General features: G+C 58.1%; 108 protein-coding genes, 2 tRNA genes, 1 pseudogene and 1 riboswitch (1 of these 112 only partly in view). Of the genes and pseudogenes, 58 read left to right on the top strand and 53 right to left on the bottom strand.

Annotated features, from left to right (window positions below):
- Positions 1–3 precede the first annotated feature (3 nt).
- Positions 4–315, bottom strand: coding sequence for a c-type cytochrome (locus FDM28_RS13665; protein ID WP_138515976.1), 312 nt, complete (start codon positions 313–315; stop codon positions 4–6).
- 95 nt (positions 316–410) lie between these two features.
- Between FDM28_RS13665 and FDM28_RS13660 the strand changes: the two genes are divergently transcribed.
- The 10 genes from FDM28_RS13660 (at position 411) to FDM28_RS13615 (ending at position 14,044) form a co-directional block, all read left to right on the top strand.
- Positions 411–656, top strand: coding sequence for a TIGR04438 family Trp-rich protein (locus FDM28_RS13660; protein ID WP_138515974.1), 246 nt, complete (start codon positions 411–413; stop codon positions 654–656).
- Positions 657–713: 57 nt separating this feature from the next.
- Positions 714–2,570, top strand: coding sequence for a dihydroxy-acid dehydratase (ilvD, locus tag FDM28_RS13655; RefSeq protein WP_138515972.1), 1,857 nt, complete (start codon positions 714–716; stop codon positions 2,568–2,570).
- A 48-nt stretch (positions 2,571–2,618) separates the two neighbouring features.
- A complete protein-coding gene (gene lgt / locus FDM28_RS13650) occupies positions 2,619–3,431 on the top strand; it encodes a prolipoprotein diacylglyceryl transferase (RefSeq protein WP_138515970.1) in 813 nt (270 codons plus the stop codon).
- 140 nt (positions 3,432–3,571) lie between these two features.
- Positions 3,572–4,240, top strand: a complete 669-nt coding sequence (locus FDM28_RS13645; protein WP_138515967.1) for a GntR family transcriptional regulator — start codon at positions 3,572–3,574, stop codon at positions 4,238–4,240.
- Entirely contained in the window at positions 4,237–5,730 is a 1,494-nt protein-coding gene (locus FDM28_RS13640) for a malonyl-CoA decarboxylase domain-containing protein (RefSeq protein WP_138515965.1), read from the top strand. Before FDM28_RS13645 ends, FDM28_RS13640 begins: the two co-directional genes overlap by 4 nt.
- Positions 5,731–5,774: 44 nt before the next feature.
- A complete protein-coding gene (locus tag FDM28_RS13635) occupies positions 5,775–6,800 on the top strand; it encodes a Bug family tripartite tricarboxylate transporter substrate binding protein (RefSeq protein WP_138515963.1) in 1,026 nt (341 codons plus the stop codon).
- 8 nt (positions 6,801–6,808) lie between these two features.
- Entirely contained in the window at positions 6,809–7,633 is an 825-nt protein-coding gene (locus FDM28_RS13630) for an enoyl-CoA hydratase/isomerase family protein (RefSeq protein ID WP_138515961.1), read from the top strand.
- 85 nt (positions 7,634–7,718) lie between these two features.
- Positions 7,719–9,257, top strand: coding sequence for a malonate--CoA ligase (locus FDM28_RS13625; RefSeq protein WP_138515960.1), 1,539 nt, complete (start codon positions 7,719–7,721; stop codon positions 9,255–9,257).
- Between the two features lie 140 nt (positions 9,258–9,397).
- Entirely contained in the window at positions 9,398–12,991 is a 3,594-nt protein-coding gene (locus FDM28_RS13620) for a response regulator (protein WP_138515958.1), read from the top strand.
- Positions 12,992–13,006: 15 nt separating this feature from the next.
- The gene (locus tag FDM28_RS13615; protein ID WP_138515956.1) at positions 13,007–14,044 is read left to right on the top strand and encodes an HD domain-containing phosphohydrolase; all 1,038 of its coding nucleotides are present in this window, start codon (positions 13,007–13,009) and stop codon (positions 14,042–14,044) included.
- A gap of 76 nt (positions 14,045–14,120) precedes the next feature.
- Here the strand turns inward: FDM28_RS13615 and FDM28_RS13610 are convergent, their stop codons facing one another.
- Positions 14,121–14,564: a universal stress protein gene (locus tag FDM28_RS13610; protein ID WP_138515954.1), complete on the bottom strand. Its 444-nt coding sequence runs from the start codon at positions 14,562–14,564 to the stop codon at positions 14,121–14,123.
- 118 nt (positions 14,565–14,682) lie between these two features.
- Between FDM28_RS13610 and FDM28_RS13605 the strand changes: the two genes are divergently transcribed.
- The 9 genes from FDM28_RS13605 to FDM28_RS13565 all read left to right on the top strand — a co-directional run bounded on the left by FDM28_RS13605 (position 14,683) and on the right by FDM28_RS13565 (position 22,450).
- Positions 14,683–17,043 carry a heavy metal translocating P-type ATPase gene (locus FDM28_RS13605; protein WP_138515952.1) on the top strand — a complete coding sequence of 787 codons (2,361 nt, stop codon included), beginning with the start codon at positions 14,683–14,685 and terminating at the stop codon, positions 17,041–17,043.
- Positions 17,043–17,180, top strand: coding sequence for a cbb3-type cytochrome oxidase assembly protein CcoS (gene ccoS / locus FDM28_RS13600; RefSeq protein WP_138515950.1), 138 nt, complete (start codon positions 17,043–17,045; stop codon positions 17,178–17,180). The genes FDM28_RS13605 and ccoS overlap by 1 nt, the downstream gene beginning before the upstream one ends.
- Positions 17,181–17,278: 98 nt before the next feature.
- Positions 17,279–18,715, top strand: a complete 1,437-nt coding sequence (ccoN, locus tag FDM28_RS13595; RefSeq protein WP_138515948.1) for a cytochrome-c oxidase, cbb3-type subunit I — start codon at positions 17,279–17,281, stop codon at positions 18,713–18,715.
- 12 nt (positions 18,716–18,727) lie between these two features.
- Positions 18,728–19,354: a cytochrome-c oxidase, cbb3-type subunit II gene (gene ccoO / locus FDM28_RS13590; protein ID WP_138515946.1), complete on the top strand. Its 627-nt coding sequence runs from the start codon at positions 18,728–18,730 to the stop codon at positions 19,352–19,354.
- 15 nt (positions 19,355–19,369) lie between these two features.
- A complete protein-coding gene (locus FDM28_RS13585) occupies positions 19,370–19,513 on the top strand; it encodes a CcoQ/FixQ family Cbb3-type cytochrome c oxidase assembly chaperone (RefSeq protein ID WP_206021972.1) in 144 nt (47 codons plus the stop codon).
- A 19-nt stretch (positions 19,514–19,532) separates the two neighbouring features.
- Positions 19,533–20,444 (top strand): cytochrome-c oxidase, cbb3-type subunit III, encoded by a 912-nt coding sequence (gene ccoP / locus FDM28_RS13580; RefSeq protein WP_138515944.1) that lies wholly within the window; start codon positions 19,533–19,535, stop codon positions 20,442–20,444.
- Between the two features lie 12 nt (positions 20,445–20,456).
- Positions 20,457–21,902, top strand: a complete 1,446-nt coding sequence (gene ccoG, locus FDM28_RS13575) for a cytochrome c oxidase accessory protein CcoG (RefSeq protein WP_138515942.1) — start codon at positions 20,457–20,459, stop codon at positions 21,900–21,902.
- 13 nt (positions 21,903–21,915) lie between these two features.
- The gene (locus FDM28_RS13570; protein ID WP_138515940.1) at positions 21,916–22,191 is read left to right on the top strand and encodes a FixH family protein; all 276 of its coding nucleotides are present in this window, start codon (positions 21,916–21,918) and stop codon (positions 22,189–22,191) included.
- A 22-nt stretch (positions 22,192–22,213) separates the two neighbouring features.
- Complete coding sequence (locus FDM28_RS13565; RefSeq protein WP_138515938.1) at positions 22,214–22,450, top strand: hypothetical protein; 237 nt, start codon at positions 22,214–22,216, stop codon at positions 22,448–22,450.
- Position 22,451: 1 nt separating this feature from the next.
- Here the strand turns inward: FDM28_RS13565 and fnr are convergent, their stop codons facing one another.
- Positions 22,452–23,171: a fumarate/nitrate reduction transcriptional regulator Fnr gene (fnr, locus tag FDM28_RS13560; RefSeq protein ID WP_138516332.1), complete on the bottom strand. Its 720-nt coding sequence runs from the start codon at positions 23,169–23,171 to the stop codon at positions 22,452–22,454.
- Between the two features lie 193 nt (positions 23,172–23,364).
- On the opposite strand from fnr, the gene hemN reads away from it, so the two are divergent.
- Genes hemN through dusA form a run of 4 tightly spaced genes read left to right on the top strand, consistent with a single transcriptional unit; the run spans position 23,365 to position 27,625 of the window.
- Positions 23,365–24,765 carry an oxygen-independent coproporphyrinogen III oxidase gene (hemN, locus tag FDM28_RS13555; protein ID WP_138515936.1) on the top strand — a complete coding sequence of 467 codons (1,401 nt, stop codon included), beginning with the start codon at positions 23,365–23,367 and terminating at the stop codon, positions 24,763–24,765.
- 9 nt (positions 24,766–24,774) lie between these two features.
- Positions 24,775–25,461 (top strand): sulfite exporter TauE/SafE family protein, encoded by a 687-nt coding sequence (locus tag FDM28_RS13550; protein WP_138515934.1) that lies wholly within the window; start codon positions 24,775–24,777, stop codon positions 25,459–25,461.
- A gap of 54 nt (positions 25,462–25,515) precedes the next feature.
- Positions 25,516–26,598 (top strand): GGDEF domain-containing protein, encoded by a 1,083-nt coding sequence (locus tag FDM28_RS13545; protein ID WP_138515932.1) that lies wholly within the window; start codon positions 25,516–25,518, stop codon positions 26,596–26,598.
- 46 nt (positions 26,599–26,644) lie between these two features.
- Complete coding sequence (gene dusA / locus FDM28_RS13540; RefSeq protein ID WP_138516330.1) at positions 26,645–27,625, top strand: tRNA dihydrouridine(20/20a) synthase DusA; 981 nt, start codon at positions 26,645–26,647, stop codon at positions 27,623–27,625.
- Positions 27,626–27,641: 16 nt separating this feature from the next.
- Here the strand turns inward: dusA and FDM28_RS13535 are convergent, their stop codons facing one another.
- From FDM28_RS13535 to FDM28_RS13525, 3 genes are read right to left on the bottom strand one after another with little or no spacing between them, the layout of a single operon-like run.
- The gene (locus tag FDM28_RS13535) at positions 27,642–28,163 is read right to left on the bottom strand and encodes a DUF1269 domain-containing protein (RefSeq protein WP_138515931.1); all 522 of its coding nucleotides are present in this window, start codon (positions 28,161–28,163) and stop codon (positions 27,642–27,644) included.
- Between the two features lie 9 nt (positions 28,164–28,172).
- Positions 28,173–28,826, bottom strand: coding sequence for a BON domain-containing protein (locus FDM28_RS13530; protein WP_138515929.1), 654 nt, complete (start codon positions 28,824–28,826; stop codon positions 28,173–28,175).
- Between the two features lie 43 nt (positions 28,827–28,869).
- Entirely contained in the window at positions 28,870–29,505 is a 636-nt protein-coding gene (locus tag FDM28_RS13525) for an outer membrane beta-barrel protein (RefSeq protein ID WP_138515927.1), read from the bottom strand.
- Positions 29,506–29,756: 251 nt separating this feature from the next.
- Here FDM28_RS13525 and FDM28_RS13520 point away from each other — a divergent pair, with 251 nt between their 5' ends.
- Positions 29,757–30,581 carry a thioesterase family protein gene (locus tag FDM28_RS13520; protein ID WP_240792010.1) on the top strand — a complete coding sequence of 275 codons (825 nt, stop codon included), beginning with the start codon at positions 29,757–29,759 and terminating at the stop codon, positions 30,579–30,581.
- Here the strand turns inward: FDM28_RS13520 and FDM28_RS13515 are convergent.
- Together FDM28_RS13515 and FDM28_RS13510 are read right to left on the bottom strand one after the other, a co-directional pair.
- Positions 30,578–33,103, bottom strand: a complete 2,526-nt coding sequence (locus FDM28_RS13515; RefSeq protein WP_138515925.1) for a sensor domain-containing protein — start codon at positions 33,101–33,103, stop codon at positions 30,578–30,580. The genes FDM28_RS13520 and FDM28_RS13515 overlap by 4 nt on opposite strands.
- A 17-nt stretch (positions 33,104–33,120) precedes the next feature.
- A complete protein-coding gene (locus FDM28_RS13510) occupies positions 33,121–33,801 on the bottom strand; it encodes a GntR family transcriptional regulator (RefSeq protein ID WP_240792009.1) in 681 nt (226 codons plus the stop codon).
- A gap of 153 nt (positions 33,802–33,954) precedes the next feature.
- On the opposite strand from FDM28_RS13510, the gene scpA reads away from it, so the two are divergent.
- From scpA to FDM28_RS13475, 7 genes are all read left to right on the top strand, one after another.
- Entirely contained in the window at positions 33,955–36,126 is a 2,172-nt protein-coding gene (gene scpA / locus FDM28_RS13505) for a methylmalonyl-CoA mutase (protein ID WP_138515923.1), read from the top strand.
- Complete coding sequence (gene meaB, locus FDM28_RS13500) at positions 36,123–37,130, top strand: methylmalonyl Co-A mutase-associated GTPase MeaB (protein WP_138515921.1); 1,008 nt, start codon at positions 36,123–36,125, stop codon at positions 37,128–37,130. The genes scpA and meaB overlap by 4 nt, the downstream gene beginning before the upstream one ends.
- Complete coding sequence (locus FDM28_RS13495; protein ID WP_138515919.1) at positions 37,127–38,017, top strand: alpha/beta hydrolase family protein; 891 nt, start codon at positions 37,127–37,129, stop codon at positions 38,015–38,017. Before meaB ends, FDM28_RS13495 begins: the two co-directional genes overlap by 4 nt.
- An 11-nt stretch (positions 38,018–38,028) precedes the next feature.
- Positions 38,029–39,561, top strand: coding sequence for an acyl-CoA carboxylase subunit beta (locus FDM28_RS13490; RefSeq protein ID WP_087493582.1), 1,533 nt, complete (start codon positions 38,029–38,031; stop codon positions 39,559–39,561).
- Positions 39,562–39,591: 30 nt separating this feature from the next.
- Complete coding sequence (locus FDM28_RS13485) at positions 39,592–41,670, top strand: acetyl-CoA carboxylase biotin carboxylase subunit (protein WP_138515917.1); 2,079 nt, start codon at positions 39,592–39,594, stop codon at positions 41,668–41,670.
- An 86-nt stretch (positions 41,671–41,756) separates the two neighbouring features.
- The gene (locus tag FDM28_RS13480) at positions 41,757–42,218 is read left to right on the top strand and encodes a VOC family protein (RefSeq protein ID WP_138516324.1); all 462 of its coding nucleotides are present in this window, start codon (positions 41,757–41,759) and stop codon (positions 42,216–42,218) included.
- A 119-nt stretch (positions 42,219–42,337) separates the two neighbouring features.
- The gene (locus tag FDM28_RS13475; RefSeq protein WP_240792008.1) at positions 42,338–44,665 is read left to right on the top strand and encodes a methyl-accepting chemotaxis protein; all 2,328 of its coding nucleotides are present in this window, start codon (positions 42,338–42,340) and stop codon (positions 44,663–44,665) included.
- Here the strand turns inward: FDM28_RS13475 and rsxB are convergent.
- From rsxB to FDM28_RS13450, 5 genes are all read right to left on the bottom strand, one after another.
- Positions 44,662–45,339, bottom strand: coding sequence for an electron transport complex subunit RsxB (gene rsxB / locus FDM28_RS13470; protein WP_138515915.1), 678 nt, complete (start codon positions 45,337–45,339; stop codon positions 44,662–44,664). The two genes, FDM28_RS13475 and rsxB, sit on opposite strands and share 4 nt — an antisense overlap.
- A gap of 5 nt (positions 45,340–45,344) precedes the next feature.
- Positions 45,345–46,844 (bottom strand): polyhydroxyalkanoate depolymerase, encoded by a 1,500-nt coding sequence (locus FDM28_RS13465; RefSeq protein ID WP_138515913.1) that lies wholly within the window; start codon positions 46,842–46,844, stop codon positions 45,345–45,347.
- A gap of 53 nt (positions 46,845–46,897) precedes the next feature.
- On the bottom strand, positions 46,898–48,241 hold the full coding sequence (locus FDM28_RS13460; RefSeq protein ID WP_138515911.1) for a phospholipase C/P1 nuclease family protein: 1,344 nt from the start codon (positions 48,239–48,241) through the stop codon (positions 46,898–46,900).
- 91 nt (positions 48,242–48,332) lie between these two features.
- Positions 48,333–49,541: an amino acid aminotransferase gene (locus FDM28_RS13455; RefSeq protein ID WP_138515909.1), complete on the bottom strand. Its 1,209-nt coding sequence runs from the start codon at positions 49,539–49,541 to the stop codon at positions 48,333–48,335.
- 104 nt (positions 49,542–49,645) lie between these two features.
- Positions 49,646–50,689: an NAD(P)H-dependent flavin oxidoreductase gene (locus tag FDM28_RS13450; protein ID WP_276611945.1), complete on the bottom strand. Its 1,044-nt coding sequence runs from the start codon at positions 50,687–50,689 to the stop codon at positions 49,646–49,648.
- 87 nt (positions 50,690–50,776) lie between these two features.
- Here FDM28_RS13450 and uvrB point away from each other — a divergent pair, with 87 nt between their 5' ends.
- The 11 genes from uvrB to FDM28_RS13395 all read left to right on the top strand — a co-directional run bounded on the left by uvrB (position 50,777) and on the right by FDM28_RS13395 (position 59,831).
- Positions 50,777–52,900: an excinuclease ABC subunit UvrB gene (gene uvrB / locus FDM28_RS13445; RefSeq protein ID WP_240792007.1), complete on the top strand. Its 2,124-nt coding sequence runs from the start codon at positions 50,777–50,779 to the stop codon at positions 52,898–52,900.
- Positions 52,901–53,015: 115 nt separating this feature from the next.
- Positions 53,016–53,552, top strand: coding sequence for a Fe-S cluster assembly transcriptional regulator IscR (gene iscR / locus FDM28_RS13440; protein ID WP_138515907.1), 537 nt, complete (start codon positions 53,016–53,018; stop codon positions 53,550–53,552).
- 30 nt (positions 53,553–53,582) lie between these two features.
- Positions 53,583–54,803 (top strand): IscS subfamily cysteine desulfurase, encoded by a 1,221-nt coding sequence (locus tag FDM28_RS13435; protein ID WP_138515905.1) that lies wholly within the window; start codon positions 53,583–53,585, stop codon positions 54,801–54,803.
- A 22-nt stretch (positions 54,804–54,825) separates the two neighbouring features.
- Positions 54,826–55,212 carry a Fe-S cluster assembly scaffold IscU gene (gene iscU / locus FDM28_RS13430; RefSeq protein WP_087493592.1) on the top strand — a complete coding sequence of 129 codons (387 nt, stop codon included), beginning with the start codon at positions 54,826–54,828 and terminating at the stop codon, positions 55,210–55,212.
- Between the two features lies 1 nt (position 55,213).
- Positions 55,214–55,537, top strand: coding sequence for an iron-sulfur cluster assembly protein IscA (iscA, locus tag FDM28_RS13425; RefSeq protein WP_138515903.1), 324 nt, complete (start codon positions 55,214–55,216; stop codon positions 55,535–55,537).
- A complete protein-coding gene (hscB, locus tag FDM28_RS13420; RefSeq protein WP_138515900.1) occupies positions 55,534–56,049 on the top strand; it encodes a Fe-S protein assembly co-chaperone HscB in 516 nt (171 codons plus the stop codon). The genes iscA and hscB overlap by 4 nt, the downstream gene beginning before the upstream one ends.
- A gap of 11 nt (positions 56,050–56,060) precedes the next feature.
- Positions 56,061–57,917 carry a Fe-S protein assembly chaperone HscA gene (gene hscA, locus FDM28_RS13415; RefSeq protein ID WP_138515898.1) on the top strand — a complete coding sequence of 619 codons (1,857 nt, stop codon included), beginning with the start codon at positions 56,061–56,063 and terminating at the stop codon, positions 57,915–57,917.
- Between the two features lie 9 nt (positions 57,918–57,926).
- Positions 57,927–58,265, top strand: a complete 339-nt coding sequence (gene fdx / locus FDM28_RS13410; RefSeq protein WP_138515896.1) for an ISC system 2Fe-2S type ferredoxin — start codon at positions 57,927–57,929, stop codon at positions 58,263–58,265.
- 8 nt (positions 58,266–58,273) lie between these two features.
- Positions 58,274–58,984: a DNA polymerase III subunit epsilon gene (gene dnaQ, locus FDM28_RS13405; RefSeq protein ID WP_138515894.1), complete on the top strand. Its 711-nt coding sequence runs from the start codon at positions 58,274–58,276 to the stop codon at positions 58,982–58,984.
- Between the two features lie 50 nt (positions 58,985–59,034).
- A tRNA-Val gene (locus FDM28_RS13400) sits at positions 59,035–59,109 on the top strand.
- A 422-nt stretch (positions 59,110–59,531) separates the two neighbouring features.
- On the top strand, positions 59,532–59,831 hold the full coding sequence (locus FDM28_RS13395; RefSeq protein WP_138515892.1) for an H-NS histone family protein: 300 nt from the start codon (positions 59,532–59,534) through the stop codon (positions 59,829–59,831).
- A 163-nt stretch (positions 59,832–59,994) separates the two neighbouring features.
- Here the strand turns inward: FDM28_RS13395 and FDM28_RS13390 are convergent, their stop codons facing one another.
- Positions 59,995–60,672, bottom strand: a complete 678-nt coding sequence (locus FDM28_RS13390; RefSeq protein ID WP_138515890.1) for a PilZ domain-containing protein — start codon at positions 60,670–60,672, stop codon at positions 59,995–59,997.
- Positions 60,673–60,902: 230 nt separating this feature from the next.
- Between FDM28_RS13390 and FDM28_RS13385 the strand changes: the two genes are divergently transcribed.
- Genes FDM28_RS13385 through FDM28_RS13375 form a run of 3 tightly spaced genes read left to right on the top strand, consistent with a single transcriptional unit; the run spans position 60,903 to position 63,479 of the window.
- Positions 60,903–61,445: a hypothetical protein gene (locus tag FDM28_RS13385; RefSeq protein WP_138515888.1), complete on the top strand. Its 543-nt coding sequence runs from the start codon at positions 60,903–60,905 to the stop codon at positions 61,443–61,445.
- 6 nt (positions 61,446–61,451) lie between these two features.
- Positions 61,452–62,555, top strand: a complete 1,104-nt coding sequence (locus tag FDM28_RS13380) for an NAD(P)/FAD-dependent oxidoreductase (RefSeq protein WP_138516315.1) — start codon at positions 61,452–61,454, stop codon at positions 62,553–62,555.
- 48 nt (positions 62,556–62,603) lie between these two features.
- Positions 62,604–63,479 (top strand): DUF4394 domain-containing protein, encoded by an 876-nt coding sequence (locus FDM28_RS13375; protein WP_240792006.1) that lies wholly within the window; start codon positions 62,604–62,606, stop codon positions 63,477–63,479.
- A 62-nt stretch (positions 63,480–63,541) separates the two neighbouring features.
- On the opposite strand, the gene FDM28_RS13370 is transcribed toward FDM28_RS13375, so the two are convergent.
- Positions 63,542–64,621 (bottom strand): quinone-dependent dihydroorotate dehydrogenase, encoded by a 1,080-nt coding sequence (locus tag FDM28_RS13370; protein ID WP_138515886.1) that lies wholly within the window; start codon positions 64,619–64,621, stop codon positions 63,542–63,544.
- Between the two features lie 66 nt (positions 64,622–64,687).
- Here FDM28_RS13370 and rpiA point away from each other — a divergent pair, with 66 nt between their 5' ends.
- Positions 64,688–65,377, top strand: a complete 690-nt coding sequence (gene rpiA, locus FDM28_RS13365; RefSeq protein ID WP_138515884.1) for a ribose-5-phosphate isomerase RpiA — start codon at positions 64,688–64,690, stop codon at positions 65,375–65,377.
- A 50-nt stretch (positions 65,378–65,427) separates the two neighbouring features.
- Entirely contained in the window at positions 65,428–66,081 is a 654-nt protein-coding gene (locus tag FDM28_RS13360; RefSeq protein WP_138516310.1) for a trimeric intracellular cation channel family protein, read from the top strand.
- Positions 66,082–66,146: 65 nt separating this feature from the next.
- Here FDM28_RS13360 and FDM28_RS13355 read toward each other — a convergent pair whose 3' ends face one another.
- The 12 genes from FDM28_RS13355 to FDM28_RS17685 all read right to left on the bottom strand — a co-directional run bounded on the left by FDM28_RS13355 (position 66,147) and on the right by FDM28_RS17685 (position 78,586).
- Complete coding sequence (locus FDM28_RS13355; RefSeq protein WP_138515882.1) at positions 66,147–66,776, bottom strand: riboflavin synthase; 630 nt, start codon at positions 66,774–66,776, stop codon at positions 66,147–66,149.
- 53 nt (positions 66,777–66,829) lie between these two features.
- Positions 66,830–67,945 (bottom strand): bifunctional diaminohydroxyphosphoribosylaminopyrimidine deaminase/5-amino-6-(5-phosphoribosylamino)uracil reductase RibD, encoded by a 1,116-nt coding sequence (gene ribD, locus FDM28_RS13350; protein WP_420853028.1) that lies wholly within the window; start codon positions 67,943–67,945, stop codon positions 66,830–66,832.
- Between the two features lie 37 nt (positions 67,946–67,982).
- Positions 67,983–68,399: a type IV pilin protein gene (locus tag FDM28_RS18135; protein ID WP_138515877.1), complete on the bottom strand. Its 417-nt coding sequence runs from the start codon at positions 68,397–68,399 to the stop codon at positions 67,983–67,985.
- Between the two features lies 1 nt (position 68,400).
- A complete protein-coding gene (locus FDM28_RS13340; protein WP_138515875.1) occupies positions 68,401–72,636 on the bottom strand; it encodes a pilus assembly protein in 4,236 nt (1,411 codons plus the stop codon).
- Between the two features lie 18 nt (positions 72,637–72,654).
- Positions 72,655–73,167: a pilus assembly PilX family protein gene (locus tag FDM28_RS13335; RefSeq protein ID WP_138515873.1), complete on the bottom strand. Its 513-nt coding sequence runs from the start codon at positions 73,165–73,167 to the stop codon at positions 72,655–72,657.
- A gap of 5 nt (positions 73,168–73,172) precedes the next feature.
- Positions 73,173–74,255, bottom strand: coding sequence for a prepilin-type N-terminal cleavage/methylation domain-containing protein (locus tag FDM28_RS13330; RefSeq protein WP_170211763.1), 1,083 nt, complete (start codon positions 74,253–74,255; stop codon positions 73,173–73,175).
- Positions 74,252–74,746 carry a type IV pilus modification protein PilV gene (gene pilV / locus FDM28_RS13325; RefSeq protein WP_138515869.1) on the bottom strand — a complete coding sequence of 165 codons (495 nt, stop codon included), beginning with the start codon at positions 74,744–74,746 and terminating at the stop codon, positions 74,252–74,254. Before pilV ends, FDM28_RS13330 begins: the two co-directional genes overlap by 4 nt.
- Positions 74,747–74,753: 7 nt before the next feature.
- Positions 74,754–75,329, bottom strand: a complete 576-nt coding sequence (locus FDM28_RS13320; protein ID WP_138516308.1) for a GspH/FimT family pseudopilin — start codon at positions 75,327–75,329, stop codon at positions 74,754–74,756.
- A gap of 115 nt (positions 75,330–75,444) precedes the next feature.
- The gene (nrdR, locus tag FDM28_RS13315) at positions 75,445–75,894 is read right to left on the bottom strand and encodes a transcriptional regulator NrdR (protein ID WP_138515867.1); all 450 of its coding nucleotides are present in this window, start codon (positions 75,892–75,894) and stop codon (positions 75,445–75,447) included.
- A 17-nt stretch (positions 75,895–75,911) separates the two neighbouring features.
- Positions 75,912–77,156, bottom strand: a complete 1,245-nt coding sequence (gene glyA, locus FDM28_RS13310) for a serine hydroxymethyltransferase (RefSeq protein WP_138515865.1) — start codon at positions 77,154–77,156, stop codon at positions 75,912–75,914.
- A gap of 44 nt (positions 77,157–77,200) precedes the next feature.
- Positions 77,201–77,330: riboswitch (ZMP/ZTP riboswitch) on the bottom strand.
- A 35-nt stretch (positions 77,331–77,365) separates the two neighbouring features.
- Complete coding sequence (locus tag FDM28_RS13305; RefSeq protein WP_138515863.1) at positions 77,366–78,184, bottom strand: lytic transglycosylase domain-containing protein; 819 nt, start codon at positions 78,182–78,184, stop codon at positions 77,366–77,368.
- 225 nt (positions 78,185–78,409) lie between these two features.
- On the bottom strand, positions 78,410–78,586 hold the full coding sequence (locus tag FDM28_RS17685) for a hypothetical protein (RefSeq protein ID WP_170211761.1): 177 nt from the start codon (positions 78,584–78,586) through the stop codon (positions 78,410–78,412).
- A 492-nt stretch (positions 78,587–79,078) separates the two neighbouring features.
- Here FDM28_RS17685 and FDM28_RS17975 point away from each other — a divergent pair, with 492 nt between their 5' ends.
- Together FDM28_RS17975 and FDM28_RS13295 are read left to right on the top strand one after the other, a co-directional pair.
- Positions 79,079–81,805, top strand: coding sequence for a DUF349 domain-containing protein (locus FDM28_RS17975; RefSeq protein WP_138515861.1), 2,727 nt, complete (start codon positions 79,079–79,081; stop codon positions 81,803–81,805).
- An 82-nt stretch (positions 81,806–81,887) separates the two neighbouring features.
- Positions 81,888–83,519: an HD family phosphohydrolase gene (locus FDM28_RS13295; RefSeq protein WP_138515859.1), complete on the top strand. Its 1,632-nt coding sequence runs from the start codon at positions 81,888–81,890 to the stop codon at positions 83,517–83,519.
- Here the strand turns inward: FDM28_RS13295 and FDM28_RS13290 are convergent.
- The 5 genes from FDM28_RS13290 to FDM28_RS13270 are packed head-to-tail and all read right to left on the bottom strand — an operon-like array spanning position 83,506 to position 87,887.
- A complete protein-coding gene (locus tag FDM28_RS13290) occupies positions 83,506–84,294 on the bottom strand; it encodes a UDP-2,3-diacylglucosamine diphosphatase (RefSeq protein WP_240792004.1) in 789 nt (262 codons plus the stop codon). The genes FDM28_RS13295 and FDM28_RS13290 overlap by 14 nt on opposite strands.
- 14 nt (positions 84,295–84,308) lie before the next feature.
- Positions 84,309–84,815 carry a peptidylprolyl isomerase gene (locus FDM28_RS13285; RefSeq protein WP_138515855.1) on the bottom strand — a complete coding sequence of 169 codons (507 nt, stop codon included), beginning with the start codon at positions 84,813–84,815 and terminating at the stop codon, positions 84,309–84,311.
- Between the two features lie 3 nt (positions 84,816–84,818).
- Entirely contained in the window at positions 84,819–85,400 is a 582-nt protein-coding gene (locus FDM28_RS13280) for a peptidylprolyl isomerase (RefSeq protein WP_138515852.1), read from the bottom strand.
- Positions 85,400–86,677, bottom strand: coding sequence for a L,D-transpeptidase family protein (locus FDM28_RS13275; protein ID WP_138515850.1), 1,278 nt, complete (start codon positions 86,675–86,677; stop codon positions 85,400–85,402). Before FDM28_RS13275 ends, FDM28_RS13280 begins: the two co-directional genes overlap by 1 nt.
- 28 nt (positions 86,678–86,705) lie before the next feature.
- On the bottom strand, positions 86,706–87,887 hold the full coding sequence (locus FDM28_RS13270) for a nuclear transport factor 2 family protein (RefSeq protein ID WP_138515848.1): 1,182 nt from the start codon (positions 87,885–87,887) through the stop codon (positions 86,706–86,708).
- A gap of 185 nt (positions 87,888–88,072) precedes the next feature.
- Between FDM28_RS13270 and cysS the strand changes: the two genes are divergently transcribed.
- The 5 genes from cysS (at position 88,073) to FDM28_RS13240 (ending at position 93,372) form a co-directional block, all read left to right on the top strand.
- A complete protein-coding gene (cysS, locus tag FDM28_RS13265) occupies positions 88,073–89,449 on the top strand; it encodes a cysteine--tRNA ligase (RefSeq protein ID WP_138515846.1) in 1,377 nt (458 codons plus the stop codon).
- Positions 89,449–90,102, top strand: a complete 654-nt coding sequence (locus FDM28_RS13260) for a DNA-3-methyladenine glycosylase family protein (protein ID WP_138515844.1) — start codon at positions 89,449–89,451, stop codon at positions 90,100–90,102. The genes cysS and FDM28_RS13260 overlap by 1 nt, the downstream gene beginning before the upstream one ends.
- Positions 90,103–90,115: 13 nt before the next feature.
- Positions 90,116–91,093, top strand: a complete 978-nt coding sequence (locus tag FDM28_RS13255) for an acetyl-CoA carboxylase carboxyltransferase subunit alpha (RefSeq protein ID WP_138515842.1) — start codon at positions 90,116–90,118, stop codon at positions 91,091–91,093.
- A 17-nt stretch (positions 91,094–91,110) separates the two neighbouring features.
- Positions 91,111–92,085: a tRNA lysidine(34) synthetase TilS gene (tilS, locus tag FDM28_RS13250; protein WP_138515840.1), complete on the top strand. Its 975-nt coding sequence runs from the start codon at positions 91,111–91,113 to the stop codon at positions 92,083–92,085.
- Positions 92,086–92,346: 261 nt separating this feature from the next.
- Positions 92,347–93,372 carry a site-specific integrase gene (locus FDM28_RS13240; protein WP_138515838.1) on the top strand — a complete coding sequence of 342 codons (1,026 nt, stop codon included), beginning with the start codon at positions 92,347–92,349 and terminating at the stop codon, positions 93,370–93,372.
- Positions 93,373–93,519: 147 nt separating this feature from the next.
- On the opposite strand, the gene FDM28_RS13235 is transcribed toward FDM28_RS13240, so the two are convergent.
- The gene (locus tag FDM28_RS13235) at positions 93,520–94,380 is read right to left on the bottom strand and encodes an ArdC family protein (RefSeq protein ID WP_138515836.1); all 861 of its coding nucleotides are present in this window, start codon (positions 94,378–94,380) and stop codon (positions 93,520–93,522) included.
- Between the two features lie 369 nt (positions 94,381–94,749).
- Here FDM28_RS13235 and FDM28_RS13230 point away from each other — a divergent pair, with 369 nt between their 5' ends.
- On the top strand, positions 94,750–95,124 hold the full coding sequence (locus FDM28_RS13230; RefSeq protein ID WP_138515833.1) for a hypothetical protein: 375 nt from the start codon (positions 94,750–94,752) through the stop codon (positions 95,122–95,124).
- 186 nt (positions 95,125–95,310) lie between these two features.
- The gene (locus FDM28_RS13225) at positions 95,311–95,985 is read left to right on the top strand and encodes a hypothetical protein (protein WP_138515831.1); all 675 of its coding nucleotides are present in this window, start codon (positions 95,311–95,313) and stop codon (positions 95,983–95,985) included.
- Here FDM28_RS13225 and FDM28_RS13220 read toward each other — a convergent pair whose 3' ends face one another.
- The 13 genes and pseudogenes from FDM28_RS13220 to FDM28_RS18200 all read right to left on the bottom strand — a co-directional run.
- Complete coding sequence (locus tag FDM28_RS13220; RefSeq protein WP_138515829.1) at positions 95,986–96,963, bottom strand: DUF2971 domain-containing protein; 978 nt, start codon at positions 96,961–96,963, stop codon at positions 95,986–95,988.
- A 572-nt stretch (positions 96,964–97,535) separates the two neighbouring features.
- Complete coding sequence (locus tag FDM28_RS13215; protein WP_138515827.1) at positions 97,536–98,372, bottom strand: hypothetical protein; 837 nt, start codon at positions 98,370–98,372, stop codon at positions 97,536–97,538.
- Between the two features lie 35 nt (positions 98,373–98,407).
- Entirely contained in the window at positions 98,408–98,671 is a 264-nt protein-coding gene (locus FDM28_RS13210; protein WP_138515825.1) for a hypothetical protein, read from the bottom strand.
- Positions 98,672–98,674: 3 nt separating this feature from the next.
- Entirely contained in the window at positions 98,675–99,745 is a 1,071-nt protein-coding gene (locus tag FDM28_RS13205) for a hypothetical protein (protein WP_138515823.1), read from the bottom strand.
- Positions 99,746–99,769: 24 nt separating this feature from the next.
- A complete protein-coding gene (locus FDM28_RS13200; protein WP_138515821.1) occupies positions 99,770–100,612 on the bottom strand; it encodes a hypothetical protein in 843 nt (280 codons plus the stop codon).
- Between the two features lie 136 nt (positions 100,613–100,748).
- On the bottom strand, positions 100,749–101,264 hold the full coding sequence (locus tag FDM28_RS13195; RefSeq protein WP_138515820.1) for a hypothetical protein: 516 nt from the start codon (positions 101,262–101,264) through the stop codon (positions 100,749–100,751).
- Entirely contained in the window at positions 101,261–101,635 is a 375-nt protein-coding gene (locus FDM28_RS13190; protein WP_138515818.1) for a hypothetical protein, read from the bottom strand. The genes FDM28_RS13195 and FDM28_RS13190 overlap by 4 nt, the downstream gene beginning before the upstream one ends.
- Before the next feature lie 12 nt (positions 101,636–101,647).
- Complete coding sequence (locus FDM28_RS13185) at positions 101,648–102,103, bottom strand: DUF7673 family protein (protein WP_138515816.1); 456 nt, start codon at positions 102,101–102,103, stop codon at positions 101,648–101,650.
- 550 nt (positions 102,104–102,653) lie between these two features.
- Complete coding sequence (locus FDM28_RS13180; protein WP_206021971.1) at positions 102,654–103,379, bottom strand: hypothetical protein; 726 nt, start codon at positions 103,377–103,379, stop codon at positions 102,654–102,656.
- A complete protein-coding gene (locus FDM28_RS13175) occupies positions 103,376–103,831 on the bottom strand; it encodes a hypothetical protein (RefSeq protein WP_138515812.1) in 456 nt (151 codons plus the stop codon). Before FDM28_RS13175 ends, FDM28_RS13180 begins: the two co-directional genes overlap by 4 nt.
- Before the next feature lie 483 nt (positions 103,832–104,314).
- Complete coding sequence (locus FDM28_RS13170; protein WP_138515810.1) at positions 104,315–105,361, bottom strand: relaxase/mobilization nuclease domain-containing protein; 1,047 nt, start codon at positions 105,359–105,361, stop codon at positions 104,315–104,317.
- Positions 105,358–105,576: a hypothetical protein gene (locus FDM28_RS17750; protein WP_138515808.1), complete on the bottom strand. Its 219-nt coding sequence runs from the start codon at positions 105,574–105,576 to the stop codon at positions 105,358–105,360. The genes FDM28_RS13170 and FDM28_RS17750 overlap by 4 nt, the downstream gene beginning before the upstream one ends.
- Before the next feature lie 141 nt (positions 105,577–105,717).
- Positions 105,718–105,855 (bottom strand): annotated as a pseudogene (locus FDM28_RS18200) (plasmid mobilization protein); the annotation flags it as partial.
- Between the two features lie 288 nt (positions 105,856–106,143).
- Here FDM28_RS18200 and FDM28_RS13160 point away from each other — a divergent pair.
- The gene (locus FDM28_RS13160; RefSeq protein ID WP_138515807.1) at positions 106,144–106,458 is read left to right on the top strand and encodes a hypothetical protein; all 315 of its coding nucleotides are present in this window, start codon (positions 106,144–106,146) and stop codon (positions 106,456–106,458) included.
- On the opposite strand, the gene FDM28_RS13155 is transcribed toward FDM28_RS13160, so the two are convergent.
- Positions 106,430–107,683: a DNA-primase RepB domain-containing protein gene (locus FDM28_RS13155; protein WP_138515805.1), complete on the bottom strand. Its 1,254-nt coding sequence runs from the start codon at positions 107,681–107,683 to the stop codon at positions 106,430–106,432. The two genes, FDM28_RS13160 and FDM28_RS13155, sit on opposite strands and share 29 nt — an antisense overlap.
- 898 nt (positions 107,684–108,581) lie before the next feature.
- Between FDM28_RS13155 and FDM28_RS13150 the strand changes: the two genes are divergently transcribed.
- Entirely contained in the window at positions 108,582–108,911 is a 330-nt protein-coding gene (locus FDM28_RS13150) for a hypothetical protein (RefSeq protein WP_138515803.1), read from the top strand.
- A 243-nt stretch (positions 108,912–109,154) separates the two neighbouring features.
- Here FDM28_RS13150 and FDM28_RS13145 read toward each other — a convergent pair.
- The 6 genes from FDM28_RS13145 to FDM28_RS13120 all read right to left on the bottom strand — a co-directional run.
- Positions 109,155–109,247 (bottom strand) — tRNA-Ser (locus FDM28_RS13145).
- Between the two features lie 116 nt (positions 109,248–109,363).
- Positions 109,364–110,008 (bottom strand): glutaredoxin family protein, encoded by a 645-nt coding sequence (locus tag FDM28_RS13140; RefSeq protein WP_138515801.1) that lies wholly within the window; start codon positions 110,006–110,008, stop codon positions 109,364–109,366.
- A 49-nt stretch (positions 110,009–110,057) separates the two neighbouring features.
- Positions 110,058–112,115, bottom strand: a complete 2,058-nt coding sequence (locus FDM28_RS13135) for a M3 family metallopeptidase (protein ID WP_138515799.1) — start codon at positions 112,113–112,115, stop codon at positions 110,058–110,060.
- Positions 112,116–112,175: 60 nt separating this feature from the next.
- The gene (gene folD, locus FDM28_RS13130; protein WP_138515797.1) at positions 112,176–113,054 is read right to left on the bottom strand and encodes a bifunctional methylenetetrahydrofolate dehydrogenase/methenyltetrahydrofolate cyclohydrolase FolD; all 879 of its coding nucleotides are present in this window, start codon (positions 113,052–113,054) and stop codon (positions 112,176–112,178) included.
- Positions 113,055–113,124: 70 nt separating this feature from the next.
- A complete protein-coding gene (locus FDM28_RS13125) occupies positions 113,125–113,751 on the bottom strand; it encodes a response regulator transcription factor (RefSeq protein ID WP_138515795.1) in 627 nt (208 codons plus the stop codon).
- A 4-nt stretch (positions 113,752–113,755) separates the two neighbouring features.
- Positions 113,756–114,106, bottom strand: partial view of a PAS domain-containing sensor histidine kinase gene (locus tag FDM28_RS13120; protein WP_138515793.1) — the 3' portion only. 2,196 nt of this gene lie beyond the right edge of the window; the window shows 351 of its 2,547 coding nt (coding positions 2,197–2,547); its start codon lies off the right edge, out of view; it ends in the stop codon at positions 113,756–113,758.

Below are 114,106 nucleotides of genomic sequence, written 5' to 3'. Positions count from 1 at the left end.
GCTCTAGTTGAGTGACAGCACCCAGCTCGCCAGCTTCTTGGCTTCGGCCTCATTGACTTGTGAGTTGGCGGGCATGTAAGCCGTGCCCCACACGCCGCTGCCACCTTTCATGATTTTGGTGGCGAGTCGGTCAGCCGCCGCTTTGTCACCCTTGTATTTGGCCGCCACATCCTTGAACGCTGGGCCCAAGACTTTTTTGTCGACCATGTGGCATGTCATGCAGTTTTTGGACGTTGCCAGTGCCTGGTCTGCCCAGGCCGCGGGTGCAGTGGCCAAAGCCAAGGTTGCCAGAGCGCGCAAAACAAAGGTGGTCATCGTGGGCTTTCGCAGTTTGGATACTATTGATACAACGAAATTGTAGTAACGCAGGTTGACCCCGGTATCTTCGGGGTTGCCGACTGGAGTGTGTTATGTATTTGCTAGGGCTCGGGATCGTATTGTTGGTGCTGAAGTACATGGAGATTGCGCCCGTGGTCGCATGGTCCTGGTGGACTGTGTTGGCGCCGTTCGGATTGGCAATGGCGTGGTGGGCGTGGGCAGATAGCTCGGGTTACACCAAGCGCAAGGCCATGGAGCGCGAGGATGCGCGCAAGAAAGCACGCATTGAACGCCAGAAAGAAGCCATGGGCATGCTCAGCAGCAAAAAGCGCCGTTGAGTGGCTGCGACATAATCCGAGCTGATTTTTTGTAACCCTCTTTCACAAGAACACACCATGCCAGCCTACCGTTCCAAGACCTCCACTGCCGGCCGCAATATGGCCGGCGCGCGCTCTTTGTGGCGTGCCACCGGCATGAAAGATGCCGACTTCAGCAAACCCATCATCGCGGTGGTCAACTCCTTTACCCAGTTCGTCCCCGGCCACGTGCACTTGAAGGACTTGGGTCAGTTGGTAGCGCGTGAGATTGAGGCTGCGGGCGGTGTGGCCAAAGAGTTCAACACCATTGCAGTGGACGATGGCATTGCGATGGGCCACGACGGCATGCTGTACTCGCTGCCCAGCCGCGACATCATTGCGGACAGCGTGGAATACATGGTCAATGCGCACTGTGCCGACGCCATGGTCTGCATCTCTAATTGCGACAAGATCACCCCCGGCATGTTGATGGCTGCCATGCGCCTGAACATCCCCGTGGTGTTTGTGTCCGGCGGCCCCATGGAGGCCGGCAAGGTCAAGTTGCTCAACCCCACCACGCAGAAGATCGAGTTCAAGAAGCTCGACCTGATCGACGCCATGGTGATGGCGGCTGACGACAAGGTGAGCGATGCCGACGTGGCCGAGGTGGAGCGTTCTGCCTGCCCCACCTGCGGCAGCTGCTCCGGCATGTTCACCGCCAACTCCATGAACTGCCTGACCGAAGCGCTGGGCTTGTCCTTGCCCGGCAACGGCACCGTGGTAGCTACGCATGCCGACCGCGAACAACTCTTCAAACGCGCAGGTAGCCTTGCCGTGGAGCTGTGCAAGCGCTACTACGAAGAAGAAGATAGCAGCATCCTGCCGCGTTCCATGGGCTTCAAAGCCTTTGAGAACGCGATTGCGCTGGACATCGCCATGGGCGGTTCCACCAACACCATTCTGCACATTTTGGCCATTGCTCAAGAGGCTGAAATCGACTTCACCATGGCCGACATCGACCGCATGTCCAAGATCGTGCCCCAGCTGTGCAAGGTCGCCCCCAACACCAACAAGTACCACATCGAAGACGTGCATCGCGCAGGCGGCATCATGGGCATTCTGGGTGAGCTGGACCGCGCAGGCCGCTTGCACACCGATGTGCCCACCGTGCACAGCAAGACCATGAAGGACGCGCTCGACCAGTGGGACATTGCCCGCAATCCATCGGACGCGGTCAAGACTTTCTACATGGCCGGCCCCGGGGGCATCCCTACCCAGGTGGCGTTCAGCCAGGCCGCACGCTGGCCCAGCCTGGACACCGACCGCGCAGAGGGTTGCATCCGTTCGGTAGATCACGCGTTCTCCCAGCAAGGTGGTTTGGCCGTGTTGGTCGGCAATATCGCCTTGAACGGTTGCGTTGTCAAAACAGCGGGTGTCGATGACAGTCTGCTGGTGTTTGAAGGCCCCGCCCACGTGGTGGAGTCGCAAGACGAAGCGGTGGAAAATATTCTGGCTGACAAGGTCAAGGCAGGCGACGTGGTCATCGTGCGTTACGAAGGCCCCAAGGGCGGCCCCGGCATGCAAGAGATGCTGTACCCCACCAGCTACATCAAGTCCAAGGGCTTGGGCAAGGCTTGCGCCCTGTTGACCGATGGCCGCTTCTCGGGTGGTACCTCAGGGCTGTCCATCGGCCACGCGTCTCCGGAGGCGGCAGCGGGTGGTGCCATTGGTTTGGTTCGCAATGGCGACCGCATCCGCATCGACATCCCCAACCGCTCCATCAATGTGCTGGTGTCCGACGAAGAGTTGGCCAAGCGTCGCGTGGAGCAGGACAAGCTGGGTTGGAAGCCCGCCCAACCCCGCCCCCGCAAGGTGTCTGCCGCGCTCAAGGCCTACGCCAAGCTGGTCATGTCGGCCGACAAGGGTGCGGTGCGCGACCTGTCTTTGCTCGACTAAACCCAACCACCCGGGGCCGCTAAAGGCTCCGGGTGCACTGCTCACTCCATGCTGATCCATCCCCAAATTGACCCGGTTGCTTTGGAGCTCGGGCCGGTCGCCGTGCACTGGTACGGGCTGACCTACCTCGTGGCCTTCGGGCTTTTTTTGTTTCTGGGATCCCGCAGACTGCGGCACGCGCCGTTCGCGGCAGTGCAGGGCACTGGAGCTTGGTCGTTCAAGGATGTGGAAGACATTCTCTTCCTGGGCGTATTGGGCGTAGTGCTCGGCGGGCGCATCGGGTACTGCCTGTTTTACAAGCCGGCGTATTACGCCACCCATCCGCTGGAAGTGTTTTTCGTCTGGCAGGGCGGCATGAGTTTTCATGGTGGCATGCTGGGCGTGATTGCGTCCATGGTGTGGTTTGCGGTGTCCCGCAACAAGCCCTTTTGGCAGGTGGCCGACTTTGTGGCGCCTTGCGTGCCTACCGGCCTGGCCTCCGGCCGGGTGGGTAACTTCATCAATGGCGAACTGTGGGGACGGGTCGCCGATGCGTCCTTGCCCTGGGCCATGTTGTTTCGTGATGGTGGCCCGTTGCCGCGGCACCCCTCGCAGATCTACCAATTCTTGCTCGAAGGGTTATTGCTGTTTGTGCTGCTGTGGTGGTATGCCCGCACGCCGCGCAAGCAGGGGCAGGTGGCGTCGGCCTTTTTGTTCGGTTACGGCGTATTCCGTTTCATTGCCGAGTTCTTCCGCGAGCCGGATGCGCACCTCTTGTGGCTGCAGCAGCAAACCGGCATGAGCATGGGCCAATGGCTGTGCGTGCCCATGATTGTGGGCGGCGCAGCCTTGTGGGCCTGGGCAGCCCGCCGCGCCCACTGACATTCAACAGAAATAGGGTTTCGCCCCAAGGGTAAATACGGGGCGAAAAAACACATCGGGTCCTTACCATTGTTTGTAATTACACGTAATTATGAAAAATTACGTGACACCGACAAACCCTGTGGAGCGCTACCGACCCCATGCGAGCCGTCCCCAATTCCTTGCACGACGACGTTGCCGACCGGCTGCGGTCCCGTATTTTTGAAGGGGCTCTGCATGCGGGTGCGTTTATCGACGAAGCCGCGCTGTGCACCGAATGGGCCATTTCCCGCACCCCCTTGCGGGAGGCACTCAAGGTGCTGGCGGCCGAGGGCCTGGTGCGCCATGAGCCCCGTCGCGGCAGTTTTGTCAGCGAGGTCACCGAGCAGGACTTGGACGAAATCTTCCCCGTGATTGCGATGCTCGAGGGGCGTTGCGCCTTTGAGGCCACCCGCAAGGCTACGGCAGCCGATATTGCGGCGCTGGATACTTTGCATGACAGCCTGCAGGCCCATGCGGCTGCGCGCCGCATCCCCGACTACTACGCCGCGAACTACAGCATCCATGAGGCCATCATCACGTTGGCGGACAACCGCTGGCTGGCCCAGGTGATTGCGGATTTGCGCAAGATCCTCAAGCTGGCCCGGCTGCAGCAGTTGCATGCTCCGGGCCGCCTGGAGCAGAGCCTGAGTGAGCACTTGGCCGTGTTTGCTGCCATCCGCGCGGGCGATGCCGATGCTGCTGATGCCGCCATGCGCAACCATTTGATGCGCCAGCGCGATGCCTTGCGGGAGCTGGCCCGCCACGGAAAGAGCAGGTTACTCGCATGACACAGGATTCCTGGATCAACCGGAATGTAGCCCGCCTGCTGCCGCGCAGTTTTAAGGAAAATACGGCTCTAGCGCCCGCAATGTCTGCGCAAGCAGCTCCTAAAAAAGGAGCAAACGATGCGACCGTTCCGGCGCCCAAGCGCACGGGGCCACGCAGCACCCGCGAGCGCCTGCAGGCCACCTTGCGCCAAGGGGATGAGGCGCTCTCGCCCCGCGTGTTGCGCCGCATCCTGCAGGAGTTGCAGGCCGTCATCGATGAGCGCGTCAGTGAGGTTGAAGGCGGGCGCCGCGCCGCGGCCCTGATGGCTTGGTACGCCGGTGCCACACCCGCCCGGCGGCTGGACCTGTGGTTGCTGATGAGCGAAATGTTTGTCGCCGACCCGGTCAAGGCCCAGGCCGCCCAAGCCAAGTTTGCGGCCGCCTTGGGCACGCCGGACGAGGCAGCCGCCGAGGTGCACTACCGCCGCGCCACTGTCTCTCCACGCCGGCGCCTCTTGCAGCGCTTTAGTGCAGACGCCACCGGCATTCGCTTTCTGGTCAACCTGCGGGCAGAGATGCAGTCTGCCGTCAAAACCGACAAGCGTTTGCAGGCGCTGGACGTGGAGATGGAATACATGTTCTCCACCTGGTTTGACGTGGGCTTTCTGGAGCTGCGTCGCATCAGCTGGGATTCGCCGGCCTCGCTGGTGGAAAAGCTCATCAAGTACGAAGCGGTGCACGACATCAAAAGCTGGGCTGATGTGAAAAACCGCTTGGACTCGGACCGCCGCTGCTACGGCTTCTTCCACCCCCGCTTGCCGGATGAGCCCCTGATTTTTGTGGAAGTGGCGTTGGTGGATGCGCTCACCGATTGCATCACGCCGCTCTTGGACGAATCCGCCGACGCAGCTGATCTGAACGCTGCCACGACGGCCATCTTTTACTCCATCAGCAACACCCAGGACGGACTGCGTGGCGTGAGCTTCGGGGACTCGCTGATCAAGCGGGTGGTCGAAACCCTCAAGGCCGAGTTCCCCCAGCTCAAGACCTTTGCCACGCTCTCGCCCATCCCCGGCTTCCGCAGCTGGTTGCAGAAGAACGCAACGGCCCAGCTCGAGCAGTTGGACGACAAAGCCCGCGAAGAGCTGGGCCGCGCCGCAGGCTTTGAGCCGGTCACGGCAGCGCACTTTCTGGCGGCGGCGGAATCGCCCCTGTCCCTCAAGGCCGGTTCACCGGTACAGCAGATGCTGCTGCGCTGCGCGGCGCAGTATCTTGGCCGGGAGACTGTGCATGGCAAGCCCTTGGACCCGGTGGCGCGCTTTCACTTGGGCAATGGCGCGCGGGTGGAGCGGCTGAACTGGGCGGGTGATCCGTCGCCCAAAGGCATCAAGCAGTCTTACGGGCTGATGGTGAATTACCTCTACGACCTCAAGCGCTTGGACAAGCACCGCGAAGGGCTGGCCAGTGGCCGCATTCCGGTGGCCAGTGCGGTGAGCCATTTGTTTTTTTAGTGTGCATACAACGGTTCTTCCAACAATACCAACAGGAGACAAACATGGTGAATGACAACACGCTTTTTCCACCCTCACGGGATGCCGCCCTGAGCCGCCGGCGTTTGCTGGGCGCAGGTTCCGCGGCTGCGGCCGCCTGGGCGCTGGCACCGGCAGGCGCACTGGCGCAGGCCAAGTGGCCCGCCAAGCCGGTGACGCTGGTGGTGCCGTTTCCGGCGGGTGGGGGCACGGATGCGTTTGCGCGCCCCATGTCGGCCCAATTCGCCAAGCTCACAGGTACCCAGCTGGTGATCGACAACCGCGGCGGAGCAGGCGGCACGTTGGGCGCCAGCATTGCGGCCAAGGCGCAGCCGGATGGCTACACCCTGTTCATGGGGGCGGTACACCACGCGATTGCGCCCAGCATGTATCCCAAGCTGGACTACGACATTGAGAAAGACTTCATCCCCCTCGCGCTGGTGGCCAACGTGCCCCAGGTGCTGGTGGTGAACCCCAAAAATGTGCTCGGCGACTTCAAGGCTTTTCTGGCCCAGGTGAAAGCCAACCCCGGCAAGATGAATTACGGCTCTGCCGGCGGTGGCACCTCCCACCACTTGGCGGGCGAGCTCTTCAAGCAGCAAACGGGCACCTTCATCACCCACATTCCCTACCGCGGTGCCGGTCCGGCCTTGCAGGATTTGATGGCCGGTAGCGTGGACATGATGTTTGACGGGCTGGGTTCATCCGCCAACCACATCAAGGGCGGGCGCATCAAGGCGCTGATGGTGTCCGGCACCAAGCGCAGCCCCGCTTTCCCGGATGTGCCTTGTGCCGCTGAGTTGGGCTTGCCCAACTACACCGTGACCACCTGGTACGGCCTGTGGGCCCCCAAGGGCACGCCCGCCGATGTGCAGGCGCGCGTGGTCGAAGAGGTGAACCGCCTGGCCGGTGCTGACGACATCAAGACGGCCTGGGCCAACAACGGTGCGGAATTCGGCAAACTCACGCCTTCGCAGTTCGGCGGCTTTGTGAACGCGGAAATCAAGCGCTGGGCGGCGGTGGTCAAGGCCTCCGGCGCCAAACTCGACTAAGGAGCGACATGGCGGGTGGTATTGCAATCGAGCGGGATGCTTTCGGCACCCCGGGCGTCTGGCACCTGACCTTGACCCACACGGGCAAGTTCAACGCCATGTCCCGTAGCATGTGGGCGGAGCTGAAGGCGGTGTTTACCACTGTGCAGCAGGACGCCCGCGTGCGCTGCGTGCTGCTGCAGGGTGACCAAGGGCACTTCTGTGCCGGTGGCGACATTGCCGAGTACCCGGCCTTTCGCTTTGACGAGGCGCAGCTGCGCCACTTCCATGAGCAAGAGGTGTGGGGCGGCTTGCAGGCCATGCTGGATTGCGATGTGCCCATCCTTGCGCGCATTGAGGGCAACTGCATGGGCGCGGGCATGGAAATCGCCAGTTGCTGCGACCTGCGCCTGGCGGCCGACAACGCCCGCTTCGGTGCACCGATTGCGCGGCTGGGCTTCCCCATGGCGCCGCGGGAGGCTGCACTGGTGGGGCAGCTGGCGGGTGCCACCGTAGCCCGCGCCATGCTGCTGGCTGCCGAGGTGTTTGATGCGGCGGCCATGCAGAGCCACGGCTTTTTGACCCGCGTGCACACGCCCGACACGCTGGGCGATGCCTGCCGTGATGTAGCCGTGCGCATCGCCGGTTTGGCGCCACAGGCGGCCCGCTTGAACAAGCAAACACTTCGGGCATTTAATCGGCCTGTAGCGCTCGTGGAATATGCGCAAGAAGCTCCTGATTTCATAGCAAATGCACAGCCGGGCGCTGGCAACAACCCCTACGCCTATGCCGACTCCGCCGAGCACCGCGAGGGCATAGCGGCCTTTCTGGCCAAGCGCAGCCCGGTGTTTTAGGCGCGCTAACTGCATGGGCGGGCCGACGGTGCTGCGCTAGACCCAGCGTATTTTTTTGCATTCAACAGATGTGTGAAGAGCCTTTATGACCACAACTACCTCTGCGATGGACCACAACCTTTTCACCGCACTGCGCGCTGCCTTTCCAGCAGATTTGGACAGCACGGCCGTCGAAACGGACAGCGGCTTGCACTATTCCTGGCGCGACCTGGACGAGGCCACCGCCATGCTGGCTAATCTGTTCGCCTTTTTGGACCTGCCGGCCGGCACCCGCGTGGCGGTGCAGGTGGACAAATCGGTGGAAGCACTGGTGCTGTACCTGGCCACGCTGCGGGCGGGGCTGGTGTACCTGCCGCTCAACACGGCTTACCAGAGTGCCGAGATGGAGTATTTCATTGGCGACGCCAAGCCGGCGGTACTGGTGTGCGCCGGCCGCAACTTCGGTTGGCTGAGCAAAATGGCGTTTCTGGCCGGCACGCAGTATGTGTTTTCGCTCAATGACGACCGCACCGGCACGTTGCTGGAGCGGGCGTCCACCTTTGCGCGTACCCACACGCCGGTGCCGCGCGCTGCCAACGATCTGGCCGCCATCATCTACACCAGCGGTACCACGGGGCGCAGCAAGGGAGCCATGCTGAGCCATGGCAATCTGCTCAGCAACGCCCGTGTCCTGCAAAAGTATTGGGATTGGAAAGCAGGCGATGTGCTGATCCACGCGCTGCCCATCTTCCATGTGCATGGCTTGTTTGTGGCCATCCACGGCGCGCTGATCAATGGCAGCAAGATGCTGTGGTGCGCCAAGTTCGAGCCGCAAACGACCTTGCGCATGATGGCCCGGGCCACGGTGTTCATGGGGGTGCCCACGCTGTATGTGCGCTTGTTGGCCGAGGCGGGGCTCAATATCCAGTCCACCCGGAACATGCGCCTTTTTATCTCTGGCTCTGCGCCCATGCTGGTGGACACGCACCGCCAGTGGCAGGAGCGCACCGGCCACACGATTCTGGAGCGCTACGGTATGTCCGAAACCGTGATGCTCACCTCCAACCCCTGCAAACCCACGGATGGCGAGCGGGTGGTGGGCACGGTGGGGCAGCCGCTGCCGGGCGTGCAACTGCGGGTGCGCGACGAGGCCGGCCATGACGCCAAGGCGGGTGATACGGGTGGCATTGAAGTCAAAGGGCCCAATGTGTTTCAGGGCTACTGGCAGATGCCTGAAAAAACCGCGCAGGAGTTCACCGCCGATGGTTTTTTCAAGACCGGCGACGTGGGCCATGTCGACGCCAAGGGCTATGTGACCATCGTCGGCCGCAGCAAGGACCTGATCATCAGTGGCGGCTACAACGTCTACCCGGCCGAGATTGAGGGCTACATCAACAATCTGCCGGGCGTGGACGAGAGCGCCGTGGTGGGTGTGCCGGATGCTGATTTTGGTGAAGTGGGCGTGGCCGTGGTGGTGCCCAAAGCGGGCCACCAGGTGGATGGCGCGCAGGTAGTAGCCACCCTCAAAGGCATGCTGGCCAACTTCAAAGTACCCAAGCGTTGCGTGGTGGTGGAGGCACTGCCTCGCAACGCCATGGGCAAGGTGCAGAAAAACTTGTTGCGGGAGCAGTACCAAAAGCCTTAATATTTGGTAAAATTGTTAAGTGTGAGATATATGTCAATTTCTTAGCGCTTAACACTAAACCCCCGTATCATGGACGTAGACCTTTTCTTCGAACCGTGTCCCCTTGCGACCATGATCCACCCTCACTCTCCTGACGCGGCATGACAGTGGCAAAAAGCTCCTTGCACCACCCCTTGCTCGTCAGCCAGGTGCAGCGTACTTTGGGCCTGGACCCCAACGGCTGGGCGCAAGCCCAGCGCGAACTGCAGCAGCTGGCCGATTTTGGCGGGCTGTCTCCCGCAGCCACCCAAGCCCTACGCGGGCTGGGCGGCTTGGTGTGGGAGGTGCAGCAGGCCTATTCCCGCAGCGATGATGATTTGGAGCGCAAGAGCCAGAGCCTGGCCCTGAGCTCAGAAGACCTCAGCACCAGCGACACCCGCCTGCGCGACGAATTGGCCAGCCGCACCCGCGCCATGGAGTCTTTGCGCAGCACGGCCGCCGCCCTTATGGCCGAGGTGGACCCCGACCACCCCCCGCTGCTGGACGACAACCTGGAGAGCCTCTCCGCGCTCATGAGCAACCTGGTGCGCCAGAAAGAGGACAGCCAGAAGGATTTGCACGCCGCCCTGACCGATCTGGCCAATCAGAAATTCGCCCTGGACCAGCACGCCATCGTCAGCATGACCAATGCGGCGGGCGACATCATGTATGCCAATGACAAGTTTTGCCAGCTCAGTGGCTACACGCGCGCCGAGCTGCTGGGGCAGAACCACCGCCTGATCAACTCGGGCCGGCAAGACAAGGTGTACTTTGCCAACCTGTGGGCGGTGATCAGCTCTGGCAAGGTGTGGCGCGGCGAGATTTGCAACCGTGCCAAGGCCGGCCACTTTTACTGGGTGGATGCCACCATCGTTCCGCTGCGCGATGAGTCGGGCAAGCCCAATATGTACATTGCCATCCGCACCGACATCACGGCGCGCAAGCGGATGGAGGTCAACATCAAGGCCGCAGAGGCCCGCCTGCGCCACATCACCAATACCTTGCCGGGCGTGGTGTTTCAGGTGCAGGTGCGCGGGCAGGAGATGCGCTACACCTTTGTGAGCGACCGGGTGATGGAAGTGCGTGGCTTCAGCCCGGAGGCGCTGGCGCAAGATCCCACGATTGCCTCCCGGCAGGTGCTGCCCGAAGATCTGCCCACGGTGTTGGCCGGTATCCAGGCCGCCGCCCAGCGCCGTGAGGCATGGCGGGGGGAGTACCGCATCCGCACGCCGGACAATGCCATCCGCTGGATACGCACCGAGATCAACCCTGAAGCCGATGCGGTGCAGGAAGGCACGACGGTGTTCACCGGCATTTGGCAGGACGTGACGCAGTTCAAAGAGGCCGATGAGCGCTTGCACGAGGTCACGCAGCGCATTCCGGTTGCGGTCTTCCAGTACCGCCTCGGGGCCGATGGCAGCCTGCATATTCCATTTGTGAGCCACGCGATTGAGACGATGACAGGCGCCAGCGTAGAGGCCGTCACCGCGAACTCGGATGTGTTTGTGCAAAGCATTCACCCCGAGGACCGGGCCGCCGTGATGCAGCTGATTGCCGAGGCGGCCATGACTCTGAGCGCCCCGAGCCTGGATTTCCGGTTGATGAATGCCGACACCATGGAGATTTGCTGGGTGCATGGCGAATCGCAGCCGCGCACGCTGGCCAACGGGCAGGTGGTGTGGAATGGTTACCTCACCGACATCACCCAGTCGCGCTACTTCTCGCAGGAATTGCAAAAGGCCAAAGATGCCGCCGAGGCGGCCAACCGCGCCAAGTCGGACTTCCTGGCCAATATGAGTCACGAAATCCGCACCCCCATGAACGGGGTGCTGGGCATGACTGAGCTGTTGCTGGACACCACCCTGGACGAAGAGCAGCAGGAGTACCTCAATATCGTCAAAACCTCGTCCGAGGCTTTGCTGCGGGTGATCAACGACATTCTGGATTTCTCCAAGATCGAGGCCGGCAAGATGGACATTGAGTCCATCCCCTTCAACCTGGAGCGCACGATTGCCGACACGCTCAAAACCGTGGCCCTGCGTGCCCACGACAAGGGCCTGGAGCTGGTGTGGGATGTGGCGCCCGATGTGCCGCGCGCCTTGATCGGCGACCCCGGGCGGGTGCGCCAGGTGTTGGTCAATATTCTGGGCAATGCGATCAAGTTCACCGAGCGGGGCGAGGTGGTGCTGCGCGTCACGCAAGACAAAGATGCAGATGGCCGCGCCCTGTTGCACCTGGCTATCAGTGACACCGGTATCGGTATTCCGGCCGACAAGCTGGGCACCATTTTTGATGCGTTTTCGCAGGAAGACAGCTCCACCACCCGCAAGTACGGCGGCACTGGCCTGGGTCTGACCATTTGCGCGCGCTTGGTGCAGGGTATGGGCGGCTCCATCTGGGTAGAGAGCACCCCGGGCGAGGGCAGCGTCTTCCACTTCACTACCAGCTTGGTGCGGGATGTAGCCGCGCCGGTGGAGTCGCACGCCATGGTGCGGTTTGAAGGCTTGCACGTGTTGGTGGTGGATGACAACAAGATCAACCGCGATGTGCTGTCGGGCCTGCTGCATTCGCTGGGTGCCCGCAGCACCGAGGCTGCAGGCGGGCAGGCCGCGCTCGATTGGCTGCAAGCCCGCTGCCAGGTCGCGCCCGCGGTGCCTCCGTGTGATTTGATTTTGCTGGACGGCCAGATGCCCGGCATGGACGGCTTCACCACAGCGGCGCAGATGCGCGAGCTGGGTTGCTGCAGCGGGGTGCCCTTGGTGCTGTTGTCGTCTGCGGGCATGAAGGGCGACGGCCAGCGCTCCCGTGACATCGGCATTGCCGGCTACCTCTCCAAGCCGATTGCGCGCGACGAGCTGGTGCAAATGCTCTCGCAGGTCCTGCACAGCCACAAGCTCCGGCCCGAGGTGCTGGTGACGCGCCACTCCATCCGCGATACGCACCCCATGCTGCAGGTGCTGCTGGTGGAAGACCACGCCATCAACCAGAAACTCGCCATCGCTTTGCTGGAGCGCTGGGGCCATCAGGTGGATGTGGCCGCCAACGGCCAGATCGCCCTCGACATGCTGGCACAGCGCACCTATGACGTGGTGCTCATGGACATGATGATGCCGGTGATGGATGGCTTGGAGGCCACGCGCCGCATCCGGGCGGGCGAGCAGGGGCGGCGCGTTCCCATCATCGCCATGACGGCGAATGCCATGGAGTCCGACCGCCAGGAGTGCATGGCGGCGGGCATGGACGACTATGTGTCCAAACCCATCAAGTCCGAGGAATTGCAGCACAAGCTGCTGCAACTCGCGATTGCGGGGGAGCAAAGCCCGGTGAGCGTGCGCCTTCCGCTGGTGCCCTCGCTGCCCGACGTGCCCACCAACTGGTTTGATTACGCCGCCGCGCTCGCCGGTGCCGATGAAGAAATGGTGGGCATTGTGGCCGGCGCATTCCTCGCGCAGTGGCCCAAAGACATGGCGCGCCTGCGCGCGGCGTTGGCGGCCGCCGACTTTGAGGGGGTGCTGCACGTGTCCCATGCGCTCAAGGGCACCCTGGCCATGTTTGGTGCGCAGCCGGCGAGCCTGCTGGCGCACCGCATCGAAGCGCGGGCGCAAGCGGCTGACGCAGCCGGCATCACCGAGATGGTGGAGCCCCTGATCCAAGAAATACAAGCCCTCGAAGTGGTGCTGCGCGGTCAAGCGCACACTGCCAGTGGCCAGATATAAAGCGATACTGAGGGCATGCAGCAAGTACTCATCATCGATGACACCGAGATCAACCTGATCCTTTTCGGCGCATTGATCAAAAAACTCGACGACTGCGAGAGCCAGTGCTTTGGCAACCCGCTCGATGGCTTGGCGTGGGCGGCAACCCATGCGCCGGATTTGGTGATCGTGGATTACATGATGCCGGGCATCGACGGGCTGGAGTTCATCCAGCGCTTCCGGGTGCTGCCGGGTTGCGCGGATGTGCCGATTTTGATGATCACCGCCAATGACCAGAAGCAGGTGCGCTACCGGGCGCTGGACTCGGGCGCGAACGACTTTCTGGCCAAGCCGGTCGACAAGGTGGAGTTTCTGGCGCGTGCCAAAAACATGCTGCACCTGAGCAACGCCCGCCGCAAGTTGGCCGACCACGCCGCCTGGCTGGCCGATGAGGTGCGCAAGGCCACCGAAGTGATTTTGCAGCGCGAGCGCGATACCGTGTTCCGGCTTTGCAAGGCGGCAGAGTACCGCGACCCGGAAACCGGCGCCCACATTCTGCGCATGGCCCACTACTCGCAGTTGATTGCCCGGAACTTGGGCCTCTCGGTGGAAGACCAAGAGCTACTGCTAGAAGCCGCGCCCATGCACGACATTGGCAAGGTGGGCATCAGCGACAACATTTTGCTCAAGCCGGGCCGTCTGGACGAGGCGGAGTTCGAAGTCATGAAGCAGCACGCCGCCTTTGGCTACGAGCTGTTGAAGAACAGCACCTCGCGCGTGCTGCAGGCCGGTGCCGAAATTGCGCTGGGCCACCATGAAAAGTTCGATGGCAGCGGCTATCCGAACGGGCTGGCCGGCGAGGCCATTCCCATCTTCAGCCGCATCGTCGCGGTGGCAGATGTGTTTGACGCGCTCACCTCCGAGCGTCCCTACAAAAAAGCTTGGACGCTGGAAGAAGCCGTGGACTTCCTGAACGCGGGCGCCGGAAGCCATTTCGACCCGCAGTGCGTTCAAGCGTTCTTGAACGCATTTGACGACGTGCTGGCCATCCGCGACCGCTACCAGGAAGAATGAGCAACTTCCCGTGTAGTTCCTGATGCTCCTTTTTTAGGAGCTTCCCGCGCAGGATTGGCGGACGCTAGAGGCCAATTTACTTCAAAATCAGCACGGGAATGTTGGCGTGGGTCAGCACGTGCTGGGTTTCGCTGCCCAGTAGCAGGCGTTTGATGCCGCGGCGCCCGTGGGATGCCATGACGATCAGGTCGCAATTTTGCTTTTTGATGGCTGCAAGCACCGCGTCGGACACCACATCCGAGCGCACCACTACCGCCTTGGTTTTGATGCCCTTGGCCTCTGCCGTTTTCTTGATGCCGTCCACCACCTTTTGGGCTGCGTCGCTCCAGGCTTTTTCCACCTGCTTCACATCGTCACCGGCCAAGGCGATGCCGCCTTCAAAATAGGTTTGCGGGTAGCGGGGCACCACTTGCAGGGCGACGAGTTCGGCCTTGCACAGGCTGGCGAGCGCGATCGCGCTGGACACGGCCTTGTTAGAGAGCTTGCTGCCGTCGGTGGTGACAAGAATGCGTTGGTACATGCTATGGCTCCTGTTGAGTGAATAGGGCTGAATGAACCGCTAGGTTACGCCTACCTTCCCTGCTAGACTTGATTTGCATCAAGCTTTGATCTGCAGGCTGGACGGAAAATCCCACTCCATGATTGCCACGCCCATCGACAGTGCCATTGAGTCCCTACCGGAGCCGGGTGCGTTGTCCGTGGTGGACGATCCGGTGGAGTGGAGTGCGTTCAGCCGGCAAGACCCGCACACGCCCGCGCAGTGGGAATCCAATGTGGTGATTGAGGGCATGCACTGCGCGGCCTGCTCCATCACGGTGGAGGAGGCGCTGCGCCAGGTCCCCGGCGTGCTGGGTGCGCGGGTGAGCGCGGCCAGCCAGCGGGCGCAAGTGCAATGGTCGGCAGACGCGGTGCTGCCTTCGCAATGGATGCAGGCAGTGCAGGCCGCAGGCTACCGTGCGGTGCCGGCCAACGATGCGTTTGCCTCGGAGCGGCGCAAAGCCGAATCCCGCAAGGCGCTGTGGCAATGGCTGGTAGCGGGACTGTGCATGATGCAGGTCATGATGTACGCATGGCCCGCCTACCAGGCCCGCCCCGGCGATTTGAGCGGTGAGTACGAGCAGTTGCTCCGCTGGGCGTCTTGGGTGCTGACGCTGCCGGTCATTCTTTTTTCGTGTGGGCCGTTTTTTCGCAAAGCGTGGTCGGATGTGGTGCATGCACGTGTCAGCATGGACTTGCCGGTGGCGCTGGGCATGTTGATTACCTTTGCAGCGAGCACGGCCGGCACCTTTGACCCGCAGGGCATTTTTGGCCGCGAGGTGTATTTCGACTCCCTCACCATGTTCGTGTTCTTTTTGCTCACCGGGCGATGGCTGGAGTTGCGCCTGCGCGACCGCACCGCTGGCGCCTTGGAAGCGCTCATGAACCGCATGCCCGAGAGCGTGCAGCGCCGCAAAGCGGACGGCAGCTTTGAGCCGATTGCGGTGCGCCGCTTGCAAGTGGGCGATGTGATGCAGGTTCGCGCCGGCGAGGCGTTTGCCGCAGACGGTGTGCTGGAGCAGGGCAGCACCATGGTGGATGAGTCGCTGCTGACAGGCGAGTCCCGCCCGCTTGCGCGCGGCGTGGGAGATGCGGTGGTGGCGGGGAGCCACAACCTGTCTGGCACGGTGCTGGTGCGGGTGCAAACGGTGGGCGAGGCTACCCGCTTTGCCCAGATTCTGGCGCTGATGGAGAGCGCCTCGACGACCAAACCTGCCAGCGCTCTGCTCGCGGACAGATTAGCCAAACCGTTTTTGATCGCGGTGCTGTTCGCGTCATTGGCCGCAGGCGTGTGGTGGTGGTCTACCGATCCGGGTCATGCCCTGATGGTGGCGGTGGCGGTGCTGGTAGTGACGTGCCCATGTGCGCTCTCGCTGGCCACGCCGGCTGCCATGCTGGCCGCTGCGGGGAACTTGGCCCGCAGGGGTCTGCTGGTGCGCCGCTTGCCCGCGCTCGAATCCCTGGCGACGGCGGATACGGTGGTTTTTGACAAAACCGGAACCCTCACGCGCGATGCCATGGTGTTGCGGACGGTGCATTCCCGTGTGGGCATGGATCGCCGCCAGGCCCTGGCCTGCGCAGCGGGGCTGGCGGCCCAGTCCTTGCACCCGGTGTCGCGGGCGCTGGTGCGCTCTGCCGAGCTGGAGGCGATCACGCCGTGGCAAATGGATGCGGTGGCTGAAGAAGCAGGGCAGGGCGTACGCAGCACCTTGGCCGTGCGCGCTGCTGACCGGGCGGGGGTGCAGGGCATTTGTCGCCTGGGGACGGCAGCTTTTTGCGGTTTGGCATCGGGCGGCACCCCCGGCTCAACGGACGATGGCCTGGTTGTGCACCTGAGTGATGCCGGCGGCTGGTTGGCCACCTTCCATTTGCAAGAAGAGTTGCGCGATGACGCTTTGGAGGTGGTCAGCAGCTTGCAGGCCATGGGCGTGGGCGTACACCTGCTGTCCGGGGACCGGCTGGAGGCAGTGCGCACCATGGCGCAGCGCGCCGGAATTGCCCATTTTCGGGGTGCCTGTTCCCCGGCAGACAAGTTGGCCTACATGCAGGATTTGCAGGCCCAGGGGCGTGTGGTGGTCATGGTGGGCGATGGGCTGAATGACGGCCCCGTGTTGGCCGGTGCCCATGTGTCGTTTGCCTTTGGCCGCGCGGTGCCGATCGCCCAGTCCCGCTCTGATTTTGTGGCCTTGGGCGACCAGCTCGGTAGCGTGGTCCTTGCGTGGCAGTTGGCACGCAAAACCATGCGGGTGGTTCGCCAGAACCTGTCGTGGGCACTGGCCTACAACCTGGCTTGCATTCCGCTGGCGGTGGCGGGGTATTTGCCCGCCTGGTTGGCTGGTTTGGGCATGGCGGCCAGCTCGCTGCTGGTGGTGGGTAATGCGCTGCGTTTGTCGGCGCGCACTGCGCAGGTGCGGACTGGCACATTGCCTGCGTATCCTATTTCTTTGCATCAGGAGGCTTGATGGACATTTTGTACCTGTTGATTCCCTTATCGGTTGTGCTGGTGTTCTTCATTCTGGGAGGCCTGTGGTGGGCCATCGACCGGGGGCAGTTTGAAGATATTGAGTCCGAAGGTGAACGCATCTTGCGTGAACCGTAAAAAAGTTCCCTCGTTTTTCTTGCCGGTTGATATGGGTCAACCCAGTTTTTCAAACCCCGGCAGACACTCGCTTTGAAGTAATCCAAGAAGAGGTAAATATGGCATTTCCAAATCAGCAGGCGACGGTGTACAACGATACCGTTGTGCGCCAGTTCGCCATCATGACCGTGGTCTGGGGAGTGGTCGGCATGTTGGTAGGCGTGATCATCGCCGCCCAGCTCGCCTGGCCCGAACTCAACTTCGGCATTCCCTGGCTGTCCTACGGGCGCTTGCGGCCGCTGCACACCAATGCAGTGATTTTTGCGTTTGGTGGCTGCGGCCTGTTTGCCTCCGCCTATTACGTGGTGCAGCGCACCTGCCAGGTTCGCCTGTTTGGCGACAAGCTGGCGGCCTTCACCTTCTGGGGCTGGCAGCTGGTGATTCTGGCCGCTGCCATCTCCCTGCCGCTGGGCTACACCCAGGGCAAGGAATACGCCGAGTTGGAGTGGCCGATTGACATCCTTATCACGCTGGTCTGGGTGTCGTTTGCGGTAGTGTTCTTCGGTACTGTGGGCACACGCAAGGTCAAGCACATCTATGTGGCCAACTGGTTCTTCGGTGCCTTCATCCTGGCCGTGGCCATCCTGCACCTGGTCAACAGTGCAGCCATTCCAGCAGGCTGGATGAAGAGCTACTCGGCCTATGCCGGTGTGCAAGATGCCATGGTGCAATGGTGGTACGGCCACAACGCGGTGGGCTTCTTCCTGACCGCAGGCTTCCTGGGCATGATGTACTACTTCATCCCCAAGCAGGCAGGCCGCCCTGTATACAGCTACCGCTTGTCCATCGTCCACTTCTGGGCGCTGATCTTCACCTACATGTGGGCCGGCCCTCACCACTTGCACTACACCGCTTTGCCTGACTGGACCCAGTCCGTCGGTATGGTGTTCTCCCTGATTTTGTTGGCACCCAGCTGGGGCGGCATGATCAACGGCATCATGACCCTGTCGGGCGCATGGCACAAACTGCGTGACGACCCCATCCTGCGCTTCCTGATCGTGTCCTTGTCCTTCTACGGCATGTCCACGTTTGAAGGCCCCATGATGTCTATCAAGACCGTGAACGCCTTGAGCCACTACACCGACTGGACCGTGGGCCACGTGCACTCCGGCGCCTTGGGCTGGGTGGGCTTGGTGACCATGGGTTCCATGTACTACCTGATTCCCCGCCTGTTTGGCCAGAAGCAGATGTTCAGCGTCAAAGCCATTGAGCTGCACTTCTGGGTCGCCACCATCGGTATCGTGATTTACATCGCCGCGATGTGGATTGCCGGTGTGATGCAAGGCCTGATGTGGCGCGCCATCAACCCCGACGGCACTTTGACTTACACCTTTGTGGAGTCGGTGAAGGCGACCTATCCCTTCTATGTGTTGCGTCTCCTCGGTGGTTTGTTGTACCTGAGCGGCATGTTGATCATGCTGTGGAACACCCTGAAAACCGCTACCGCCGGCCGCGCCAGCAGCGTCACCATTCCCGCCGCTGCGGCTCACGCTTAAGAGGTACTCACCATGGCAAACGAAAAAAGTACATCCGGTCTCTCGCACGAGAAAATTGAAACCAGCAACTTTCTGATGATTGTGCTGATCCTGCTGGTGCTGCTCGCAGGCGGTATGGTGGAAATTGTTCCGCTGTTCTTCCAAAAGTCCACCACGGAGCCGATCAAGGGCATTCAGCCCTACACAGCACTGCAGGTTGCAGGTCGCGACGTGTATATCCGCGAAGGTTGCTACAACTGCCACTCGCAGATGATCCGCCCCTTCCGCGCCGAAACACTGCGCTACGGCCACTACTCGGTGGCGGGCGAGTCGGTGTATGACCACCCCTTCCAATGGGGTAGCAAGCGCACTGGTCCCGATCTGGCCCGCGTGGGCGGCAAGTACAGCGATGAATGGCACCGCATCCACTTGACCAACCCGCGTGACGTAGTGCCCGAGTCCAACATGCCGGCCTACCCCTGGTTGGAGAAAAACCTGGTGGACGCCGAGAGCCTGCCCACTCACATGCGTGCTCTGCGTACCGTGGGTGTGCCTTACACCGATGAGCAGATCGCCAAGGCCAGTGAAGAAGTCAAGGGCAAAACCGAGCTGGAAGCCACGATTGCTTACTTGCAGGCGCTTGGCCTGGCACTGAAATAAGCCCGGGAGTTCACCATGGACATGGATATCAACACCCTGCGGTCTGCGACCACTTTGGTCAGCTTTCTGGTCTTTATCGCCATCGTGTGCTGGGCTTGGTCCAAGCGCAGATCGGGTGATTTTCAAGAAGCTGCGAACCTGCCCTTTGAGCAGGATTGACCCCGCATAAGGAAAAAAAATGAGCGACTTTACAAGTAACTTCTGGTCGATCTACGTGGCCGCCGTCACGGTGATCGGCATCGTGGCTTGCCTGTTCCTGTTGTGGTTCAGCGGCAAGGCCAAGGCCATGACCGCCCATGACAACACGACCGGCCATGTGTGGGACGGCGATCTGCGCGAGATGAACAACCCCTTGCCCCGCTGGTGGGTGGGTTTGTTTGTGATCACCATCGTGTTCTCGATTTTGTACCTGGCAATCTACCCCGGTTTGGGCAACTTCGCCGGCAAGCTGGGTTGGACATCGCAAGGCCAGTTCGAGGCGGAAGTGGCCAAGGGCAACGCCGATGTCGCGCCTATTTATGCCCGTTTTGACGGCATGAAGCCCGAGGACATGGCCAAAGACTCCCAGGCCCACGCCATTGGTGAACGCTTGTTCATGAACAACTGCTCCCAGTGCCACGGCTCGGATGCCCGCGGCTCCAAAGGCTTCCCTAACCTGACCGATGCAGACTGGTTGCACGGTGGTGCTCCCGAGAAGATTGCGGAAACCTTGACGGCAGGCCGCATCGGCCAAATGCCCCCCATGGCAGCGGCGGTCGGCACTGCGGACGATGTGAAAAACGTCGCCAACTACGTGCTCAGCCTTTCCGGCAGCCCCCATGACTCGGTGCGTGCGAACTTGGGCAAATCCAAGTTTGCAGCATGTGCCGCCTGCCACGGTGCGGATGGCAAGGGCAACCAGGCGCTGGGTGCCCCCAACCTGACGGACGACATCTGGCTGCACGGCTACGGTGAAAACGCCATCATCGCCATGGTGAACAATGGCAAGGTCAACCAGATGCCTGCACAGGCTGAAAAGCTGTCACCCGCGCAGATCAAAGTGTTGGCCTCTTATGTGTGGGGCATGTCCAACGTAGGCGCCACCAAGTAAACGACCCTCACCGTGAACAAAGTCATACCCATCGCTGAGTCGCCAGACAAGGGGCCTATCGCTCCTCCGCCTGGTGCGGATGAAGAAACCATTGCGTTGTACGAGGCGCATAAAAAGATTTATCCGCGCAGCGTATCGGGTTACTTTTCACGGTGGCGTTGGGCTTTTGTTTTCCTGACGCAGCTGGTTTTTTACGGATTGCCTTGGCTGGAGTGGGGGCAGCGCCAGGCGGTGCTGTTCGACCTCGGCGCAAGGCGATTTTTCATTTTTAATTTGGTGTTGTACCCGCAGGACTTTGTCTACCTCACCGGCATTCTGGTGATTTCGGCCTTGTCCTTGTTTTTGTTTACCGCGGTGGCCGGGCGCCTGTGGTGCGGCTACGCCTGCCCGCAAACGGTATACACCGAGATTTTTCTTTGGCTGGAAAAACTGGCCGAAGGCGACCGCTCTGCGCGCATGCGCCGTGATGCCGGTCCGTGGACGCTGGAAAAATTCTGGCGCAAAACCGCCAAGCAGGTGATGTGGGTCGCTGTTGCGTTGTGGACGGGTTTTACCTTTGTGGGTTACTTCACCCCGATTCACAGCCTGGGCGCTGAGCTTTTTTCGCTGGGTCTGGGCCCGTGGGAAAGCTTCTGGATTTTGTTTTACGGCTTTGCCACCTATGGCAATGCTGGCTACATGCGTGAGCAGGTGTGCAAATACATGTGCCCCTATGCGCGTTTTCAGAGCGCCATGTTTGACAACGATACCCTCATCGTGACCTACGACGAGGCCCGTGGCGAACCGCGCGGTGCACGCTCCAAAAAAGCAGACTTGAGCACCCTGAGTTTGGGTTCCTGTGTGGATTGCAGCTTGTGCGTGCAGGTGTGCCCCACCGGGATCGATATCCGCAAAGGCTTGCAATACGAGTGCATCGGCTGCGGTGCGTGCGCCGATGTGTGCGATACCGTGATGGACAAGATGGGCTACCCGCGCGGCTTGGTGAAGTACTCCACCAAAAACGCAGTCAACCAGCATTGGACGAGTGCGCAAACCCTGCGCCATGTGTTGCGCCCGCGCGTGCTGGTGTACACCGGCATTTTGCTGGCCGTGGTGATTGCCATGCTGGTGAGTTTGTGGATGCGGCCTCCCTTTAAGGTGGATGTCGAGCGCGATCGCGGCGCACTGGCACGCATCGTGTCGGGTGGCCGGCTCGAAAACGTTTACCGGCTGCAGATCATGAATGCCGCAGAGTCCTTGCAGGAGTTCCACGTCAGCGCAGAGGGCCTGCCCGGCTTGGCTATGTCTTCCGATACTGTGGTGGCAGTGGAGCCCACGCAGTCCCGCTGGGTGGCGGTGCGGGTGCAGTTGCCCTATGAAGGTGCCAAGCCCGGCTCGCACCCGATACGATTTACCGTGACCTCGTCACCCGCAGGCACGGTAGTGACTGAAAAGTCGGTGTTTATTGTTCCCCGTTAGAAAGAGAAAAACCATGTCTACCAATACCCCTGATGCAAATCATCCCTGGTGGCAATTCGGTCATGTGTGGCTGGTGCTCTCCGGCCCGCTGATCGTAGTGATCGCCAGTTTTTATACCTTCTATGTGGCTGCCAAAGGCATGGACCCTGTGGTGGATGAAAACTACTACCAGGCAGGGCTGGATATCAACAAGTCCTTGGCTTCCAAGCCCGAAAGTCTGGCGCCTGCCATGCAGGCCCGCAACCATGCCGCGACCGGCATTGTGCTGCCTGCCCACAAAGCCCCGTAAACACCTCTGAAGGAGGCTCACCATGTGGCAAGCGAAATGGATGGCAATTGTGTGGCCCGCTTTTTTGGCCGCCGGCGTGCTGGAGATCGCGGTCTTTGCGGTATTTGATCCGCAAGACTTGCATTGGAATGGGGTGCCTCTGACCTTGTCGCGTCAAGCGATTTACACCGTGGCCTTTTTTGTGTTCTGGGGCGTGACCATCGCCTCCAGCACCTTGACAGCGCTCTTGGATATGAGCGCCGACGAAGTCAACCAGTGACTTAGTTGCAGACTTTGGGGTTGAGGATGTCTTTCAGGGCATCGGTGTTCAGGATGCGCACGTGGCGCTGTTTGACTTCCACAATCCCGTCTTCCACAAATTTTGAAAAAGTGCGGCTCACGGTTTCCAGCTTCAAACCGAGGTAGCTGCCGATTTCTTCGCGGGTCATTCGCAGCACCAGCTCTGATTGCGAGAAGCCGCGTGCGTGCAGGCGTTGCACCAGATTAAGCAAAAACGCAGCCAAACGCTCTTCGGCGCGCATGCTGCCCAAGAGCAGCATGACGCCGTTCTCCCGCACGATTTCGCGGCTCATGATTTTGTGCACATGGCGCTGCAATGCATTGACTTCACGGGAAAGCTCTTCAATCCGATCGAAGGGCATGACGCACACTTCGGCATCTTCCAACGCCACCGCATCGCAGGTGTGGTGGTCGTGCACGATGCCATCCAGGCCCATGACTTCGCCCGCCATCTGAAAGCCGGTCACTTGGTCACGGCCGTCTTCGGAGGCTACGCAGGTCTTGAAGAAACCGGTGCGAATGGCGTACAGGCTGGTGAACTTTTCGCCATTGCGAAACAGGGTGCCGCCACGTTTGACCTTGCGGCGGCTGGCCACGACGTCATCAATTTTGTCCAGCTCGGCGCTGCTCAAACCCAGGGGCATGCACAGTTCGCGCAGGTTGCAGTTGGAGCACGCCACCTTCATGGTGTGGGGGCTCACCGCGCCACCGACCGGTGTGATCGTGATGCTGGCGTGCGCGTCTTCGGGCTTATTGGTAGGCGTGGCGTGTTCGAGCATGGTGTTCCCCTGATACAAGTCAATTATGTACCCATGCATTATTGGGCTTCTTGATGCATATCAAGGAGTTTTGCGGGCGCATCGGTCACAGTCGGTGTGCCAGCTTGGAGTATTCATGAACGCAGTCGTCGCCACCGCCCCTATTTCAGAACAACTGTTGACCCGGTTCGACGTATCCGGGCCGCGCTACACCTCTTACCCGACGGCAGACCGTTTTGTGGAGGCCTTCAACGCGGACGACTATGCCCAGGCGCTTTCGCAACGCCGCAGCGGGGCCGCTGCCTTGGCTTTGCCCTTGTCGCTGTACATACATATTCCGTTTTGTGAGTCACTCTGCTATTACTGTGCGTGCAACAAGATCATTACCAAGCACCATGACAAGGCGGCCACCTATTTGCGCTACCTGACACGTGAGGTGGAGTTGCACACCGCTTTGATGGGCACAGGCCAGATGGTGAGCCAACTGCACCTGGGGGGCGGCAGCCCTACCTTTTTGAGTGATGCTGAGCTGCGTGAACTCATGGGCATGCTGCGGCGCAATTTCAATTTCGCACCGGGCGGGGAGTACTCCATCGAGGTGGACCCGCGCACCGTAGATGCCGGCCGTTTGGACACGCTTGCCGAGTTGGGCTTCAACCGCCTGAGCTTTGGTGTGCAGGACTTTGACCCTGCGGTGCAAAAAGCCGTGCACCGGGTGCAGCCCGCAGAGCAGGTGTTTGCGCTGGTGGAGGCGGCCCGCGCGCGCGGGTTTGAGTCCATCAATGTGGATTTGATTTACGGCTTGCCGCAACAAAGCCCCGAATCGTTTGACCGCACGCTGGCCCAGGTGAATGCCTTGCGGCCGGACCGGATTGCGCTGTATGCCTATGCGCACTTGCCCGAGCGCTTCAAGCCCCAGCGGCGTATCGCAACGGTGGAGCTGCCCAGTGCGGCATCCAAGGTGTCAATGTTGGCGCGCTCGCTGGCCGCGTTCATGGGGGCAGGCTATGTGTATGTGGGTATGGACCACTTTGCCCTGCCCGACGACTCTTTGGCCGTGGCCAAGCGGCAGGGGCGCTTGCACCGCAACTTTCAGGGCTACAGCACCCAGCCGGATTGCGATTTGATTGCGCTTGGCGTGTCCGCCATCGGACGCATTGGCGCCACCTACAGCCAGAACGCCAAGACGCTGGATGAGTACTACGACTTTCTGGATCAGGGCCGCTTTCCCATCGTGCGCGGGTTGGCGGTAACGCGAGATGACTTGGTGCGCCGCGCCGTCATCATGGCGCTGATGTGCCAAGGGCAGGTGCAGTTCGAGTCCATCAACCTGGCCTACCTGTTGGACTTCAAGAGCTATTTCGCCTCCGAGCTGGAGGTGCTCAAAGGCTTGGCTGATCAGGGCTTGGTCACCATGGATGACAGTGCCATTCAAGTCACCACCCAGGGCTGGTTTTTTGTCCGCGCGGTGGCCATGGTGTTTGACCGTTATTTGCAAACCGACCGTACCCGGGCGCGCTTTTCCAAAATCATTTAAAACCGGGGCATGCAATCTTCTTTGGCGCTCACGGCGCTGCTCATGGGCTTGGCGGGCGGCCCGCATTGCGTGGCCATGTGTGGCGTGGCGTGCGCAGGCATCGGCCAGGCGGCGGGGGATTCCGGGCGCGTGAGCGCCATGTGGCTCTTCCAAGGGGGCAGGGTCTTGGGCTACAGCGCCTTGGGCGCGCTGGCTGCGGCTTCCATGCAGGGCTTGGGCTGGCTCACGGTGCAGTCGGCGGCCCTGCGCCCCGTGTGGTCCATGGTGCACGTGGCGGCATTTTTTCTGGGGCTGGTGTTACTTGTGGCCGGCCGTCAACCGGTGTGGTTGCAAACCGGGGCGCGGACCGTCTGGGGTGTGGCGCGTAGCTGGGGTGCGCGCTGGGGCCGGGGGGCGCCCTTGGCATTGGGCACTTTGTGGGCCTTGTTGCCTTGTGGCTTGCTGTACTCTGCCTTGCTGGTGGCTGCATTGGCGGGTGATGCGGTATCGGGCGCTGGAGTCATGGCACTTTTTGTGGTGGGCACCTCGGTCAGCATGATGCTGGGCCCGTGGCTGTGGCTGCGTTTGGGCATGGCGCGCATGGGGGATGGCACTTGGGGCGTTCGCCTGGCGGGCGGCGCATTGGCGCTCAGTGCAGCGTGGGCTTTGTGGATGGGATTGATGCACAATCAAGCTCCTTGGTGCGTCGTACCCTGAGCCGTAAGGTGGGTGCCGGCGCACTCCACCCGACTACCGCAAACATCTGCCAGCATGGACACTACGGCTAACGCACACGAGAAGCTCCGACTGGACGAGTTGCGCAGCTACCGCGTGCTGGACACCCAGGCCGAACAAGCCTACGACGACGTGGTCATGTTGGCGTCTTACATCTGCGATACGCCGATTGCACTGATTTCCCTGATCGACGAAGACCGGCAGTGGTTCAAGGCCCGTCTGGGCGTGAGCGAGATGGAAACACCCCGTGGGCAGGCCTTTTGTGCCCATGCCATTACCGACCCGGAGCGGGTGATGGAGGTGCCGGACGCCCGCGAAGACCAACGTTTTGCAAACAACCCGCTGGTGACAGGCAACCCTGGCATCCGGTTTTACGCAGGTGCCCCCTTGTTGACCCCCTCGGGCGCCGCGCTGGGCACCGTCTGCGTGATTGACCGTGTGCCCCGCAAGCTCACCGAGCGGCAAACGGCGGCTTTGCAGGCCTTGTCGCGCCAAGTGGTGCAGTTGCTGGCACTGCGGCGCTCCCACGCGGAGATGGAGCTGATCAACCGGGCCCAAACCTTGCGCCAGCAGCAGCTGGAGGCTCACCAGCACCGTATCGAAGAGCTGAATATGGAGCTGCAAGAGCAAACGCTGACCGATCCACTCACGGCGCTCAAAAACCGCCGTGCATTTGACAGTTTGCTGGCCAACGAGTTTGCGCGGTCCTTGCGGTCCAAATCGCCCTTGTGTTTGCTCATGGTGGATGCCGATCACTTCAAGGCCTACAACGATGCCTACGGCCATGTGGCCGGCGACCAGGCGTTGGTGTTTTTTGCCTTGGCGGTGAAAAGCCAGTGCCGGGCTTATGACCATGTGGCCCGCTATGGCGGGGAGGAGTTTTGCGTCATCCTGCCCGACACCCAGTTGAAGGATGCCTTGGTGGTGGCCGAGCGTATCCGGGTGGCGGTCAAATCCATGGTGGGTCTGGCGCGCTCCATGACCACGAGTGTGGGGGTGGCGTACTCCGAAGGGCTGACGTCCCCCAAGCGCTTGGTGGAGTTGGCCGACCGCGCCATGTACCTCGCCAAACAGGGCGGTCGCGACCGCGTTGAGGTGTTTGCGCCATCGCAGGGATAATTGCGGCATGCCCGCTTTAGAAAACAAGTCTGCCGTGCCGGACGCGATGTGGCGCCTGTCCGTGGCGCCGATGATGGATTGGACGGACCGCCACTGCCGCTATTTCCACCGCCTGCTTTCCCGCCACGCGCTGCTTTACACCGAGATGGTGACGACGGGCGCGCTCATTCATGGCGATGTGCCGCGTCACTTGCGTTTTAACGTTGAAGAGCACCCTGTGGCCTTGCAATTGGGGGGCAGCGAGCCTGCTGATTTGGCGCGAGCTGCCAAGTTGGGCCAGGAGTGGGGCTATGACGAAATCAACATCAACTGCGGCTGCCCCAGCGAGCGGGTGCAGCGCGGTGCCTTTGGCGCCTGCCTGATGAATGAAGCGCCGCTGGTGGCGGACTGTGTCAAGGCCATGGTGGATGCGGTGGATGTGCCGGTGACGGTCAAACACCGCATCGGCATTGACAAGGAAGAGAGCTACGGTTTTGTGCGCGACTTTGTGGGCACCGTGGCCGATGCCGGTTGCACCGTGTTCATTGCCCACGCGCGCAACGCCTGGCTCAAGGGGCTGAGCCCCAAAGAGAATCGTGAAATCCCGCCCCTGCGCTACGAGCTGGTGTACCAGCTCAAACAAGACTTTCCGCACCTCACCATCGCCATCAACGGTGGCATTACTAAAACGGCCGAAGTGGCGGGTCACCTAGAGCATGTGGACGGCGTGATGCTGGGCCGCGAGGCCTATCACAACCCCTGGTGGCTGACCGAGTGGGACTGCGCGTTTTACGGCGCCCCCGAGCGGGACATCACCCGCGAGATGGTGGAGGCCCAGATGGTGGACTACATGGAGCGCGAGGCTGCGCTGCATGGCACCCACTGGTACAGCATTGCGCGCCACATGCTCGGTTTGCGCCACGGCCTGCCCGGTGCGCGGCGCTGGCGGCAGGTGTGGACCGATCACCGCCTCAAGCACCTGGGTGCCCGTGAGGTGATGGCCCTAGCTCATCTGCCAGAGTCAAATAGGGCTCCAGCGCCCGTATAGTCTGCGGGAGATGCTACTAATTCAGTAGCGTTTCAGCGACTTCCACGGGTTGGGTGCCGGCCAGGATGGACTTGGCCCGTGCCACTTCGTCGTCGCTGCCGTGCACCATCAGCACGTACTTGTCGGCCTTGAGGGCTGTCTCGTACACGATGACTTGGTCCTTAGGAACACCCAGCTGGCTCAAGGCCGCGCCCACGGCTGACAAGCCACCCACCAGCACCGCGCCTTCGAGCGCGCTGATGACTACCGACACAATCGGCCCTGCCATGGCGATCATGCCCAAGGGCGGCAGCATGAAGACGGCAGGTGCCATCAAAATGCCCCACATGCTGCCCCAGAATGCGCCGGTGCTACCCCATGCGCGTATCTTGTCGCCGGTGCTGTAAAAGCCCACCGGGTGCTCTTCGCTGTGATAGCCCTTGCCGATGAGCGAGAGTTTTCTCACATCAAAGCCGAACTTCTTGAGCGTTTGAATAGCGGTTTCTGCCTCCTGGTGGGAGTTGCAGATGGACACCGAGGCGTTGGTATGGGCTTGCATGTGCTGCCCTCAGAAGGTCATGGTCATTTTGTCGACCACGCTGGTCACGCCGGGCGTGCTCCAGGCGGCTTCTTTGGCGGTGTCGCGCTCGGTCCAGTTGCTGACATTGCCAGTCAGGGTGAGGGTGCTGCCGTCGATGTCGATGTTGATCTTGCCGGCGTCCGTGTGGGCGCGGCGCACCAGCGCGGCTTCAATGTCGGCTTTGGCCGCACTGAGTTTGGTACCAGGCTGCAGAATGATCTGGTTGGACACCCCATTCACGCCCATCAGGTAGCGCACCGCCACCGCCGCGGCCAGCTTCTGGAACTGCCACTCGGTTTGCCCGGTCAGGGTGATCCAGCCTTTTTCAACGGTCACGTTCACCTTGTTGCCCAGCGGGGTGGACATCCATTGCAGCGCGTTTTTGGCGGAGTTGGCAATGTCGCTGTCGTTGCGGATGCCACTGGAGGCCAGCTTTACATCGATTTCAACGGCCAAGGCGCGCACGCCCACTACGCGGCGCGCGGCTTTTTCGGCGTGGTATTTCTCTTGGTAGGTCATCACATGGCCGGCCAAGGTGACGACGCCATCTTTGGCTTCTACGCCAATGTTCTCAGCGTGGACCGAGGGTTCCCAGTGGAGTTCAGCCAGCACGTCTTGTTGGAGTTGGAGATCGGTTTTCATGGGTTTCCTTGGGTGGTTGGAGGAGGGGGCAAGGTCAGGAGGTTCAGTAGTGGTAGCGCAGGCCGAGCTTGGTGGCGCTGATGCGGTCGGTGCTTCCGCCGGGGAACTTCATGGTGTGCTCTTCGTACATCAGCACGCCGGACCATTGGGCTGCCAGCTGCAGCTCCACGCCCAAGCCATAGCTCCAGCCAAAATCGCGCTCGCTGCCGGACTGCACGCCGGACGTGGGCGCGCTGCTGACATCGGTGCGGCCGTAGGTGGTGCCCACCTTGCCCAGCAGGTTCCAGGCGGGGTTAAGCGGCATGCGGCCGATCAGGTTCAGGTTGATGCCATCCGCCGTAGTGCGGCCGCCGGCACGGTTGACCGAGCCGAAGTCGGTGTAACCCACCTCCAGACCCCAGTTGGGGCTGAATACATAGTTGCCCATGCTGACGCTGTAGGCGGTGGCCCGTTGGTCGTTGTCGAAAATGCCGAATCCGTTGCTGGGCTTGGAATAGTCGGATGAGCCGACACTGATGTCGATATAGCCCGGGCTGTAGGCGTTGCCGCGGGCGGGTGACATCTGGGCGGCGGCGGGCGCCATGGCAAACGGCGCGACAAGACACAGGGCTAGTCCTGCCAACGTGGCGCCTTGGGAGCGCTGGATGTGGCGGGGGGCGGGGATGCGGGGTGTGTGCATAGTGAGCAGCCTTTAAAGAGAAAAGAACCGGATCACTCCGGGAGACAACCTCACTGTGGGCGACTTAAGCGCCGCCATCTGTGCGCAAGCGCGCCTAAGCCGCACGGATCCGCTAAATCGACACACCCGTGACAGGCGGCTGCCAACAGGTGCGGCACTATGTACTTTGTAGTTGGCGATTTTTAAGCCAAATTGGCATGTAGCGCAGGCAGAATATGCGCGAGCAGCTATTAAAAAAGGAGCAAATTCCCATGGCAGATAACCCGCAGAAACCGGCGTTCGATGGCGACATGGCCGCGTACACCGCATTGGGCGGCGCGCTGTACCGCGCATCTGCGCTCACGCGCGGCCCCTGGCACCCGCAGCAGCAACATGCCGGCCCGCCGATTGCCTTGGTGAGCCACGCCTTGGAAGCCGCGGTCCAAGCGCATGGGCTGCACCACCTGGCCCGCTTGACTGCCAATTTGTTGCGCCCCGTGCCGATTACCGATATCGAAGTGAGGGTGCAAGAAGACTATGTGGGCCGCAATGCCGGCCATTTCTCGGCTGTGGCACTGGCCGATGGCAAAGAGCTGATTCGCGCCACCGCCCTGTTTCAGCGCGAGGACGAGGTAGGCCTGCCCGATGGCCTACCCGGCCACCCCTTGCCGCTGGCACCAAAGCAGCCGGATGCGTCGCCCGTGCAGCGTTTCCCGTTCGCGCACCATGAATGGGGCTACCCCGATCTGGTGGAAACGCGCACGGCCCAGGGCCGCATGTTTGCCGGCCCGAGTGCGGTGTGGTTTCGCATGAACCATCCGCTGGTCATGGGCCACACGCCAAGTGCCTACCAGCGCGTGGCGGTGGCAGCCGACTCGGGCAATGGCATCAGTGCGATTCTGGATTTGTCCACCCACGTGTTTGTGAACTCCGACCTCACCATCAACCTGCTGCGCAAACCGGTGGGTGAGTGGGTGTGCCTGGATGCTCGCACCCATTTGTCCAGCCACGGCGGGGGGCTGGCGGAGTCGGCTCTTTACGACGAGCAGGGCCTGATCGGGCGGGCGACGCAGAGCTTGTTTGTGAGGCGTCGCTAAGCGAGGGGTGTGTTGGTTTGCGGATGACTAGAGACAAATGATGCAAATGCGTCGGCTGGCATGGGCCTCGCAAAGAAAAAGCCCTGCGCCTCATCGCACCCGAAGCGTTGCAACAACTTGACGATGTCGGGTGTCTCCACCCCTTCTGCGATAGTTTTTAGCCCCATACTTTTGGCCATCTGGATGATGGCATTCACGATGGCGGTGTCTTCGGGGTCAGCTACGAGGTCCCGGACAAAACTCTGGTCGATTTTCAGTTTGTCGATGTCAAATCGCTTCAGGTACGACAGGCTCGAATAGCCCGTACCGAAATCGTCGATCGCCAGCTGCACGCCTAGCCCTTTCAGGCGCTTGAGGGCGGCTAGTACGTGGTCTACATTTTGAATCAACAGTGACTCGGTGAGTTCCAACTCTAGGTTCTGCGGATTCATTCCGGACTCGAGCAAGACCTTGACCAACGCCTCTTCAAGGTTGCCACGGTTGAATTGCGCCACAGACACGTTGACCGCCATGAGCAGAGCAGGCAGGCCTTGCCGGTACCATGACATAGCCTGGCGACAAGCCTCAGACATCACCCAATCACCAATAGGAACAATCAAGCCGCTATCCTCGGCAACCGGTATGAATCGGGCCGGCGAGACCATGCCCAGGTCGGGGTGGTTCCAGCGAATCAGGGCCTCGGCCCCAAAAATTCGGCCCGTGGGCAAGTCGATTTGGGGCTGGTAATGGAGAACCAATTCATTGCGTTCCAATGCGCGACGCAAGCCGTTTCGCAGGTGCAGGTGTTCCTTGGCCTCCGCGTTCATGGCTTCGTTGAAGTACCGGTAGGTGTTCCGCCCGGCTTCCTTGGCGCGGTACATGGCCATATCCGCCTTTTTGCGCAAGGTATCGAAGTCTTTGCCGTCATCCGGGTACACCGTAACTCCGATGGAGGCGGAGGTCGCGAGTTCATGCCCATCGGTGTAGAACGGCTCGTCGAGCCGATCCAGCAATTTGGCAATCACTGGGAGTGCGGCGTCTTTGTCTTTCAGGGCATTCAGCAGCACGACAAACTCATCGCCACCCTGGCGGCTGATGGTGTCACTCTCGCGCACGCAGGTGCGCAGCCGCTGCGCCACTTCCTGTAGCAGGCTGTCGCCGATGGCGTGCCCCAGCGTGTCGTTGATGCGCTTGAAGTTGTCTAGATCCAGAAACAGCAAGGAAACCTTGGTCTTTGCGCGGTCTGCTTGCGCCATGGCGACCTCTAGGCGGTCCTCCAGAAGTTGCCGGTTGGGCAATCCCGTCAGTGCATCGTGGTAGGCCATGAAGGCCACCTTGCGTTCGTTGGCTTTTCTTTCGCTGATGTCCGAGGCCATAGTCAGCACGCCATAGGCCTGGCCGGCCTGGCCGTGCAAGGCCACGATGTTCAAGCTCAATTCCAAGGCCTGCCCGCCGGGCAGATTCAGCTGCAGTTCGGTGTTGACTACTTTGCGTCCTTCAAACGCTTGCTCGCGCAGTGCTTGCAGCTCGGGGGTCTCCAAGCGCTGCGAAAAAATGGATGGGTCGTCGAGCGTCTCTTGGCGCAGCAGGTTGAACATTTTTTCTGCAGCCGTGTTCCAGCTCAGGATGCGGCCTTGCTGGTCTTGCGTGTAAATGGCTAGCGTGGAGCTGTCAATCACTACCTGCATGCGCTGGTGCGCATCTTGCAATTCGCGGGTTCGCTCTTCTACCCGTTGCTCTAGCACCTGATGGGCTTGCAACAAAGCGTCAGCCGCAGCCTTCTTTTCGCTGATGTCTTCCGTAATCCAGATGGTGGTCCGGTTATCGGCGGTTGTGGTCACCGCTTTCGCCAGGTGCCGGCACCAGACCTGGCTCCCATCATGGCGGCTATTCAGCCACTCTGCCTCCATGAGTGCGCCGGACGCCAGCGTGCCTCCTGCATGCCCGGCAAATGCCTGATGGTCCTCGTCGGAGCTGAAAAACACGCGTGTTTTCTGCCCTAGGAGTGCACCAGGGGGCCAACCGAGGATCGCATCAAAGCGTGGATTCGTCAGCTCTATCAGTCCGTTGCGGGTGAACATGATGCCCACCGAAGCGTTTTCTAGTATCGCGTCCTGCCGGTGGATCAGCTGTTGCAGCGCGGATTCTGCTTTCTTGCGCTCAGTGATGTCTTCAAAAATCCAGATCGTGCCTTCTGCCGAGTTATGGGGGTTCACCGGCTTGATGCGCATGTGGCAATCGATGGGCGTGTCGTCTTTGCGCCGCATGGTGAATTCAAGACTCACGGGCTCCCCACGCGTCAGGCGCGGGCCTGCCACTTCGCCCATGCGGGTGTAGTCGGTGTCACTCAGGTAGAACACCCGGCCGGGTTGTCCTTGCAATTCGCCCTCGGCGTAGCCGAATATCTCGTTGAAGCGCGGGTTGCAGTGCAGAACCTTGCGGTCCCGGGTGAACAGAATTCCGACCGACGCATTCTCCAGAATCGCGCGGTATTCCAGCAGAGTTTGTTGATCCAGCGAAAGGGACATCAAGCGATCAGCCATGCCCCATTCTAGGGAGTTCAGGTGGCCGCTTCGAGCCCGTTGGCAAAGTGCTCTGCCATGCGCTGCGCGGTGAGCGCAGGGTCGCGGGCAGCCAGGGCTTCCATAATGGCACGGTGCTCAGCCAGCGATTCTTCAATGCGCCCGGTCTTAAGCAGGGAGTTGTGGCGGTTGAGCTTCATGACCTTGCGCAGGTCGGCCACCATCTGGTCGCGCCAGCGGTTGTTGGCAATTTCCAGCAGGCGCATGTGGAACTTCTCATTCACCGCGAAAAATTGGTCGGTGGTGGCAGCTTTGTCTTTGCCGGGTTTGGCCGCTGCCTCCAGTGCTTTGTGCAAAGCCTGCAGTTCCTTGATTTCCGCGTCGGTGGCCTTGGTGGCCACAACGCCGGCCGCGTCGCTCTCCAGCAAGCTGAGCAGGTGGTACACATCGGCCAGGTCTTGTTGCGACACCTCAGTCACATAGGCGCCGCGGCGCACCTTCATGGTCACCAGGCCTTCGGCGGCCAGCACTTTCAGGGCCTCGCGCAGGGGGGTGCGGCTGATGCCGAACTCTTCGGCAATCTTCAGTTCGTCAATCCAGCTGCCGGGCTCCAACTCGCGCTTGAAGATGCGCTGGCGCAGCAGCTCGGCCACTTCCTCATACAGAGGGCGAGGGGCCAGCGATACAGCGGGGCGGGCATCAGACATCAAGGCGGACATACGGTGGCTTAGGGTGAAAAAACGAAAAAATGAGCCAAGTCAAAAAGTTGGTCGATTGTAAGCTGCAACCAATATTCTGAATCAATAATTATGAATAATGTAAACTTGCCGCGCTGATCCTGCCAGCGGTAACCCATAGATTGCGACCCCGCCATGACCGACAAGACGCCTGAATTTCAATCCGCCACACTGGAAGCCTGGGCCAAGGCTGCAGCCAAATCCGCCCCCGGCGGCAATGTGGACGCGCTAAACTGGATCACGCCCGACGGCATCGCGGTCAAACCCCTTTACACCGCAGCAGACACGGCCGACCTGAAGCACGCCGACACGCTGCCTGGCTTTGAACCTTACCTGCGCGGCCCGCAGGCCACCATGTATGCGGTGCGTCCCTGGACCATCCGCCAGTACGCAGGTTTTTCGACGGCCGAAGAATCCAACGCCTTTTACCGCAAGGCATTGGCGGCCGGCGGGCAGGGCGTGTCAGTCGCGTTTGACCTGGCCACCCACCGTGGCTACGACTCCGACCACCCGCGCGTGACGGGCGACGTGGGCAAGGCCGGTGTGGCGATTGATTCGGTCGAGGACATGAAGATCCTGTTCGACCAGATTCCACTGGACAAGGTGTCTGTCTCGATGACCATGAACGGCGCGGTGCTGCCGGTGTTGGCCGGTTATGTGGTGGCTGCGGAAGAGCAGGGCGTGAGCCAGGACAAGTTGTCCGGAACGATTCAGAACGACATTCTGAAAGAGTTCATGGTACGCAACACCTATATCTATCCGCCCGCGCCCAGCATGCGCATCATCGGCGACATCATTGGCTACACGGCCAAGAACATGCCCAAGTTCAACTCGATCAGTATCTCGGGCTACCACATGCAAGAGGCGGGCGCCAACCAAGCGCTGGAGTTGGCCTTCACGCTGGCTGACGGCAAAGAATATGTGAAGACTGCCATCGCTTCGGGCCTAGACGTGGACGACTTTGCCGGGCGCCTGAGCTTCTTCTGGGCCATCGGCATGAACTTCTATCTGGAAGTGGCCAAGATGCGCGCGGCGCGCTTGCTGTGGTGCCGCATCATGAAGGGCTTTGACGCCAAGAACCCTAAGAGCCTGATGCTGCGCACCCACTGCCAGACCAGCGGCTGGAGCCTGACGGAGCAGGACCCGTACAACAACGTGGTGCGCACCACCATCGAGGCGATGGCCGCGGTGTTTGGCGGCACGCAAAGTCTGCATACCAACAGCTTTGACGAAGCCATCGCGCTGCCGACCGAGTTCAGCGCGCGCATCGCCCGCAACACGCAGCTCATCATCCAGGAAGAGACCCACATCACCAACGTGATCGACCCTTGGGCGGGCAGCTACATGATGGAGAAGCTGACCCAGGACATGGCCGACGCCGCGTGGACCATCATCGAAGAGGTCGAAGCCATGGGCGGCATGACCAAGGCCGTGGACAGCGGCTGGGCCAAGCTGAAGATTGAAGCCGCCGCCGCTGACAAGCAGGCCCGCATCGACAGCGGGCAGGATGTGATCGTGGGCGTCAACAAGTACAAGCTGAAGAGCGAAGACGTGGTGGAAGCGCGCGACATTGACAACGTGGCCGTGCGTGAGTCGCAAGTCGCCCGTCTTCAAGAAATCAAGCAAAAACGCGACCTAGACCAGGTGGAATCTGCGCTGGCTGCTATCACTTTTGCAGCGGAGTCTGGCACCGGTAACCTGCTGGACTTGTCCATCAAGGCCGTCCGCCTGCGCGCCACAGTGGGCGAGGTGAGCGACGCGCTGGAGAAAGCCTTTGGCCGCCACCGTGCCGATACCAACAAGGTGAGCGGCGTGTACGCTGCGGCCTACGACAGCGCCAATGGAGACACCATGGAGTACTGGAACGCGCTGAAGGCCGACATCGCAGGCTTCGCTGACAAGCAGGGCCGCCGCCCGCGCGTGATGATCAGCAAGCTGGGCCAGGACGGCCACGACCGCGGCGCCAAGGTGGTGGCTACCGCATTTGCCGACCTGGGCTTTGACGTAGACATGGGCCCGCTGTTCCAGACCCCCGAAGAATGCGCCCGCCAGGCGATTGAAAACGATGTGCATGCAGTCGGTGTTTCGACACTCGCTGCCGGCCACAAGACCCTGGTGCCGGCCATCATTGCCGAGCTGAAAAAGCAGGGCGCCGACGACATCATCGTCTTCGTCGGCGGCGTGATCCCGCGGCAGGACTACGACTTTCTGTACGCCGCTGGCGTCAAGGGCATCTACGGCCCGGGCACGCCGATCCCGGTGAGTGCGCGGGATGTGCTGAGCCAAATTGAAAAGGCCATCGGGTGAGTCCTGAGACCGTGCAGGCCGGTCTGCTGGGGGGCGAGTCCCTCCTGCAGCGCCGCGCCATCGCCAAAGCCATCACGCTGCTGGAGTCCACGCGTGCGGACCACCGCGCGCAGGGCGATGCGCTGCTGACTGCGCTGCTGCCGCACACGGGCAAGTCGCTGCGGCTGGGCATCAGCGGCGTGCCGGGCGTGGGCAAGAGCACCTTTATTGAGGCACTGGGGCTGTACCTGATTGGCCAAGGCCACCGCGTGGCGGTGCTGACGATTGACCCCTCCAGCTCGGTGTCCGGCGGCTCCATCCTGGGTGACAAGACGCGCATGGAGCATTTGTCCATGCACGAGAAGGCGTTTATCCGCCCCAGCCCGTCCAGCGGCACGCTGGGCGGTGTGGCCGAGAAAACGCGCGAGGCCATGCTGGTCTGCGAGGCAGCGGGCTACGACATCGTGATTGTCGAGACCGTGGGCGTGGGGCAGAGCGAGACAGCGGTGCAAGGCATGACCGACATGTTTGTGCTGATGCAGTTGCCCAATGCGGGCGACGACCTGCAGGCCATCAAAAAAGGCGTGATGGAGCTGGCCGATCTGGTGGTCATCAACAAGGCCGACATTGACGCCGATGCCGCCACCCGTGCCCAAGCGCAGATCACCTCCAGCCTGCGACTGCTGGGCATGCATGGCAACCCGAATGACCAGCACAGCGACAAGCATTGGACGCCCAAAGTGATTTCACTCAGTGCGTTGCTGGGGCAGGGCGTGGACACCTTCTGGAAAGCTGTGTGTGAATTCCAGACCCTGCAAACCACCAATGGCCTGTTCAGCCAGCGCCGCCAGAACCAGTCGCTGGCGTGGATGTGGGAGCGCATCGACGCGGGCTTGAAGCAGGCATTCAAACAAAGCGGCTCCGTGCAGGCGCTGTTGCCGCAGCACACGCAGGCGGTGTTGTCCGGCCGGATGGCTGCCAGCACGGCTGCACGGGAGTTATTGCACATATGGAGCCAGGGATGAAGTTCAGCGTATGGGTATGGCGCGCTGCGGTAGTGATCGCAGGCTTGTTGGCCGGCGGCGCGCAGGCACAGGATGCGCTGGTAGCCGGGCAGGACGCTGTTTTTACATTCACACCCAGTGGCTACTTTTCCAACAAACCGGTGCAGGTGTACTACTACAAGGCGCCCCAGGCCGGTCCGGACGCCAAGGTGCTTATAGCCATTCACGGGGCAGAGCGGGATGCGACCATCCAGCGTAGCAACTGGCAAAGCTGGGCTCAGAAAAACAATGCTGTGGTGCTGGCCCCGCAATTCGACAAGGGGCCGTATCCGGACCGCTTGTTCCAGTGGGGGGGCATGGAAGATTCCGACCCGCAGTACTGGACTTTCCAGATCGTGGAGCAGCTCTTCCAAAAAGTGCGGCGCGACGCGCATCTGAACGCGGAGCGCTATTTCCTGTTTGGTCACTCAGCGGGCGGGCAGTTTGTGCACCGCTTCACCTTGATGATGAACGAGTCCCATGTGGCGGTGGCGGTCGCTGCCAACGCGGGCTCGTACACCATGCCCACCTACCAGGACTCTTTTTTCAGTCGGGGCTTTCCGTGGTTTGCGAGCGAAAAGCGCTTGCCACCCTCCCAGTTGGTGCAGGCGTTCTCTCACAAGATGGTGGTCATGCTGGGCGAGGAAGATACCAAGTCTGATTCCATGCTGCCCAAAGAGCCCGAGGCTATGGCGCAGGGCGAGCACCGCTTTGCGCGAGGCCAAAACTTTTACAAGACTGCCCTGGAGCAGGCCCAGCGCCTGCACGTAGACCTTGCTTGGACGCTTCAGACTGTGCCCGGCGTGGGCCACAGCCCCAAAGGCACGACCAAGCAGGCCGAAAAAATCTTCACCAATTTCGCTAACTGAAGGACGACAACATGCAAGACATCCTCGTACAACTGGAAGCCAAGCGCGAGCTGGCCCGCATGGGCGGTGGGCAAAAGCGCATCGACGCACAGCACAAAAAAGGCAAGCTCACCGCGCGCGAGCGCCTTGAGGTGCTGCTGGACGAAGGCACGTTTGAAGAGTGGGACATGTTTGTCGAGCACCGCTGCGTGGACTTCGGCATGGACGAGCAGAAGATTCCCGGTGACGGCGTGGTCACCGGCTACGGCATGATCAACGGCCGCCTGGTGTTTGTGTTCAGCCAGGACTTCACCGTGTTTGGCGGTGCGCTGTCCGAAGCGCATGCCGAGAAGATTTGCAAGGTGATGGACCAGGCGATGAAGGTGGGCGCTCCGGTCATCGGCCTCAACGACTCGGGCGGTGCCCGCATTCAGGAAGGCGTGGCCTCTTTGGGCGGTTATGCCGATGTGTTCCAGCGCAACGTGATGGCCAGCGGCGTGATTCCGCAGATCAGCATGATCATGGGGCCTAGCGCCGGTGGCGCGGTGTACAGCCCCGCCATGACTGACTTCATCTTCATGGTGAAGGACAGCTCTTACATGTTCGTCACCGGCCCCGAAGTGGTGAAGACCGTCACGCACGAAGAAGTGACCGCGGAAGAGCTGGGCGGCGCACTCACCCACACCACCAAGAGCGGCGTGGCTGATTTGGCGTTTGAGAACGATGTGGAAGCGCTGCTGATGCTGCGCCGGCTGTACAACTACCTGCCACTGAGCAATCGTGAGAAGGCCCCGGTGCGCAAGAGCGGCGACCCCATCGACCGCAAAGACCTGAGCCTGGACACCCTGGTGCCCGACAACCCCAACAAGCCCTACGACATGAAGGAGCTGATCGTCAAAACCGTGGACGATGGCGACTTTTTCGAGATCCAGCCCGAGTACGCCAAAAACATCATCATCGGCTTCGCGCGCATGGACGGCCAGACCATCGGCATCGTGGCCAACCAGCCGCTGGTGCTGGCCGGCTGTTTGGACATCAAGAGCTCCATCAAGGCTGCGCGCTTTGTGCGCTTCTGCGATGCCTTCAATATTCCCGTAGTCACCTTTGTGGACGTGCCCGGCTTCATGCCAGGTACCAGCCAAGAGTACGGCGGCATCATCAAGCACGGTGCCAAGTTGCTCTACGCGTACGCCGAGTGCACCGTGCCCAAGATCACCGTGATCACCCGCAAGGCGTATGGCGGCGCGTATGACGTGATGGCCTCCAAGCACCTGCGCGGCGACGTGAATTTGGCCTGGCCCAACGCCGAGATTGCGGTGATGGGCGCCAAGGGCGCGGTGGAAATCATCTTCCGCGAAGACAAGGGCGATCCTGCCAAGCTGGCAGCCAAGGAAGCTGAGTACAAAGCCCGCTTTGCCAACCCCTTTGTGGCCGGCGCGCGCGGCTTTATCGACGATGTGATCCTGCCGCACGAGACCCGCAAGCGTATCTGCCGTTCGCTGGTCATGCTCAAGGACAAGAAGCTGGAAAACCCGTGGCGCAAGCACGGGAATATTCCACTCTGATCGCCGAAGAACAAGAAAAGGACAAGCACCATGTTCACCAAAATCCTGATTGCTAACCGTGGCGAAATCGCCTGCCGCGTCATTGCCACCGCCAAGAAAATGGGCATCAAGACGGTTGCCGTTTACTCCGATGCTGACAAGGAAGCCCGCCACGTGGCGCTGGCTGACGAGGCCGTCAACATCGGCCCCGCGCCCAGCCGCGAGAGCTATCTGCAGGCCGAAAAAATCATTGCTGCCTGCAAGCAGACCGGCGCACAAGCTGTGCACCCTGGCTATGGCTTCTTGAGCGAGAACGAAGCCTTTGCCAAGCGCTGCGAGGACGAAGGCATTGCCTTCATCGGCCCCAAGGCGCACTCCATTGCCGCCATGGGCGACAAGATCGCGTCCAAGAAGCTGGCCAACGAGGCCAAGGTCAACACCATCCCCGGCTACAACGACGCGATTAGCGGCCCGGAGCAGGCGGTGGAGATTGCCAAGGGCATTGGCTACCCCGTGATGATCAAGGCCTCGGCCGGCGGTGGTGGCAAGGGCCTGCGCGTAGCCTTCAATGACAAAGAGGCTTTTGAAGGTTTTGCCAGCTGCCAGAACGAAGCCCGCAACAGCTTTGGCGATGACCGCATCTTCATCGAGAAGTTTGTGCAGGAGCCGCGCCACATCGAGATCCAGGTGCTGGGCGACAGCCATGGCAATGTGATCTATTTGAACGAGCGCGAGTGCTCCATCCAGCGCCGCCACCAGAAGGTGATTGAAGAGGCGCCAAGCCCCTTCATCAGCGATGCCACCCGCAAAGCCATGGGCGAGCAGGCGGTGCAACTGGCCAAGGCCGTGAAGTACCAGAGCGCTGGAACCGTGGAGTTTGTGGTCGGAAAGGACCAGGACTTCTACTTTCTGGAGATGAACACCCGCCTGCAGGTGGAACACCCGGTCACTGAATGCATTACCGGGCTGGACCTGGTGGAGCTGATGATCCGGGTGGCCGCGGGCGAGAAGCTGCCGCTGACGCAAGCCGACGTGAAGCGCGACGGCTGGGCCATTGAGTGCCGCATCAACGCCGAAGACCCGTTCCGCAACTTCCTGCCATCCACTGGCCGCTTGGTGCGCTTTGCGCCGCCTGAGCAAACCATGTTTGCAGCGTACCCTAAGCCCCTGCAAGGCGACTCAAATGGCGCTGACACCGGAGGTGTCAGGGTGGATACCGGCGTGCAGGACGGTGGCGAGATCCCCATGTTCTACGACTCGATGATTGCCAAACTCATCGTGCACGGCAAGGACCGCAATGACGCGATTGCCAAGATGCGCGAGGCTCTTAACGGCTTTGTGATTCGCGGTGTGTCCAGCAACATTCCGTTCCAGGCGGCGTTGCTGGCCCACCCCAAGTTTGTGAGCGGCGATTTCAACACCGGCTTCATCGCCGAGAACTACGGCAAGGGCTTCTTTGCGGAAGACGTGCCACATGACGACGCAGCTTTCCTCACCGCGCTGGCGGCCTTTGTGCGCCGCAAGTCGCGCGAGCGCGCAGCGGGCATGTCCGGCCAGTTGCCCGGCTACGCCGTGGACGCAGGCAAAGACTACGTGGTCGTCACACTGGATGCCGCGGGCAACAACAGCTACACCGCCGTGCATGTGGATGAGTTTGAAGGTGAAACCGGCTCTGCCCAAGTGCGGGTGGGCGCGAGCAGCTATGTAATTCGTAGCAAGTCCCGCCTGAACGACATTGCTATCACCGGCACGGTGAACGGCAAGGCCTTCACGGCCCAGGTGGAGCGCGGTACGCCGAAGAACCCGCTGGCCCTGCGTGTGCAGCACAACGGCACCCGCATCGATGCGCTGGTCATGTCCCCCCGCATGGCAGAGCTGCACAAGCTGATGCCACACAAGGCACCGCCTGACATGAGCCGCTACGTGCTCTCGCCCATGCCCGGTTTGCTGGTCGATGTGGCGGTGGTGCCCGGCCAGAAGGTGCAGGCCGGTGAGCGTGTGGCCGTGATCGAAGCCATGAAGATGGAAAACGTGCTGTTTGCCGCCGCCGATGGTGTGGTGGGCAAGGTGCTGGCCGCTAAAGGCGAGAGCCTGTCGGTCGATCAGGCGATTGTGGAGTTTGAACAATGAGCCCCCACGCTCCACCGCTGCGCGGGTCGCTGCCCCCCGAGGGGGCTGATCCTGCTTGGGGCGGCCCTGCGCCGGATCGCCCCGGCTTGCAACGCCCCTTCAAGGTTTTGGGTATCCAGCAAATCGCCATCGGCGGCCCCGACAAGAAGCGCCTGCAAACTCTGTGGGTGGACATGCTGGGGCTGGAAGTCACGGGTACCTTCCAAAGCGAGAAGGAAAACGTGGACGAGGACATCTGCGCCATGGGCTCCGGCCCGTACAAGGTGGAAGTTGACCTCATGCAGCCCATGGACCCCGACAAGAAGCCTGCGGTGCACACCACGCCGTTGAACCATGTGGGCCTGTGGATCGACAACCTGCCTTCGGCGGTGGAGTGGCTCACCGCCAAAGGCGTGCGCTTTGCCCCCGGCGGCATCCGCAAAGGGGCAGCGGGCTACGACATCACCTTTTTGCACCCCAAAAGCAATGACGAATTCCCGATTGCCGGGGAGGGCGTGTTGATCGAATTGGTGCAGGCCCCGCCTGAGGTGATTGCCGCTCTGGGCTGATGTGCCTGCTTGGCATAGCAGGTGGAGACAAATACGGGGGCGCTGCCCCCGTATTTGATTGCGTAAATCGTTTTGAAGACGCTACATTCAGGTCATCAAAATAGAATATGTGGGTCGCCATGAATTTCACAAAGTTTTTGTATCCCGGCATGTGGGCGATGCGCAAGATGCGCTTTCGCTCCAAGTTAGCCCTGGTGTTTGTGGTGGCCTTGATCCCGTTGGCGGCCGTCGTGTTGCAAGTCATCAGCCGCAACCAGGAAGATGCGCGGGTGACCCGCAGCGAGGTGGCAGGGGTTGAAATCGTGGACAAATCCACCGATGTGATCCGCCTGCTGCAGGCCCACCGGGGCCAGACCAATATGGTGTTGCTCGGTAACACCGCTGCGCAGGCCAACCAGATGCAGTCCCGCGCCGCCCTGAAAGAAGCCCACCAGGCCCTGGCTGGTTTCATCGCGTCGGAAAAACGTCTCAGCATGCGCAGCGAGTGGACGGGTTTGCAGCAGCGCCTGGACGGCCTCTACACCCAGCTGGACGGCAAAGATGCGCCTCAGAGCTTCGCCCTGCACACCGCTTTGGTGGAAGACATGGCCGAGTTTGTTTATGGCGTGGCCAACCAGTCCGGTTTGTTGTTTGACCCGGACCCGCTGACTTACTTGTTGATGGATATGTCCATCTCCAAACTGATTCCGCTGCGGGAGCAAGTGGGGCGGCTGCGCGGCGCCGGTGCCGGCATGCTGGCCCAGCCGACCTTGGGGGACGAGGGCGTGGGCCGCGTCCGAGTGATGGCGGATACCTTGTCCGCCTGGTCGCGCGGGGTGGCGTATTCGCAGGCCATTTTGTCGGATGCCGGCTTCAAAGACAGTGCGGGCGAGGCGGCACGTGCTGCGGTAGCCGGTTTTGTGGCCTTGAGCAAAGAGCGATTTCAGTCCGGCGCCGCCAGCGGCAACTCGGATGCCTATTTCGCGGCCGGCACCCAGGCGATTGAGGCCATCGGCGCTTACCACAAGCAGGTCAACAAGGTGCTGGTGGAGCGCCTGAAGGCGCGCGAAGCCGATTTGTACAACCAGACGATTCTGATCAGCGTGGGCAGTTTGCTGGCGGTGCTTGTGCTGTCGTATGTGTTGCTGTCGTTCAACATCAGCTTCCTGTCGGATTTGCGGCAGGTGCTGTATTTCATGGAAGAAACGGCTAGCGGCAATTTGCGGCACCAGGTGCGCATCCGGGGGAGCGATGAGCTGTCTGATATGTCCCACGCCATGGATGTGATGGTGAACAACATTTCGGTCATGGTGGCCAGCGTGCGCAGCAACTCTGCGCTGGTGGCCAACTCGGGCGATACCCTGGTGATGGGCAACCGCTCCTTGTCAGACCGCACCGAGCAGCAGGCGGCCAATTTGGAGCAAACCTCTGCCAGCGTGCAAGAGCTGGCCAGCACCGTGCGCGACAACGCCACGGCGGCCCAAGCCTCCGACCATGCCGCGCAAGGCGTGCGCGGCACGGCGGAGCAGGGCGCCGCCGGCATGACGCAGGCAATTGCCTCCATCGAGGCGATTGAGGCCAGCACCCGCCGCATGGACGAAATCGTGGGCGTGATCGATGGCCTAGCCTTCCAGACCAACATCCTGGCCTTGAATGCGGCAGTCGAGGCGGCGCGGGCCGGCGAGTCCGGGCGTGGCTTTGCGGTGGTAGCCACCGAGGTGCGCTCGCTGGCGCAGCGCTCGGCGGCCTCGGCCAAAGAGATTCGCCAGCTGATCAGCGCATCGTCGGCGCAAGTGGCGGCCGGTGTGCAGCAAATCCGCGATGCGGCCTCCAACATCACCGCCATTGTGGATGGCGTGCGCGGGGTGGCGGGCAATATGTCGCTGATTTCGGCCTCCAGCGCAGAGCAAAGCGCCAGCTTGTCGGAGATCACCACCGCCATCCGTCAGCTGGATGAAATCACCCAGCAAAACGCCTCCATGGTGGAGCAGGCGGTGGACCAGGCAACGGCCTTGCAAACCCGTGCCAGCGTGCTGGCGGACGCGGTGTCGGTGTTCAAGCTGCAGCAAGGTTCGGCAGATGAAGCCCGGGCTTTGGTGGAGCGGGCGCTGGACTTGCGCCGCAGCAGCGGCCGGGGCGATGCTTTTGCACGCGAAATCACCGCCACGCACTCCAGCCTGTTTGACCGCGATATGTATGTCTTTTTGCTGGACCGCAACGGCCAGTACCTGGCCTTCGCCGGCAACCCCGCCAAGGTGGGCAGCCGGGTGCAGGACGTGGCGGGCATAGACGGCAATGCGCTCATGGCCTCGATCACCCATCAGGCCGACAACGCACCGGGCTGGGTGGAGTACGACATCGTCAACCCGCTCAATGGTCAGGTGCAGACCAAGATGTCCTATGTCGTCAAGGTGGACGAGGGCTATGTGGGCTGCGGCGTCTACAAGACCCTGATGGCCCGCCTTTAACGGGGTTTGGCGGCGGCCCGCTGTGCCCGTGAGCGGGCCAGCGCGGCTTCGATGATGGCGCGCTTTTTGTCGAGCACGGCTGGGTCGGTGTGTTGCGAGTGGGCCGGCAAATCGGCCAGCTTCATACGGGCCTTGGCTTCCAGCTGATCGGCGTGTTCTTCCGCCTCCCGTGCCAGCCGCACGGTGCGTGCCTCAAAGCGCTGGCGGGCCACCGTGGCTTGCTCCGCACTCCACGCCGCCCAACCGGTTGCCTCGCCGGAAGCCGGCTCCAGCACAATGCAGTCCACCGGGCACACCGGAATGCACAGCTCGCAGCCGGTGCAGTCGGCCTCTATCACCGTGTGCATGCGCTTGTTGCTGCCGATGATGGCATCGGTCGGGCAGGCCTTGATGCACAGCGTGCAGCCTATGCACCAGTCTTCGTCAATCCAGGCGATGGTACGTGGGCCTTCTTGCCCGAATTCGGGGTTCAGGGGAGTGTTTGCCTGGCCTGTGATGGCCGCCAAACGGGCAATGCCCTCGGCTCCACCCGGAGGGCATTGGTTGATGGCCGCTTCGCCGTGGGCAATCGCTGTGGCATACGCCGCACAGTCGGGGTAGCCGCAGCGGGTGCACTGCGTTTGCGGCAAGGCATCCAAAATCTGCTGCGCCAGCAGCGGCGCAGCGACCGTCATGCCTGTCACTTGGTGGCAGTGGCCCGCTTGGCTGCTACTTTTTTGGTAGCTGCTCGCGCGGGTGCAGCGGGCGCTACAGCCGGTTTTTGCACTATTTTTGCTTTGGGGGCCGGAGTGGCTTGCACCGCAACTGGCACAGCCGCTGCGGTAACAGCCGGTGCCGCGACTTCGGTGGGTGCCACTTTCGCCACCACTACAGCCTCTGCCGCCACCGCTTCCGTCACGACCGGGCGGGATGTGGGCAGGGAGTGGTTTTTGATGAAGGCTTTGACCTGCGGGTACACATGCTCGCGCCAGCGGCGGCCGCTGAAGATGCCGTAGTGGCCGGCTCCCTTGGCATCAAAGTGGCGCTGCAGGGCCTTGGGCACCCCGCTGCAAATGTCGTGCACTGCTTGCGTTTGGCCCGAGCCGGAGATGTCGTCCAACTCGCCTTCCACCGACATCAGCGCGGTGGTGGTGATATCGGCCGGTTTGACGCGCTCCAGCTTGCCTTGCTCGTTGCGCACATCCCAGGTGCCGTTGACCAGCGCAAAGTCCTGGAACACCACGCGGATAGTTTCGAGGTAGTAGTCCGCATCCATGTCGAGCACCGCGTTGTATTCGTCGTAGAACTTGCGGTGGGCTTCGGTGCTGGCTTCATCGCCCTTGATCAGGTCTTTGAAGTAGTCGTAGTGGCTCTTGGCGTGGTGGTCCGGGTTCATGGCCACAAAGCCGGTGTGTTGCAAAAAGCCGGGGTAGACGCGGCGGCCGGCACCGGGGAAGTTGCTGGGCACGCGGTAAATCACGTTGTTCTCGAACCAGCTATGGCTCTTGTTCATGGCCAGGTTGTTCACGGCGGTGGGCGACTTGCGCGCGTCGATGGGGCCGCCCATCATGGTCATGGTCAGCGGCGTGGTTTCGCCACGGCTGGCCATCAGTGACACCGCAGCCAGCACTGGCACGGTGGGCTGGCACACGCTCATCACGTGGCAGTTGCCATATTTGCCCTGCACATGGCGGATGAACTCTTGCACGTAGTTCACATAGTCATCAAGGTGGAATTCACCCTCTGCCAAGGGCACCAGGCGGGCATTTTTCCAGTCGGTGATGTAGACCTTGTGGTCTTTCAGCATGGTTTTCACCGTGTCGCGCAACAGGGTGGAATAGTGGCCCGACAGGGGCGCCACGATCAGCACCACCGGCTGACCCTTGATTTTTTCCAGAGTAGCAGTGTCGTCGGTGAAGCGCTTGAAGCGGCGCAGCTCGCAAAAAGGCTTGCTGAGCTCAATACGCTCGTGGATGGCCACGTCCACGCCGTCCACATCGATGGTGCGCAGGCCGAATTCGGGCTTTTCGTAGTCCTTGCCCAGGCGGTGCATCAGGTCGTAGCTGGCCGACAGGCGCTGGGCGAAGGGGCTTTGTCCTGCCAGCGAGAGGGGGTTGCTGTACAGCTTGGCAGCAGCCAGAGCCAAATCAGAAAACGGCTCCATCAAGGAACGTTGGGTTTCGTAGAGTTGGTACAGCATAAAAGGCTCGCTTTCGGAAAATGTTGCAGTGCAATATAACAGCGTTGCGTGTTTCAGCGGTTACTGGCTTTGAGAATGCCGCTAATGGCATTGCGGCTGTGGGAGCCGAAGTTGGTTAGCAGCTCGGCCACCAAGGCGTCCAGCCGGGCCCGTGCTTCGGGCTGGGCGGTGGCCAATTCCTTCACCAGCATGATTTTGTCTTCCTGGGTACCAAAGTCAAACGCCGGGTCCGAGACAAAACCTGCCGGCACGCTGGCAACCAGCGTTTGCGCCAGCCGGCTTCCGTAGCCCGCCGCTTGGGCGGCCACCACGTTGCGCAGGTAAAGGTCGTACCACTCGGGGTAGCTGCTGTCTTTGTCGGCGTGGCGCAGGGCCTGGTCGATCGGGGTGTCCTGCTTGGCCAAGGCGGAGTTGAGCAGCAGCTCGGATTGGTATTTTTCCAACGCCAGGTGGCGATTAGAGAGCAGGACCACCATGTCATTCTTCATGCCCGCAAAGCCGGCCATGGCCATAGCGTTGGCGGCCAGCAGTTTGAGGGTGGAGTCCCCCGGGGCCAGGCTGGCGTGGTAAGGCTGGGTGAGGTCTTCCACGTAGTGCAGCGCTAGGCCGGTGAAGCGCCATCCCCAATACGGGTGCCCGGTCCGGAAGGCGAGCGAGGCCAGGGTGGAGTACTGGTAGACCCGCAGTTGCGGGAAGGTGCGCTTGAGAAACGGGGCCGCCGTGTAAAGGACCTTGCTCTCGTGCATGAAGCCCATGTGGAAGGGGGCTTGGGTGGAGTAAGGCAGCACGGGGTTGCCAAAAGGCAGCGTACCGAAGCCGTACATCTTGCCCCAATCGGAGGGGCTGTCGTCCCAGAGGTTGATGTCCAGGCCGTAGTCCGGTTCATCCACTGCGGTGGCTACTACGGCGAGGGCCGAGAGGCTGTCTCCGGCCTTGACGGGTTGGAACTTCTGGCTGGCATTGCCCAGCATGGGCAGGGTGGTGACTGCCTCGGAAGGCAAGCGGGGGCCGGGCCCGGTTGCTGTGCGCGGATCGGGCTGGATGAACAGGGCGAATTTGCTGTTGGGCGCAATCCGCAAGGCGTGGGCGAAGGCGAGACGGCGGGCTTCGTCAGACCGGTCGGCGTTGGCGGTGAACGCCAGCTTGGCGGGGCGGGGCGGGTAGTGCTCCAGATTGGCAGCCGCCCAAGCCTCTTGGCTGGCTAACAGCGCTTCGATGGTTTTTTCTTCGGACTTGAGGAAGGCTTCCAGGGGCTCGACCGTCACGGCTGCGGCATTGACCACCTCCGGCATGACTTCCAGGGCGCGGTAGGCCGCCAAGGTGTGGTTGCCCCAAGCTCCGGCGGTGGTGGACATCAGCCCCAGCAGGGCTCCCAAGGCATACGCCAGTTTTTTCATGCATTTTCCTTCAATAGCGCCCGTGGAATATGCGCGGGCAGCTATCAAAATAGTAGCTGCCCGCCCGGGGCCAAGGCCCCGTGGTCACGACTTAAACGACCTTGGCGATCGCCTGGCAGACGTAGTCGATGTTCTTGCTGTTCAGGGCAGCAACGCACATGCGGCCGGTGTCGGTCCCGTAGACGCCGAACTCGGAGCGCAGGCGCACCATCTGGTCTTTGGACAGGCCGGAGTAGCTGAACATGCCGATCTGGGTGGTGATGAAGGACATGTCCTTGGCCACGCCGGCGGCCTTGAGGCCGTCAACCAGCTTCTGGCGCATGGCCTTGATGCGCACGCGCATTTCGCCGAGTTCCTGTTCCCACTGGGCACGCAGCTCGGGGTTGTTCAACACGGCAGCCACGATGGCACCACCGTGGGTGGGTGGGTTGGAGTAGTTGGTACGGATCGCGATCTTGAGCTGGCTCAGGACGCGGTCGGTTTCTTCCTTGCTGCTGCCGACCACGCTCAGGGCGCCCACGCGCTCGCCGTACAGGCTGAAGCTCTTGGAGAAGCTGGTGGACACAAAAATGTTCAGTTCAGCCGCCACAAACTTGGCGATGACGGCGCCGTCTTCAGCGATGCCGTAGCCGAAGCCTTGGTAGGCCATGTCCAGGAAGGCAGTCAGTTTGCGCGCCTTGACCACAGCGATCACCTGGTCCCACTGGGCGGCAGTGATGTCGTAACCGGTGGGGTTGTGGCAGCAAGCGTGCAGCAGCACGATGGTGCCTTCTGCGGCGCTGCTCAACTTGGCCAGCATGCCTTCAAAGTTGATGCCGCCCAGACCGCCGTTGGCGCTCTGGTCGAAGTAGGGATAGGTGTCCACGGGGAAGCCGGCATTGGTGAACAGCGCGCGGTGGTTTTCCCAGCTGGGGTCCGAGATCAGCACGGTCGCGTTGGGGCTGATTTTCTTCAGAAAGTCTGCGCCGATTTTCAAACCGCCGGTGCCGCCAATGGCTTGCACGGTCGCCACGCGGCCGCTTTTGACCACGTCGGAGTCAGCACCGAAAACCAGGCCCTTGACTGCCGCGTCGTAGGCGGCAATACCGTCGATAGGCAGGTAGCCGCGTGCAGTGGGTTTGTCCATCATGGTCTTTTCAGCCGCTTGCACGCATTGCAGCAGGGGCAGTTTGCCGTTGTCGTCGAAGTACACGCCCACGCCCAGGTTCACTTTGTTGGGGTTGGTGTCAGCGTTGAATTGTTCGTTCAGACCCAGGATGGGGTCGCGGGGAGCCATTTCGACGGCGGTAAAGAGAGACATGGATAAGTCCTGTGCGGAGGGGAGCGACAAAGAGGCCCGGTGGAGGCCCCGGAGAGAAGCCGGTATTTTAAGGGGCACCGCCGTGGTGCCCGATAAGCCGCGCGTTAGTAGCCAAAGCCGGCTGCCAGGCGGTGCGTGGTTTCTGCTGCACTGGTAGAGAGGCAGCCACGGGTGTTTTGCCCGGACCACAGCGGGCTGAAGTCGCTGGAGCCCGCTGCTTCGGCCTTCGCACGCAAGGGGGCCATGGCTGCTGTTGCGAGCGGAAAAGCGGGCGCCACGGGGGATATGGGCCCCAGGCTGCGCATGGCATGGTTCAGGATGCCGCGGGCCGGTCGGCCGGTGAATACGTTGGTCAGCGCCGTTTGCGCACCCGCCGGATTTTGCAAGGCTTGGCGGTGCAAGGCGCTGGTGCTGCTTTCGTGGCAGGTGAGGTAGGCGGTTCCGGCTTGCACCCCCGCTGCTCCGCGGGCCATGGCAGTGGCCACCGCCTCGGCATCCACAATGCCTCCCGCGGCGATCACCGGAATTTGTAGGGCTTGGGTGAGTTGGGCGAGTAAGTCGCGCAGCGGAATTTGGCTGTGCAGGTCATTGCTTAAAAACATGCCGCGGTGGCCGCCCGCTTCCACGCCTTGTGCGATGACTATGTCTGCGCCATGGGCCTGCAGCCAGAGCCCCTCCTCCAGGGTGGTGGCAGATGAAAGCACCAGCGAGCCCATCGCTTTCACACGGGCCAGTAAATCGGGCGCGGGCAAACCAAAATGAAAACTCACTACTGCAGGGCGGAATGCTTCCAGCACTTCGGCCATGGCCGCAGAGAAGGGAGCCCGGCCGGGCCCGGGAGTGATGTCCGCCTCGGTAAGGCCCCACTGCTGGTAATGAGGCTGCAGGGCTTGGCGCCAGGCCGCTTCGGCTCGGGGAGAGGGCGCAGGTGCCTCGTGGCAGAAAAAGTTGACGTTGTAGGGCCGCTGTGTCAGCGTTTGCAGCTTGCGGAGCTCCGCATCCAGGGTGTCTGCGGTGAGCATGGCGGCGGGCACGGAACCCAGAGCTCCGGCTTCACAAACAGCAGCGGCCAGCGCCGCCCCTTGCGCGCCGGCCATGGGCGCTTGCATGAGCGGGAGTCGTACCCCCGGAAACAAAGTGTTTTCCAACGCGTCTCCTGTGCAGTGGCGTGGCTAGTCTACAGTCTCATCTTTCGCTGCTTTTGCTTCTTTTTTTGACTGCCGACCGGACTTGCCATGCCTGCTTCCAAGAATCCCGCCCCTCTTGCTGTTGTGGAGAACGACGCCTCGGAGCAGGTACGCACCGGCACCTTTGTCAGTTACCCGGACTCGCCGTTTGAGCTGTACCAGCCTTATCCCCCGGCGGGTGACCAGCCTACTGCCATCGACCAGTTGGTCAGTGGTGTGGAAGACGGCGAGGTGTTTCAGACGCTGTTGGGGGTGACCGGCTCAGGCAAAACCTTCACCATGGCCAATGTGATCGCCCGCCTGGGGCGCCCGGCCATTGTGTTTGCGCCTAACAAAACGTTGGCGGCGCAGTTGTACAGTGAATTCCGCGAGTTTTTCCCCAAAAACGCGGTGGAGTATTTCGTCAGCTACTACGACTACTACCAGCCCGAGGCTTATGTGCCGCAGCGCGACTTGTTTATCGAGAAAGACAGCGCGATCAACGAGCACATTGAGCAGATGCGCCTCTCGTGCACCAAGAGCCTGCTGGAGCGGCGCGATGTGGTGATCGTGGCCACGGTGTCGGCCATTTACGGTATCGGCAAACCCGAGAGCTACCACCAGATGGTAATGACCTTGCGCACCGGCGACCGAATGGGCCAGCGCGACATGATTGCCCAACTGGTTCGCATGCAGTACCAGCGCAACGATATGGATTTCAGCCGCGGCGCCTTCCGCGTGCGCGGTGACACCATCGACATCTTTCCGGCGGAACACTCTGAAATGGCGATTCGGGTGGAGCTGTTTGATGACGAAATCGAGAGCCTGCAGCTGTTTGACCCGTTGACCGGGCGCATTCGCCAGAAGATTCCCCGCTTCACTGTGTACCCCAGTAGCCACTATGTGACACCCCGGGAACAAGTGCTGTCGGCAGTGGAAGCCATCAAGACCGAGCTGGCAGACCGGCTCAAGGAGTTTGTGGGTATGGGCAAGCTGGTGGAGGCGCAGCGCCTGGAACAGCGCACCCGGTTTGATTTGGAAATGCTCAGTGAAGTGGGGCATTGCAAGGGCATTGAAAACTACTCGCGCCATCTGAGTGGTTCCGCCCCCGGCGAACCACCGTCTACGCTGACCGACTATTTGCCCAAAGACGCGTTGATGTTTCTGGACGAGAGCCACGTGTTGATCGGTCAGTTTGGGGGTATGTACAACGGCGACCGGGCGCGGAAGACCACGCTGGTGGAGTACGGTTTCCGTCTGCCCAGCGCCTTGGACAACCGGCCGCTGAAGTTTGAAGAGTTCGAAACCAAGATGCGCCAGGTCGTCTTTGTGTCTGCTACGCCCGCCCAATGGGAAAACGAGCACGCCGGCCAGGTGGTGGAGCAGGTGGTGCGCCCCACCGGCTTGGTCGACCCCGAGGTGGAAGTGCGGCCTGCCGGCACCCAGGTGGACGATGTGCTGCAGGAAATCCGCATCCGGGTGGACAAAAACGAACGGGTGTTGATCACGACGCTCACCAAGCGCATGGCGGAGCAGCTGACGGACTACCTGACGGACAACGGCGTCAAGGTGCGCTATCTGCACAGCGATGTGGACACGGTGGAGCGTGTGGAGATATTGCGCGACTTGCGGCTGGGCACTTTTGACGTGTTGGTGGGTATCAACTTGCTGCGCGAGGGCTTGGATATCCCGGAGGTGTCACTGGTGGCCATTCTGGATGCTGACAAAGAAGGCTTCTTGCGCTCAGAGCGTTCTTTGATTCAAACGATTGGTCGCGCGGCCCGTAATCTGGAAGGCAAGGCGATTTTGTATGCCGACAAAATTACGGACTCCATGGCGCGGGCCATCGGGGAAACCGAGCGGCGCCGTAAGAAGCAGATTGCCCACAACCTTGAGCGTGGCATTACCCCCAAAGCCATTGTGAAGAAGGTGCGTGATCTGATTGACGGCGTGTACAGCGAAAAGGCCGGCAAGGAAGCCGAGCGCTTGGAGCGTGATGCCCAGCAGCGCGCGCAGGTAGAGGACATGAGCGAGAAGGATATTTCCCGCGAAATCAAGCGCCTGGAGAAACTGATGATGGAGCACGCTCGCAATTTGGAGTTCGAAAAAGCCGCGCGCGTGCGCGACCAATTGACCATCCTGAAAGAGCAGGCATTCGGTGCACCGGGGTCCGACAACATCGTGAGCCTGTAAAGTTGACTAATCCTATCGGGTACATAGACTGATCAGTCTGCTTACCCGACTGAACTGCGGGGTTGAGTGCTATACTTGAGTCCGCTAGTCAATAACCCACCCGAAGGAGCAAGCGATGCGTCTCACCACCAAAGGCCGTTTTGCGGTCACCGCGATGATCGATCTGGGCCTGCGCCAAAGCTCCGGGCCCGTGACGTTGGCAGCGATCAGCCAGCGCCAGCAAATTTCTTTGTCGTACCTGGAGCAGCTCTTCGGCAAACTGCGCCGCCATGACCTTGTGGAATCCACCCGGGGCCCCGGTGGCGGTTACACCTTGGCTCGCAAGGCCTCTGACATTACCGTAGCGGAAATCATCACCTCCGTGGATGAGCCGATCGATGCCACCCAATGCAGCGGCAAAGAAAACTGCCTGGGCGAGGGCGCCCGCTGCATGACCCATGACCTGTGGGCGTCTTTGAACACCCGCATGGTGGAGTTTCTGGACTCGGTCACCTTGCAAAAGCTGGTGGACGACCAGCTGGCCAAGGGCCTGCAAATTGAGGACAAGCCCACCATCAAGCGCGCTATTTCTGCCATGCCGGTAGTGAAGCCCATCCGTGTGAATGCCCCGAATTCGGTGTTCGCATTAGGTAACGTTTTTTCTAAATCCTGATTTTTACTGACAGCCAGCATCGAGCCAGCTATGGACACCACACCTCATTTCCCGATTTACATGGATTACAGCGCCACCAACCCCTGCGACGAGCGGGTGGTGGATGCCATGGTCCCTTGGCTGCGTAACCACTTTGGTAACCCGGCTTCCCGCAGCCACGCTTGGGGCTGGGAAGCGGAAGCCGCAGTAGAGAAGGCACGCGAACAAGTGGCCTCGCTGATCAATGCCGACCCTCGGGAAATCGTCTGGACGTCGGGTGCCACCGAGTCCAACAACCTCGCCCTCAAAGGTGCAGCACAGTTCTACAAGAGCAAGGGTAAGCACATCATCACGGTGAAAACCGAGCACAAGGCAGTGCTGGATACCTGCCGCGAGCTGGAGCGCCAGGGCTTTGAGGTGACTTACCTTGATGTGCAGGAAGATGGTCTGGTGAATCTGGATGCTTTCAAGGCAGCCATTCGTCCGGACACCATTCTGGCCAGCGTCATGTTTGTGAATAACGAAATCGGCGTCATTCAAGACGTTACGGCGATTGGTAACGCCTGCCGCGAAAAGGGCGTGATCTTCCATGTGGATGCCGCGCAAGCGACCGGCCGTGTAGATATTGATATGACCCGGTTGCCCATCGATTTGATGAGCTTGACCTCCCACAAGACCTATGGTCCCAAGGGCATAGGTGCTCTGTTTGTGCGCCGCAAGCCACGCATTCGCCTGGAAGCTCAAATGCACGGCGGCGGCCATGAGCGTGGCATGCGCAGTGGCACGCTGCCGACCCACCAAATCGTGGGGATGGGCGAGGCTTACCGCATTGCCAAGGAAGAGATGCACGAAGAAAACAAGCGCATCAAGGCGTTGCACGACCGCATGTTGGCCGGGCTGGAAGGCATTGAGCAGGTCTTTATCAATGGTCACAAAGACAAGCGTGTTCCCCATAACCTGAACATGAGCTTCAACTATGTTGAGGGCGAGTCGCTGATCATGGGCATCAAGGGTCTGGCGGTGAGCAGCGGCTCAGCATGTACCTCTGCGTCCTTGGAGCCCAGCTATGTGCTGCGTGCGTTGGGTCGTAGCGATGAGCTGGCCCACAGCAGCTTGCGTATGACGATTGGTCGTTGGACGACCGAAGCAGATATTGACTATGCGGTGGACACCATCAAGCAAAACGTGGCCAAACTGCGCGATTTGAGTCCCTTGTGGGACATGTACAAAGAAGGTATCGACCTGTCCACCATCCAGTGGGCAGCGCACTGATCAAAGTTACGAGGTAAGCAAAATGGCATATTCAGACAAGGTCGTTGACCACTACGAAAACCCCCGCAATGTCGGCTCTTTTGACAAGGGCGACGAGTCTGTGGGCACTGGCATGGTGGGTGCGCCCGCGTGCGGCGACGTGATGAAATTGCAGATCAAGGTCAACCCCCAAACCGGCGTGATTGAAGACGCCCGTTTCAAGACCTATGGCTGCGGTTCTGCCATCGCATCCAGCTCCTTGGTGACCGAGTGGGTCAAAGGCAAAACGCTCGATGAAGCTGCTGCCCTGAAAAACAGCCAGATCGCTGAAGAGCTCGCACTGCCTCCCGTGAAAATTCACTGCTCCATCCTGGCGGAAGACGCTATCAAGGCAGCCGTGGATGACTACAAGAAAAAGCACCTGAACTGATATGGCCGTCACTCTGACAGAGGCTGCTGCACGGCACGTCACCCGGTATTTGACCAAGCGCGGTAAGGGCGTTGGCGTTCGCTTGGGCGTGAAGACGACCGGGTGTTCGGGCCTGGCCTATCAGCTCGAATACGTGGACGAGCTGGCGCCCGAAGACGTGGTCTTTGAAGGTCACGGCGTGAAAGTGCTGGTGGATCCCAAGAGCCTTGCCTATATCGACGGCACCCAGCTGGACTTTGTGCGCGAAGGGCTGAACGAAGGTTTTCGTTTCAACAACCCCAATGAGCGCGACAAGTGCGGTTGCGGTGAGTCGTTTCGCGTGTGAACCTGCAAGACGATGACTTTGCGCTGTTCGGTCTGAAGCAAGGGTTTGCGCAGGACCGTGCGAGCGTGGACGCGCGCTGGAAAGAGCTGCAGCGCGAGGCCCATCCTGACAAATTTGCGTCGCACGGACCTGCAGCCCAGCGCGTGGCCATGCAGTGGTCGGTGCGCATTAATGAAGCCTACCAACGCCTGAAAGACCCGCTCAAACGGGCCGCCTATTTGTGTGAATTGGCTGGGTTTCCCATACAGGCCCACAGCAATACCGCCATGCCCACGCAGTTTTTGATGCAGCAGATGGAGTGGCGTGAGGCGCTGGACGATTCCGCCGATGCTGACGCCCTGGAGCAGTTGCTCGCCGAGGTGCAAGCGGCACGCAAGGACTTGCTGCAACAGTGCGAGCAGCATCTGGACCAGCGGCAAGACCCCGCCGCAGCGGTTGGCAGTGTTCGGGCATTGATGTTTATCGATAAGTTCGCCCAAGACCTGAATCAGCGCTTGGATCAATTGGAATAGTGTGAGTTGTCATGGCGCTTTTGCAAATTTCTGAACCTGGTCAGTCTCCCAATCCCCACGAGCGCCGCATCGCGGTAGGCATCGATTTGGGAACCACCCACTCCTTGGTTGCCGCTGTGCGCAATGGTGTGTCTGAATGCTTGCCCGATGCCCAGGGGCGTTTAGTGCTGCCTAGTGTAGTGCGTTATCTGGACGCTGATCGCAGGCAAATCGGGTTTGATGCGCTGGCGAATCAAACGATGGATCCTGGTAATACGATTGCCTCGGTCAAGCGCTTGATGGGGCGCGGCGTGGCCGATGTGGTGCAGGTTGAAAAGCTACCGTATGCCTTGGTCAATGAGCCGGGCATGGCGCGCATTCGCACGATCGCTGGTATCAAAAGTCCGGTGGAGATTAGCGCTGAAATTCTGGCGACCCTGCGTTTCCGGGCGGAGGACAGTTTTAACGACGATATTTACGGTGCGGTCATTACCGTGCCCGCGTACTTTGATGACGCACAACGCCAGGCCACCAAAGACGCCGCCCAGCTTGCCGGCCTGAATGTGCTGCGACTGATCAACGAGCCGACGGCTGCCGCTATCGCCTATGGCTTGGACAATGCTGCCGAAGGGGTGTACGCCATTTATGACTTGGGTGGCGGCACGTTTGATATTTCCATATTGCGGCTGTCGCAAGGCGTGTTTGAAGTGCTGGCGACCGGTGGAGACTCCGCTTTGGGCGGCGATGATTACGACCGCGCTTTGGCAGATTTGCTCTTGCAGCGCAGTGGGTTGGCAACCGCTAGCCATGAAGACCAAGCGCGTTTGATGGCACAGGCCAGAGCGTGCAAAGAGGCTTTGTCCTTGGAAGATATCGCGACCGTGGAAGTGGAGTTGTCCAGCGGCGAGATCGACTTGTCATTGAATCGGGAAGAGTTCGAAGCCGCTACCCAGCCGCTTACTGCGCGTACCTTGCAAGCGGTGCGCAAAGCGTTGCGGGATGCCGGCTTGGGCAAGGACGAGGTGAAGGGCGTGGTGCTGGTTGGTGGCTCTACCCGCATGCCACAAATCCAGCGCGCGGTGGGCGAGTTTTTTGGCCAAGCGCCATTGACCAACTTGAATCCGGACGAGGTGGTGGCGCTGGGTGCGGCCATCCAGGCGAACCAGTTAGCGGGCAACAACCCGTCGGGTGATTTGCTGTTGCTGGACGTGATTCCTTTGTCGCTGGGCGTTGAAACGATGGGCGGTTTGGTAGAGCGTATCGTGCCTCGCAACCAGACCATCCCCACGGCCATGGCGCAAGACTTCACCACCTACAAAGACGGGCAAACCGCGCTGGCGCTCCATGTCGTACAAGGGGAGCGCGATCTGGTGGCGGATTGCCGCAGCCTGGCGCGGTTTGAGTTGCGTGGTATTCCCCCAATGGCGGCGGGTGCCGCCCGTATACGTGTAACTTTCACCGTGGACGCCGATGGGTTGTTGAATGTGTCGGCCAAAGAGCAGGTGAGTGGTGTCGAGGCGCGCATTGATGTAAAGCCTTCGTACGGGCTCACCGATGAGCAGATTGCCACCATGCTCAAAGACAGCTTCAGCACCGCAGAAGCGGACATGCGTGCACGTGCTTTGGTGGAAGCCCGTGTCGACGCAGACCGCTTGCTGCTGGCCACACGGAGCGCGCTGGAGGTGGACGGAGACTTGTTGGCCGGGGACGAACGTGCTGCGGTGGATGACGCCTTGCTGCAGGTGACGAACGCACTGACCTCTACCGACCCCGCCGTAATTGAAGCGGTCATCAAAAAACTGGCGGACGTGACTGAACCCTTTGCCGCCATGCGCATGAACCGCGGCATTTCCAAAGCCCTGGCCGGTAAGAACATCGAATCTATTTGAGTAAGACCTATGCCCATCATCAAAATTCTTCCGCACCCTGAGTATTGCCCTGACGGTGCCGAGCTGAAGGCCGCGCCGGGCACCTCGATTTGCGAGGCCTTGTTGGAGAACGGCATCGCCATCGAACACGCCTGTGACATGAGCTGCGCATGTACTACCTGCCACGTCATCGTGCGGGAGGGGCTCGGCTCCCTGAACGCAGCGGAAGAGACGGAAGAGGATCTGCTGGACCGTGCTTGGGGCCTGGAGCCGAACTCGCGCTTGAGTTGCCAGGCGTACTTGGCCCAGCAGGATTTGACCGTTCAGATACCCAAGTACTCGATTAACCACGCCAAAGAGAACCACTGAGGCCCGCCATGCGCCAAATTGTTCTGGACACGGAAACCACCGGTTTTTATGCCAACCACCCTGACCGGCCGGACCGGATGGTGGAAATTGGCTGTGTGGAGCTGGTAAACCGCAAGCTCACCGGTAACAACCTGCATTTCTACCTGAACCCTGGCCGGGACAGTGACGAGGGTGCTCTGCGCGTTCACGGCTTGACCACCCAGTTTCTGAGCGATAAGCCCAAGTTCGAAGCGATTGCACAGCAGCTGGTGGACTATGTGGCGGATGCTGAAATCATCATTCACAACGCTCCGTTTGACTTGTCCTTTCTGGACATGGAGCTGGCCCGCACGGGCCGCAAGACATTCAAGAGCTATGTGGCAGGCGTGCTGGACACCTTGGTCATGGCCAAGGAAATGTTCCCCGGTAAGCGCAACAGCCTGGACGCCCTGTGTGACCGTCTGGAGGTAGACAACTCCGGCCGTACCTTGCACGGTGCTTTGTTGGATGCGGAGTTGCTGGCCGACGTGTACATCAACATGACGCGGGGGCAAGATGCTTTGCTTATGGAGAGTAGCGCACCGCAGGAGGCGGGCATTGTGGTGGAGCAGCTGGATCTGCGCAGCATGGAGCTGCCGGTGCTGGAAGCCAATGCCCAAGAGCTGGCTGCACATGACGATGTTTTGACCCAACTGGACAAATCCAGTGGAGGAAAAACAGTCTGGAAGCTCGCGGCCTGAAAAAATGGTATATAATTTGAGGCTTCCTTGATACGGAAACACAGTTTCAAGGGCGATTAGCTCAGGGGTAGAGCACTGCATTCACACTGCAGGGGTCGCAAGTTCGAAACTTGCATCGCCCACCAAATTAAAGCCTTCTAAGTTCTGCTTAGAAGGCTTTTTTGTTTTTCATCTCCCATTTCATCTCTCAATGACGCTGCGCCTCGCTAGGGCGTGTGGCATGCAGCGTGCCTTATTCATACACAAACCATGTTTTGTGGGTGCTCCTTGTACAGCCGCTACTTATATTCTGTTTGAATGAACTATGTGCCGTTGCATTAGCGCTTACCTTCTGGATGTGTAGGAAATCGCGGGCTTCTATTCAACGTCAGTATCGTGAATATGGCTGCTAGCGGTGGCGGATTTAGTTCACGCTACGAATTCAAGGGTAAAAAATAGTAAAGACAACGCTCCTTATAAGGTTTGGAGGTTCTGGCGCTGTAATTAAAGTAGCTTTTTATTAAGTAACCGTTATACTCGGCAACACTTATTACTGGAGAAGCAAACTGTGACTACATTGCAAGACCTGATCGCACAAAAAGAAGCCTTGGAAGCCCAAATTGCGGCGCAACGACAAAGTGAATTGGCCAATGCAATTGCGCAAGTGAAATCACTGGTAGAAGCGCACGGCTTGACCGCCGCTGACGTGTTCGGTACTGCCGTTCGCCGCGCAAAGTCCGGTGAGAAGGTGACCAACAAAGTAGCCGCCAAGTACCGTGACCCCGTTTCTGGTAAAACATGGAGCGGCCGTGGTTTGGCTCCTAAATGGCTGGCAGGTAAAAACAAGGCAGATTACGCAATTGCGTAATAAGCGCCTACGCGGTTTAAAAGCCCACTGCATGTGGGCTTTTTTACGTCTGATGGAGCTAGGAGTTTGTCTGTTTGAGTGTTCGGTCACACTGCGCAATCAGATGGATTCAAGTATGGCGCACCAAAAATAAGCGTAAAGGCTGCATTACCCTCTGGTGGGTTTATGACATGGACTCCGCCGAGGTGTTAGCAGTCAAGTAGTGCAGTTTGAGTTTGTCTTCTGCGCTTACTTCTTTGAATGCCATGCCTGCAATAAATACGTCCTGCCCCATGGGGCGGCTGTGATGGCAGAGTTGGGCTTGGATTTGCACGGTGATGGGCGCAGTATCCATACTGCCTTCCAATTGGAGGGTGATGGCATCGCCCACGCTGCCCAAAGCAGTATGACTGCGCACCATGGCGCCATGCAGGCTCAAGTCCACCAAAGTAACCGATTGAAATGCACTCTGCCCACCGACGCGCACCGCCGCAGGCCACGCCACCTTGGTGCGCAAGGATTGCCGCACTTGCTTGGCATCTACCTGCGCGGGGTAAGCGAGCAGGGCGTAGGCAAATGGTTTTTCAAAGGTCTGCAATACCTTGCTTAAAAATGAAAATTCAAACTGGCCGGTAAATCCCCGCACGATGCACACTTCACCGGGGGTGAGCCCGGTTTGCTCTGCATCAGTGCTGGCAGGGCCGACCATGACGCCCTTGCCCTCAATGGCGCCGAAAAACTGGGCTTCGGTTTTGCTGGTGCCCTCTACCAGCCGGCGTGTTTGTAAAGCCATGCCAGAGCGCAGGCCCAAGGCTTTGAGCGGCAGGCGCTGCACGGTGTCGGTATCTGCTTCTTGTTGCATGCTCCTCCTTTTGTAGCGCTTTACGCGAGTTTGGCGAGCGCTTCTGGCCGTTTTGTCAAAAAATTCGGCATTTTGACCGTCGCTGCCGGGGTGGTGCGGTGACAACTACCACGGCCAGCATGAGACGGCAAAATGTCTGCAAGGCCACGCGCTATTCAGCGCATCGGGCGTGGCCGCAGTCACTAAGATGGTACACCGCCATGCATTCCGCACGGCAGGAGGAAGGGCAGATGAATAAGTCACAAAAATCCGCTGTTCGCATGCTCCAAGGCGTGCTTGTAGGCGCGGCAGCGTGGGGCGGTCTGGCTGGTTGCGCAGGCGTGGAGCATGTGGGCTGGGTACTTGCGGGCACCGGCAAACCCGCTACCCTGGTGGTGGCCAACCAGACCTTGACCGGCGAGATGTTGTTGCGCCCGGACCGCACTGGCGAAGTGCGTGTGAGCGTTGCTGCGGCGACCGGTGGTACCGGTGGAAATGCAGCGACCGTGGCAAGTGGTGTGAGTGGTATGAGCGGGCCGGGTGCAGTCATCGCCAGTTGCGCGGGCTCTTTGCGTTTCAGTGGCACGGTGCAGGGCCGCATCGACATGCGCTGCAGCGACGGCGCCATGTTCGACATGGCTTTCTACCTGATCAATGAGGTGAAAGGATTTGCCTCCGGCACCTACCAGGAAAAGCCCGCCGCCTTGGTATTCGGCATGCACGAGGCAGAAGCGCAAGCCTACTTGTCTCCCGCTATGGCACGCGCCACTGACGCGACCAAACCGACCCCGTAAATGACGATGGAACAGGTCGATGTGGTGGTGATCGGTGCGGGTGTTGTGGGTTTGGCGGTGGCTCGCAGCTTGGCGCAAGCCGGGCGCGAGGTGCTAGTGCTCGAAGCCTGCGAGGCATTTGGCACCCAGACCAGTGCGCGCAATAGCGAGGTGATTCACGCCGGTATTTACTACCCGGCGGGCTCCTGGAAGGCGCGTCTGTGTGTGGAGGGCAAGTCGCTGCTGTATGCCTATCTGCAGGAGCGGCAGTTGCCACACCAGCGCTGCGGCAAATTGATAGTGGCCACCCAGCCCGCGCAACTCGACGCATTGCGGCAGATCGATGCCAAGGCGCGCGCCAACGGGGTGCACGACCTGGTGCTGCTCGATGCCGCACAAGCGCAGGCGCTGGAGCCGCAGTTGCAGTGTGTGGGCGCGCTGCACTCTCCTTCTACCGGTATTCTGGACAGCCACAGTTTCATGCTGTCTTTGCTGGCAGATCTGGAGGCGGCTGGCGGTGCTTTGGCAGTCAATTCGGCTGTAGCGCAGTCGGAATATTCGCAGGGTGCTATCAAATTGGAAGCGGTTGATGGCACGCTGCTGCAAGCCAACACGGTGGTGAACGCGGCCGGGCTGCAAGCCTGTGCGGTGGCACGCCGTTGCCGTGGCATGCGGGCGCAGGCCATTCCCACGCCGTACTTTGCCAAAGGCAATTATTTTTCACTCTCAGGGCGCTCGCCATTTCAGCGCCTGATTTACCCGGTGCCGGAGGCAGCCGGTTTGGGGGTGCATCTGACCCTGGACTTGGGCGGCCAAGCCCGCTTCGGGCCCGATGTGCAATGGGTGGATGAGGTCCATGATCTGGAGGTCAACCCTGCACGGGGAGATGCCTTCTATGCCGAAATTCGCAAATACTGGCCCGGCTTGCAAGATGGTGCGCTGCACGCCGCCTATTCGGGCATGCGGCCCAAAATTTCGGGGCCGGATGAACCTTCTGCAGATTTTGTGATTCAGACAAGCGCGGAGCATGGTGTGCCCGGCTGGGTGAATCTGTTCGGCATCGAGTCGCCGGGCTTGACGAGTGCCCTGGCCATCGGCCAGCATGTGGCCGCGTTGGTCGCGCATGCGTGACGCAGGTGTATTTCATACAGACGGGTTGTTGACGGAAAAGGGATCCTTATGCAAGTTAAGCAAACAATGACACTGGCGTCCTGGGCGGCCCGCGGGGTTGCCGGGCTCGGTGTGGTAGCGATAGCGGGTTGTGCCATGGTGACGGGCTCGGCTCCGCAAGCCCACCCCGAGACTTTACAGGTGCTGACCGAAAAGTTGGAGCTCTTGACCATTCAATCCAACCAGCCCACCAAAGTCTTGCAACGGGTGCGTCTTACCGGGCTGGCGGCGGGGGACATGCTGGTTGGCATCGATTACCGCATTGCCAAGGGCATGCTCTATGCGCTGGGCCGGTCCGGCCGGCTGTACACGGTGGACACCGCCAGCGGCGCGCTGAAACCCGTTGGCAACCCCGCAGTGGCGTTGCAGGGAGATGCCGTGGGGGTTGACTTCAACCCGGTGGCAGACCGGGTGCGCGTCATCACCAGTAGCGGCCAGAATGTGCGCCTGCACCCTGACACGGGTGCCTTGGCGGCCACCGACCCTGCACCAGCCTACGCCCCCACCGACAAGCGCGCCGGCACCAAGCCGGAGGTGGTGGCCGTGGCCTACACCTACAACAAGCGGGACGACAAGCTCACCACCAACTTCGCGATTGACCGCAACGGCGGCTACCTGGTGACCATGGGCTCGGCGGAGGGTGTGCAGCCGGTGGTGTCGTTCAACACCGGCCAGCTGTTCACGGTAGGGGCATTGGGCGTTGCCGACATGACCGATGCCAGCATGGACATTGCGGATCTCAGCGGCGCTGCTTACGCCGCTGTGCGTTTGAAGTCCCACGCCACGACGCGGCTGTATGCGGTGGATTTGCAGACCGGCAAGGGCCGCTTTATCGGCACTATGGGCGATGGGGACAAGGTGCTGGGGATGGCAATCGAACCCTGAAGCAGCTCTTTTTTGCTATGAAAAAAGGAGCTGCTTGCGCACAGAATGCGGGCGCTAGCGGCCTATTTCTTTAGTTTTTTGAGGGCCAGCGCCGCATCTTTCACCAGCTGTGGCCCGGCATAAATCAGGCCGGTGTAGATCTGCACCGCATCCGCACCCGCTTGAATTTTGCTGACCGCATCGGCCGCACTCATGATGCCGCCCACGCCGATGATGGGGAAGTCCTTGCCCAACGCTGCGCGCAGTTGGCCAATGACGGCATTGCTTTTCTCCAGCACCGGCGCGCCGGACAGGCCGCCCATCTCCTCGGCATGTGGCATGCCTTTGACGGCTTCACGAGACAAGGTGGTGTTGGTGCCAATCACGCCCCAGGCGTTGTTGACTTTGCCACTGCTATCGGTGCCGTAGCGCTTGAGGGTGGCGGCGATCACGGCGACCTGGTCAGCTTCCAGATCGGGGGCAATTTTCAGAAAGATGGGTTTGCGCTGACCATGCTTTTGCGCCAGCTGTTCGCGGCGTTCGGCAATGGCGCCCAGCAGGGCGTCCAGCGCCTCGTCGCTTTGCAGGCTGCGCAGGTTCTTGGTGTTGGGGCTGGAGATATTGACGGTGATGTAGTCCGCATGCGGGTACACGCCATCCAGACATATCAAGTAGTCGTCGGTGGCTTTTTCAATCGGCGTGGCCGCGTTTTTGCCAATGTTCAGGCCCAGCAACAGCGACGGATTTTTGCTCTGGCGCAGGGCGGAGCGCTGCACATTGGCAATGAAGGCATCCAGGCCATGGTTGTTGAAGCCCAGCCGGTTGATGAGCGCGTTGGCTTCGGGCAGGCGGAACATGCGGGGCTTGGGGTTGCCCGGTTGGGCCAAGGGGGTGACGGTGCCCACTTCCACAAAGCCAAAGCCCATGGCACCCAGTCCGTCAATGCACCGGGCGTTTTTGTCCAGGCCGGCGGCCATACCCACGCGGTTAGGAAAATTCAAGCCGGCGATGGTCACCGGGTCGTCCACCCGGCTGTTGCAGTAGGCCAGCTTGAGAGGGTTGCCTTGGCTGGCGGCGAGGCCTGCCATGGTGATGTCGTGGGCGACTTCGGGGTCCAGATTGAACAAAACGCGGCGGGCGAGGGCGTAGGGCACCAGAGACATCGGATAATTCCTGCTTTCAGATTTCAACTCCCTCCATTGTCCCTCAGGACCTTTCAGGCTTTCCTCATGACCACACCCGCACTCACCCAAGACGAACTCAAAACCTTGGTCGGCCAAGCCGCCCTGCAGTACGTGGTGCCCGGCGAGATCGTGGGCGTGGGCACCGGCTCCACCGTGAACAAATTCATCGACGCGCTGGCCACCATCAAGGACCAGATCAAGGGCGCCGTGTCCAGCTCCGTCGCGAGCACCGAGCGCCTGCAGGCGCTAGGCATCAAGGTGTTTGACAGCAACGAGGTGGACAAGCTTTCGGTCTATATCGACGGTGCCGACGAGATTGACGGTGCCGGCAACATGGTCAAGGGCGGCGGCGCGGCGCTGACGCGCGAGAAGATCGTGGCCGCCCAAAGCGCCAAGTTCGTATGCATTGCCGACGAGTCCAAGTTGGTGAAAACGCTGGGCAAGTTCCCCTTGCCGGTGGAAGTTATCCCCATGGCGACGCAGCGCGTGATCGCCCAGTTTGCGGCCAAAGGCGGCAAGGGCTCCATCCGCTTGAAAGACGGCAAGCCGCTGGTGACCGACAACGGCCAATACATCGTGGACGTGACCGGTCTAGAAATTACCGATCCACTGGCGTTTGAAGCCGAGGTGAGCCAGTGGCCTGGCGTGGTGACGGTGGGCGTGTTTGCCTACCAGCGCGCGCAGGTGTGCCTGCTGGGCACTGCCAGCGGCGTGAAAACGCTTGCGTTTCAATAAAACGCTGGCGTTCTGAGCCTATTTTTTATCGAGGAGTGCGGGGCATGGCGATGACTCACCTGGCCGAGGTGCTCACGCTCTCCAACACGCAAATTGCCATTGAGGCAGCGGCCACGGTGGCGTTTGCCGTGTCGGGCCTCATGGAGGCCGCCCGCAAGCGGCTCGACGCCGTTGGCGTATGTGTGGTGGCTGGTTTGACCGCTTTTGGCGGAGGCACGTTGCGCGACGTGCTGCTGGACCGGCGCCCCTTCTTTTGGGTGGAACATGCCACGTGGTTGTGGGTGTTGATGGCGCTCTGTGCCGCAGCCATGCTGTTTCTGCGAGCCCGCCATTTCGAGCCCACTGAGCGTGCCATGCAATGGCCCGATGCCTTGGGGCTGGGGCTGTTTGCCTCCGGCGGGACCCACATTGCGCTTGATATGGGCATGCCGGCCATCGTGGCGGTGCTCATGGGCATGGTGACCGCCGTGTTTGGTGGGGTGATGCGCGATGTGGTGTGCAACGAGATTCCACGCGCCTTCCGCGATCACCAGCCTTACGCGGTATGTGCATTCGCGGGTGGCTGGGTGATGGTGGCGGCGTATCAGTTGGCGTGGCCCTTGTGGGCCGCCACGCTGGCCGCCGCAGGCGTGACTACCGTATTGCGTGTGCTCACGGTGCTACGCGGCTGGAATTTGCCGGAGTGGCGCTCCGGCGCATATTAATGCGGCCCTAAACCACGCTGGTGTACACCTGAGCGCAGTGGTGTGCGCGGGTTCCCTGTCGGTGATTAGCCCTGCGCAGCGGGTGCCGTCATCATGCGCTCTACGTAGCGCGCAATCAGGTCAATTTCCAAGTTCACTTTTTTACCCGCCGCCAGTGTGTGCAGCGCCGTGTTTTGCACGGTGTGGGGAATCAGGTTGATGCTCACCTCGCAGCCGCCCGCCACATCGGCAATCCGGTTCACCGTGAGGCTCACGCCATTGATGGTGATGGAGCCTTTGTAGGCTAGGTATTTGCCCAGCGCCACGGGCGCCAACACACGCAGTTCCCAGCTTTCACCCACTTGGGCAAAGTGGCTGACGGTGCCTATGCCATCCACATGGCCGGAGACCAGATGCCCGCCCAAGCGGTCATGGGCGCGCAGCGCTTTTTCTAGGTTGATAGGACCCAAGGCATCCAGCCCAGCGGTTTTGTCGAGTGATTCGGCGGAGATGTCGATGGTGAACTGCTGTTGGGTCACATCGAAGGTCGTCACGGTCATGCAGGCGCCATTGAGTGCGATGCTGTCGCCCAAACCCACGTCGTCCAGGTAGCCAGCGGGCGCTTCAATCGTGAGGCGCTTGCCATGGGTTGCAGATTCGCCCAGAGACTGGACGGCGGAAATGCGGCCTATGCCGGTGATGATGCCTGTAAACATGCGCGCATTTTCGCAGGGAAAGGGCAGGGCATAGCGCACCCCGCCCCTAAGCCCTAAAACTGGTCGCGCCCCTGCACCCGTGCGACAACACGCAAGTCAGGGCCAACCATCTCGGTGGATTTGAATTCCAGCTCCACCCCTTGGGCGAGCTCGGTGAAGGGGCCGATGTGGAACATGCCCGCACCTTGGCCCAGCAACTTGGGCGCAAGATAGACCACAAACTCATCTACCAAGCCCTCACGTACCAGCGACCCATTGAGTTTGAAGCCCGCTTCTACATGCAACTCATTGATCTCTCGCCGGCCCAGATCCGCCAGCATGGCAGCTAGGTCCACCTTGCCGGTCGGCTGTCCGTGAGCATCGGTGCCGGGGAGATGTATTACCGTGGCTCCTGCGGCCTCCAGGGCTGTGCGTTTAGCATCATTAATGGTTGCAGCGTAGATATAGACTGCGCGACCAGCTATAAAAAAAGGAGCATCCAAGGGTGTTTCCAGCTTGCTGTCTACCACCACCAAGTGAGGTTGGCGGGGGGTATCCACCAAGCGAACATCCAGCCGCGGGCGGTCTGCCAGCACCGTGCCGATACCGGTGAGGATGGCGCAGGACCGGGCACGCCACGCATGGCCATCAGCACGCGCCGCAGGGCTGGTGATCCACTGGCTGGCGCCATTGTCCAGAGCTGTGGTGCCGTCCAGCGAAGCGGCCACTTTCATGCGCACCCAAGGCGTCTTGCGGATCATGCGGCTGAAAAAACCGATGTTCAGCTCGCGGGACTGGATAGCCAAAGGATGATCTGGTGTCAGCACCTCTACCTCTACGCCTGCAGCCCGCAGCTTGGCAAAGCCATTGCCAGCCACTAGGGGGTTAGGGTCGAGGTTGGTGGCCACCACCTTTTTGATGCCCGCGGCAATCAAAGCATCGCAGCAAGGGCCGGTGCGGCCATGGTGGGAGCATGGCTCCAAGGTGACGTAGGCGGTGGCACCGACGACAGAATGGCCCTTGGCCGCAGCATCGCGCAGGGCCATGACCTCCGCGTGGGGACCGCCGGCTTGTTGGGTATGACCCCGACCAATGAAACCGCCAGAAGTTGAGGCAATAAAGCATCCAACATGTGGATTCGGACTAGTCAACTTGAGTGACTTAGCAGCGAGAAGAAGTGAGCTTTGAATGTGCTCCGATTCGTTAAGAAAATCAAATTTCACCAACTTACTTCCAGCATTCAAGAACAGATTTATTTCCCGTCACGGTTCTGGTACCTATCTCATTAACTCCCAAAGTACCACAACCTGTATCTCTAAGCTGTGAGCCAATCGGTACGGCTGAAATCACAAATGTAGATGTGGTTGGCTGTCCGGCCCCGAATGAAAACGTGTAGGAAGAACTAACTTGCGATGAACAATTATTCGCTGCCAAAGTGGCAGATGCGTAGCTCATACTAGTAGTATACGATCGCTCTATCGATTGAGAATACTCAATAAGGCAGGATGCCGCAGCAGCTCTTCTAGTGCGTTGAATGTGAGAGTCATAGGAGGGTAGTGCAATACCTGCAAGGATTGCAATTATCGCTACAGTAATCATTAACTCAATTAGCGTAAATCCATTTGGTTTAGATTTTGATTTCATCTTAATCCTTGATAATTTCACGCCAAGAAATTCGACCCTTGACAGGTGTTATGCCTGTATTTACGCGTATGTCTTCAACACGCTTGTCAGCAGCAGGATTAGAGCCTCCCACCGCAAATCTATTACCAACTCGAGTAGCTAAACTTGGAATTCCAACTCCGAGGTCAATCGATCCTACATATGTTCCGCTAACACTGTCATCAGTAAATTGTCCATTATTTGTAACATCAATAATTCCTACAGAAAGTGCAGAACCAGAGTATGGATTCACAAAATTCAGGTAACCGGTACCCCCTGCAGTGCAGGGATCATTGGCTGCCGGAATCATTGAACTAGCAATCAAAGCTGGAAGAGCAAGTTTATATACAACCGATTCAGTTACGAATCTCTCACCAGTAGATTGCGTCATGTCGATGTACCAGCCCGATTTATTCAACATATCTCCAGAAGTTTGCTGTGAGAAAGTTCGGACAGTGTAGCCGGCCAGTGTAGAAGATGCGGAGATAGTTCGCTGTCTGAGGGGAGTCCTACTAGTTATCTTCGTACCTTCGTCAATTAGTCCATACCAAGATTGCACATTTGTATTCGAAGGATCAGTCGAAGCAAAGTAGGAGCCAGTGCCGAAAAACACAAATCGTTTTCCTAGGTTCACATCACCATTTAGATCATTAATGTTTGAAGTTATTTTGGATGTAATTGGTTGACGCTGACCCAAGCTATTTTGGGCAACAAAGAACGGTGATCCGCTGAAAGCAATAGCCCAGGAATCAGAGTCGGTTGAACTTACGTCAAATTTCCAAACATTACCCTTGAGATCACCCGCATAAATAATATCTATTGTTCCATCTCCATTAGTATCGTAGCCACTGGGGCTCGAAAGACCGTTATCAGATCCGGCTGTCGTAGCCAATTTCTTAACTTGGTTGATAGAGCCATTTGAGTTTAATACAAAAAGGTACAACACAGCCAATCCACTTGTGCTGTTATAGCCATTACCCATTAGGACGCCATATTTTCCGTTATTTAGCTTAACGAACTGTGGCTTGCCCAACATGTAGCCTAAGTCGTCGTCAGAATTTGCGGTTGTACTGGCGGCAGGCGTGTATTCCCAAAGAAATTTGGTTTGATCAAAACCACTTGTGCTTGTTACATTTATTGCAAATAACCCTTTGCTGCCACGGCCCAAACTTGCAAACAAATAGTTATTGCTATCGGTTGCTGTGGATCGGGATGTGATTTCAATATCACCATCTACGAAGTAATCGTGGGTGTACTGTGGTGAAGCTAAATTTTTAAGCCGCGAAAGTGATGACTGCGGAATAAAAGCATACTGCTCAATGCCGCTGTTAGCACTAAATGCATGGAGCATCCCGTCATTTGCTCCTACATATATCAAATCGGTATCTTTTAGATAATATGGAGATGAGTGGATTACATCGCCCAAAACGTGGCCGGGACGATCTCTTAACGCCCCCCCATTTTGGACCTCATTTGTTCGTGCGCCTCGAATATAATTGAAGGTACTTTGGTTTGTGAATGCGGCTGAAACTCCGGGATAAGAGGAGTTCCAAATAAATGGAACTCCGTTTGAAGCACCATAAGTGGTCCTCGCGCCTGCTCTTGCAAAAATATTACGGACGCTACTGTCTGGAATCTTCGTAGAAGCTTCCCATTCTGTATTCGTACTTACACCAGAACCAGTAACTGGATACGCGACAAGATCGCCAGACCAGTAGTTGGCATCAAAACGTGCCTGAAAAACTCGCGCTGTAGTGCTGAGGCTTGAGCTATTTGCGATTACATTGCTAGCGCTGGAGTTGGTCTTAAATATCGCATCAAAAGCTTTTTTAATTGTGTCTTTCAGCTGTAATGGGTTTTGAACTAAGAAGTAAGTGTCAGGAACGCCATCACCGTCGGAGTCCCATTCAGTTTGCAAATCTGGTTTGTTGTTATTATTTTTATCATTGAATCCCCCCCATTTGGCAGCGTACCACAGCGGATCTTTCAACAAGGTTGCGGAACCAGATGTGGATGCTGCAAATGTGCGCTCATCAAAACTTCCAATTGTTGGAAGTTGATTGCAATCTGCAGGTACGGGTGATGCATCGCAGTATCCCGGTGATTTACCCGATGGAACATTCAAAAAGTAAGGGATGTCGACGGTTTCATCTTGAACAACCAGATAAACACCATCATTTTGAGTGCCAGAAATGATGTAGCCCATGTTCTGACGAGCACCACCTGCTTGATAAGTAGGTGTTACTTTAACAGTTAACGAGTTGTTGGCATTAAGCTTAATTTCATATTCAGCTATGGCGTCCATGTCGTGGTCTGCGCCTTGTTCGACATCTTCATAATTGATTCGAAACTTCGCATAATATCTTCCACCATTAATTGTGGTATTGACATCGCCGGTGCCTGAATTGGCAATGGTGTCAACATAAAAATCTACAATCTGATTGGTTGGTTGAAAGCCACCTTTTCTATCTGTCGCGAGTACTGATTTTGCGAATGGAACAAGTGCTATTTTCTTGTCAGTTGCGACCGCAATTTCGATTTTTGGAAGAGGTGAAGCTAATGCAACACTAAAAGTATCGATGGACTGCTTCCCCTGCAAGTCAGCTCTAATATCTGAGCGCTTTGCATAGTAAGAAACGGAAGCGGAATAATAGCTACCCTCCTTGGTGGGCTCTTCTGGCGCCAGGCCTCGGATGGATTTCAGTGACTCAACTGTTTTCGCTGTCGGCGCAGAGTCTGCTACAGTTTTCGACTGCCCAATAAACCTACTACCGGTGATTCCAGTTTCGTTAGAAGTAATGGTGTCGGCCTCAGTACCTACATTTAAACCAGATAAGTCACTTGAGAAGGAGTTGAAATAGCTGCCAGGAAGTTGGTCGGAATCGAACGATGGGTTGATATCAGAAATCGTTAAAAAGTTCGCACGAGCACACCATGGAGCTCTAGCTGCGCTTGAACTGCTGTAAGGGTCATCCCAAGTGGCTCGGGTAAGGCCGACACTAGAATCTTTTGTATCTGAGGATGATTGAAATGCACCAGTAGCACTTCCTTTTCCAGAAAAGTACCTTAAGCCCTCATACATCATTTCCCCAACTGGGTTGCCCCAATCAGGAAATTTTCCCTCTGTCATTGCTGAATTAGTCTGCCAACCGCCAGCATAGGCTTGATCTGTCCGGCCATTATTAAAGTCTCTTATTCTCAAGTTATCAAAGGTTTTAACGATTAAGGCGCTGCTTGTAAATATTCCCGTTGTAGTGTCAACCTCTGCGGAAAATGATTTAACCACTTGTCGCAGAAGTCCTCCCGACATATTCTTGTCATAGCTACCAGTAATCAGACCAAACAGCATAGAGTCGTTCTCGCCATAGTCATGCAAAAGACCTGTCGGCTTGTAGTTGGAGCCATATTGTTTGCAGCCGGTATTAAAACTACTTGTGCATACATCTACACGTACAGTTCTATTTTTTCTTGTCCCACCGTGTGTACCATCCAAGACGGGGCGTTCCTTTGAGGCCCATTCCCACACTCGTTTATTGGTATTTTCCACAACAGATAACCATGGCGGTAGATTACTACAGTCAGATAAGGTGGCGCAGTTAGTGGATGAGTTAGAGGTTAAATTGCCAAACAGATGCCGTTTGCCTCCTGTTGGGAGAGATAAGGGCGTAAAATCTTCGATTGAATATCCATCTGTTGCAACGTCTTTGTATTCTTTTGCCCAGGAGTGTGCGTCTTGTGGAATGTATGAGCGACGGAGGATGGTTTGCGAATTTGTATCTATTTCTCTATATCCTCCGTAAAGCACCTTTCGCAAGGCATCAATACGAGCAGTGGTTTGATAGTTCAGCCAATTTCCAGACCATTTTCCGGAGCATTTTCCGTTTACTGCGGTGGAGCTAGGGGTAAATAGCCCATCGTTATCAGATTTGTCGTTGTGGGTATAGCAGATATTTGATTCAAATAATCCGTAGTAAGTAATGGATGGTTTAAATCGAATATCAATTGAACCGTCTCCATCGATATCTGATGTATCGTTATAGGATTCGTAGTACAGTTTGTGATCGCGTCCAGCAATCAGCATCACCATAGGCTTTGCTGTTACTTGTGTCAGTAAAGGTGTATTTGGAATTGTTACTGCTGAAGTTGCTATTGAGACAAATGCCGTTGTTATTAGTAAAGCAGTTCTTGCGGGTTTTTCAATTAACTCATTAAATTTCATAATAAACCTCGTCTTTAATTAGTCGGTGGCGTATATTGACTGCAGCATTACTGCTGCTCGTCCGCCGCCGCCATCTACTTTTGCAGTAATTCTGTATCGCTTGCAGTTATTCGGGTCGCTTGGATCTCCTGGTCTGCAAGCAAATGTGTCGCCTAAATATTCGACAAAATACTTTGGCGTAATAGCTAAAGTACCTGAGCCTACAGTTGTGGCATTGCTCCAAGACGTGAAGGTTGTATCAGTCCATCTTGGCGTGCTGCTTGACGCTGGTGCTGCACATGTCATTAAACTGCTAACTGTTGCACACCCCGATGTAGGTTGCGGTTTTTCGCTTTCAATCAAGTCTTCAATGGCCTTTAACGTAGATTCAGTAGCTTGAAATGCTAAACTTCTGTCATATGTATTGGCTGCCATTCTTTCTTCAGAATTCACCAACCTGATGGCAGTCATGCCCAAAATAGTCATTACCAAAAGCAGGATAAGACTAATTATCAAAGTTACACCGGATTGTCGCGAACATTTACTATTCATATAAATTAATACAGAGTTTCTCTGCTCCGTAGGGAGGAAATGAAAAGGAGCGTTCGCTCTAGTTTTGTGTTTGAAGCTGATACGACTTCTTCACTTTGAAGCTTAATTTCAGTCCTTACGGCTACAACCTGATTAGGATTGAGTTCGCCCCATCCTCCTGCGACAACTGCAAGTTCCGAGTCATCTGCATCAACCCAAGTTGTAGCGAGAGTTTCTGTCGTTGAATTTTTCTTTAGATAGGAAAGATTCATTTCGACTACATTATTAAGAATTTCATCTCTATTGTTAGTTATCTGGGTTGCACCACCAACAACAGTTCTGGCAATCTGAGTTCGATATAAGCTTCTTCCGCCGGTGGAGTTATTTCCAATGTACCAAAATGTAGGAACGAGCTTGGTGACTATTCCATTTGTAGTGCTAAACTGCCTAAGGGTCGTTGTAGTACAAGCAACGGTGGTTGGATAGCCTAGACCGTTACCACAATTAAGCGTAGCTGTACTTGAGTCATAGTTAATTACATTCGTTGCGCTATCCACAGTGCCTGCTTGAAATATTGCCGCTCCTTGTAGATCGCACGACATCAATATATCGCCAGCTACGAAATTGCTGGCATTCATAACGGTAATCTCTGTGCTACCGGTGTTGTGCGCAGTGACGTTTGATTCTGCGGCCCCGGCTTGTAAGACAAGGATGGCGGCTGTACCGTTAACTCTCAATCCTTCAGCAGTGCCGAACGGGACTATTGATGTGGTATCGGTGGCGCCACTAAATCCTTGGATTGCACCGTCACCCCACGATGCCCACCAGGGGATATTTCCGCCAGAACGAATCACGTTCGCCATCAATTTGGCACCACATGGGTTTTCCCCTGCCTCTCGTATATCCCGCGACATTAGCTCGAGTGCTAATCTGGAATTTTCCTGCATGCGTGCTAAGTTCTCTGATACTCGCAAGCTGTCTTTGTTTGAGAGTAGTGAAGTCAAAAGAGCGCCGATGATTAGTATTCCCAGAAACAAGGCAATCATCAGCTCCACTAATGTGAAGCCTCTTTGTCTTCTTCTTGGAAAGGATTGCTTGTTTTTTTTCACAGTAGTACTCTTGTCTCGATATATTGGCTTCCGAGTCCACCGGCTTTGCTGTCATCCCAAATAACTCTTACTTTGCATTGGCCAGTGGCGTCGCAGTAGATCGCTCCGCATGACGTTGCATCGTCGGCAGTGCCTATATTTGCCTTTATTGCTTCAATCCAAGCCTTTTGGTTTGTGTCGGCAAGATCTGTTCCTGTTATCGATGTGGGATTACAGATGCTACCGTTTATGTTTCCGTTGGATTCTAAAGTACCAGTGTTGTAGGTGAGTGCCTTGGCGTTATTCTTATCAACCCTGAGTGCTTCAATAATAAAATATGATAGTGCTACCGCTTGAGTGCGTTGGTTGGCGCTTATATTTCCTTTGTTTGCACGTATTTGCAGCCCCGCCATTCCTAAAGTACCTATTGTTAAAATAAGTACTGAGACTAATATCTCAATCATTGTTGCGCCTCTTTGACTTTGATGCGCGAAAATTGGAGTATTCTTCATGTTGATATTATGTTGGTGCTGCACAAGTTGAGTTGCTACTAACTTTCACTACAGAAGCTCGACCTGTAAATGTTAGATTTATGTCCCTCGCTCTATTCGAATCGCCAAGAGATGTGCTTGTAGAACAGACGCGTATAGTCCCCACAAGAGGTGCTCCTCCCATGGTTTTGGCTGTGCCGTCCGATCCAAATGAAATATATTGAATCAAATTGGCATCACCTTGAATTAATATATTCCTTGAGGATGTGTTTTGTGAAGCTGAGATAAGCTTTTCGCCAGCATCTATTGCTGCTGTATTTCCGGCTCGTGTGGTGTCAATAAATGAAATCCAACCCTGTTCCCAGTTACCATTATTGGTGCACTGCGTCCCGTCAGCGCTCTTGCATATACTTACTCTAGTTCCGGTGCTAATTGCCTGGTTTCTAGTTTTGGCAATTGCGGTAATTAAATCATTAGTTGTACTTGAAAGTTCTGAAGATGCAATAAGGCCGAGAAAACTTGGCGTAGCAATGGACGTGACAATTGCTAGAATCGCTATTGTGACCATCGCCTCAATTAGTGTCACTCCACTTTGTTTATTCATCGCTGCGCGCTTAACAAGATGTTGATATCGAAGTATTTTCTGCACTTGAAACTGGTGTGCAAGTGCTTTAGAGCCGCACGGTCCGTATGAATGGACAAGCGGTGATTGATCTAACTTACTTGCTCACCTCATCCACCAGCGTCTTGAATTCATCAATGTCTTCAAAACTGCGGTAGACGCTGGCGAAGCGCACGTAGGCGACCTTGTCCAGTTTTTTGAGTTCGCGCATGACGAGTTCGCCGATGCGGGTGCTCTGGACTTCGCGCAGGCCCAGATTGAGGAGTTTTTCTTCGATGCGCTCGATGGCGCTATCGATTTGCTCGGTGCTCACCGGCCGTTTGCGTAGGGCCAGGTTCATAGAGGCGAGCAGTTTGGCGCGCTCGAACTCTATGCGGCGGCCGTCTTTTTTGACGATGGCCGGAAAATTCACATCCGGCCGCTCGTAGGTGGTAAACCGTTTGTCGCAGGAGCCGCATTGGCGCCTGCGTCGGATGAAGTCCCCATCTTCAGAAATCCGCGTCTCCACCACTTGGGTTTCGGAATGACTGCAGAAGGGGCACTTCATCGAGGGATGACTCTTGCTTACTTGTAAACAGGGAAGCGAGCGGTCAACGCATGCACCTTGGCACGAACCGCCGCGATGTTGGCTTCATCGCGTGGGTTGTCCAGCACGTCGGCAATCAGGTTGGCAGTGGCGCGAGCCTCTTCGTCCTTGAAGCCGCGTGTGGTCATCGCGGGGGTGCCTACGCGGATACCGCTGGTCACCATGGGCTTTTCGGGGTCGTTAGGGATGGCGTTTTTGTTGATGGTCATGTGGGCAGCGCCCAGCACAGCCTCCGCCTCTTTGCCGGTAATGCCCTTGGAGCGCAGGTCCACCAGCATCACGTGGCTCTCAGTGCCGCCACTAACGATACGCAGGCCGCGTGCTGTCAAGGTTTCTGCCACGATTTTGGCGTTGCGCACCACTTGCTGTTGGTAGGCCTTGAACTCAGGCGTCAATGCTTCTTTGAATGCCACAGCCTTGGCGGCAATCACATGCATCAAGGGGCCACCTTGCAGGCCGGGGAAAATGGCGCTGTTGATGGCCTTTTCGTGCTCGGCCTTCATCAAGATGATGCCACCACGGGGCCCGCGCAGGCTCTTGTGGGTGGTGGAGGTCACCACATCGGCGTAGGGTACCGGATTGGGGTACACGCCTGCAGCGATCAGGCCGGCGTAGTGCGCCATGTCCACCATGAAGATGGCCCCCACGTCTTTGGCAACCTTGGCGAAGCGCTCAAAATCGATAGCAAGAGAATAAGCACTGGCGCCGGCAATGATCAATTTTGGCTTGGTTTCATGGGCCTTGCGCTCCATGGCTTCGTAGTCGATGGCTTCATTGGCATCGAGTCCGTAAGAGACCACGTTGAACCACTTGCCGCTCATGTTCAGGGGCATGCCGTGGGTCAAGTGGCCGCCTTCGGCCAAGCTCATGCCCATGATGGTGTCGCCGGGCTTCAAGAAAGCGAGGAACACGGCTTCGTTGGCCGATGCGCCGCAATGGGGTTGCACGTTGGCGGCTTCAGCGCCAAAGATTTGCTTGATGCGGTCGATGGCCAGTTGCTCAGCCACATCCACGTGCTCGCAGCCACCGTAGTAGCGGCGGCCGGGGTAGCCTTCAGCGTACTTGTTCGTCAGCTGGCTGCCTTGGGCGGCCATGACGGCGGGGGAGGCGTAGTTTTCGCTGGCGATCAGCTCAATGTGGTGCTCCTGGCGCGCGTTTTCGGCCAGGATGGCGGTCCAGAGTTCGGGGTCGGCTTGTTCAACAAGAATGTTGCGGTCGTACATGGCAGTCCTTCAAGGAATTTGGGCCTGTAGGTCACCAAGGACTACAGGGCTGCCCAGGCGAACGGCTGATCGCAAATGCCTTTATGGCATTGCGGCACGCTTCCCAGTGGTGTCCCACGTCAGCGAGCAACACCGCTCGGGTGTTGACGCCTATCGCCAGTTGCGTGCAGGTGAGAGTTTAACCGAGGCGCGTACCCCGGTTGTGAGGATCAGGATGTATGAAACAGGCTCGCCACATTCTCTGCTGCGGGGGCCGTGTCGGTAGCCGCGGGTGTTGCGGCTTTTACGGGAACAGGAGTTGCCATGGGCACGGGCTTGCCGGCAGCAACGTTTTGCAAGCGGCCATGTTCTGCCAGTACTTTGGCTGCGTAGCCGCCATCGGCTTCCATATTGGCTGCACCTACGTAATATTTCAGGCCACCCTCAATGGAGCCAGCCCGTGCAATGCACTCTTTGAGTACCTTGACGCCCACGCGCAGGTTGGACACAGGGTCAAACGCCGCCAGCTTGCCGCCAAAGCCTTCGTACTTGTCGCTGTGGACCTTGGTCATGACCTGCATCAAGCCCTGCGCGCCCACATGGCTCTGCGCAAAGGGGTTGAAGCCTGATTCCACCGCCATCACGGCCAGAATCAGTGTCGGGTCCAGTTTCGAGCGTTGCCCGGTTTCATAGGCCTCTGCCACCAAGGCGCTCAGCGGCTCAGGGGCCACGTTGTATTTCTTGCTCAGCCAGTAGGCCACGGCGGCTTGCTGCTTGGGCAAATCCTTGGGGTTGCTGGCTGTGGCACGCTCTACGGCATCCATTTCTTCCACCATGCCGGTGGTTTGAATATGGCGGTCTTGTAACCAGCCCATGAGGCGCACTTCGGTTTCCTGACGGATTTCAGGGCGAACCACCATCGTGATGATGGCAAACATCACTGCCAAGCCCAGAAGGGCGAAGCCGTTGTGTGTAATTTCAAAAAAACCTTGGGCAATATCGTTCGCAACAGTGCGAAGGCCTTTGGCAAAGTGGGTAGTCGCTGTCATAGCTCTTCCTTCTTAGGCGGGGAGGCTTGGCTGCCAGCTCCGTAAAGCCTGCAGTTCAGTCACCTCGTTTGGGTTGGTACGCTATCAATATCCTGCGGCGTCGTCTCGACATGTGCAGCGATTTGAATATGCCGGGTTCGGCAGCGGGGCGGGTAATCCCTAGGTGGGATTTGAGAATGGGCGGATTCTAGGGGGGCTTTATATGTCAAGTCAACCATATCAAATTCAATCGATATGCTTGACAGTTTTGATTTTTGCCATTTTCCCTCTGGAAACCTGCGTGCGCGTCATCGGATTGACGTATTCGGGCGCTTCAATCAAAAGCCTCAACGTCATAGAAATTGCGTCTTGGTATTTGTCCGAGCGCGTATCTAGAGTTGCTGAACCTGCAGTTGCAGGCATGAAACCGGCAGTAGCCAGTCCACCGCGACGGTGCGATAAAGCGGCCCCGGTTTTTGATCGAGGGCAATCTATTGCTCTCAGTTCACCCGATGACAGCGCGCTCACCGGGTGGCGAAACAGATGGCATGGCCCTCGGGGTCGCCATCGAGCCCGGTGTGTGGCCATGTTGGCTGACACACCGGGCTTTCTTTTGGGGGCTTGCCGGCTCGATACGGCGAGGAGCTCTCTATATATAGATACGCTTCTCTGGTGTTCTCCAAGAAGCATCACGCTTGAGCGTAGTTTGGCCTTTGGCAGGTTTGCTATGTAATTTGTAGCTGCATGCGCATATAAAACGTAGGCTGCAAGCGTATTTGATGTATTTTGGGCGCACTGAATACGCGCCCGCGCGGTCCGGGAGCGCGCTGCTCCGTAAAAACATCGGGTGGCAGGGCATTTCCCAGCGAAAATACGCGGTTGCTTAATTCATACCACCTACTTTCTGAGCCTGCTGTGACGTCGAACTCTTCTGCCAAATCCACTGATATCGCCACCCTTGACCGCTTGACCGCCGGTGCCTTCACCGCCGCCACGGCAGGGGAGCGGGCTTCCCGCATCCGGGACTGGCTGCTCACCCAGCCCACCCACGAGCACTTGGCGGATGTGTTCAAGGAACTCAGCGTCAAAGACAAGGGTGCCGCCAAGCTGGTGCGCGAGAAGCTGGACGAAGTGCGCCGCGCCAAAGGCCAAGAGGTGCTCGCCGCCGAGTGGGCTGCCAAAGCCCAGGCCCTGATCGACACCGCCAAGCTCAACATTGCAGACGCGCTTGCCTGGCAGCGCGATGCCGCCAAGGCGGGGGCTCCCCTGAGTAAAGAGCCCTTGCTGAGTATCAAGACCCAGCTCTCCGAGCGCGTGCGTGGCATTGAAGACCTGCAACACCAAGTGCAGGTGCAGCGCGAAGCCGCTGTGCTGCTGGCGCAGCGGATTGAAGTGCTGTCGACCAAACCTTTGGCAGATGCCCAAGCCGCGGTGGAGGCCTTGCGTGCGGATGTGCAACACTGGCAAGCACAGGCCGAGGGCTTGGTCTCCAACGTCAATTGGGTGAGTGTGGATGTGAAGTTCCCCGCCTTGTTGGATGCATCCAAAGGCCAGTTGCTGGTGGTCTGGGATGCCTTCCAAGCGGCCTTGGCCTTGGCGGTTGCCGCTGCACAGGACGCCGCCGCACCCTTGCCCCCCGTGCCCGTGTGGGCTGATGAGCTGCGCGTGGCCCGTGGCATTCCGCTGGAAACGGCGCCTAAAGCCAACAAACCCAAAGTGGACCCGGAATTGCGCGCCAAAGCGAATGCTGCGGTCAAGGCGGCTTTGGCTACGGTGGAACAAGAAGTGGGCGAAGGCCATGGCAAGGCCAGCGCAGGTGCGGCAGCGGGCTTGCGCAATGCGCTCAAAGAATTTGGCAAACTGATTGACGCCAAGCTGGAAATCCAAGCGCATGCCGCTTTGGCTGCCGCTGGCGAGTTGGAAGGCTGGCAGCGCTGGCGCGCCGACCAAATCCGTGAAGAGCTGGTCGGCAAGGCCGAAGCCTTGCTCAAACGCCCCGACGGGCAGGCCATTGGTGGCCGCAAAATGCAAGAGACTTTGCGCACCCTGCGCGACCAGTGGAAGCAAACCGACCAAGGCGGCGTGCCCAACCATGCGCTGTGGAAGCGCTTTGACGAAGCATGCAACGAGGCCTACAAAGTAGTCGAGGGCTGGTTGGAGAAGGTCAAGGCCGAATCCGCTGAACACCGTGCCCAGCGTTTGGCGCTGATTGACGAAGTGAAAGCCTGGGCCGCTGCCAACCGCACGGCCCTGGATGACGACTGGAAGGGCTTTAACCGCATCCTGCACCAGTTCGCAGACCGCTGGCGTGAAGCCGGGCACGTCGGTGAAAAGATGTTTGCCGAGCTCCAACCGCTCTGGAAGACAGCTTTTGCAGAGGCAGCAGCGCCTTTGGAGGCGGTGCAAGCCCAAAGCCTGGCCGCACGCCACGCCATGATCGAAGAGGCCAAGCAGCTCGGCGCTATGCCGGTGCTGCGCATCGATGCCGTCAAATCCTTGCAGCAACGCTGGCAAGCTCAGGCGCACGCCATTCCGGTGGATCGCCGCCAGGAGCAAAAGCTGTGGGATGCCTTCCGCAAGCCGATTGACGAAGCTTTTAACCGCAAGAGTGCCGAGCGCGAAAAAGCCGAGGCGGCTTTGGGTGCGCGCGATCGCACCGTGTTGGATGCTGCCAAAGCTCTGGAGGCCGCCAACGCCTCTGGCGATGCCCAGGCGATTCGTGCCGCCATGGCTGCTCTGGACGCCGCATTGCACGGCCAAGCCCAGGCACAAGCCGATGTTGCGGCAGTGGGTGCCAGTGAGCAGGCCGCCCAAGCACAAGTTCAAGTTCAAGCCTCCAATGAGGCTCTAGCGCCTGCGGATTCTGCGCAAGCAGCTCCTGAAAATGTAGCAGAGGCACCTGCACCGGATGCAGAGGCTGCGCCTGCTGAGCCGGTGCCCGCGCCCAAACCTGCACCCAAACCGGTGGTGGCCGTGCGCGGCGATGACCGGCCGGGTATGAAAAAAGAAACACCGGCGGACCCCCGTGCTTCCAAGTGGAATGACCGCAAAGACGGCGGTCGCGGTGGGCGTGACGGGCGCGATGCCGGCAAGCCTGGCTTTGGTGACCGTGGCCCCCGCCGCGACGACCGGGGCGGCTTTGGCGATCGCGAACGCGCGCCGCACTCAAGCGCTCCCCGTTTGGGTGATACGGCTTTCCGTGCCCAGCGCGATGCCCTGGAGAACGCCCAGCAAGCTCTGAAGAAGCTCGCCGCGCAAGCCCATGGTGAGGCTTTGGTGCATTTGTTGACTGCGTGGGAAAAGCGTGACGCCAACCTGTTGCCGTCTGCCCAAGAGTTGGGTGGCCGTACCGCTGCGCAAGCCCGTCCCGTATGGAGCAAGGCGGTAAGCACTGGCGCCACAGTGAAACCCGAAGTCGCGCAGGAAAGCCTGTTGCGCCTGGAAATGGCGGCCGAAGTGCCCACCCCGGCAGAGCACCTGGATGCGCGCCGTGGTTTGCAACTCAAGCTGCTGACCCGCCGCAACGACCCGGCGCCAGCCCAAACCTGGACGCAAGATGCCGCCCAAGTGCTAGCGGCTGATTTCGATGCCGCTCAGGCGCGCCGTTTGCAAAACGTGCTCAAGGTGCTGCTCAAGCGATAAGGCGGCCCGGCTTGAAAACCGTGCCGGTTGTGGAACAATCGGCACGGCCCTTGAGGGAGGGCGTACTTACCGAGGGATAGCCATGGACTCAGTCGAAGACCTGCTGCGCAGGCTGGAGCAACTCAACGCCATTGGAACGGCCTTGTCCCGCGAGCGGGATATCACCCGGCTGCTGGACAACATACTGGTTGCGGCTAAGACCATTACCCATGCCGATGCGGGGACCTTGTACCGCGTTACCGATGATGGTCAGGCCCTCCGGTTTGAAATCATCCGCACTGACTCCCTGCACATGGCCATGGGCGGTGCCTCGGGCAAGCCGATTGATTTTCCTGATCTGCCTCTGCGCAATGCGGAGGGGGCTCCCAACGATTCGCTGGTGGCCGCCTACTCGGTGCTGCACAACCAGACAGTCAATATCGCGGATGCCTACACGGCTGCGAACTTCGATTTCTCCGGCACAAGACGCTTCGATGAGCGCACCGGCTATCGCTCGCAATCCTTTCTCACGGTGCCCATGAAGGACCACGAGGGCGATGTGATTGGCGTGCTGCAGCTCATCAATGCCACCGACCCCGTAACCGGTTTGGTGCGTCCTTTTAGCGACACGGACCAGAGCCTCGCAGAGTCCTTGGCGTCCCAGGCGGCGATTGCCATCACCAACCGCGGCTTGATGACCCAGTTGGAGTCCTTGTTCGAGTCCTTTATCAGCCTCATCAACTTGGCGATTGACGAGAAATCGCACTACACCGGCGGGCATTGCGAGCGGGTGCCTGCGCTGACCATGATGCTGGCTGAAGCGGTGAACCGCACCACAGATGGACCATTGGCCGCATTTCACATGGACGACCGGGACCGCTACGAGCTCAAGATCGCGGGCCTGTTGCACGATTGCGGCAAAGTGACCACACCGGTCCATGTGGTGGACAAAGCCACCAAGCTGCAAACCCTGTTTGACCGCATTGCATTGATCGATACCCGTTACGAGGTGCTCAAGCGAGACCGGGAGATTGAGGCCTTGCGCGCCCAGCTGGCCTTGCGGGAATCCCAGGACCCCGGCGCGGAGGCTGCACTGATGGCGCAGGCCCGGGCTGATATGGATGCCTTGGACGACGAGCGTGCGTTCTTGCGCCACACCAACAAGGGCAGCGAGTTTTTGAATGACGACGCGGTGCAGCGGGTGCGGACGATTGGAACACAAAAAACCTGGCGAAACCCGGAAGGTGTGGAGTCCGAGTTCTTGTCGGCGGACGAGATGGAAAACCTCACCATCCGCGGTGGTACCTTGACGGCCGCAGAGCGCGAGGTCATCAATTACCACATCGTGGCGACCATCAAAATGTTGGAACAGTTGCCGTGGCCCAAGCACTTGCGCAACGTGCCGGAGTACGCCGGTGGCCACCATGAGCGTATGGACGGTAAGGGCTACCCCAAGGGATTAACCCGGGAGCAGATGTCGGTCCAGGCCCGCGTGATGGGGATTGCCGATATTTTTGAAGCTTTGACGGCCAAAGACCGGCCGTACAAACCTGGCATGAAGCTCTCGCAGGCCATGGACATCATGGAGAAATTCCGCCAAGGTGGCCATATCGACCCGGATCTGTTCGATGTGTTCGTGCGCGAGCGCGTCTATCTGCGTTATGCAGAGCAGTTCCTGGACCCTTGGCAGATCGATGACGTGGCTTTGTCCGCTGCGGTGGCTAGCAGCAAGTAATTTCAGAGGCGTCGGGCGCCAACCGGCGTATGGCGACTGCGCCTGTTTCCGGTGTGCATTGCAGCCGCAGCACTTCGGCCCGGCGGGCGGCACCATCCAGATGCCAGTCGCTGAGCACCCAGCGCTCCAGCCCGCCCGGCAAGGCGTGGGTGGCAGGTTGGTGGGTGTGGCCGTGGATCAGGGTCTGCGCCTGAACGTTGTGTAGCCAGCGCAAGGTTTCTTCCGTGTCGGCATCTGCGTATTCGCGTTGGCTGGATTTCGCCGTTTCGCTGCGTTGACGGATTTCTCGGGCGATGGCCTGACGCTCTGGTAAAGGCCGGGCTAGAAATGCATGTTGCCACGTGTCGGTGCGCACGGTTGCCCGGAACTGTTGGTAATCAGTGTCATCCAGGCAGAGCGCATCCCCGTGGCTGAGCACCAAGCGTTGCCTGCCGAGTTGAAGGGTGCAAGGGTCCTGAATCAGCGTTGCGCCACAGGCATGAGCCAAGCGAGGACCCATTAAGAAGTCGCGATTGCCGTGCATCAGGTACACCGCGGTGCGTTGGGACAGCACGCGCAGGCTGTTTGCGCACTGGTTTTCAAAGCCGTCTACGGTATCGAGAACGTCGTCTCCCACCCAGACTTCAAACAAATCACCCAGTATGAAGAGTGCATCTGCACGGCAATGCTGCAGATAGCGCTCCCAAGCCGCATGGGTTAGCGGCTCGGAAGGGTGCAGGTGGATGTCGGAAATTACATCCACCGTCCGCCAGTGGCTGTGGGCTTGCAGTTCCACTGGCAGTGTGGGCTTTAGAGGGCCACGGCCTTTTCAATGATGACGTCTTCCTTTGGCACATCATCATGGAAGCCCTTGCGGCCGGTTTTGACGGCCTTGATCTTGTCGACCACGTCGGTACCGGACACCACTTTGCCAAACACGGCATAGCCCCAACCTTGCTGGCTGGGTGCCGTGTGGTTCAAAAAGCCATTGTCTGCCACGTTGATGAAGAACTGGGCGGTGGCAGAGTGGGGGTCACCAGTGCGCGCCATGGCCACGGTGTAGACCGCGTTTTTCAAGCCGTTTTGGGCTTCGTTCTCAATGGGGGCATCCGTGGGCTTTTGGGCCATGCCGGGCTCCATGCCGCCGCCCTGGATCATGAATCCGGGGATGACACGGTGGAAAATCGTGTTGTTGTAGTGGCCTTTGTTCACATACGCCAAGAAGTTCGCGGTGGACTTGGGCGCTTTGTCCTGGTCGAGTTCAAGGGTGATCACGCCGTAAGTGGCAATGTGCAGTTCAACTTGGGGATTGCTCATGATTTAAGGGGCCAAAGTGGCCGAGTTGATGACGATGGGGGTACGGGGCACATCTTGATACATGCCCGAATTGGTTGTGGGTGTACTGCGGATTTTGTCGACAACGTCCATTCCTTGAATAACCTCGCCGAATACAGCGTAGCCGTAACCATCTGGGCGTGGTGCATTCAAATTTTGGTTGTCCACCACATTTATGAAGAACTGCGCAGTTGCACTGTTAGGGTCCGAGGTACGAGCCATAGCAATCGTGCCTCGGTTATTTTTTAATTTGCTGTTTACTTCTAGGGGCACGGGGGGGCGCGTAGCCTTTTGCTGCATCTCGGGGCTGAATCCGCCGCCTTGCACCATAAAGTTGGGAATGACGCGGTGAAAAATCGTGCCGTTGTAGTGCTTGTCTTTCACGTACTGCAAAAAGTTTTCTACCGTTTTAGGCGCTTTTTCCGGGTAAAGCTCGACCGTGAAGTTGCCTGCAGCGGTTTGAAATAGCACTTTCGGGGTATTGCTCTCGGCATGGGCCGTGGCGAAAAGGGTAGAAATACCCAGTGCCAGGGTGGCCAGAAGCCAGTGTCGTCGTGCGAACTTCATCAAAGGACTCCTTCGTAAAAAATCTTCCATTGGCCGTTTTGGCGAATCCAGTATTGACGCTTGGTCCAGCCGATGCGGGAGCCTTCTGCCACTTCCCCGAAGGTGGTGACCATGGTTTCCGCGTTATCCACCCAGTGCAAATAAGAGGTGTCTTTGAGCTGGATGGTCTTGCCTTGGGTTTTGTCCATTTCACCGCGCAACAACGGCGTCCATTGACTCAAGTTTTTGCCGTTGCTATTGAAGTCCGGGGTGTAAAACGACAACACTTGGTTGACGTCGCCCGCTGTTTTGGCATTGCGCCAGGCGAACAGCGCATCTTCAAAGCCACGGGCGACCGTCTTGGTATTGTTGGGCGCCACCCATTGCAACTGCGCAGCAATTACGACCGGTGTAGCCCGCACCTCTACCGTCCGGATGATGTGGTCCAGATCGGGGTTGGCCAACACGACGCAGCCGTCGGTAGCCAAAGGCGGGCGCGAGAACTGGGTCGGGGGCGTGCCATGCAACCAGATGCCGCCGCCGGTCTTGCCGCGCTTGGCATCGAGCACGTTGGGGTAGCTGATGGGTAGGGCGCCCGAGCCGTAAAAGTCCTTGAGAGATTTGCGGTCCAAGTTGCTGGTGATGTAGTACACCCCCAAAGGCGTGCGTTGGTCACCCTCCACCGACTTCAAGGTGCCCGCTTTACCTACCGAGATGTAGTAGTCCGCCACCAGTTGCAAGCCGGTTGCCGTGTTCTCAAACAAATACAGGCGTGAGCGAGAGGCATCCACTGCAATCGCATGGCGGGTGGATGGTGCCAATTGCAAAAACTGGGAGGGAATGGTGCCTGGCGCCGGCCGCTCTTTGAGTGCCTTGACACGCCGCAGCGATTCTTCTCGCAGTTCCTTCAGCGGACCGGGCGCTTCTTGGGCCATGGTGCTGGGGACATCGCCCAAGGTATTCAAGGGGCGGGTGCGCGCAACCAGCAAATCACCATAAACCAGCTGTGCAAGCTGGAAGTGCGGCAGCTCCTCCGCGAGTTTCTCTGCCTTGATGAAGGCCTCACGGTTGGCGCCTTGACCGATCAGGTTGTAAATCTCGATCAAGCGTGCTTCGGCAACCCCCTCTTTGCTCTGGGTGGCCGGAAGTGTGGGCTTGGATGCCACGCTCGCCTTGGCGTCGCGTTTGTCGTCCCGGCTTTTGGCAAAGACGGGGCCGCCAACGAGCATGAGGCTGATGGCGATGGCAGTGAAGCCGCGCAGCAGCGTGTGGCACTGCGCGTGTGTGGAGCTAGTCATATCGACGTTGAGTGTCAACTACAACGTTTTAGTTCACTACCGTTTCACGAATGATGACCCAGCGATCGCCGGACTTGACCAAATCCAATGCCTTGCGGCTGGAAACGGCCAATTCGTTGGCTTTGTAGTCTTGGCGGAACTTGGCAGTCGCCTTGTTGCCGTTGACGCTCACACTCAGGTTTTCCAATTTCACGCTGATCTTGGATTTGCTGGTAATCCGTTGGCGGCGTTCTTCTTCCCAGGCTGAGCGGCTGGTGCCGGATGGGGTGGCGAAGTCTCTGCCGTAGGCGGCCAGATAGCCTTTGACATCACGTGCCGCCCAGGCTTTGGCCCAGTTGCGCACTGCCGCTTCTACGTCTTTGTTGGCATGGTTGGGGGCCTCTGCCGGTGCCGAGGGTTTGGCCGGCGCGGGTGCAGGTGCTGCGGGTGTAGCTGCAGCCGCCACTACGGGAGCGGGCGTTGCTGTAGGAGCGGGAGTAGCCGCTGCAGGCGCTGGCGCAGGTGTTGCCGCTGGCTTGGTAGCCGGTGCAGCGGGCAGGGTGGGCGGCGCTTTGGCCACAGGAGTTTCTGCCAGAGTCGGGGCGGGCTTGGTGGGCGGTGCGGCCGGGGCTGTTGTGCTGGGCGCTGCGTTTGCAGGGGGCGTGTTCACTGCGGGCAGTGTGGCAGTAGGGCGCTGGCCTTTGGCGGTCGCAGGATTAAAGAGCTCGCGAATCAGCGCGAGCTTGGGGGCGACGCCAGCATTGGCGCCGTCCAGTTGCAGTGCTTTGCCGTAGGCTTGGCTAGCGAGTTTGGCGTAGACGTCACCCAGGTTTTCATGGGCCGTGGTGTAGCTGGGGTTGGTGCGGATAGCCATTTCCAATGCGGTGCGCGCCTTGTCATATTGGCTTTGTCCTGCGTACAACACGGCCAAGTTGTTGTAGGGCTCAGGCAGCTCGGGGTAGTCTTCGGTCAGGCGGGTGAAGGTGGCAATCGCGTCGGTCGTCTTGCCGGAGTCACGCTGGATGACGCCTTTGAGGAAGCGCATTTGGGGATCCCGTGGCTTGGCGGCCAAAAACTGGTCCACCTTGGTCATGGCTTCCGGCAACTTTCCATTGCGGACCAGTTGTGCCACGTCGGAGTAATCGTCGGCGTGTGCGACGCCAAAAGAGAGGGTGGCAGCCAATGCGATCCAACGGATTGCGGTGAAAAGCTTGGAGGGGGCGTGCTTCATATTGCCTTTGAAATCGTGCGCTGGAAGAAGCCCTCGGCGTGGGGCTTTATACTGCGTTGCATTGTAGCTGAGGGGTTTGCGTGTCACCCCGAGGCAAATCCCCGTTTGGATTCCTAGCGAGCCCCCTATGCGACCCTTGGTGTTGTAGCGGGCTCGCTGTTTTTGTGTTCAGGTTTTTGATACCCATGAGTTTGCGCATTTTCAACACGCTGACGCGTTCGTTGCAGCCCTTTACCCCGATGGAGCCCGGCCATGTGCGGATGTACGTCTGCGGCATGACGATTTATGACCTGTGCCATATCGGTCACGCCCGCATGATGATGGCGTTTGACGTGGTGCAGCGGTGGTTGAAGGCCAGTGGTCTGCAGGTGACCTATGTGCGCAACATTACTGATATTGACGACAAGATCATCAAGCGTGCGCTGGAGCGGGGCATCACTATCCGTCAGCTGACCGACGAGATGATTGCCGCCATGCACACCGATATTGGTGCTTTGCAGATTGAGCCGCCTTCGGTGGAGCCACGCGCTACCGAGTACGTGCCCCAGATGCTTTCGCTGATTGGTGAGTTGGAAAACAAAGGCCTGGCCTACCGCGCCAGTAATGGCGATGTGAATTACTCGGTGCGCAAGTTCCAGGGCTATGGCAAGCTGTCGGGCAAGTCGTTGGACGAGTTGCGTGCTGGCGAGCGTGTGGCCGTATTGGATGGCAAAGAAGATCCGCTGGACTTTGTGCTCTGGAAATCTGCCAAAGCCGATGAGCCGCCTGAGGCTAAGTGGGATAGCGTTTTTGGCACGGGTCGCCCGGGCTGGCACATTGAGTGTTCGGCTATGAGTTGCGCCACCCTGGGCACCACGTTTGACATCCATGGCGGTGGTGCAGATTTGCAATTCCCCCACCATGAAAACGAAATTGCCCAGAGCGAAGGCGCCCACGGGCAAGCCTTGGCGAATGTCTGGATGCACAACGGTTTTGTGCGGGTCGACAACGAAAAAATGAGCAAGTCGCTCGGCAATTTTTTCACCATCCGCGATGTGCTAAAGCAATATGACGCAGAGACTGTGCGCTTCTTCATCGTGCGGGCCCACTACCGCAGCGCGCTGAATTACAGCGATGCGCATCTGGATGACGCCCGCCAAGCCTTGAAACGTTTGTACACCGCGCTGGGCCAAGTGCCCGCAGCAGAGGTCACGGTCGACTGGAGCAATCCGTTTGCTGCTCGCTTCAAAGCCGCGATGGACGAGGACTTCGGTACCCCCGAGGCGATTGCCGTGTTGTTCGACTTGGCAGGCGAGGTCAACCGCACCAAATCACCAGAAACTGCCGGTTTGCTCAAGGCCTTGGGTGCTTGTTTGGGGATTTTGCAATCCGATCCCCGGGCCTATTTGCAGTCGGGTGCGGTGTTGGACGAGTCCACCATCCAGCAGCGCATTGCGGACCGGGCCGCCGCCAAAGCCGCCAAAGACTTTGCGAAGGCTGACGCCATTCGCCAAGAGCTGCTGGCGCAAGGCGTTGTGCTCAAGGACTCTGCCGCAGGAACGACCTGGGAGGCAGCGCAGTAATGGTCGTTGCAACTCCAACGGCTACCGCCCAGGTGACTACGCCCGACTTCTGGGACGAGGCCTGCAAACATTTGATGAAAAAAGACCGGGTGATGAAGCGGCTCATCCCCCAGTTTGGCGACGCCTGTCTGCAAACCCGCGGCGATGCATTTGTGACACTGGCGCGCAGCATCATTGGTCAGCAAATTTCGGTCAAAGCTGCCCAAACGGTGTGGGACCGCTTTGCGCTCCTGCCCAAAAAAATTAGCCCCGCCAACGTGCTCAAGCTCAAGGTGGACGACATGCGGGCTGCCGGGCTCAGCGTGCGCAAAGTAGAGTACGTGGTCGATTTGGCCCTGCATTTCGACAATGGCACCCTGCACGTCAAGGACTGGGACAGCATGGGCGATGAGGAAATCATTGCCGAGCTGGTCTCCATTCGTGGAATCGGTCGATGGACGGCTGAGATGTTTTTGATCTTTCATTTGATGCGTCCCAATGTGTTGCCGCTGGATGATGTGGGTCTGATCAATGGCATCAGCCAGAACTATTTTTCAGGCGATGTGGTGAGCCGCAGCGACGCGCGCGAAGTCGCTGCCGCCTGGGCGCCATATTGCAGTGTGGCGACTTGGTATATTTGGCGGTCTCTCGACCCGCTACCGGTCGCGTATTAGTAGGAGAAAAACGTTGGCAAAAAAGACTTTCCTCGATTTCGAGCAGCCCATTGCGGAGCTCGAAGGCAAGATTGAAGAATTGCGCTACGTGCAAAACGAGTCTGCGGTGGATATTTCTGCCGAAATTGACCAGCTGAGCAAAAAAAGCCAGCAACTCACCAAAGACATCTACAGTGATTTGACCCCGTGGCAGATCACCAAAATCGCCCGTCACGCCGAGCGTCCTTACACGCTGGACTACGTGAACGAAATCTTCACGCATTTCGTGGAGTTGCATGGCGACCGCCATTTCGCCGATGACCTGAGCATTGTGGGCGGCTTGGCCCGCTTCAACGGTACCCCCTGCATGGTGGTGGGCCAGCAAAAAGGGCGCGACACCAAGGAGCGTGGACTGCGCAACTTCGGCATGAGCAAGCCCGAGGGCTACCGCAAGGCTTTGCGTTTGATGAAGCTGGCCGAGAAATTCAAGCTGCCTGTGTTCACGTTTGTGGACACCCCCGGCGCTTACCCCGGCATTGATGCGGAAGAGCGCGGCCAGTCCGAAGCCATCGGACGCAACATTTTCGAGATGGCGCAGCTGGAAGTGCCCATCATCACCACCATCATCGGCGAAGGTGGTTCGGGCGGTGCGTTGGCCATTTCGGTGGCGGACCAGGTCATCATGCTGCAGTACTCGGTGTACTCGGTGATCAGCCCCGAAGGCTGTGCTTCCATTTTGTGGAAGACGTCTGAAAAAGCCCAAGAGGCCGCTGATGCGCTCGGCATCACCGCCCACCGCCTCAAAGCCTTGGGCTTGGTCGACAAGATCGTCAACGAGCCCGTGGGCGGTGCTCACCGCGATACCAAACAGGCCGCTGCCTTTTTGAAGCGTGCCTTGTCGGATGCTTACCGCCAGATCAGCGACCTCAAGGTCAAAGAGCTGCTGGATCGCCGCTACGAGCGCCTGCAAAGCTATGGCCGGTTTACCGACACCAAGACAGCAGGCAAGTAAATGCCAAACCATGCCGCATGACACAGCGGTTTGACCAAGCAATGCGGGCCTTTGAGCCCGCTTTGCCTTTGGGGGTCGCCTACAGCGGGGGGGCAGACTCCAGCGCCTTGCTCCTGGCCTGTGCCCGCAAGTGGCCGGGGCAGGTGGTCGCGCTGCATGTCAACCACGGCTTGCAAGCTGTAGCAGCCGAGTTTGAGGCGCATTGTGTAAATACTTGCGCGCGGTGGCATATTCCGTTGCACATTGCCCGGGTCGCTGCTCAAGCGCAGCCAGGCCAAAGTCCCGAGGATGCTGCCCGCATTGCGCGTTACAAGGCTTTTGATGCTCTGGCGCTCGTGGAATGTGCGGGAGTAGCTATCAAATCCATAGCAATTGCCCAGCATGCGGATGACCAAGTGGAAACTGTATTGTTGGCTCTGAGTCGGGGGGCGGGTTTAGCCGGCCTCAGTGGCATGCCGCAGCAGTGGCAACGGGCGGGGATTGATTTCCATCGCCCCTTGCTGCAGGTGGCAGGCAGTGTGTTGCGTACATGGCTGGCCGCGCAAGGCGAAGCCTTTGTCGACGACCCGAGCAATAGCGACACGCGCTACACCCGCAATCACATTCGTGCGGAGTTGTTGCCGGCACTTGATAGGGTGTTTCCCCAGTTTCGCGATACGTTTGCCCGCAGTGCCCGGCATGCAGCGGAAGCGCAGTCTTTACTGGAAGAGGTGGCCATGGAGGATTGGGCGGCGGTAGTGCATGCACCTACCGATTTGCCGCTTATCAAGGCCGTGCAAATCCTTTCTCCTGCGCGCCAGTCGGGTGTTCTGCGCTGGTGGCTCAAGCGGTCTTACCAGGTGATTCCCAATGCCGCACAACTGCAGGAGCTACGCCGCCAAGTGCAGGCCTGTACCACCCGGGGGCACCACATCCATATCAAAGTAGGGGAAGGCTTTGTGGAGCGGCGTGGATTGGTGCTGGAATGGTTTCCACTCCGGTCACCAGGCTGACTGATTGGTAGGAATACACGCAGTCAAATGCCATTGAGCAAAGAAAAAGCCTCAAGCAGCGGACTGCTTGAGGCTCTGACTTGGCGGAAACGGAGGGATTCGAACCCTCGATGAGGCTCTACACCCCATACTCCCTTAGCAGGGGAGCAATTTTTTCACCGAGAAACGTTATTTCATGCGGCTTTCAAGGCATTTGATGTATGATTTTTTGAGTTTCGGTGCCAAAACGGTGCCACTCACTGAAAATCAGGATCTTGAGCAATGGCGAACTTTTTTCCACGTGAAAGCGGCTACTGGCAAGCCCGAGTAAGACGCAAAGGCTGGCCAAGTCAGAGCAAGACGTTTGCAAAAAAGTCTGAGGCCGAAGCGTGGGCGCGCAGTGTTGAGGCGGAAATGGATCGAGGTGCTTTTGTCTCTGCAGCTCCTGCAGAGCGAACTTTGCTCAAGGACGTCATCACGAATTTCCGCACCGACATTGCCCCACACCATTACCGAGGGAACGCATGGGAGCACAAGCTAGACCGGCTGGAAACGCGGTTGGGTGAATACTCGTTGGCAGCCTTGACGCCGGAGCGTGTCTCCTGGTATCGAGATGAGCGTCTTAAGGATCCGGACCCACGCTACAAAGATGCGAAAGCTGCCCCCCGCATTTCTCCGGCCACCGTTAAGACTGAAATTGACATGCTGTCTAAGGTGCTGGATGTTGCCGGCAAGGAAATGCGAATCCGTATTCCCATGGGTAATCCTGTCAAAAACGTGCGCAAACCTGTCTCTTCTCCACCGCGAGAGCGCCGGCTGACGGCAGAGGAGGCCAATGCGCTTCTAGAGGCCTGTGGTAAGTCGCTGAATACGTGGCTTCGGCCTGCTGTGCAGCTGGCTATTGAGACGGCCATGCGTCAAGGGGAGCTGTTATCTCTTGCTTGGGCAAACGTAGACACAGAGAAACGGGTGGCCTATTTAGCCCTTACAAAAAATGGTTCATCGAGGGCCGTGCCACTTTCTAGCCGCGCGATTGCGGTTCTGGCTGCACTACCGAAGGACATCAAAGGGCGCGTGATCCCTGTCGAAAAACAAACGCTGCACAGCGCATTTAAAACCGCCTGTAGCAGAGCCAATCTCAAAGACTTCCGCTGGCATGATCTGAGGCATGAAAGCCTTTCGCGGCTCGCTGAACGCGGCGATTTAAGTGTGCTGGAACTGAGCGCGATCAGCGGACACAAAACCTTGCGCCTGGTTCAGATGTATGTCCAACTGCACGCATCGCAGTTGGCCGCAAAGCTCGGGTGAAAACCTATTTAAACGGGTAGGTTCGGGCAGTCAAACGGTCATCATGGGGCCGCTGCGCTCGCCCATCGGTGCCGCTGGCACCTTCCCCCCGCCCCGTGCCCTGCGGGCGCGCCCACGAGGGGCGCTGCACGGGTCCCCGGTCTGTCTTCAGTGAAGAGGGGCAGCGGCTGCGCCGCCCAATACCCAGTCCGTTGCCTTAGCTGCTGCGCTGGCAACCGTAAAGATCGCCTGTTTGTCTGCCTTGAGGCATTTCAGCCAGCCCTCCAGGTAGCTTGCATGGCCCTCGATGGTGCCTTCCACCATGCCCAAGTGACCCATGGTGAAAGCTGCTGACAGCTCGGCCGTTAGTTCTTCCATGGCGTAGGCGTCGTCGCCAAAGCGCTTACCGAAGGTGCGCGCCAGGCGATCTTCATGGCCGGTCCAGTGGGCCAGTTCGTGCAGAGTGGTTGCGTAGTAGCTGGCCTCATTAGTGAATCGTTCGCGGTGCGGCATGCACACCTCATCTTTACTGGGCACGTAGAAAGCACCATCAAAGCCGTGGCGGATCTTTGCGCCGGTTTGCAGAATGATCTGCTCGGCTTCCTCGATTGCGCTGAACTCTTTAGCCTGTGCGGGGGTGGTCAGTTCTGAGGGTAGGCCGTCGATCTGTGCCACGTTGAACAGGAAGAAAGCCTTGGCCATGGGATAAAACTTTGCATCTTCTGCATCGTCTTCTGCCTGGCGCTCCACTTTCTGAAAGTACACGCCCATGGTGGATTTCTCCCGCTTGCGCACCTGTGCGCCCATGGCTTCGGCCTGTTTGTAGGTGAGCCAGAGATTGGAGCTGAATGACTTCTCCGCCGCTTGCGCCCACAGCAACAGAACATTGATTCCGCGATACGCCTCTCCCGTCTTAGCGTTGCGTGGGAGGCCTCCCACGGCTTGATTAGTCCAGCGTTTGCCGCCCTTGGCTGTGCCAGCTTCAAGAATGTTGATGATCTTATTTGTGATGGTTTCGCGAATGCACATGGTGAGCCCTTGAGTTGGTTTCGAGGGCTTCGATCTGTTGCCCTCTCGCTCTGACCTGGCGCTCCCTCTGGGACGGGAGGGTGCATTTGGGCGTTAAAAATCGGACTTTCTAGCCCGTTGTCTTCATCGCCCCCACCAAATCCCCGGCATAACTGATCGGGCGTTTGGTGGGGGCGTCGGGCTAGTGGTACGTTTTGGGTGTTCGGTCTTAGGAGGCCAGCACCGAAACTGGCGTGACACAAAAGCGCAGCGACTGGCGCGATAGTTTTTCACTGGGCGACGCACGAAGTGTCAGGATTCCGACGTTTGACGCGTAAAACGTCAAGATAATGACGGTGCCACGAACCTTCATGGATCACTGCACCGCACATGACAATTTCACCTTCGATGCAAAGCAAGCTCAATCAGATGCGCCGGGCTGCCCCTATGGCTGTCAACAAAGCGCGCTTGTGTGGCGGTGTAGTGCTCGCACTGATTGATCCAGTTGGCGACCTGGACTCCGCCTTGCAGGATCTGAAAACGGGATTGGGTAGCAACTGGACGATCGTTACGGCTTTTCAGTTCATGAGCGGAAAGCAGGCGCTGTTTGCAGCGGAATGCGCAAGTGAAAATGAGCGCGACGCTTTGATAAAAGCGCACCAAATTTCTCTAGCAGTTTCGAATCAAGCCGGTATCACACGCTTGAGCGTGGCACAGCTGAGAGTGGTTGTGATTGAGGCAGCTCAGGTCTCAACAACACCTTAAAAAGCTGAAGTGTTCACTGTCTCGCGATTTGAAGAATGGGACGTCTACGCCCTTGGATGAATGTTCGTGCTCCGGATTCAGTTGCTTCTACAGACCGTTCTCCAGCCGCTGACTGCAATGGGCTAAGGCCACCGTCCCGTACATTACCAAAATACTCCCTCCCTGCGAACTCAACCTATCAAACCGATGAAACTCTCTGATCTTATAAAGCGCATTGATGAGCTCATCGCTATGGCCCAAGAGGTGCAAAAAAGCCAATATAGCGACGGCGAACGATTTCCGGTGAAGTATGTTCAGGACGCTCCTATGTCGGGATTGCGGACAGCTTGTCTCTCTTTCATTGAGCGTGTTTACGGTAAGGAGCACACGCACTTCGCGCAATTCACTGCAAAAACAGATAGTCATTTCCTGAGTGATTTAGAACGGGCTATGGCCATCCTCCTCGCAATTCGATCCGAGCTTAGTGGTGGATGGCTCTTTGATATGAAAGGTCTAGTTGCTGCGGAGTTGTTCTCTGATTTTTTAGATCAGTCTGAACATCTGCTGGAGCAGGGATACAAAGATGCCGCTGCAGTCATGATCGGCTCAGTTTTGGAAGAGCATCTGCGACAGCTTTGTTTGCGTCACGAAGTTCAAGTCATCGACCTAAAAGATGACAAGCAGGTTCCACGAAAAGCCGACCGACTGAATGCTGAACTAGCGCGCAGCAGCGTGTACTCCGCTCTAGACTCAAAACAGGTTACTGCTTGGTTGGGTTTGCGAAATGACGCTGCGCACGGCCACTATGACCGTTTCACGAGCGAACAAGTCCGCATTTTCATGCGTGGCGTCATCGAATTCATGACACGAGTTGCAGTCTAACTATCTGAGGGGTATTCCCGAAGTGAACACCTTTTGGTGAGCGTTATCGACTCCAGCTTCCGTCAACAGGTCAACAAACGCACGATACGCGGCGACAGGATGGCTTGTGGGGCCAATAATCACTCGATCGAGGAGCTGCGGCAACTGAGCACCAATGTGGCCCTCATCTGGGAAGTCCTTAAGTGGAAGTTTGTACACGATTTGAGGAATTCCGCGAACAACCTCAACTGACCTCTGCATTTTTTCCGAACTTGATACCTTCGGGGAATACACGATTCGCCACTCTCGCTCCTCTTCAAAACCGGGGTGCTTGGTACAAAGTGCCGCAAACCGCCACATCTGAAAAACGCAGTTGTAAATCAATTGCTCATCAATCGAACGAAGCCAATCTAGATTAGACATAACGCCGGTAGTTACATCCAATAAAATTTGGGCCAACTCATTTTCGGTACCGTACACAACTGGACTTGAATACGCTTTCAGCACATCGGACTTTAAGCCAAATATGTCCGAATTAAAAACAAGGGCAACACCGTTTTGTCCACCGTAAGCTCTCCACATCGAAAGTCGCCCGTTCGAATTTTCGGATTCAAGATGCTGAGATACACAAGTCAAGTAAGTGTCACTTTTCAAGTCATCTTGGACTGAATTGAAATGACTTTCCACCCTTTGCCTTAGGCCTGGACGAATTGCATCCAGAGCGCTACTAAAGTTATTTGTTAAGTGATTTTGGTTATACGCGGCAGCCAGGCAATCCAACCCATGGTTGATTTCTGACCAGTCATTCATCAGGCTTGAATTTCGCATCCAAATTTCTTTTCCTCGAATGATCGAAACCGCCACTTCTGAGGATGTGTAGTGCACCATTTTTGTTTTGGTTGCAATTACCTCCTGACGCCTAGTTTGCTCATTTGGAAAAAAAATTTCCATCAATCTATCCAAATCGCGTTCGGCAGAATTTTTATCTGATTCAGTCATGCGCCATCCCTTAAAGTCTGAAGATCAAAGTAGGTTGGCGATTAATGAACCTGCGTGGCCGCCGTTGACGCCGTTCTCGCGCTTAATCCATTGGCAACATAGGATTTCCACAAAACCATGCACTCAATAGCTAACTCCAATGCATCTCGGCTAAAGTTACCAGAGACTATTGAAAAAGTGCATTTGTGAACCTCAACTCCACCTGAGCCCGTCGTCCAGGTAGAGGACGCTAAAGTGGCTTGATCAATTTTTTGATGCGATCCACTGCGTAGCTTCCCATTTATCCTGCAATGCTTTGCTCCATTGCAAACATCAGCGCAAACACGCAAAGCTTCGTTATCATTTATAAATGCCTCTGTCTGAACCTTATCCCAATGACATTCAATCAACCAATCTTTAATGTGATAGCAATGCATGAAGAATGAAATGCAATCGTCTTTCGGCTGGTCAAGTGAAAACGTAGCCGAATGTGCGTGGATACCTTCGTATGCGTAGTGAAGCCTTGTTAGATAGCGCTCCGCTCGATTTAGCTGCTCCAAAAAGCTTTTTGGACTGTGTGGCACACTAATCTTTCATTTCCCACCGTAAATCGTGCAAATCGTATCTAGTTGCGCCTCGCCTACTGTTTCTGGCACAACGTCCAAAAGCTTTACTTTTTCTCTTGGGATAGACGTTTGATCGATCACTGAACCGGCTTTGTCATATTCGATAACTTGATGACTGCCCAACTGCCGTGTCACACAATTGAATGCAGTTCTGCGCAACTCATAAGCACCAGTTTCTACTCGATGCTTACGTGCCACGCCATTGCTCAATACCGGTTCACCGTTGACCAGCAAAGTTTCCTGCGTGTAGTAATTGGTACGCAACCAAATTTCAACTGATTGATCTCGGCGAACTGCAGTACCTGTTAGGAATGCAACGACACCACCAGGCTCGCCTTGCTTTTCCTCATAATTTCCTATTGGTACAGCGACATTTTTGGGTTCTAAAGAAGCAGATTTGCAAAGATTTTTGATGTGAAATTTCAATGCGGGAGCGAAATCGAACTCGCTTTGCTTCCAGTCAGATAGCGCTGTTCTGTACAAAGGATAGGTACTCGCCTGTGCTTTCGCCCGTTGTTCCAGCTCAGCGATCGAGTTTCCCTCTTTGACATAAGCGACGCGGACTGTGTCAGATAGCTGCGATCCGTCACACATTGCCAAAACTTGTACTGAAGTAGAGAAGCCTCCGCTCAATTGGTGGACATAAGTTAGTACCCCTCCACCAACGCGGCTCGCATTCGCACCGGTTGCCAGATAAGTTGTGGTGTCACCAAAAGTACCAAGATTCACAAAGCTGCCTTGCTGCGCAAATGCAGACACAGAGAGCACTGCACACAAGACGCAAGTAGTAGTTTGTTTTTTCATAATCCTCCCTTGTTTCGCTTTGATCTTTTCTTTTTCTACTTCACGCCAGCACAGTAGATTGAAACATACGAGTCGATTGCAGATTGCTCACTTTTGAACATTCCTGGACGCGCCAAGTATTCACGTTTTGCGGCTGCACTTTGAAAATCAATGCAGCTTTCATAACTATTCTTCTGACAACCACTTATCAAAAGCGCAATTGCTATCGCAGCTACAGATGCTTTCATTGACACACCACTTTCGCTCATGTTGAAATTTAACACTGTCAGATCTATGCTGCCTATGTTCGCATAGGTCATCTCCTACTTGCCTACGTTAGCAGGATCCCACACCACCCGATCATTGATTGAATAAGCAAAAGATTCAGACTGCTTGCCTCGCCCTGCGTTGTACACATTCGTCTTTGCCCACATCTCGTTATATGGCCACGTGCCGGCTGCTGAGCCCCATGCTGTCCCCTTTCCGTTGATGTAAAAAGCCCGGTTTTCCGCTGGTTTGCTCTCCAAAAACTTCCTGTAGTCCTGCTTAAACTGCAGGTTAGTCGTCGGCAGTGCTTCAACGTCATCTAACGCAATAGTGGGTGCCACTGCTGGAACGTTTTCAGTGCTTGACGACAGCGCTACGTCAAAGCGCTTGGCTGCGAAATCTGACCCTTCAACGGCATTCAGTGCTTCTTTGCCAAAGGCTTGAAACCAATCGCTCAAGGCAGCCAAATCGGTGTCTGCTGCGCTCTGGGAAAGGACAGCCCGTGGCATGGAGACCCCGGCCGTATATCGAATTTGGCGGTTTGATCGGCGGATGACGTCCATTTGCCAGACGATAGGTGTCTCGCCGAGGGAGTTCATCGCAGCCTTGTCGGCCAGATAAGGGCGGACCATGCCGTTCAGATGTCCAAATGTGTCTAGGTCGTCTTTGACATTCGTCCTTTCAATGCCGGTCAAGAAGGCATTGAAATTGGAATATGACCGGAGATGGGAACAGGCATAAGAAAAGCTTGAATTCGACACTCCGTAGGCCTGCGGGACCGTACCTGGAATCTGCGGGCACATCCAAATTCCGCGGCTTGGAATGCTGAAATAGGACTCTGAAGTCGTCGAAAAAGTCACGAACTTCAGGGGCGAATTTTTGTCCTGGTTAAGCAGTGTGACGTGGACCAAATTTTTGTCGCTCGGCTTGTGAAAGAAGTCATAGCGCTTCATCACACGCCAAGCGCTTTTTGGAATTGGCACCATCGGTCCAGTTCCCATGTCCACCCGGTCGGCAGTAAACACGGCACCGTCCTGAATATCTTTGAATGGGACGGTCTGAGATAAAGCACCAGACACGGCGAGCGCGGCTGCTGCAGTGAACGCGGCTTGAGCAAATGGGTTCATATGTCCTCCCTGATTGGTTTGTAATTAGGCGGTCTGGCCGTTGATGGCCTTCAATACGTGCGGCTGGTCTTGCCAGAGAGCCATGTAGTCACTCGCGCCTACGCACGTACCAATGGCAAAGCACAGCGGCTCAAGCGCCAAACGCGCAAGCTTGCCGCGCCAGGAGCCCTTGTCCACGACACCCATCTGATATGCAAGCTCTTGGGCGCGATGCAGAGCGATTGGACGCATTATTTTCTCGGCGAGTTCCGAGCGGCGCATCAACCTTACATAGGGGACGGCCCAGAAGTGATAACCGCGAACAGTGGTTTCAGACAGATTTGCTTTTGTGAAAGCCAAATCCGCACGCCACACATCTTTCTGGATTTCGCCCTTCGAGTAAAAGTGGGTACACACCACGCGAGACGAACCGCTGCTGCTGGTGGAAGATGAGCTTGTGTCAGAAGAAGTGACAGCGTCTCTCTCGTTTGTAGTGTTGCTGTAGGACATGTCGGCAGTCGTTCCAAGCACGGTAGCTGTCTCTTGGTTCGGTCCGCTGTAGATCGTCACGCCATCGCTGCCGAGGTAGCCCGTAATAGTCCGCCCACCGCCGCTTGAACTGGTGTAAACGACCGGGTCGGGCACAGTCCCTCCTTGAGAAACCAGAACGTTTGAGCGACATGTGTACACACCACTCAACACCATGAGCCCTGCGTTGCAGCCTTGGATCGAAGTGGCGGAGGACACAGCGGCTGGCCGGCGATCATCCGTTGCTGGCTGGTATTGGATCTCAAGTTCGTCGTTTTGATACTGCGCTTGCGCGCCACTCGACGCGAGCCCTAAAAACGCCAAAACAGCAAAAGATACCTTGTTCATTTTGAATGACATGATTTACACCTTAATTCGTTAAATTTGACTTTGTACAATTGAAAAATCCATTTGTACAATCTCGTACAATTTTGTACATTTGATGCTGGGGTACTTTTTAATTTGTACAATTGCAGCAGCAATTTGTACAATTGGTTTAACGCGCTCCCATAGCCCTCCTGACTGCCGCAGCTGCATCAACCGGCGTGTTAAATTGAGTGTTTCTCACAATTTTGGCTGCCCGTAATCTGACGTTTTGGGCCTCCTCCAAACTCGTGACCCCGCTCAGACGCATTGGCTCCCGGCGCACACGAATCTCAAAATGCCGGAAGACTAAGCCCTTCATTTGCGGCTGTTGGTCCTCCAATTCCTCGGCGGCTCTGTCCACAGCCCGCTGGTGCTTCTGCAGCAGCTCCGTCAAGATTGATTCGGGGTCCACTTTTCCCGGGGTCCTGCCTTCGACATGTGCCTGGCGAGCAAGTTGAGAGATATGGTCGCGCACGGCCTGTTGACGCATCGGGTGATCTTCTGGCAGGCACTCAAGCAAAGTGTTGAATACCAAGTCTTCACCCGCTTGAACCATGTTTTCGTGCCTAGCCTGGCGATGCCTCGCCTTTTGGTGGTTCATGTGCTGAACCGAACTCAAAAGTCCCTCAAACGCAGCGCTGCTCATGCTGCAACTCCAATTTGCTCTTTGAGGTGCACTAGGGCAGCCAAATAGCCAATCACGTAAGGCGTCTTAGCCTCCTTAAGACGCTCGCGCAGCTCCGTGACCGGCAAAGTGAACGGGTCAGCCTCATCTAAAAGCTCACCTAGCAGGCTTGATTGAGTGGCAAGCCGAGCAGCTTCCTCTAGCGAAAATGGGCCTTCATCACCGACACCCTGATCATCGACGGAAACACAATATGAGTAGCCACCGCCGGGCTGCATGTCGAGCGTGTAATCCACTCCGTCACGCGAACCCAAATACGTCTTGTAACCGTCCAACTCAGCGCCGATGAATTCCACGCCGTTCATCGCGAAGGAATCGCAATTTGTCATCATAAAAACTCCCCTTTAAACAGGCTCGATGCCGAACTTTTTGAACATGATTTGAAAGCGGCGACTCCCGTTCTCAAAGTATTCGTGGATCTCTTTTTCTGGTGCAATCGAGTCCAGGGCAATAACCGCCAAGCATTGGGTATGGAGTTTCAAATCGAGCCCACGAAGATGATTCAGAGGGAATGGGTATGCGTGCGAGTTATAGAGTCCCGCCAGAAGGCGAGCCACTGCACGGGCCTGCCCAGTATCTGACTCCTCCGCCAGCTTCATCAGCTCGCGAAGGGCCGGAAAACCCCCTCTACGCGCTTCTTCAGCCGCTGCTTGGTATTCCTGCATCTGCTTGAAAAATGGATCATTCAAGTCATCAATGATTTCGTTTTCTGTGGCAATTACGCGCTCTTTAGCTCTCATATCGTGCTCACTTTCTGGCCGTTTGGCCGCCATGCCTTTCGGCGGTTTCTCTGCTTTCAAATTCACCGGGCCTCAAGATTCCCGCCCCCCTCAAATGAGGTCTTCTTGGTGCGGGATTCGTCCTTACTTTCTTTCACCGTACCCTCTGAGTTCTGCGCCCGGAAGACGGCGGCACCAGGGGCGGCAGGGATGAGCGCGGAAGATTTGTAAAGCGAGCTTGCGAGCTTTATGAACACCGCGAGCAGACCGGACGACACTGGGGCAGACTTCTGGAGGAATAGCGCAGAACTCAGCGGGTATGGGAGCAAAGGGCAGGATCTGCGCACAGAGAGATGCCCGAGCGGCGAGCGGTTTAATTGACCCGCCAGGCGCAGCCAAGGGGCAACCATTGATGGTTGTTCTGGCGGTTGCTGCATGCCGCAAAGCGGCTTGCAGAGGTTCCCCCAGAGGGAGGACAAGCGCAGCGCGGCAGGGAGATTGTGCGAAGCACATTCTCCCGCGAGGGGCGAGGGACCAAGCCCGAAGGGCCGAGACCTTGGGCTCGGTTTACGCTGGGCCCGTGCGCCGCAGGCGACGCCTCCAAAGGTATTTGCAGTTGGTTTTGGTGAATTCAATTCCACAGCCTCACCCCCACGCAAAACACTAAGCCAGCCCACCCCAGCAACCCAAAAAACATGGTTTGTAGATTGACCTTCCGCCACTCTGAGTTAGCCAACTTCTCCGAGCGCAACCGCTCCTTTACAGACGCCAACTCAGCAGGCATTGCTCGCAGGGAATGAAGAAATTTCGGGTACTCGGTACAAATGAACTTTGCGGCATCCTCAGCAGACAAATTGAGTTTCAGCAGTTCAGCAGCAATGTCCTGAGCCCAGCCGATAGAGGGACCTTGCCAGGAACTGGCCTGAGATTCTTCGTACCCAGCGGGTGCGTTTTGAAGGTCGTACAGACTCGCAAAGTGAACCCACAGAGCCCCCTCAATCCGCTCCGACTTCATGAAAGATGAAGCGTCCAAGCGTGCAAAAAGATAGAGCTGAAGGGCGAAAAATCGGGCGTCATGGCTAAAGTCCGTAGCTCCAGCCTCACCCAAAATCCGGTGTGTTACTTCGTGGATATATACAGCCGCGAATTGAGTTTTTGACTTGAGGTGTAGCGTGTTGCGCAGAACCACGCGCCGATCCACCTCACCAGCACAACAGTACCCGGCCCACCGAGTGGGCCGCAATTCCACCGGTGGCGGATTACTGATACCCGCAGCGGCGGCGGCGGGTTCCAGCAGCGCACGCACCCAGCCAGCCGTAAGGGCGGGTGCTGGGGCGGTTTGATGTACCGCGATCACTCCTTCACCTCGCCACTGGCTGCACGAATTGATTTGAGCGCCGCCTCTTGGACGGGGGTCAATGGGATGCCCCTCCAGGTAACTTGAGCAGGCACAGCTGGGGGAGTGGCGACAGGCTTGGCCGCAGGCCTTGCCAAGGGAGCAGCATCCCGCTCAACCTTGATGGAGCCAGGCGCAATCATCAGCATCGAGCGCGCAACAGAGGGGCTGCAAAGCCTCCCCAAAAAGCGCAGCTCTTTGACCGGACCGGGCAGACCGGTGACGTCATGCCCACACCGATGGAGCATGTCCAGAATTTTGGAATGCTCAGAAGGTGTGAGCAATGGATCTTCAAGCTGCTGAAGCAGCTTGGCCACGATCTGATCGTCCGTGAGTAACAGCGCGCGCATGCGCGCCAAACGCTCTTGCTCTGGGTCTGGCGTCTCCAGCAGAAAATTTAGGGCGTCGGTCATCGCACGACCTCCCTCTGCACGTCCTTTTGAACGGGCCTGTGAAACTCGCCGCCCCCAGCGGCCACAGCCTCTGGGGGCACGTCCCCCGCACTCCCGCCCCCGTCGGGGTCGAATTGAAGACAAAAAAGAACAGGAGAGACGCGCGTCACACCATGCAAAGCGGTACTTTCTTCACCCTCCAAATACGCCGCAAGAACAATGTACTTGGCGCAACCCCGCTGCACCAGTCTCGGGCCGCCTGAAAACGACTCGATGAACCAATTTGACGAGCGGCATGAGAGGCAGTGATTGGTAGAGGTATATGCGCTCAACTCACGCACTGATTCCAAGAGGCTTTTGGTGGATTGATCCTGACCAGCAAGGGTCAGTACAGCAACATCGATCAGCTCTTGGAGGTGCGGTGCGAACGTCGTCGGACTTGATGCAAGGTCTGTCATTTCGGTGCCTTTTGGGTTCGTGGGTTGGCGAGTGGACAAAGGGCGTTCAACCACCGCGCAGGCGCGGTGGTTGATTTTGTAGAGGCGCATGGCGCATGCCTGGGCCTGGCATGGGGGCGCGCCGACTTGGCGGCGAGATGCCATTAGCTGCGTTGAGCTGCTGCTGAATCTTGGGAAGACTGAGGCTTCTGTCCAATGTGCTTCCGGCCAAAAATTCAGAGCTATCTGCAGAGCGAAAAAGTACGCCTGTGGTCTGGCCAGTGGAGCTGGTGGCCAGCTTGCAGTCGATCCCGGCGGTTTTCAGGTTCTGCTGAAAGTCTTCGAAGTTTTTGGATTTGGAGAGGGCTTGATGAATGATGTTTGGATCCACCCACGCCCTCTTGGTGCCTCGCCGGTCAGCTCTTCGGTGTGCGCTGACGGCGCGATCTGTTGGAGGGGCTTGGGTTGGTTTTGGCGCGAAATCCGCGACCTCAATGCCAAGACTTCGAGCAGCCTCACGCGCTGCTGCACGCCCTCTCCAAAAGTCATTTGAGTCGCTCACCAACGATCCATCTGGCTTTGAACGGCTGTACACAATGTGTACATGGTCGTTCCTCCCAGGGTGCCGCGCGATGGTGTAGTTGCACCCCTCTGCACCGATATTTTTAAGCCATGTCTTGCCCACTTCGTGCCACTCGCTGAGGGACAAAGAGTGGCCTTCCGGACGGCTCAAGCTGATGTGGACGATAAGGTTGTCGGGCGACACCAAAGGGTGGCGACGGCAATCGAGTTTGAATTCTGCACGTCGCTGCGCGGCTGTCGTGCCGAGCATGTTGCTCGCAATGTGCTGTGCGCTCTTGTCCGCCAAACTGTAAGCATCACCGATGACAGAACCCCGATGCTTCTTGAAAAGAAGGGACACGGTTTTCCCGGCCTGATTCCAGCTGCCAGCTTTTGGACTTGCACCGCGCGAGCGGCGGTGCGTGCGTTTGAGCGTTCGAGAAAGTTTGGCAGCCGCCGACTTGCTTTGGCTGGCGGCCTTGGAGCGCAGTCTTTTAGATGTGCGCTCATGAGCGCGTTGTCCGGCATCTGCAGCCGCTGTAGGGCTGCTCATGCGATCTGCCCCAAAGCGCTGCGCATTGCAGTAAGTGCGGTGTGCCAAGCCGTGTTGCCAGCCGCCTGTTGCCCATTGAGCGCTTCGGCCAGGACGTTTGTTTGGTCGCTGGCTGCCAGAAGTCCAGAGCTCAAAATTTCTGAAGCCTGAGCTTCAGAAATTGCCCCTGCCTTGACGCTCAAGCCAAGCCCGCGCACCTTGTCTTGCATCTCCATTAGCAAGGGGCAGACGCGGTCCAAGGGGGCACCAGATGCCGATGCATGGCCATGCAATTGAGTGAGGTTTGAGACCGTCCCATGGGCCACAGCCAATAGCTTGCGGCATGGGTCAGGCAGGTCTGCAGGTGCAGGAGGCATGGGGGCAACTGGAGCGCCAGCCAAGGCGCTGATGCGCATGAAAACCGCCACAGGCAGGCCAGCCTTGAACGCGCGCTGGCGCAACTCGGTTCGCTCATGCAAGCTGACCCGCACAGTCAATTTGATGTCACGTTCCACGTCGATCACAAGTACATCCTTCAATCAAATTCGTTCCGCTTACCCGTCCCGGCCGAAGGCTGGGCGGTGGGTCCAGGGCGCCAGCCCTGGCAGTGGTTCGTAGCCGTCGGAGACGGCGGAGAACATAGCCTGCTGTCCTGTTTATGGACTGATTCGATTTTGGGGATTAACAGGTAACGATGCTTACCGAATACCTACCGGATACTTACCGGATATAAAAATCTCAAGCAAAAAATTTGAAAATTCACAACGCAAATTCTGCAAACTATTTTCAAAAAGGATAAAAAAATGAGCGCCAAAAGCAGTTGGAGTCTGGAGCAATTGGAAGATATAAAAAATGAGCTAAATGCGCTTCCGCCGCAAGCGAAAAAATTTACAAAAAAGGAGGCTGTTGCGCACATGAAAGATGCGATATTGAAGGCAAAAAACAATGATCAAACGATTGAATCAATCAAAGAATTTTTCGAGAAAAAAGGCCTAAAAATCAGTCAAAGGGAGCTGAAAGAAATATTTGGGATTTCTGCAAAACCAAAAAAAATGGCGACTAAAAAGTCGCCATCCGCTCCACAAATTTCTAGTGCAATCGCCGTTCCGCAGGCCTGAATTTGTCCAACGCAGCGCGCCACGTGCGCTCGGGCCAATCTTGTGTATGGTGTCGCAGCCACTGAGGCTGCGACAAAAACTCAACAATTTCCTCCCGGCTGCGCCCTTCTCTCAGCATTTGAATAGCCATTCCAAATGCCATCTCGCTATTGATTTTTGAGTCACTTTGGGCCTGATATTTTGGCAATTTCGGATTCATTTTTGGCAAAAAAACAGCTGACTTTTGTTTTGTCAAAAAATCATTTTCATTTGATTTCCCAGTTGCCTTTCGAGTTTCATATAGTTGGCAAACAAATCCACCTTTTCCCCAATTAATTGAGCCAGGAAATCGATGAAGTTGTATTGAACTAACCGCAGCCGAATCGCCAAAAAATGTAGATGAAATTGACTTTTGAATTTCAATTCTTTGTGACCGAATGCGCGGTAAATCCATGATCAAAATGGCTTGATAATTTTTTGAGCTTGTCTCCAAAATTACAATTGCTCCGCTCCATTGTTGGAGCAATTTTTCTAAAGAATCTTCCTTCAAATCATCCAAAAATATTACTTTTGATTGGTCACCATCCAACTCTATAGAGGCGGTTTGAAAGTCAAATTTTTTCTTACCGTTCATCAAAAGAATTCTTGCAAAATTATCAAAATGATAAATTGCAGAATTTGTTTTTTGGAAATTATTTTCCAAGAAAATGTTTCCAACAGGCGCGCCGCGCGAGCCGTCCGCCTTTCTCAAAAGAGCTTCAATTTTTACTAATTCAATTCCATTTTCAGAAAGAAAATTGAAAAATTTTTTCGCTTGAATGTTTTTTGAAATTGAATTTGCTTCTTGATCGCCCGACCAAGGGCGATCCAACAACTCCCCCTCGATGGACCCGGGCTCCCCTGAACCCGTCCCCCCCAGGGGGGGGGCCGTGTTAGGGGTTCCCTGTATTTTTTTATTCACTCCGCGCGCGTGATCCCCTCCTTTTTGGGGGGATCGTGCGTGTGCGCGCGATCCCACTATTTCGCGGGGATCACGTGCGCGTGACGCACGCGCGTGATCCCCTCCTTTTTGCAGATCTGGAAGGAATGCAAAAAGCGGCTCAAAGTCAAATGTCAGTGACCAATGGCTGCTTCCATCCTCCAGTAGGGTCCTTTTTTGCGTCAAAACGTGCATTTCCCTGAGTTTTTCTCTTTGGGTGACCCAAGCCTTGTCCCCAAGCCCAAAAGCGCTCCTGAGTTGTTTCACGCTGATTTGGTCGTATTGAGCCCTGAGCACCCAATACAAAATGCCCCTGGTCGTTTTCCCCAGAAGTGGGCAGTGTTCAATTGCACGACTGGCGGCGTCGATCCCATGGCCGCGCAGGAGAACAGCAGATGTGTTGTGGCTTCCCACAGTAAACGTGCGGTAGGTATCCGGTAAGCATCAAGCCAAAAAACGCTTCACAATTTGCATCGATCCCTTCCAAAAGATCCTGCGCAAGCTGGCGGAATGGCGTTGAAAATGCCCTCCGTTAGCCTGCCGCCCCTTCGTTAAAAGATCGCCCAAGCGATACACCTTCCCAGCGCGCCCACTCCTTGCAGCGCTGAACATCAACCCACAAGTCCCTAGTCTTTTTCCCTCGGGGGCTCACCCGGCTAAGCCAGTCAATTTGCCCTAGGCTCCGGCGGTTGTAGATTGTTTGCAACCCCAATGGAATGTCCGAGCAGCAGTCCTTGAGCCGAATTCGTCCGGTCGTTGTGGGGGTGTTCATGCTGCGCCTCCAGCCTGAATTTTGCGCGGCCTGCCGCGACCGCGCTGGCCTGCGCCGGCAGGTTTGGAGACGGCTTGTTGAGGTAAGTTGGCGGTGTTCGAGCAAGACAACCAGGCAAGCACCTCGCTCTTGAGCCATACAAGCTCGTTGCCAACTTTTTTGCAAGGCGGAAGCTTGCCCTGCTGGCCCGCCCAGCGCTTGATAGCGCGTGTATTGGGGGCCTTGAACGGCACCACCAAGTCCGCCGCGCTCAAAATTTCATCTTGAAGAAGCATCTCTATCCCCTGCCAGATGCCACTCTGAGCATCTGGAACTAACCAAATTGACCCCGCCACACAAGCGGGGAGCGATTTAGAAGGCGGGGAGGTGGCGCGGAGGCCGGAAAGTTCGTGCTTGGCGGGAGTCAAGCCCACCCAACATTGGCACCGTTTTGGCACAGAGGACCAAAAAACCAATCAAATTGGCCCCTGGGAGGCTATCCAAAGTCTTTCCCAAAGCACAAAAGCAAAGCGCAGTGCCCAGGAACCCCAAAATGAACTGGAACAACGCTCCATCAAATTGCAGGCTCAAGCCGATGCCGACAAGCGCGCAAAGCAGAAGCACGGTGCACGTGTGAACGTGCCCCATCCTCTCATCGTCTTGCCTCATCAGTTTTGCATCCATGACCAAAAATATACACATCTTTTCAAAGTTGTGCAAAGCTTTTTTTACGTAAGTCCTTGATTTCATTAACTAATTTCGCGGATGTATACATCCGCAAAGTGAGTTTCGATGACCCGTGCCAAAACGGTGCCAAATGGAATTTGCGTGAATTTGTCTGAAATTGCGAGGGATTGCAGCGGTTTGTTTGCCGTGCCAAAACGGTGCCACTGGCACCGGAAAAGCCATAAAAAAAGCCCTACTGATTAGGTAGGGCTTTTTAGGCAGTCGCTTTGTAACCTGTTGATTTCAAAGGACTTTTTTCACTGGCGGAAACGGAGGGATTCGAACCCTCGATGAGGCTCTACACCCCATACTCCCTTAGCAGGGGAGCACCTTCGGCCACTCGGTCACGTTTCCTGACAGCCGATATTATCGCATGACTCTGGTGCGTTTTTTCCAAACTACGCTGCGTCAACGTCAAAAGCTTGAGGTGCTCCCGACCTTGATCGGGTGTACAGCACGGTGCCTGATGCTCAGAACGTAATTCCAGCCGGGTTGGACGGGGATGGTGCCGATGGCGAGGGCAACGCGGCAGGTTCAACTGCAGTGGGTTTTGCCGCAGCTTCCGGTTTGGCAGGCGCCGCTTTTTGCACGGTGACCAAGGGCGTAGCCGCCGGGTAGCGGTAAGACTTGGGCAGCATGGGGCTCTTGGGGTAGCCCGCCGCGTCCAGGTACTGCGTCCATTCGACTTCCGAAAATCCTTTGAGCTTTTGCCCGCCTATCGTGGCAAAAGGCAGGCTCGCCTCGCCTGCCAAGCGCTGCAGAGCCTCATTGTCTTCAGAAGTGGAAATGGTTTTTTCGTTGAAGGGTACGCCGCGGGACTTGAGCAGGGTCCTGCCCGTATCGCAAGGAGCGCACTGAGCGGATGAGTAAAGGGTCACCGGGTATTTGGATGTCACTTGCCGCAATTCAAATGGCAAATCGCTGCCCCCGGCGTTGTTCGCTGACGAGCTGCCGGTGTTTGCCGTGGTGGCTTGTCCGGCAGCAGGTGGTTTGTCAGAAAAAGTGACTTTGCCATCTGACCCGACGATTTTGTAAACGCCTTGCGCGCCCGACATTCCGGTCACGGTCAGCATGGCCAAGCCGAAGCCCAGGAGACGCGATGTGCGGAGTTGCATAGTAGTCATCCTTTGAAATGGAAATGAAAGATGCGCCGGAGTGGGCCGATTATTGAGTCGTCATGCCTTGGTGGCGCAACAAAGCGTCCAGCGAAGGCTCGCGCCCCCGGAATGCCTTGAACGACTCCATGGCAGGTCGGCTGCCGCCGGCTTCCAGAATGGCCGTACGGTAGCGCTTGCCGGTTTCCGGGTTGGCGCTGCCATCCGGTGCGGCGGTTTCTTCAAATGCTGCGTAGGCGTCCGCACTGAGTACTTCGGCCCACTTGTAGCTGTAGTACCCGGCTGCGTAGCCACCGGCAAAAATGTGGCTGAAGGTGTGCGCTGTGCGGCTCCACGCAGGGGATTGCAACACCGCTACTTCGTCCCGCACTTGCTGGAGCAAGGGCATGATGTCGTCGCCCGGAGTGTGCTGGGAGTGCAGCAGCATGTCAAACAGCGCGAATTCGATTTGCCGCAGGGTTTGCATGCCGCTCTGGAAGTTTTTGGCGGCCAGCATTTTGTCAAACAAAGCGCGCGGCAGTGGCTCGCCGGTATCGACATGGGCGGTCATGTGTTGCAGCACACTCCACTCCCAGCAGAAATTTTCCATGAACTGGCTGGGCAGCTCCACCGCATCCCACTCGACACCGCTGATGCCGGATACGTCGCGCTCATTCACCTGGGTGAGCATGTGGTGCAGCCCGTGCCCGAATTCGTGGAACAGTGTCGTTACGTCATCGTGCGACAACAGCGCAGGTTTTTTGACGCCATCGACTTCCACGCCGTCCGCAAAGTTGCAGACCAGGTGCGCCACCGGGGTTTGCAGCACGCCGGTGTCGGGGCGCAGCCAGCGGGTGCGCACATCGTCCATCCAGGCGCCGCCGCGTTTGCCGCTGCGGGCACTGGGGTCCAGGTAAAACTGGCCGATCAGGTTACGACCTTGGGGGCCCACGCGTTCCATGCGGTAAAACGACACGCCGGGGTTCCAGATTGGGGCTGTGTCGGGGCTGATTTCCACATCGAACAAGGTTTCGATGATTTTGAACAAACCGGCGAGCACCTTGGGGGCGGTGAAGTACTGTTTGACCTCTTGCTCACTAAAGGCGTAGCGGGCTTCCTTGAGCTTTTCCGAGATGTAGGGCCAGTCCCAGGGTTGCGGGTCGTCCAGTCGCAATTCGTCTTTGGCAAAGGCGCGCAGGTCGGCCACGTCTCTCTCCGCGAATGGGCGCGCTTTGCGGGCCAGGTCGCGCAAGAAGCGAATCACCGTGTCGGGCGAGTCGGCCATTTTGGGAACGACGGACAGGGTGGCGAAGTCGGGGTAGTCCAATAACTGCGCCTCTTCTTTGCGCAGGGCCAGGATGCTATTGATGACTTCTGTGTTGTCAAACTTGCGGAATTCTTCGGCGGCCTCTTGTGACGCACGGGTCGCATAGGCGCGGTACAGCATGCCCCGCAGCGCGCTGCTGGTGGCGAACTGCATCACCGGCAGGTAGCAAGGCATTTTGAGCGTGAGCTTGTAGCCCTCTTTGCCCTCGGCTTCTGCCGCACTGCGGGCGGCTTGCACTACGTCGGCAGGCACACCGTCCAGCTCAGCCAGACTGGCGTAGTAGCTGAATGCATCCGTGGCATCGAGGGTGTTTTCGCTGAACTTTTGGCCCAGCTCAGCTTGCTTTTCTTGAATTTCGGCAAAGCGCTCGCGGGCGGCGCCTTGCAGGTCCGCACCACCCAGCACAAAGTTGCGTACGGCATTTTTATGGGCCTGCAGTTGCTCCGCGTTCAGCTTGGCCGTGTCGATCGCTTTGTATTTTGCAAACAGGCGCTCATCGGCACCCAGGCGCGTCCAGAACTCTGTCACTTTGGGCAGGGCAGCGTTGTAGGCTGCACGCAGTTCGGGGCTATCGGCCACGCTGTTGAGGTGGCTCACGGCGCCCCATGCCAAGCCCAAGCGCTCGGTGGCTACATCCAGCACCGACGCGATGGCGGTCCACTCGGCCGGAAAGCTGTCTGCAGTGACTTGCTCTAGCGCAGTGTCCGCTTGTGCCAGCAGATCGTCCACCGCGGGCACCACGTCTTCCGGGGTAATGCGGTCAAAAAGAGGAAGCGGGGCGTTTTGGAGCAGTGGATTCATAAGGGCCGGTGTCTCAGCGAGAGTCGTGGAAAGAGATCAGTAAATGCGGGCAGGGGCGGGTTACGCAAGCCCCCGGGCTGCCGCATCGCGCTCGGCGGACTCCATGGTGTTGACCAGCAGCATGGTGATGGTCATGGGGCCCACGCCGCCGGGCACCGGGGTGATGTAACCCGCCACCTGGCTCACGCCCTTGTAGTCCACATCGCCGCAGAGTTTGCCCTCGTCGTTGCGGTTCATGCCCACATCGATCACGACGGCACCGGGTTTGACCATGTCGGCCGTCAGCACGTTGCGCTTGCCCACGGCCGCTACGATCACGTCAGCTTGCAGGGTCATGGCCTTGAGGTCGGGTGTGGCGCTGTGGCAGATGGTGACGGTCGCGCTCTTTTGCAGCAGCATCATGGCCATGGGCTTGCCCACGATGTTGGAGCGGCCGATGACCACCGCGTGTTTGCCGCGCAGGTCATAGTTAATCGATTCCAGCATCTTCATGCAGCCGTAGGGCGTGCAAGGCCAGAAGCCAGGCTGGCCCACCATCAGGGCGCCCGCGCTGGCGATATGGAAGCCGTCCACGTCCTTGCCGGGCGCAATCGACTCGATGACTTTGTTGGCATCGATGTGGGCGGGCAGTGGCAATTGCACCAAGATGCCGTGGATGGACGGATCGTTGTTGAGCGCTTCTACGCGGGCTAGCAACTCGGCCTCGGTCATGCTGGCGTCGTATTTTTCCAGTACCGAGTGCAGGCCCGCATCCGAGCAGGCCTTGACCTTGTTGCGCACATACACCTGCGAGGCGGGGTTGTCTCCCACCAGCACCACGGCCAGACCGGGTGTCAGGCCTTTGGCTTTAAGGGCTTCGGTGCGGCGTGCGACGTCGGCGCGGAGTTGGGCGGCGAGGGCGTTGCCATCAATGATCTGGGCGGTGGTGGATGCTGTCATGGTGCGTCTTGAAGTAAAAACGCCCGCAGCCGATAAGGGGCGGGCGCGGGTAGCTATAAAGTTGATAGCGTCAGGTCTTGGGTGCGTTCTGGCCGAGGGCGATTTTCAGCAGATCGGCCACGGTGTTGGCGCTGAGCTTTTCCATGATGTTGGCGCGGTGCGCTTCCACCGTTTTGATGCTGATGCCCAGGTCGTCGGCAATTTGCTTGTTCAGGCGGCCGGCCACGATACGCTCCAGCACCTGGCTTTCGCGCAGGGTGAGTTTGGAGAGCAGGGCATCGCGGTTGACGGCCAACTGGTAGTCGGCAAAGGTGTCTTTGGCGTGGTCGAGCATGCGCTCCACCAGACTGACCAACTGGTCTTCCTTGAAAGGCTTCTGGATGAAGTCCATAGCGCCTTTTTTCATGCTGTCGACCGCCATGGGCACGTCGCCATGGCCGGTGATGAACACGATAGGTAGGGGGGACTTGGCTTCGATCAGGCGGCTTTGCAGCTCCAAGCCGGTCATGCCGCCCATGCGGATATCCACAATCAGGCACGCCACTTCGCGGGCGTCATAACGGCTGAGGAAAGACTCTGCGGAATCAAAACACCGAACCCGGTACCCCTTGCCCTCTAGTAGCCATTGCAGCGAATCGCGTACTGCTTCGTCGTCATCGACTACGTAAACCGTTCCTTTTTTGGGGATCAAGCTCATTCAGTTATCCGAGGTTGGGTTGTGGGGCCGGCTGCTCTGCATAGGTCAGTGTGCCGGTGTCGTTCAGGGGCACCCAGAATGAAAACCGGCAGCCCGCAACGTCTTCTCCATTGTAGATGTTCTCCGCCGTCATCCGCCCCAGATGAGACTCGACGATGGAGCGGCACAAAGACAGCCCGATGCCCATGCCGTCTGCCTTGGTGGAGTAGAAGGCTTCATACAGGCGGGCCATGACTTCGGGGGCCAAGCCCTTGCCGGTGTCTTGCACCGAAAACTCCACTACCGGCTTGCCGTCGATCTGCTTGGGTAGCACACGCAGCTCCACGATGCGGTCCGCGGTTTGCCGCAGTGCGGA

Origin of the sequence: Rhodoferax bucti, assembly GCF_005876985.1 — a bacterium.
In the GTDB taxonomy this organism is placed as follows: domain Bacteria; phylum Pseudomonadota; class Gammaproteobacteria; order Burkholderiales; family Burkholderiaceae_C; genus Allorhodoferax; species Allorhodoferax bucti.
This window is presented reverse-complemented; position numbering and strand designations above follow the sequence as displayed.

Bases quoted from the DNA above. Each gene is read 5' to 3' on its own strand.
- FDM28_RS13220 (WP_138515829.1), bottom strand. From the start codon at position 96,963: ATGACTGAATCAGATAAAAATTCTGCCGAACGCGATTTGGATAGATTG.
- FDM28_RS13135 (WP_138515799.1), bottom strand. From the start codon at position 112,115: ATGAATCCACTGCTCCAAAACGCCCCGCTTCCTCTTTTTGACCGCATT.
- folD (WP_138515797.1), bottom strand. From the start codon at position 113,054: ATGACAGCATCCACCACCGCCCAGATCATTGATGGCAACGCCCTCGCC.
- FDM28_RS13465 (WP_138515913.1), bottom strand. From the start codon at position 46,844: ATGCTGTACCAACTCTACGAAACCCAACGTTCCTTGATGGAGCCGTTT.
- FDM28_RS18135 (WP_138515877.1), bottom strand. From the start codon at position 68,399: ATGAAATCAAAATCTAAACCAAATGGATTTACGCTAATTGAGTTAATG.
- FDM28_RS13475 (WP_240792008.1), top strand. From the start codon at position 42,338: ATGAATTTCACAAAGTTTTTGTATCCCGGCATGTGGGCGATGCGCAAG.
- FDM28_RS13275 (WP_138515850.1), bottom strand. From the start codon at position 86,677: ATGACTAGCTCCACACACGCGCAGTGCCACACGCTGCTGCGCGGCTTC.
- FDM28_RS13320 (WP_138516308.1), bottom strand. From the start codon at position 75,329: ATGAATAAACAAAGTGGAGTGACACTAATTGAGGCGATGGTCACAATA.
- iscR (WP_138515907.1), top strand. From the start codon at position 53,016: ATGCGTCTCACCACCAAAGGCCGTTTTGCGGTCACCGCGATGATCGAT.
- cysS (WP_138515846.1), top strand. From the start codon at position 88,073: ATGAGTTTGCGCATTTTCAACACGCTGACGCGTTCGTTGCAGCCCTTT.
- FDM28_RS13390 (WP_138515890.1), bottom strand. From the start codon at position 60,672: ATGCAACAAGAAGCAGATACCGACACCGTGCAGCGCCTGCCGCTCAAA.
- FDM28_RS13520 (WP_240792010.1), top strand. From the start codon at position 29,757: ATGGCAGATAACCCGCAGAAACCGGCGTTCGATGGCGACATGGCCGCG.
- FDM28_RS13170 (WP_138515810.1), bottom strand. From the start codon at position 105,361: ATGAGCAGCCCTACAGCGGCTGCAGATGCCGGACAACGCGCTCATGAG.
- FDM28_RS13340 (WP_138515875.1), bottom strand. From the start codon at position 72,636: ATGAAATTTAATGAGTTAATTGAAAAACCCGCAAGAACTGCTTTACTA.
- FDM28_RS13485 (WP_138515917.1), top strand. From the start codon at position 39,592: ATGTTCACCAAAATCCTGATTGCTAACCGTGGCGAAATCGCCTGCCGC.
- FDM28_RS13625 (WP_138515960.1), top strand. From the start codon at position 7,719: ATGACCACAACTACCTCTGCGATGGACCACAACCTTTTCACCGCACTG.
- FDM28_RS13490 (WP_087493582.1), top strand. From the start codon at position 38,029: ATGCAAGACATCCTCGTACAACTGGAAGCCAAGCGCGAGCTGGCCCGC.
- FDM28_RS13525 (WP_138515927.1), bottom strand. From the start codon at position 29,505: ATGCACACACCCCGCATCCCCGCCCCCCGCCACATCCAGCGCTCCCAA.
- FDM28_RS13355 (WP_138515882.1), bottom strand. From the start codon at position 66,776: ATGTTTACAGGCATCATCACCGGCATAGGCCGCATTTCCGCCGTCCAG.
- ccoO (WP_138515946.1), top strand. From the start codon at position 18,728: ATGGCAAACGAAAAAAGTACATCCGGTCTCTCGCACGAGAAAATTGAA.
- FDM28_RS13190 (WP_138515818.1), bottom strand. From the start codon at position 101,635: ATGATGACAAATTGCGATTCCTTCGCGATGAACGGCGTGGAATTCATC.
- FDM28_RS13215 (WP_138515827.1), bottom strand. From the start codon at position 98,372: ATGAAAAAACAAACTACTACTTGCGTCTTGTGTGCAGTGCTCTCTGTG.
- FDM28_RS13615 (WP_138515956.1), top strand. From the start codon at position 13,007: ATGCAGCAAGTACTCATCATCGATGACACCGAGATCAACCTGATCCTT.
- FDM28_RS13460 (WP_138515911.1), bottom strand. From the start codon at position 48,241: ATGAAAAAACTGGCGTATGCCTTGGGAGCCCTGCTGGGGCTGATGTCC.
- FDM28_RS13140 (WP_138515801.1), bottom strand. From the start codon at position 110,008: ATGCAACTCCGCACATCGCGTCTCCTGGGCTTCGGCTTGGCCATGCTG.
- FDM28_RS13370 (WP_138515886.1), bottom strand. From the start codon at position 64,621: ATGTCTCTGGTGCCCTACGCCCTCGCCCGCCGCGTTTTGTTCAATCTG.
- FDM28_RS13375 (WP_240792006.1), top strand. From the start codon at position 62,604: ATGCAAGTTAAGCAAACAATGACACTGGCGTCCTGGGCGGCCCGCGGG.
- FDM28_RS13200 (WP_138515821.1), bottom strand. From the start codon at position 100,612: ATGTCATTCAAAATGAACAAGGTATCTTTTGCTGTTTTGGCGTTTTTA.
- iscA (WP_138515903.1), top strand. From the start codon at position 55,214: ATGGCCGTCACTCTGACAGAGGCTGCTGCACGGCACGTCACCCGGTAT.
- FDM28_RS13305 (WP_138515863.1), bottom strand. From the start codon at position 78,184: ATGACAGCGACTACCCACTTTGCCAAAGGCCTTCGCACTGTTGCGAAC.
- rpiA (WP_138515884.1), top strand. From the start codon at position 64,688: ATGACCACACCCGCACTCACCCAAGACGAACTCAAAACCTTGGTCGGC.
- FDM28_RS13295 (WP_138515859.1), top strand. From the start codon at position 81,888: ATGGACTCAGTCGAAGACCTGCTGCGCAGGCTGGAGCAACTCAACGCC.
- FDM28_RS13270 (WP_138515848.1), bottom strand. From the start codon at position 87,887: ATGAAGCACGCCCCCTCCAAGCTTTTCACCGCAATCCGTTGGATCGCA.
- FDM28_RS13515 (WP_138515925.1), bottom strand. From the start codon at position 33,103: ATGGCTGATCGCTTGATGTCCCTTTCGCTGGATCAACAAACTCTGCTG.
- FDM28_RS13285 (WP_138515855.1), bottom strand. From the start codon at position 84,815: ATGAGCAATCCCCAAGTTGAACTGCACATTGCCACTTACGGCGTGATC.
- FDM28_RS13280 (WP_138515852.1), bottom strand. From the start codon at position 85,400: ATGAAGTTCGCACGACGACACTGGCTTCTGGCCACCCTGGCACTGGGT.
- FDM28_RS13530 (WP_138515929.1), bottom strand. From the start codon at position 28,826: ATGAAAACCGATCTCCAACTCCAACAAGACGTGCTGGCTGAACTCCAC.
- FDM28_RS13620 (WP_138515958.1), top strand. From the start codon at position 9,398: ATGACAGTGGCAAAAAGCTCCTTGCACCACCCCTTGCTCGTCAGCCAG.
- ccoS (WP_138515950.1), top strand. From the start codon at position 17,043: ATGGACATTTTGTACCTGTTGATTCCCTTATCGGTTGTGCTGGTGTTC.
- FDM28_RS13380 (WP_138516315.1), top strand. From the start codon at position 61,452: ATGGAACAGGTCGATGTGGTGGTGATCGGTGCGGGTGTTGTGGGTTTG.
- FDM28_RS13660 (WP_138515974.1), top strand. From the start codon at position 411: ATGTATTTGCTAGGGCTCGGGATCGTATTGTTGGTGCTGAAGTACATG.
- FDM28_RS13360 (WP_138516310.1), top strand. From the start codon at position 65,428: ATGACTCACCTGGCCGAGGTGCTCACGCTCTCCAACACGCAAATTGCC.
- FDM28_RS13195 (WP_138515820.1), bottom strand. From the start codon at position 101,264: ATGAGCAGCGCTGCGTTTGAGGGACTTTTGAGTTCGGTTCAGCACATG.
- fdx (WP_138515896.1), top strand. From the start codon at position 57,927: ATGCCCATCATCAAAATTCTTCCGCACCCTGAGTATTGCCCTGACGGT.
- FDM28_RS13175 (WP_138515812.1), bottom strand. From the start codon at position 103,831: ATGACCGACGCCCTAAATTTTCTGCTGGAGACGCCAGACCCAGAGCAA.
- dusA (WP_138516330.1), top strand. From the start codon at position 26,645: ATGTGGCGCCTGTCCGTGGCGCCGATGATGGATTGGACGGACCGCCAC.
- hemN (WP_138515936.1), top strand. From the start codon at position 23,365: ATGAACGCAGTCGTCGCCACCGCCCCTATTTCAGAACAACTGTTGACC.
- FDM28_RS13635 (WP_138515963.1), top strand. From the start codon at position 5,775: ATGGTGAATGACAACACGCTTTTTCCACCCTCACGGGATGCCGCCCTG.
- FDM28_RS13205 (WP_138515823.1), bottom strand. From the start codon at position 99,745: ATGAACCCATTTGCTCAAGCCGCGTTCACTGCAGCAGCCGCGCTCGCC.
- FDM28_RS13585 (WP_206021972.1), top strand. From the start codon at position 19,370: ATGGACATGGATATCAACACCCTGCGGTCTGCGACCACTTTGGTCAGC.
- lgt (WP_138515970.1), top strand. From the start codon at position 2,619: ATGCTGATCCATCCCCAAATTGACCCGGTTGCTTTGGAGCTCGGGCCG.
- FDM28_RS13240 (WP_138515838.1), top strand. From the start codon at position 92,347: ATGGCGAACTTTTTTCCACGTGAAAGCGGCTACTGGCAAGCCCGAGTA.
- scpA (WP_138515923.1), top strand. From the start codon at position 33,955: ATGACCGACAAGACGCCTGAATTTCAATCCGCCACACTGGAAGCCTGG.
- FDM28_RS13630 (WP_138515961.1), top strand. From the start codon at position 6,809: ATGGCGGGTGGTATTGCAATCGAGCGGGATGCTTTCGGCACCCCGGGC.
- FDM28_RS13225 (WP_138515831.1), top strand. From the start codon at position 95,311: ATGAAACTCTCTGATCTTATAAAGCGCATTGATGAGCTCATCGCTATG.
- ccoN (WP_138515948.1), top strand. From the start codon at position 17,279: ATGGCATTTCCAAATCAGCAGGCGACGGTGTACAACGATACCGTTGTG.
- tilS (WP_138515840.1), top strand. From the start codon at position 91,111: ATGACACAGCGGTTTGACCAAGCAATGCGGGCCTTTGAGCCCGCTTTG.
- glyA (WP_138515865.1), bottom strand. From the start codon at position 77,156: ATGTACGACCGCAACATTCTTGTTGAACAAGCCGACCCCGAACTCTGG.
- FDM28_RS13495 (WP_138515919.1), top strand. From the start codon at position 37,127: ATGAAGTTCAGCGTATGGGTATGGCGCGCTGCGGTAGTGATCGCAGGC.
- FDM28_RS13210 (WP_138515825.1), bottom strand. From the start codon at position 98,671: ATGACCTATGCGAACATAGGCAGCATAGATCTGACAGTGTTAAATTTC.
- FDM28_RS17750 (WP_138515808.1), bottom strand. From the start codon at position 105,576: ATGGAGATGCAAGACAAGGTGCGCGGGCTTGGCTTGAGCGTCAAGGCA.
- ilvD (WP_138515972.1), top strand. From the start codon at position 714: ATGCCAGCCTACCGTTCCAAGACCTCCACTGCCGGCCGCAATATGGCC.
- FDM28_RS13665 (WP_138515976.1), bottom strand. From the start codon at position 315: ATGACCACCTTTGTTTTGCGCGCTCTGGCAACCTTGGCTTTGGCCACT.
- FDM28_RS13640 (WP_138515965.1), top strand. From the start codon at position 4,237: ATGACACAGGATTCCTGGATCAACCGGAATGTAGCCCGCCTGCTGCCG.
- FDM28_RS13550 (WP_138515934.1), top strand. From the start codon at position 24,775: ATGCAATCTTCTTTGGCGCTCACGGCGCTGCTCATGGGCTTGGCGGGC.
- FDM28_RS13260 (WP_138515844.1), top strand. From the start codon at position 89,449: ATGGTCGTTGCAACTCCAACGGCTACCGCCCAGGTGACTACGCCCGAC.
- FDM28_RS13335 (WP_138515873.1), bottom strand. From the start codon at position 73,167: ATGAATAGTAAATGTTCGCGACAATCCGGTGTAACTTTGATAATTAGT.
- FDM28_RS13230 (WP_138515833.1), top strand. From the start codon at position 94,750: ATGACAATTTCACCTTCGATGCAAAGCAAGCTCAATCAGATGCGCCGG.
- FDM28_RS17685 (WP_170211761.1), bottom strand. From the start codon at position 78,586: ATGCCTGCAACTGCAGGTTCAGCAACTCTAGATACGCGCTCGGACAAA.
- nrdR (WP_138515867.1), bottom strand. From the start codon at position 75,894: ATGAAGTGCCCCTTCTGCAGTCATTCCGAAACCCAAGTGGTGGAGACG.
- FDM28_RS13455 (WP_138515909.1), bottom strand. From the start codon at position 49,541: ATGTCTCTCTTTACCGCCGTCGAAATGGCTCCCCGCGACCCCATCCTG.
- FDM28_RS13610 (WP_138515954.1), bottom strand. From the start codon at position 14,564: ATGTACCAACGCATTCTTGTCACCACCGACGGCAGCAAGCTCTCTAAC.
- rsxB (WP_138515915.1), bottom strand. From the start codon at position 45,339: ATGACGGTCGCTGCGCCGCTGCTGGCGCAGCAGATTTTGGATGCCTTG.
- FDM28_RS13510 (WP_240792009.1), bottom strand. From the start codon at position 33,801: ATGTCCGCCTTGATGTCTGATGCCCGCCCCGCTGTATCGCTGGCCCCT.
- FDM28_RS13570 (WP_138515940.1), top strand. From the start codon at position 21,916: ATGTCTACCAATACCCCTGATGCAAATCATCCCTGGTGGCAATTCGGT.
- FDM28_RS13125 (WP_138515795.1), bottom strand. From the start codon at position 113,751: ATGAGCTTGATCCCCAAAAAAGGAACGGTTTACGTAGTCGATGACGAC.
- FDM28_RS13605 (WP_138515952.1), top strand. From the start codon at position 14,683: ATGATTGCCACGCCCATCGACAGTGCCATTGAGTCCCTACCGGAGCCG.
- pilV (WP_138515869.1), bottom strand. From the start codon at position 74,746: ATGAAGAATACTCCAATTTTCGCGCATCAAAGTCAAAGAGGCGCAACA.
- ccoP (WP_138515944.1), top strand. From the start codon at position 19,533: ATGAGCGACTTTACAAGTAACTTCTGGTCGATCTACGTGGCCGCCGTC.
- FDM28_RS13160 (WP_138515807.1), top strand. From the start codon at position 106,144: ATGAGCGCCAAAAGCAGTTGGAGTCTGGAGCAATTGGAAGATATAAAA.
- hscA (WP_138515898.1), top strand. From the start codon at position 56,061: ATGGCGCTTTTGCAAATTTCTGAACCTGGTCAGTCTCCCAATCCCCAC.
- FDM28_RS13435 (WP_138515905.1), top strand. From the start codon at position 53,583: ATGGACACCACACCTCATTTCCCGATTTACATGGATTACAGCGCCACC.
- FDM28_RS13645 (WP_138515967.1), top strand. From the start codon at position 3,572: ATGCGAGCCGTCCCCAATTCCTTGCACGACGACGTTGCCGACCGGCTG.
- FDM28_RS13545 (WP_138515932.1), top strand. From the start codon at position 25,516: ATGGACACTACGGCTAACGCACACGAGAAGCTCCGACTGGACGAGTTG.
- dnaQ (WP_138515894.1), top strand. From the start codon at position 58,274: ATGCGCCAAATTGTTCTGGACACGGAAACCACCGGTTTTTATGCCAAC.
- iscU (WP_087493592.1), top strand. From the start codon at position 54,826: ATGGCATATTCAGACAAGGTCGTTGACCACTACGAAAACCCCCGCAAT.
- uvrB (WP_240792007.1), top strand. From the start codon at position 50,777: ATGCCTGCTTCCAAGAATCCCGCCCCTCTTGCTGTTGTGGAGAACGAC.
- FDM28_RS13385 (WP_138515888.1), top strand. From the start codon at position 60,903: ATGAATAAGTCACAAAAATCCGCTGTTCGCATGCTCCAAGGCGTGCTT.
- FDM28_RS13565 (WP_138515938.1), top strand. From the start codon at position 22,214: ATGTGGCAAGCGAAATGGATGGCAATTGTGTGGCCCGCTTTTTTGGCC.
- FDM28_RS13235 (WP_138515836.1), bottom strand. From the start codon at position 94,380: ATGTGCATTCGCGAAACCATCACAAATAAGATCATCAACATTCTTGAA.
- FDM28_RS13535 (WP_138515931.1), bottom strand. From the start codon at position 28,163: ATGCAAGCCCATACCAACGCCTCGGTGTCCATCTGCAACTCCCACCAG.